General features: G+C 64.1%; 88 protein-coding genes (2 of these 88 running past the window's edge). 45 read left to right on the top strand and 43 right to left on the bottom strand.

The window, feature by feature from the left end:
• From RCH14_RS02805 to RCH14_RS02795, 3 genes are all read left to right on the top strand, one after another.
• Positions 1–1,305: the 3' portion of a transglycosylase domain-containing protein gene (locus tag RCH14_RS02805; RefSeq protein WP_343024631.1), read on the top strand. Its footprint begins 2,031 nt before the window's first position; 1,305 of the gene's 3,336 nt are visible here — the last part of the coding sequence; its start codon lies beyond the left edge, outside the window; it ends in the stop codon at positions 1,303–1,305.
• Positions 1,302–2,714: a TAXI family TRAP transporter solute-binding subunit gene (locus RCH14_RS02800; protein ID WP_343024630.1), complete on the top strand. Its 1,413-nt coding sequence runs from the start codon at positions 1,302–1,304 to the stop codon at positions 2,712–2,714. Before RCH14_RS02805 ends, RCH14_RS02800 begins: the two co-directional genes overlap by 4 nt.
• A 71-nt stretch (positions 2,715–2,785) precedes the next feature.
• The gene (locus tag RCH14_RS02795) at positions 2,786–4,780 is read left to right on the top strand and encodes a CocE/NonD family hydrolase (RefSeq protein WP_343024629.1); all 1,995 of its coding nucleotides are present in this window, start codon (positions 2,786–2,788) and stop codon (positions 4,778–4,780) included.
• 1 nt (position 4,781) lies between these two features.
• On the opposite strand, the gene RCH14_RS02790 is transcribed toward RCH14_RS02795, so the two are convergent.
• Positions 4,782–5,237, bottom strand: coding sequence for a rhodanese-like domain-containing protein (locus tag RCH14_RS02790; RefSeq protein ID WP_343024628.1), 456 nt, complete (start codon positions 5,235–5,237; stop codon positions 4,782–4,784).
• Between the two features lie 317 nt (positions 5,238–5,554).
• Here RCH14_RS02790 and glnA point away from each other — a divergent pair, with 317 nt between their 5' ends.
• The 5 genes from glnA (at position 5,555) to corA (ending at position 11,393) form a co-directional block, all read left to right on the top strand.
• Positions 5,555–6,970, top strand: coding sequence for a type I glutamate--ammonia ligase (glnA, locus tag RCH14_RS02785; protein ID WP_343024627.1), 1,416 nt, complete (start codon positions 5,555–5,557; stop codon positions 6,968–6,970).
• Between the two features lie 170 nt (positions 6,971–7,140).
• A complete protein-coding gene (locus RCH14_RS02780) occupies positions 7,141–7,683 on the top strand; it encodes a DUF4124 domain-containing protein (RefSeq protein WP_343024626.1) in 543 nt (180 codons plus the stop codon).
• Positions 7,680–8,780, top strand: coding sequence for a nitrogen regulation protein NR(II) (gene glnL / locus RCH14_RS02775; RefSeq protein WP_343024625.1), 1,101 nt, complete (start codon positions 7,680–7,682; stop codon positions 8,778–8,780). Before RCH14_RS02780 ends, glnL begins: the two co-directional genes overlap by 4 nt.
• A gap of 65 nt (positions 8,781–8,845) precedes the next feature.
• Entirely contained in the window at positions 8,846–10,354 is a 1,509-nt protein-coding gene (gene ntrC / locus RCH14_RS02770) for a nitrogen regulation protein NR(I) (protein WP_343024624.1), read from the top strand.
• 70 nt (positions 10,355–10,424) lie between these two features.
• A complete protein-coding gene (gene corA / locus RCH14_RS02765) occupies positions 10,425–11,393 on the top strand; it encodes a magnesium/cobalt transporter CorA (protein ID WP_343024623.1) in 969 nt (322 codons plus the stop codon).
• A 170-nt stretch (positions 11,394–11,563) separates the two neighbouring features.
• Here the strand turns inward: corA and RCH14_RS02760 are convergent, their stop codons facing one another.
• Positions 11,564–12,382, bottom strand: a complete 819-nt coding sequence (locus tag RCH14_RS02760) for an EamA family transporter (protein ID WP_343025036.1) — start codon at positions 12,380–12,382, stop codon at positions 11,564–11,566.
• Positions 12,383–12,435: 53 nt separating this feature from the next.
• Positions 12,436–14,052 carry an NAD(P)/FAD-dependent oxidoreductase gene (locus RCH14_RS02755; RefSeq protein WP_343024622.1) on the bottom strand — a complete coding sequence of 539 codons (1,617 nt, stop codon included), beginning with the start codon at positions 14,050–14,052 and terminating at the stop codon, positions 12,436–12,438.
• Between the two features lie 643 nt (positions 14,053–14,695).
• On the opposite strand from RCH14_RS02755, the gene RCH14_RS02750 reads away from it, so the two are divergent.
• Both RCH14_RS02750 and RCH14_RS02745 read left to right on the top strand, forming a co-directional pair.
• A complete protein-coding gene (locus RCH14_RS02750) occupies positions 14,696–17,695 on the top strand; it encodes a TonB-dependent receptor (RefSeq protein WP_343024621.1) in 3,000 nt (999 codons plus the stop codon).
• Between the two features lie 619 nt (positions 17,696–18,314).
• Entirely contained in the window at positions 18,315–21,212 is a 2,898-nt protein-coding gene (locus RCH14_RS02745) for a TonB-dependent receptor (protein ID WP_343024620.1), read from the top strand.
• A 73-nt stretch (positions 21,213–21,285) separates the two neighbouring features.
• Here RCH14_RS02745 and RCH14_RS02740 read toward each other — a convergent pair whose 3' ends face one another.
• Positions 21,286–22,011 (bottom strand): 16S rRNA (uracil(1498)-N(3))-methyltransferase, encoded by a 726-nt coding sequence (locus tag RCH14_RS02740; RefSeq protein ID WP_343024619.1) that lies wholly within the window; start codon positions 22,009–22,011, stop codon positions 21,286–21,288.
• 123 nt (positions 22,012–22,134) lie between these two features.
• On the opposite strand from RCH14_RS02740, the gene tkt reads away from it, so the two are divergent.
• The 4 genes from tkt (at position 22,135) to RCH14_RS02720 (ending at position 31,698) form a co-directional block, all read left to right on the top strand.
• A complete protein-coding gene (tkt, locus tag RCH14_RS02735; RefSeq protein WP_343024618.1) occupies positions 22,135–24,132 on the top strand; it encodes a transketolase in 1,998 nt (665 codons plus the stop codon).
• Positions 24,133–24,222: 90 nt separating this feature from the next.
• Positions 24,223–25,233 carry a type I glyceraldehyde-3-phosphate dehydrogenase gene (gap, locus tag RCH14_RS02730; protein ID WP_258836371.1) on the top strand — a complete coding sequence of 337 codons (1,011 nt, stop codon included), beginning with the start codon at positions 24,223–24,225 and terminating at the stop codon, positions 25,231–25,233.
• A gap of 295 nt (positions 25,234–25,528) precedes the next feature.
• Entirely contained in the window at positions 25,529–28,414 is a 2,886-nt protein-coding gene (locus tag RCH14_RS02725; RefSeq protein ID WP_343024617.1) for a TonB-dependent receptor domain-containing protein, read from the top strand.
• Positions 28,415–28,935: 521 nt separating this feature from the next.
• Positions 28,936–31,698: a TonB-dependent receptor gene (locus tag RCH14_RS02720; RefSeq protein WP_343024616.1), complete on the top strand. Its 2,763-nt coding sequence runs from the start codon at positions 28,936–28,938 to the stop codon at positions 31,696–31,698.
• A 76-nt stretch (positions 31,699–31,774) separates the two neighbouring features.
• Here the strand turns inward: RCH14_RS02720 and map are convergent, their stop codons facing one another.
• From map to glnE, 4 genes are all read right to left on the bottom strand, one after another.
• A complete protein-coding gene (map, locus tag RCH14_RS02715; protein WP_343024615.1) occupies positions 31,775–32,542 on the bottom strand; it encodes a type I methionyl aminopeptidase in 768 nt (255 codons plus the stop codon).
• A gap of 155 nt (positions 32,543–32,697) precedes the next feature.
• Complete coding sequence (locus RCH14_RS02710) at positions 32,698–35,541, bottom strand: TonB-dependent receptor domain-containing protein (RefSeq protein ID WP_343024614.1); 2,844 nt, start codon at positions 35,539–35,541, stop codon at positions 32,698–32,700.
• 410 nt (positions 35,542–35,951) lie between these two features.
• On the bottom strand, positions 35,952–38,825 hold the full coding sequence (locus RCH14_RS02705) for a TonB-dependent receptor domain-containing protein (protein WP_343024613.1): 2,874 nt from the start codon (positions 38,823–38,825) through the stop codon (positions 35,952–35,954).
• Between the two features lie 309 nt (positions 38,826–39,134).
• Entirely contained in the window at positions 39,135–41,888 is a 2,754-nt protein-coding gene (gene glnE / locus RCH14_RS02700; RefSeq protein WP_343024612.1) for a bifunctional [glutamate--ammonia ligase]-adenylyl-L-tyrosine phosphorylase/[glutamate--ammonia-ligase] adenylyltransferase, read from the bottom strand.
• Between the two features lie 207 nt (positions 41,889–42,095).
• Here glnE and RCH14_RS02695 point away from each other — a divergent pair, with 207 nt between their 5' ends.
• From RCH14_RS02695 to aroG, 4 genes are all read left to right on the top strand, one after another.
• Entirely contained in the window at positions 42,096–46,223 is a 4,128-nt protein-coding gene (locus RCH14_RS02695; protein WP_343024611.1) for a YhdP family protein, read from the top strand.
• Position 46,224: 1 nt separating this feature from the next.
• Positions 46,225–47,022, top strand: a complete 798-nt coding sequence (locus tag RCH14_RS02690; protein ID WP_343024610.1) for a carbon-nitrogen hydrolase family protein — start codon at positions 46,225–46,227, stop codon at positions 47,020–47,022.
• A gap of 103 nt (positions 47,023–47,125) precedes the next feature.
• Positions 47,126–48,586, top strand: a complete 1,461-nt coding sequence (gene tldD, locus RCH14_RS02685) for a metalloprotease TldD (protein ID WP_343024609.1) — start codon at positions 47,126–47,128, stop codon at positions 48,584–48,586.
• Positions 48,587–48,900: 314 nt separating this feature from the next.
• A complete protein-coding gene (aroG, locus tag RCH14_RS02680; RefSeq protein ID WP_343024608.1) occupies positions 48,901–49,959 on the top strand; it encodes a 3-deoxy-7-phosphoheptulonate synthase AroG in 1,059 nt (352 codons plus the stop codon).
• A gap of 82 nt (positions 49,960–50,041) precedes the next feature.
• On the opposite strand, the gene RCH14_RS02675 is transcribed toward aroG, so the two are convergent.
• Entirely contained in the window at positions 50,042–52,873 is a 2,832-nt protein-coding gene (locus tag RCH14_RS02675) for a TonB-dependent receptor domain-containing protein (protein WP_343024607.1), read from the bottom strand.
• A gap of 582 nt (positions 52,874–53,455) precedes the next feature.
• On the opposite strand from RCH14_RS02675, the gene RCH14_RS02670 reads away from it, so the two are divergent.
• From RCH14_RS02670 to typA, 13 genes are all read left to right on the top strand, one after another.
• Positions 53,456–54,394 carry an ABC transporter permease gene (locus tag RCH14_RS02670; RefSeq protein ID WP_343024606.1) on the top strand — a complete coding sequence of 313 codons (939 nt, stop codon included), beginning with the start codon at positions 53,456–53,458 and terminating at the stop codon, positions 54,392–54,394.
• The gene (locus RCH14_RS02665; protein ID WP_343025035.1) at positions 54,394–55,410 is read left to right on the top strand and encodes an ABC transporter permease; all 1,017 of its coding nucleotides are present in this window, start codon (positions 54,394–54,396) and stop codon (positions 55,408–55,410) included. Before RCH14_RS02670 ends, RCH14_RS02665 begins: the two co-directional genes overlap by 1 nt.
• Entirely contained in the window at positions 55,407–57,098 is a 1,692-nt protein-coding gene (locus RCH14_RS02660) for an ABC transporter ATP-binding protein (protein WP_343024605.1), read from the top strand. The genes RCH14_RS02665 and RCH14_RS02660 overlap by 4 nt, the downstream gene beginning before the upstream one ends.
• A 108-nt stretch (positions 57,099–57,206) precedes the next feature.
• Positions 57,207–58,151: a VTT domain-containing protein gene (locus RCH14_RS02655; protein ID WP_343024604.1), complete on the top strand. Its 945-nt coding sequence runs from the start codon at positions 57,207–57,209 to the stop codon at positions 58,149–58,151.
• Between the two features lie 185 nt (positions 58,152–58,336).
• Positions 58,337–59,338 (top strand): glucokinase, encoded by a 1,002-nt coding sequence (locus tag RCH14_RS02650; protein ID WP_343024603.1) that lies wholly within the window; start codon positions 58,337–58,339, stop codon positions 59,336–59,338.
• 419 nt (positions 59,339–59,757) lie between these two features.
• Positions 59,758–60,492 carry an SMC-Scp complex subunit ScpB gene (gene scpB / locus RCH14_RS02645; RefSeq protein WP_343024602.1) on the top strand — a complete coding sequence of 245 codons (735 nt, stop codon included), beginning with the start codon at positions 59,758–59,760 and terminating at the stop codon, positions 60,490–60,492.
• Positions 60,479–62,572 (top strand): 23S rRNA pseudouridine(2605) synthase RluB, encoded by a 2,094-nt coding sequence (gene rluB / locus RCH14_RS02640; protein ID WP_343024601.1) that lies wholly within the window; start codon positions 60,479–60,481, stop codon positions 62,570–62,572. The genes scpB and rluB overlap by 14 nt, the downstream gene beginning before the upstream one ends.
• Before the next feature lie 258 nt (positions 62,573–62,830).
• On the top strand, positions 62,831–63,319 hold the full coding sequence (rimP, locus tag RCH14_RS02635; protein ID WP_343024600.1) for a ribosome maturation factor RimP: 489 nt from the start codon (positions 62,831–62,833) through the stop codon (positions 63,317–63,319).
• Positions 63,316–64,881, top strand: a complete 1,566-nt coding sequence (gene nusA / locus RCH14_RS02630) for a transcription termination factor NusA (RefSeq protein WP_183549475.1) — start codon at positions 63,316–63,318, stop codon at positions 64,879–64,881. Before rimP ends, nusA begins: the two co-directional genes overlap by 4 nt.
• Before the next feature lie 44 nt (positions 64,882–64,925).
• Positions 64,926–67,784, top strand: coding sequence for a translation initiation factor IF-2 (infB, locus tag RCH14_RS02625; protein ID WP_343024599.1), 2,859 nt, complete (start codon positions 64,926–64,928; stop codon positions 67,782–67,784).
• A gap of 109 nt (positions 67,785–67,893) precedes the next feature.
• On the top strand, positions 67,894–68,367 hold the full coding sequence (rbfA, locus tag RCH14_RS02620) for a 30S ribosome-binding factor RbfA (protein WP_343024598.1): 474 nt from the start codon (positions 67,894–67,896) through the stop codon (positions 68,365–68,367).
• On the top strand, positions 68,364–69,290 hold the full coding sequence (truB, locus tag RCH14_RS02615) for a tRNA pseudouridine(55) synthase TruB (protein ID WP_343024597.1): 927 nt from the start codon (positions 68,364–68,366) through the stop codon (positions 69,288–69,290). The genes rbfA and truB overlap by 4 nt, the downstream gene beginning before the upstream one ends.
• Before the next feature lie 278 nt (positions 69,291–69,568).
• Positions 69,569–71,401, top strand: a complete 1,833-nt coding sequence (gene typA / locus RCH14_RS02610; RefSeq protein WP_343024596.1) for a translational GTPase TypA — start codon at positions 69,569–69,571, stop codon at positions 71,399–71,401.
• 75 nt (positions 71,402–71,476) lie between these two features.
• Here the strand turns inward: typA and RCH14_RS02605 are convergent, their stop codons facing one another.
• The 13 genes from RCH14_RS02605 to flgB all read right to left on the bottom strand — a co-directional run bounded on the left by RCH14_RS02605 (position 71,477) and on the right by flgB (position 82,553).
• Positions 71,477–72,496 carry a glycosyltransferase family 2 protein gene (locus tag RCH14_RS02605; RefSeq protein WP_343024595.1) on the bottom strand — a complete coding sequence of 340 codons (1,020 nt, stop codon included), beginning with the start codon at positions 72,494–72,496 and terminating at the stop codon, positions 71,477–71,479.
• A gap of 238 nt (positions 72,497–72,734) precedes the next feature.
• Entirely contained in the window at positions 72,735–73,763 is a 1,029-nt protein-coding gene (locus RCH14_RS02600; protein ID WP_343024594.1) for a hypothetical protein, read from the bottom strand.
• The gene (gene flgL / locus RCH14_RS02595; protein ID WP_343024593.1) at positions 73,763–74,674 is read right to left on the bottom strand and encodes a flagellar hook-associated protein FlgL; all 912 of its coding nucleotides are present in this window, start codon (positions 74,672–74,674) and stop codon (positions 73,763–73,765) included. The genes RCH14_RS02600 and flgL overlap by 1 nt, the downstream gene beginning before the upstream one ends.
• Before the next feature lie 10 nt (positions 74,675–74,684).
• The gene (gene flgK, locus RCH14_RS02590) at positions 74,685–76,070 is read right to left on the bottom strand and encodes a flagellar hook-associated protein FlgK (protein ID WP_343024592.1); all 1,386 of its coding nucleotides are present in this window, start codon (positions 76,068–76,070) and stop codon (positions 74,685–74,687) included.
• Positions 76,071–76,173: 103 nt separating this feature from the next.
• Complete coding sequence (locus RCH14_RS02585; protein ID WP_343024591.1) at positions 76,174–76,515, bottom strand: rod-binding protein; 342 nt, start codon at positions 76,513–76,515, stop codon at positions 76,174–76,176.
• Positions 76,515–77,633, bottom strand: coding sequence for a flagellar basal body P-ring protein FlgI (locus RCH14_RS02580; protein ID WP_343024590.1), 1,119 nt, complete (start codon positions 77,631–77,633; stop codon positions 76,515–76,517). The genes RCH14_RS02585 and RCH14_RS02580 overlap by 1 nt, the downstream gene beginning before the upstream one ends.
• Positions 77,634–77,641: 8 nt before the next feature.
• Complete coding sequence (gene flgH, locus RCH14_RS02575; protein WP_343024589.1) at positions 77,642–78,313, bottom strand: flagellar basal body L-ring protein FlgH; 672 nt, start codon at positions 78,311–78,313, stop codon at positions 77,642–77,644.
• Positions 78,313–79,098 (bottom strand): flagellar basal-body rod protein FlgG, encoded by a 786-nt coding sequence (gene flgG / locus RCH14_RS02570; protein WP_183549500.1) that lies wholly within the window; start codon positions 79,096–79,098, stop codon positions 78,313–78,315. The genes flgH and flgG overlap by 1 nt, the downstream gene beginning before the upstream one ends.
• A 28-nt stretch (positions 79,099–79,126) precedes the next feature.
• Positions 79,127–79,852 carry a flagellar basal body rod protein FlgF gene (locus RCH14_RS02565; protein WP_343024588.1) on the bottom strand — a complete coding sequence of 242 codons (726 nt, stop codon included), beginning with the start codon at positions 79,850–79,852 and terminating at the stop codon, positions 79,127–79,129.
• Between the two features lie 10 nt (positions 79,853–79,862).
• Positions 79,863–81,053: a flagellar hook-basal body complex protein gene (locus tag RCH14_RS02560; RefSeq protein ID WP_343024587.1), complete on the bottom strand. Its 1,191-nt coding sequence runs from the start codon at positions 81,051–81,053 to the stop codon at positions 79,863–79,865.
• Between the two features lie 11 nt (positions 81,054–81,064).
• Entirely contained in the window at positions 81,065–81,766 is a 702-nt protein-coding gene (locus RCH14_RS02555) for a flagellar hook capping FlgD N-terminal domain-containing protein (protein ID WP_343024586.1), read from the bottom strand.
• A gap of 2 nt (positions 81,767–81,768) precedes the next feature.
• On the bottom strand, positions 81,769–82,173 hold the full coding sequence (gene flgC / locus RCH14_RS02550; RefSeq protein ID WP_258836342.1) for a flagellar basal body rod protein FlgC: 405 nt from the start codon (positions 82,171–82,173) through the stop codon (positions 81,769–81,771).
• Between the two features lie 20 nt (positions 82,174–82,193).
• Positions 82,194–82,553, bottom strand: coding sequence for a flagellar basal body rod protein FlgB (gene flgB / locus RCH14_RS02545; protein WP_343024585.1), 360 nt, complete (start codon positions 82,551–82,553; stop codon positions 82,194–82,196).
• A 206-nt stretch (positions 82,554–82,759) separates the two neighbouring features.
• Between flgB and flgA the strand changes: the two genes are divergently transcribed.
• Positions 82,760–83,329: a flagellar basal body P-ring formation chaperone FlgA gene (gene flgA, locus RCH14_RS02540; protein WP_343024584.1), complete on the top strand. Its 570-nt coding sequence runs from the start codon at positions 82,760–82,762 to the stop codon at positions 83,327–83,329.
• A 16-nt stretch (positions 83,330–83,345) separates the two neighbouring features.
• Here the strand turns inward: flgA and RCH14_RS02535 are convergent, their stop codons facing one another.
• The 17 genes from RCH14_RS02535 to RCH14_RS02455 are packed head-to-tail and all read right to left on the bottom strand — an operon-like array spanning position 83,346 to position 96,870.
• Positions 83,346–84,110 (bottom strand): glucosaminidase domain-containing protein, encoded by a 765-nt coding sequence (locus tag RCH14_RS02535; RefSeq protein ID WP_343024583.1) that lies wholly within the window; start codon positions 84,108–84,110, stop codon positions 83,346–83,348.
• Positions 84,097–84,525 carry a flagellar export chaperone FlgN gene (flgN, locus tag RCH14_RS02530; protein ID WP_343024582.1) on the bottom strand — a complete coding sequence of 143 codons (429 nt, stop codon included), beginning with the start codon at positions 84,523–84,525 and terminating at the stop codon, positions 84,097–84,099. Before flgN ends, RCH14_RS02535 begins: the two co-directional genes overlap by 14 nt.
• A gap of 2 nt (positions 84,526–84,527) precedes the next feature.
• On the bottom strand, positions 84,528–84,833 hold the full coding sequence (gene flgM, locus RCH14_RS02525; RefSeq protein WP_407070044.1) for a flagellar biosynthesis anti-sigma factor FlgM: 306 nt from the start codon (positions 84,831–84,833) through the stop codon (positions 84,528–84,530).
• Positions 84,830–85,810 carry a flagellar motor protein MotB gene (locus tag RCH14_RS02520; protein WP_343024581.1) on the bottom strand — a complete coding sequence of 327 codons (981 nt, stop codon included), beginning with the start codon at positions 85,808–85,810 and terminating at the stop codon, positions 84,830–84,832. The genes flgM and RCH14_RS02520 overlap by 4 nt, the downstream gene beginning before the upstream one ends.
• Before the next feature lie 3 nt (positions 85,811–85,813).
• Complete coding sequence (motA, locus tag RCH14_RS02515) at positions 85,814–86,725, bottom strand: flagellar motor stator protein MotA (RefSeq protein WP_343024580.1); 912 nt, start codon at positions 86,723–86,725, stop codon at positions 85,814–85,816.
• A 37-nt stretch (positions 86,726–86,762) separates the two neighbouring features.
• Positions 86,763–87,491: a FliA/WhiG family RNA polymerase sigma factor gene (locus tag RCH14_RS02510; RefSeq protein ID WP_343025033.1), complete on the bottom strand. Its 729-nt coding sequence runs from the start codon at positions 87,489–87,491 to the stop codon at positions 86,763–86,765.
• A 34-nt stretch (positions 87,492–87,525) separates the two neighbouring features.
• Positions 87,526–87,975 carry a flagellar basal body-associated FliL family protein gene (locus RCH14_RS02505; protein WP_343024579.1) on the bottom strand — a complete coding sequence of 150 codons (450 nt, stop codon included), beginning with the start codon at positions 87,973–87,975 and terminating at the stop codon, positions 87,526–87,528.
• A gap of 10 nt (positions 87,976–87,985) precedes the next feature.
• Complete coding sequence (locus RCH14_RS02500; RefSeq protein WP_343024578.1) at positions 87,986–89,215, bottom strand: flagellar hook-length control protein FliK; 1,230 nt, start codon at positions 89,213–89,215, stop codon at positions 87,986–87,988.
• Positions 89,212–89,529: a hypothetical protein gene (locus RCH14_RS02495; protein ID WP_343024577.1), complete on the bottom strand. Its 318-nt coding sequence runs from the start codon at positions 89,527–89,529 to the stop codon at positions 89,212–89,214. The genes RCH14_RS02500 and RCH14_RS02495 overlap by 4 nt, the downstream gene beginning before the upstream one ends.
• Positions 89,522–89,911, bottom strand: a complete 390-nt coding sequence (fliS, locus tag RCH14_RS02490) for a flagellar export chaperone FliS (RefSeq protein ID WP_343024576.1) — start codon at positions 89,909–89,911, stop codon at positions 89,522–89,524. Before fliS ends, RCH14_RS02495 begins: the two co-directional genes overlap by 8 nt.
• A gap of 31 nt (positions 89,912–89,942) precedes the next feature.
• Complete coding sequence (gene fliD / locus RCH14_RS02485) at positions 89,943–91,331, bottom strand: flagellar filament capping protein FliD (protein ID WP_343024575.1); 1,389 nt, start codon at positions 91,329–91,331, stop codon at positions 89,943–89,945.
• 28 nt (positions 91,332–91,359) lie between these two features.
• Positions 91,360–91,806: a flagellar export protein FliJ gene (locus tag RCH14_RS02480; protein WP_343024574.1), complete on the bottom strand. Its 447-nt coding sequence runs from the start codon at positions 91,804–91,806 to the stop codon at positions 91,360–91,362.
• Positions 91,803–93,131, bottom strand: a complete 1,329-nt coding sequence (gene fliI, locus RCH14_RS02475) for a flagellar protein export ATPase FliI (protein ID WP_343024573.1) — start codon at positions 93,129–93,131, stop codon at positions 91,803–91,805. The genes RCH14_RS02480 and fliI overlap by 4 nt, the downstream gene beginning before the upstream one ends.
• Positions 93,128–93,814, bottom strand: a complete 687-nt coding sequence (gene fliH, locus RCH14_RS02470) for a flagellar assembly protein FliH (RefSeq protein ID WP_343024572.1) — start codon at positions 93,812–93,814, stop codon at positions 93,128–93,130. The genes fliI and fliH overlap by 4 nt, the downstream gene beginning before the upstream one ends.
• Complete coding sequence (locus RCH14_RS02465) at positions 93,811–94,839, bottom strand: FliG C-terminal domain-containing protein (protein WP_343024571.1); 1,029 nt, start codon at positions 94,837–94,839, stop codon at positions 93,811–93,813. Before RCH14_RS02465 ends, fliH begins: the two co-directional genes overlap by 4 nt.
• Positions 94,823–96,496, bottom strand: a complete 1,674-nt coding sequence (gene fliF, locus RCH14_RS02460) for a flagellar basal-body MS-ring/collar protein FliF (RefSeq protein WP_343024570.1) — start codon at positions 96,494–96,496, stop codon at positions 94,823–94,825. The genes RCH14_RS02465 and fliF overlap by 17 nt, the downstream gene beginning before the upstream one ends.
• Positions 96,497–96,519: 23 nt before the next feature.
• Positions 96,520–96,870: a flagellar hook-basal body complex protein FliE gene (locus tag RCH14_RS02455; protein ID WP_343024569.1), complete on the bottom strand. Its 351-nt coding sequence runs from the start codon at positions 96,868–96,870 to the stop codon at positions 96,520–96,522.
• Between the two features lie 314 nt (positions 96,871–97,184).
• Here RCH14_RS02455 and RCH14_RS02450 point away from each other — a divergent pair, with 314 nt between their 5' ends.
• From RCH14_RS02450 to RCH14_RS02420, 7 genes are read left to right on the top strand one after another with little or no spacing between them, the layout of a single operon-like run.
• Positions 97,185–98,105: a FliM/FliN family flagellar motor switch protein gene (locus tag RCH14_RS02450; RefSeq protein ID WP_343024568.1), complete on the top strand. Its 921-nt coding sequence runs from the start codon at positions 97,185–97,187 to the stop codon at positions 98,103–98,105.
• Complete coding sequence (locus RCH14_RS02445) at positions 98,105–98,461, top strand: FliM/FliN family flagellar motor switch protein (protein ID WP_407070043.1); 357 nt, start codon at positions 98,105–98,107, stop codon at positions 98,459–98,461. The genes RCH14_RS02450 and RCH14_RS02445 overlap by 1 nt, the downstream gene beginning before the upstream one ends.
• Positions 98,458–99,237 (top strand): flagellar type III secretion system pore protein FliP, encoded by a 780-nt coding sequence (gene fliP, locus RCH14_RS02440; RefSeq protein ID WP_407070042.1) that lies wholly within the window; start codon positions 98,458–98,460, stop codon positions 99,235–99,237. Before RCH14_RS02445 ends, fliP begins: the two co-directional genes overlap by 4 nt.
• A 45-nt stretch (positions 99,238–99,282) precedes the next feature.
• Complete coding sequence (gene fliQ, locus RCH14_RS02435; protein WP_343024566.1) at positions 99,283–99,552, top strand: flagellar biosynthesis protein FliQ; 270 nt, start codon at positions 99,283–99,285, stop codon at positions 99,550–99,552.
• A 16-nt stretch (positions 99,553–99,568) separates the two neighbouring features.
• Positions 99,569–100,348 (top strand): flagellar biosynthetic protein FliR, encoded by a 780-nt coding sequence (gene fliR, locus RCH14_RS02430; RefSeq protein WP_183549577.1) that lies wholly within the window; start codon positions 99,569–99,571, stop codon positions 100,346–100,348.
• Positions 100,338–101,474 carry a flagellar type III secretion system protein FlhB gene (locus tag RCH14_RS02425; protein WP_343024565.1) on the top strand — a complete coding sequence of 379 codons (1,137 nt, stop codon included), beginning with the start codon at positions 100,338–100,340 and terminating at the stop codon, positions 101,472–101,474. The genes fliR and RCH14_RS02425 overlap by 11 nt, the downstream gene beginning before the upstream one ends.
• Positions 101,471–103,573, top strand: coding sequence for a flagellar biosynthesis protein FlhA (locus RCH14_RS02420; RefSeq protein ID WP_343024564.1), 2,103 nt, complete (start codon positions 101,471–101,473; stop codon positions 103,571–103,573). The genes RCH14_RS02425 and RCH14_RS02420 overlap by 4 nt, the downstream gene beginning before the upstream one ends.
• Here the strand turns inward: RCH14_RS02420 and RCH14_RS02415 are convergent, their stop codons facing one another.
• The 3 genes from RCH14_RS02415 to RCH14_RS02405 form a co-directional block, all read right to left on the bottom strand.
• Positions 103,574–105,241 carry an MFS transporter gene (locus RCH14_RS02415; RefSeq protein ID WP_343024563.1) on the bottom strand — a complete coding sequence of 556 codons (1,668 nt, stop codon included), beginning with the start codon at positions 105,239–105,241 and terminating at the stop codon, positions 103,574–103,576.
• 99 nt (positions 105,242–105,340) lie between these two features.
• On the bottom strand, positions 105,341–106,189 hold the full coding sequence (locus tag RCH14_RS02410; RefSeq protein ID WP_343024562.1) for a hypothetical protein: 849 nt from the start codon (positions 106,187–106,189) through the stop codon (positions 105,341–105,343).
• Positions 106,190–106,274: 85 nt separating this feature from the next.
• A complete protein-coding gene (locus RCH14_RS02405; RefSeq protein WP_343024561.1) occupies positions 106,275–107,441 on the bottom strand; it encodes a flagellin in 1,167 nt (388 codons plus the stop codon).
• A gap of 291 nt (positions 107,442–107,732) precedes the next feature.
• Between RCH14_RS02405 and RCH14_RS02400 the strand changes: the two genes are divergently transcribed.
• The 6 genes from RCH14_RS02400 (at position 107,733) to RCH14_RS02375 (ending at position 114,687) form a co-directional block, all read left to right on the top strand.
• Positions 107,733–109,859, top strand: coding sequence for a TonB-dependent receptor (locus tag RCH14_RS02400; RefSeq protein WP_407070041.1), 2,127 nt, complete (start codon positions 107,733–107,735; stop codon positions 109,857–109,859).
• 189 nt (positions 109,860–110,048) lie between these two features.
• Positions 110,049–110,276, top strand: a complete 228-nt coding sequence (locus tag RCH14_RS02395) for a hypothetical protein (protein ID WP_343024559.1) — start codon at positions 110,049–110,051, stop codon at positions 110,274–110,276.
• A gap of 175 nt (positions 110,277–110,451) precedes the next feature.
• The gene (gene dusA / locus RCH14_RS02390) at positions 110,452–111,450 is read left to right on the top strand and encodes a tRNA dihydrouridine(20/20a) synthase DusA (RefSeq protein ID WP_343024558.1); all 999 of its coding nucleotides are present in this window, start codon (positions 110,452–110,454) and stop codon (positions 111,448–111,450) included.
• Between the two features lie 356 nt (positions 111,451–111,806).
• Positions 111,807–113,597 (top strand): methyl-accepting chemotaxis protein, encoded by a 1,791-nt coding sequence (locus RCH14_RS02385; protein ID WP_343024557.1) that lies wholly within the window; start codon positions 111,807–111,809, stop codon positions 113,595–113,597.
• Positions 113,598–113,685: 88 nt separating this feature from the next.
• Positions 113,686–114,030: an energy transducer TonB gene (locus RCH14_RS02380; protein ID WP_183549598.1), complete on the top strand. Its 345-nt coding sequence runs from the start codon at positions 113,686–113,688 to the stop codon at positions 114,028–114,030.
• A gap of 231 nt (positions 114,031–114,261) precedes the next feature.
• Positions 114,262–114,687 (top strand): YXWGXW repeat-containing protein, encoded by a 426-nt coding sequence (locus tag RCH14_RS02375; protein ID WP_343024556.1) that lies wholly within the window; start codon positions 114,262–114,264, stop codon positions 114,685–114,687.
• Between the two features lie 34 nt (positions 114,688–114,721).
• Here RCH14_RS02375 and RCH14_RS02370 read toward each other — a convergent pair whose 3' ends face one another.
• Positions 114,722–115,343, bottom strand: partial view of a sensor domain-containing diguanylate cyclase gene (locus RCH14_RS02370; RefSeq protein ID WP_343024555.1) — the end only. Its footprint extends 962 nt past the window's final position; 622 of the gene's 1,584 nt are visible here — the last part of the coding sequence; the start codon falls outside the window, past its right edge — the gene reads right to left on this strand; its stop codon occupies positions 114,722–114,724.

Raw genomic sequence — 115,343 nt, 5'->3', positions numbered from 1 at the left:
AAGCTCGACGACAGCCGCATCATGGACGTGAACCAGGCACTGCGCAGCTCCACCAACCTCGTGTTCGTGCGCATGATGCGCGACGTCGTGCGCTACTACATGTTCCAGTTGCCGGGCTCGTCCGCGCAGCTGCTGGCCGACGCCGACGATCCGCGCCGCGCGAGCTATCTGGCGCGCTTTGCCGACAACGAAGGCAAGGTCTTCATGGCCAAGTTCTGGAACAAGTACAAGGGCAAGACGCCGCAAGAAGTCGAGACGCTGCTGTTCTCCGGCGTGCGCCCGCTGGCCTCCAAGCTTGCTGCGGCCCACCGCACCGTGGCGCCCAATGCCACGCTGGCGCAGTTTGGCGCCTTCATCGATGCATCGGTCCCGGCCAGCAACGAGATCGATCCCGAGCGCATCCCGAAACTGTACGAGACTTACGACCCGCGCAATATGTCGCTGGCCGACCGCGGTTACGTGGCGTCGGTGCATCCGCTCGAACTGTGGCTCGTGAGCTATCTGCGCACCCATCCAAAAGCGAGCTGGTCCGAAGTGACGGCCGCCAGCGTCAAGGAGCGCCAGGAAGTCTACCAATGGCTGTTCAAGACGCACCGCAAGCATGCGCAAGACAACCGCATCGCCGGCCTGCTCGAGGTGGAAGCGTTTCTGAAGATTCACGCGCAGTGGAAGAAAATGGGCTACCCGTTCGACTCGCTCGTGCCGTCGTACGCCACCACGCTGGGTGCCTCGGCCGACCGGCCTGCGTCGCTGGCCGAGATGATGGGCATTATCGTCAACGGCGGTGTGCGCAAACCGATCGAACGCATCGATTCGCTGCACTTTGCCAAGGCCACGCCCTACGAAACGCTCGTGCGCCGCAACAAGGGCAAGGGCAAAGAACGGGTGCTGGCGCCGGAAGTCGCGCGCGCCGTGGCCGACGCCATCCAGGGCGTGGTCTCGGACGGCACCGCCAAACGCGTCAAGACCGCGTTCGTGCAATCGGATGGCAGCATCATCGCCGTGGGCGGCAAGACCGGTACCGGCGACCAGCGCTTCGATGTGTATGCCCGTGGCGGCCGCCTGGTCGAGTCGCGCTACGTGAACCGGTCGGCGACGTTCGTGTTCAACATCGGCGAACGCTTCTACGGCAGCATGACCGCCTATGTGCACGGGCCGCAGTCCGAAAACTACGACTTCACCAGCGCGCTGCCGGTGCAGCTGCTGGTCACGCTGGCGCCGAGCCTGATGCCGATGATCGAACCGCCGGTCGTGCCCGTGCCCGGCCAGGCCGTGGCCGCCACGCCGCGCCAGTGCGTGCGTTGAGGCCACAGCAGGATCTTCCGGGCGCGCCGGCCAAGGGGCTGCGCGCCCGCCTGCAAAACTTCAGTATCGTTTCGCTGCGCGACCTGATCGTGGCAACCGGCCCGACGATCCTGATGATCACGGCGGCCGTATGGCTCGCCTACTGGTGGGTCGACCCGGCGCCGCCGCGCACGCTTCGGCTGGCCACCGGCCAGGAAAATTCCGCCTACGAACAATTTGGCAAGCAATATGCCAGCGTGCTGGCGCGCGACGACATCCGTGTCACGCTGCGCGGCACGCTCGGCTCGCAAGACAATCTGCAGCAGTTGCTGGCCGGGCAGGCCGACATCGCGTTCGTGCAAAGCGGCTCCACCGAGGACAAGACCGGAGGCGGCGGCAGCGCCGACAGCACCGAACGGCGCGGCCTGATTTCGCTGGGCAGCCTGTTTACCGAACCGGTGTGGCTGTTCGTGCGCGAAGAAGCGAAGGTCACGCGCCTGACCGATCTGCGCGGCAAGCGCATCAACCTGGGGCCGGAAGGCACCGGCGTGCCGCGCCTGGTGCGCCAGCTGCTCGACGCCAACAATATCGTGCCGGGTGCATTGACGATCAGCGACCTGGCCAACACGCCGGCCACGGTCGAATTGCTGGCCGGGCGCATCGACGGCCTGGTGTTCAGTTCGGCGCCCGAAGCGCCGCTGATCCAGATGCTGCTGCAAACGCCGGGCATTCGCCTGTTCGACTTTGCGCAGGCCGAAGCCTATACGCGGCGCCTGCCGTTCCTGACGCACGTGGTGCTGCCGCGCGGGATCGTCGACCTGGGCCGCAACATCCCGAACCAGGATTACCACCTGATCGCGCCGACCGCCACGCTCGTCGCGCGCGAGGAAATTCATCCGGCGCTGGTGGGCCTGCTGGTCAAGGCGGCGACCGAGATCCACGGCGGCGCCGGGTGGTTCCAGCAACAGGGGCAGTTCCCGTCGCCGAAGTACACCGAGATCCCGGTTGCGCCCGAGGCGGCGCGCTACTACCGCGATGGCCCGCCGTTCATGCAGCGCTACCTGCGGTTCTGGCTGGCCAACCTGGCCGAGCGACTGTGGGTCGTGGTGGTGGCGCTGACGGCGCTGTTGATTCCGCTATCGAAGATCGTGCCGCCGATTTACGTGTGGCGCGTGCGCTCGCGCGTGTACCGCTGGTATGGCGAATTGCGCGCCATTGAACAGGCACTGGAAGAGAGTGGGGCGGACGCCACCGACGCCGTGCGCAAGGAATTGCTGCGCCGTCTGAACGGGCTGGAAGACCGCGTCAACCATATTTCGGTGCCGCTGGCCTATGCCGACGAGCTGTACCGCCTGCGCAGTCACATCCATCTGGTGCGCGAGCGGGTACGCGGCGTGCATGAAGAGCAGACAGCGCAGCCGGTGGCTTGATCATTTCTCTTTGGAATTGGCCGGGGAATCCCATTACACTGGCGTGTCCAGTCATCTCTTTGAAGGCCGTCATGATCCGCCGCACGCTGCCCGCCCTTGTCATTGGTTTTTGCCTTGCCGGTGGCCTTGCCATCCCGTCTGCCGCTGCCAGCGCCGCGGACAGTAGCGGCGACAGCGCCAAGGACAGTGCCAAGGACAGCAAGCGCCCGACGCGCGAAGCCTATACCAAGTTTGAATACCGGATCCCGATGCGTGACGGCGTGCAGTTGTTCACGGTCGTCTACGTGCCGAAGGACAGCGCGCGCAGCTACCCGTTCCTGATGCAGCGCACCCCGTACAGCGCCGGCGTGCGCGCCGAAGGCGAATTGCGCTATGGCGTGGACTGGCTGCCCGAGTCGCTGGGCCCGTCGCGCGAATTCGAGGAAGCCGGCTACATTTTCGTGAGCCAGGACGTGCGGGGCCGCTATATGTCCGAAGGCGCGTGGCAGGAAATGACGCCGCACGGCAAGGGCAAGCTGGCAAAAGGCGAGGGCCGCGAGAGCGACGACATGCACGACACGGTGGCCTGGCTGCTCAAGAACATCCCGAACAACAACGGCAAGGTGGGCATCTGGGGCATCAGCTACCCGGGCTTCTACGCCGCCGCCAGCGTCATCGATTCACATCCGGCGATCAAGGCCGCCTCGCCCCAGGCGCCGATTGCCGACCTGTACATGGGCGACGATTCGTACCACGGCGGGGCCTTCAAGCTGGCCGCCAACTTCGACTTTTATGCCGCCTTCACGGCCGCGCCGAACCCGACCCCGCTGCCGAAAACCGGCAGCGAATTCGATTACGGCGTGGCCGACGGCTACGATTACTTTCTGAAACACCGCACGCTGGCGAATATCGCCGCGACCATGACCGCCACGCAGCGCGAGCTGTTCATGCCGAACATCGAGCACGATACGTATGACAGCTTCTGGCAAGAGCGCGCCATCGGCCCGCACCTCAAGAACGTCAAGGCGGCCGTGCTGACGGTGGGGGGCTGGTTCGATGCGGAAGATGCCGCCGGCCCGTTCATCGTGCATCGCGCGCTGGAAGCACAGAACAAGGGTGGCAACCACGCCCTGGTGGTTGGTCCTTGGGTGCATGGCGGCTGGGCGCGCGGCGACGGCGCCCGCCTCGGCCACGTCAAGTTCGATGCGAAGACAAGCGAATGGTTCCGGCGCGATGTCCAGTTCCCGTTCTTCGAGCAGCACCTGAAAGGCGTCAAGCCGGGCAAGACGCTGGCGCCGGTGACCGTGTTCGAGACGGGCACGAATGTCTGGCGCCAGTACGATGCCTGGCCACCGAAGCCGGCGAAGGCGCGCACGCTGTACTTCGGCGCCAATGGCGCACTGGGCTGGCAGCAGCCGGCCGGGTCGGCAACTTCGGGCGCCGGGTTCGACGAATACGTGGCCGACCCGGCGCGCCCGGTGCCGTACATCGGCTATCCGGCGCTGGGCGTGCCGCGCGAATACATGGTGTCGGATCAGCGCTTCGCCGCCACGCGGCCCGACGTGCTGGTATACCAGAGCGCCGTGCTGGAAGAAGATGTGACGATCGCCGGGCCGGTGACGCCGAAGCTGTTCGTGTCAACAAGCGGCACCGACGCCGACTGGGTCGTCAAGCTGATCGACGTCTACCCGGCCAGCTTCCCGACGCCGGCGGCCGAGCGGGGCGGCGATGTCGGCCCGCCAGCGGTGAGCCTGGGAGGTTTTCAGCAACTGGTGCGTGGCAATCCGCTGCGTGGCAAGTTCCGCAACAGCTACGAAAAGCCGGAACCGTTCGTGCCGGGCAAGGTCGAGCCAATCAAGTACGAACTGGGCCAGGTGAACCACACCTTCCGGCGCGGCCACCGGATCATGGTGCAGGTGCAGAGTTCATGGTTCCCGCTGATCGACCTGAATCCGCAAACGTTCATGCGCATTCTTGAGGCGAAGCCGGGCGACTTCAAAAAGGCAACCCAGCGCGTGTATCACGCGCCAGGGACGGCGTCCGGGCTGGAGCTGATGGTGCTGCCGAACCAGGGTACGAACAACTAACTCAGGCGCCGACCCACGGCAAGCCGGCCGTGCACCAGCCGCCGATCGTCTTGCGGTGCCCGTCGCTATCGCGATCGCCTTCGAACCCCTCGAGGATGTCGAAGGCGTTTGCATAGCCCAGCTCGGTCGCCACGCGCGCACTGTGGCGCGAGCGCACGCCCGAGCGGCACAGGAACAGCAGCACGTCGTCCTTGGCTGCAAGCTGTTCGAGCTGCGCGCCAAAATCCGGATTGGGCGCGCCGCCCGGATAGGTTGCCCACTGCACCGCCAGATGCTGGGCGTCGCCGATCGCAACACGTCCTACCCAGTCGCGTTCGGCGTTGGTGCGCACATCAACCAGCTTGACGTCGGGGCCGCTCTGGAGCAGGTCGTAGGCTTCCTGAGGCGTGACTGCACCAGCATAGGGCTGGTCAGCGCCACGCTGGCGCGCCGCCGTGAGAATTTGTTCTTTGCTCATGTTGGTGATGTCCATTATCTGTTCGTCGTCATCGATGCACCGTCTTGGAGCGCAGCGTTGTGCGCTTAATTGGTGCAAGCACGTAGAATTGCTCGTTGATGGTGCAAATTGGCAGAAAGGTAAATCTTGCCATATGCCCCCGGTCGGGGCGATTTTATGGGTAAACTAGTCCATTGCCCAAGAACGATTTGCGCATACCCTCATGCACTGAAGTTGGCATCGTCGTTGACACCCAGTTGGCACATTTCGTGCTTCATCATGATGCAAGTTGTCGGTTCGCATAGACTGACATCCCTTTTTCAATTAGGAGATTCCGAATGGCAAAGTCCGCCGCAGATGTAATGCAAATGGTCAAAGACAACGAAGTCAAATTCGTTGATTTACGCTTCGCCGATACCCGCGGCAAGGAACAACACGTCACGGTCCCGGTGTCGCACTTCGACCTGGACAAATTCGAATCCGGTCACGCCTTCGACGGTTCGTCGATCGCCGGCTGGAAAGGTATTGAAGCGTCGGACATGCTCCTGATCCCGGATGCAAACACCGCCAATATCGACCCGTTCATGGAAGAGACCACGCTGTTCATGCAGTGCGACGTCGTCGAACCGTCGGACGGCAAGGGCTACGACCGCGATCCGCGTTCGATCGCCAAGCGCGCTGAAGCCTACCTGAAATCGTCGGGCATCGGCGACACCGCCTATTTCGGCCCGGAACCTGAATTCTTCATCTTCGACGCTGTGCGCTGGAAGCTGGACATGTCGGGTTGCTTCGTCAAGATCGACTCGGAAGAAGCATCGTGGTCGACCGACAAGGAATTTGAAGGCGGCAACAGCGGTCACCGTCCAAGCGTGAAGGGCGGCTATTTCCCAGTGCCACCAGTCGACTCGTTCCAGGACATGCGCTCGGAAATGTGCCTGATCCTCGAATCGATGGGCATCCCGGTCGAAGTGCACCACCACGAAGTCGCCGGTGCCGGCCAGAATGAAATCGGCACCAAGTTCTCGACCCTGATCGAGCGCGCCGACTGGACCCAGAACATGAAATACGTGATCTGGAACGTGGCCCACAGCTACGGCAAGACCGCGACCTTCATGCCAAAGCCGATGGCTGGCGACAATGGCTCGGGCATGCACGTGCACCAGTCGATCTGGAAAGATGGCAAGAACCTGTTCGCAGGCGACGGCTATGCTGGCCTGTCGGATACGGCACTGTTCTACATCGGCGGTATCATCAAGCACGCCCGTGCACTGAACGCGATCACCAATCCAGGCACCAACTCGTACAAGCGCCTGGTGCCGGGCTTCGAAGCCCCGGTCAAGCTGGCGTATTCGGCCCGTAACCGTTCGGCCTCGATCCGCATCCCGCACGTGGCGAACCCGAAAGGCCGCCGCATCGAGACGCGTTTCCCGGATCCACTGGCCAACGTCTATCTGTGCTTCGCAGCACTGATGATGGCCGGTCTGGATGGTATCCAGAACAAGATCCACCCGGGCGAAGCGGCAACGAAAGACCTGTACCATCTGCCGCCTGAAGAAGACAAGCTGATCCCGACGGTGTGCGCATCGCTGGAAGAAGCGCTGGACGCCCTGAACGAAGACCGCGAGTTCCTGACCCGTGGTGGCGTGTTCAGCGACAGCATGATCGATGCCTACATCGAACTGAAGATGCAGGAAGTGCAGCGCATGCGCATGACCCCGCACCCGGCCGAATTCGACATGTACTACTCGTCGTAATCGATCGACACCAGGCTGGTGCGGGCATGCCTCGCACCAGCCTGGCGGTTGGCGCAAACGCGGGGAAAGCCATGCTTTCCCCGCGTTTTTTGTTGCTTGGTGTTTATATTCCTTGGGGTATAGTCGGGCGCATCTACAATAGTGTGCCCTTGTGACCAACCGGGATGGGAATGACAAATAGTGTGTTTCAGGCCAGTCTGGCCATTGTTGCAGCCGCTTTAGCCTCCGTGCTGCTGTGCGCCAGCGCGCACGCGCAGATCTACCGTTGTACCGATGCCAATGGCCGGCCGCTGTATACCGACACCAAGGTCGGCAAGTGCCAGCTGATCGACACCGGCTACAGCGCGCCACCGGCCGCCTCGGCCCCGATTCCGGCACCCCGTTCGGCGGGCGGCGGGGGCGCGTCAGGCGGATCGAATCAGACCCCGACTGCGGCCCCGAGCGCGGCCCAGTCGAACTTCCCGCGCGTGGACAACGTGCTGCAGCGCGCCCGCGACGACGAGCGGCGCGAGATCCTGGGTGATGAGCTGCGGCTCGAAGAACGCAAGCTCACCGACTTGAAGCGCGTCTTTAACAACGGCGAGCCAGAACGCCAGGGCAACGAGCGCAACTACGCCAAATACCAGGAGCGCGTGGCCTCCATGCGCGACGAAATCAATCGTAGCGAACGCAATATCGAAGCGCTGCGGCGCGAGATCGGCAATATCAGATGACCCTGCCTCCGATGGCCCCGCCCGTGTACGACCCGGGCAACCCGGCACGTTTTGCCGGCCTGGACTTGCTGGCCTCGGCCGTGATGATGACCGGACCGGACGGCGAGGTGGTGTATGCCAACGCCGCTGCCGAGAACCTGATGGAGCTGTCGTTCAAGTCGCTGCAGCGCCATCGGCTGCCCGAGCTGTTTACCAACGGCGCCGAGATCGGCGTGTTGATCACGCAGGCACTGGTGCACCAGTACGCCGACCTGCGCCAGGACCTGACGCTGCAGCGCAGCGGGCGCGAACCGCTGCACGTGAACAGCATCGTCAGCGCGCTGGGCGACGGCACGGCGCTGATCGAGCTGCGCGAGAACGTGCAGCAGTTAAAGCTCGACCGCGAAGAGCGCCTGATGGACCAGAGCCAGGCCAACAAGGAACTGATCCGCAACCTGGCGCACGAGATCAAGAACCCGCTGGGCGGCATCCGCGGCGCGGCGCAGTTGCTCGAGCTCGAGCTGCCGCCGCACCATCTGCTCGAGCTGCAGGAATACACGCAGGTGATCATCAAGGAAGCCGATCGCCTGCAGACGCTGGTCGACCGCCTGCTGGCACCGCACCGCAAGCCGCACATCGTCGGCGACGTCAATATCCACGAAGTGTGCGAGCGCGTGCGCAGCCTGATCCTGGCCGAATTTCCGCAAGGGCTCTCGATCCGGCGCGATTACGATGCGTCGATTCCCGAGTTTCGCGGCGATATGGAGCAGCTGATCCAGGTGGTGCTGAACATCGCCCACAACGCCGCGCAGGCCGTGGCGGGCCGCATTGCGCAGGGTGACGCCGAGATCGTTCTGCGCACCCGCGTGGCGCGCCAGGTCACGCTGGCCAAGGTCCGCTACGGCCTGGCATTAGACTTGCATATCATTGACAATGGACCGGGCATCGCGCCCGATATCCGCGACCGCATTTTCTATCCGCTCGTATCCGGGCGTGACGGCGGAAGTGGCCTCGGGCTGACGCTGGCGCAAACTTTTGTGCAGCAACACCTGGGTGTGATCGAGTGCGAAAGCCGGCCTGGACTGACGGATTTCCGGATCCTGCTGCCCCTGCCATAAGCGGGAGAAAGCGGACCGTCCCGATCAGTCCTTTATTGAATCCATGTTGCGGGAAGCACGAAACCATGAAACCAATCTGGATTGTCGACGACGACGCATCGATTCGCTGGGTGCTTGAGAAGGCCCTGGCACGCGAAAGTCTGGAGACCCGCAGTTTCGCCAATGCGCGCGAAGCCATGACCGCTTTTGAAACCGACACGCCGCAAGTGCTGGTGTCGGATATCCGCATGCCGGGCGAATCCGGCATCGACCTGCTGCAGGCGGTCAAGGAACGCCATCCCGGCCTGCCGGTCATCATCATCACCGCCTTCTCGGACCTCGATTCGGCCGTGTCCTCGTTCCAGGGCGGCGCGTTCGACTACCTGGCCAAGCCGTTCGACATCGACAAGGCCGTCTCGCTGATCCGCCGCGCGTTAGAGGAGAGCCTGCGCGAAGCGAGCGTCGAGGCGCCGCCGGCCGAAACTCCCGAGATCCTGGGCCACGCACCGGCGATGCAGGAAGTGTTTCGCGCCATCGGCCGCCTGTCGCAGTCGAACGTCACGGTGCTGATCACGGGCGAGTCCGGCACCGGCAAGGAGCTCGTCGCGCGTGCGCTGCACAAGCACAGCCCGCGCGCGCAGCAGCCATTCATTGCGCTCAACACCGCGGCGATCCCGAAAGACCTGCTCGAATCCGAACTGTTCGGCCACGAGCGCGGCGCATTCACCGGCGCGCAGGCAATGCGGCGCGGCCGCTTCGAGCAGGCCGAAGACGGCACGCTGTTCCTCGACGAAATCGGCGACATGCCATTCGACCTGCAGACGCGCCTGCTGCGCGTGCTGTCCGATGGCCACTTTTACCGCGTGGGCGGCCATCAGCCGGTCAAGGCCAATGTGCGCGTGATTGCCGCCACCCACCAGAATCTCGAGCAGCGCGTGCGCGACGGCTTGTTCCGCGAAGACTTGTACCACCGCCTGAACGTGATTCGCCTGCGCCTGCCATCGCTGCGCGAGCGCAACGAAGACATTCCCGTCCTCACGCGCCACTTCCTGGTGCAAAGCGCGCACCAATTGGGGGTGGAACCCAAGCGCATGAGCGAGCAGGCGATGCGCTTCCTGTCGGGCCTCGAGTTGCCGGGCAATGTGCGCCAGCTGGAAAACCTGTGCAACTGGATCACCGTGATGGCACCGGGCCAGACCGTGGAGGTCAAGGATCTGCCGCGCGACCTGACCCAGGGCTCGGCGCCGCTGACAGGGAGCAGCGTGCCGAACGTCGTGCCGCTGTCGGACGGCATCGTCAGCGCCGGCGCGCAGCCAATGTCCTCTGGCGGTGGCGTCGTGCTGCAGACACCGGCCGCGCAGTCGCCCGACGGCTGGATTGGCCTGCTCGAACTGCAGGCGGCCGGCATGCTCAGCGCAGGGCAGATGGACGTGATGGATCTGCTGGGCCGCCAGTTCGAATCGGCGCTGATCCGCACGGCGCTCAAGCACACGCACGGGCGCAAGAATGACGCAGCAATGCGGCTCGGGATCGGACGCAATACCATCACGCGCAAGATCGTGGAGCTGGGGATCGACGGGGCGCGCGAAGAGTAGGCTGTTAGATGGCAGAACGTTGGTGTAAAGTCCTGCATCGGCGCGCCGCGCCCGTTTCATTTTCTACTCAATGCTGATCAATTGCGTCGCCTACCAGGAAGGCAAGAAGCTGTCCGATATCCCGGTCGAGGATATCAGCGAATACATCAAGCTGGATGACACCTTTGTCTGGGTCGCACTGCGCGATCCGGACGCTGCCGACATCGCGCTGATGCAGGAAGAATTCGGCCTGCACGAACTGGCGGTGGAAGACGCGCTGCGCGGCCACCAGCGCCCCAAGCTCGAAGAATATGGCGACTCGCTGTTCGTCGTCGTGCAGATCGTCGAACTGGCGGGCGAGGAGCTGTGTGTCGGCCAGTTGTCGGTATTTGCCGGGCCCAATTATGTGCTGTCGGTGCGGCGCGATGCCAACCAGGGTTTTCTCGGCGTGCGTGCCCGCGCCGAGCGCGAACCGCACCAGCTGAAAAAAGGCGCCGGCTTCGTGCTGTACGCGCTGGTCGACGCCGTCGTCGATCGTTATTTCCCCGTGGTCGATGCGCTCGAGTCCGAGCTCGAATCGATCGAAGACCACATCTTTTCCATGCAGGGCAAGCAGCGCGACAATGTCGAGCGCCTGTATGACTTGAAGCGCAAGGCGCAGACGCTGCGCCATGCGGTGGTGCCGCTGATGGATGCGCTGGGGCGCCTGTATGGCGGGCGCGTGCCGGCTGTGGTGGACGAGACCCAGGAATACTTCCGCGACGTGCACGACCACCTGCACCGCATCGCCGGCCGCCTGGACGCCGTGCGCGACACGATCAATACCGCGATTCAGGTGACGCTGTCGATGGTGGCAATCGAAGAAAACGAAGTGAGCAAGAAGCTCGCATCGTACGCGGCGATCTTCGCGGTGTTTACCGCATTTGCCGGCGTCTGGGGCATGAACTTCGAATTCATGCCCGAGCTGAAATGGAAGTACGGTTACCCGTTTGCGATCTTCACGATGGTGTGCGTGTGCGGCTACCTGTATCGCAAGTTCAAGCGGGTGGGGTGGTTGTAAAAGTGCTCGTAGGGTGGGCGGCTATGCCGTCCACGCGGTGATCGTGACCGGTGCCGCTGTCGTTCCGGATGATCTGGCGGCCAACCACGCGGTGATCGTGACCGGTGCCGCTGTCGTTCCGGATGATCTGGCGGCCAACCATCGCCGCGTGGGCGGGGAACCCGCCCACCCTACGTTAATGCTTGGGCCCGTGGTTTTCCGGCCGTGGCAGCGGCGCCGCTAGACGCCACGATGACGAGCGCGATCGCCAGCCACTGCAGGCTGGTCAGGCGTTCTCCAAGCCAGATGAAGCCGGCCAGCGCCGCAATGGCCGGTCCGCTGCTGACCAGGATGCCGAACACCCGCTGCGGCAGGCGCCGCAGTGCCATCATCTCGAGCGAATAGGGCAGGGCGGACGACAGCAGCGCCACCGCCACGCCGCCCGCCAGCATGGCCGGCGTAAACAGCGCCATCCCTGCATGCGCCACGCCGAACGGCACCGCGAACACGCTCGCCGCCAGCAAGCCCCAGGCCACGGCCTGGCCGCCGTGCAGGGTCGAGACGCGCTTGCCGAACACGATGTACATCGCCCAGCAGAACGCCGCCGCCAGCGCATACGCGATGCCGGCCGGGTCGAGCTGGGATGCGCCGGCCACCGGCAGCAAGAGCCACAGGCCGAATCCGGCGCACACAACCCACAAAACATCGCGCGCATGGCGCGACGACAGCACCACGACCGCCAGCGGCCCCGTGACTTCGATCGCCACCGCGATCCCGAGCGGAATGCGCTCGAACGCGCGGTAGATGCACAGGTTCATCGCGCCCAGCATCAGGCCGTATACCAGCAGATTGCCCACGTCGGCGCGCGCCGGACGGCCATAGCGCCACGGCCGCACGAGAGCCAGCAGGATGAGCGCCGCCAGGCCCACGCGCAGCGCCGTGACGCCTTCGCTGCCGACGGCTGGAAACAGGCCCTTGGCCCAGGCCGCGCCCGCATTGACCGACACCATCGAGGCCAGGATCGCCAGACCCGGGCCCCATGCCGCGTGCCGGTCGGCGAGGTTCAACGGGCGGCCATTGCCAGGGCCACCGCTTCGGCCACGCGGATGCCATCGACTGCCGCCGACATGATGCCGCCCGCGTAGCCGGCACCTTCGCCGGCCGGGAACAGGCCACGCGTGTTCAGGCTTTGCAGGTCGTCGTTATTGCGCCGGATGCGGATCGGCGACGAGGTACGCGTTTCCACGCCGGTCAGCACGGCGTCTTCCTTGTAGTAGCCCTTGATCTGCTTGTCGAAGGCGACGAAGGCTTCGCGCATCGCGACGACCGCATAGTCGGGCAGCGCCGTGGCCAGGTCGGTCAGGTGCACGGCCGGAAGGAACGACGGCGTGACCGACCCGAGCGCGGTGGACGGCCTGCCTGCCACGAAGTCGCCCATCAGCTGGCCCGGTGCGTCGTAGGTCGAGCCGCCCAGGACGAACGCGCGCGATTCGAGCTCGCGCTGGAAGGCGATGCCGGCCAGCGGGTGGCCCGGGAAATCCGCGGGCGTGATGCCCACCACGATGGCGCTGTTGGCATTGCGTTCGTTGCGCGAATACTGGCTCATGCCGTTGGTGACGACGCGGCCTTCTTCGCTCGATGCGGCCACCACCGTGCCGCCCGGGCACATGCAGAAGCTGTAGACCGAGCGCCCGTTGGACGCGTGGTGCACGATCTTGTAGTCGGCCGCGCCGAGCAGCTTGTTGCCGGCGTTCGGGCCGAAGCGGCAGACGTCGATCAGCGACTGCGGGTGCTCGACCCGGAAGCCCACCGAGAACGGCTTGGCTTCGATGTACACGCCGCGTTCGTAGAGCATCTCGAAGGTATCGCGCGCGCTGTGGCCGATGGCGATCGTCAGGTGACGGGTAGGGAGTTCTTCGCCGCTGGCCAGGCGCACGCCAACCACCTGGCGCACGCCGCCGGTTTCTTCGATCAGCACATCCTGCATGCGCGTATCGAAGCGCATTTCGCCGCCCAGGTTGATGATCTCGGCGCGCATCTGTTCGACCATCTTGACGAGGCGGAAGGTGCCGATATGCGGCTTGCTGACGTACATGATCTCTTCGGGCGCGCCGAACTTGACGAACTCGGTGAGCACCTTGCGGCCGTGGTGGTTGCTGTCCTTGATCTGGCTGTAGAGCTTGCCGTCCGAGAAGGTGCCGGCGCCGCCTTCGCCGAACTGCACGTTCGACTCGGTATCGAGCTTGCGCTTGCGCCAGAAGCCGAAGGTGTCGACAGTACGCTCGCGAGCGACCTTGCCGCGCTCGAGCACGATCGGGTTCAACCCCATCTGCGCCAGGATCAGCGCGACGAACAGCCCGCACGGGCCGGTGCCAACGACCACCGGGCGCGGGGTGCCGGGCGCCGGTTTCGCAGCGTCGACGAATTTGTAGCCGACGTCGGGAGCACGCATGACGTGCGGGTCGCGCAGTTTGGCCAGCACCGCCTCGTCGTCGGCGACGGTCGCGTCAATCGAATAGATCAGGACGATGGCGGTTTTCTTGCGCGCGTCATAGCTGCGCTTGTAGACGGAAAAGTCGAGCAGTTCGGCGTCAAGGATGCCAAGGCGGGCCAGGATGGCGTCGCGCAGGGCGGCGTCCGGGTGGTTCAGGGGGAGTTTGAGTTCGTTAATACGCAGCATGGGAGTGGTTGCTAGTGAGGCAACAAAAGGAGAGCGGCAAAAGCCGTTATTTTACCTTGCCCGGCATCTGCCAGCCGGTAAGCGGGATAAAAAACAAACAGTCTACAGAGTGTAAATACATCGCATTTTTGATCTTTTGAGATTCTCACTGTCAAGCCTGCGAATTGGACTTGATGCGTGCCGATTTACAACGACTTTTGTGGAATTGTCGCAACGTTACAGCACTGGAATTCGTGAGAAATAGCCCTGCTCGTAAGCCTTAAAAGTGCACTGCAGCAGGGAGTTTCACGAGCCGTTTTGGTGAGTGAGCGCACCATGCCTGAGCACTGTCTCGTACCCACAACATTGTGCGAATGAAAATGATGAAATGCATACATATATGCACAAAAAGTTGTTGACGCCACAATGTCATATGCATGAACGTAGATGAGCGTTCATTTCCTTTCTGAGGAAAAAATGGCATGAACGTACTTACGCGGCGACGCAGATGTACAGGGAGGGGCGCTACCGCGATCGGTGCTGGTGCGACCAACAACAGGACTGCCATGAGCGGTCCGGCAAAAGAGAGAAAGCAAATCACATGTTGAAGTAAACTGTATTAGTTCACGCACTGAGCCTGGCTTTTGGTGGCGCAGTGATTGGCATGGCGGCCATGTCGCCGGCAATGGCGCAGTCGAATGCGTCGGGTAGTGTCTTCGGTACCGTTGCCCCTGGCAGCAATGTGCAGATTCTCATCGAAAACACCGATATTGGTATTCGCCGCACCCTGACCCCGGATGCACAGGGCCGGTTCGTCGCCAGCTCGCTGCCGAGTGGCACGTACCGCGTGTCCCAGTTGCGTGACGGCGGCGTTGTCGGCACCGTCAACGTCGAGACCGGCATTGGCCGCAACGGCGAAGCGATCTTCGCCGCGGCCGCGCCGGCCGCCGGCACCCAGGTCGTCCAGATCACCGGCACCCGCGCCACCATCGACACCAGCAGCGCCGGCAGCAGCGCCACGTTCAATGCGCGCGAACTGGCCGCGCTGCCGATCGCCCGCACCGTCGAAGCGATCATCCAGCTTGCGCCGAACACCACCACCGCCGACTCGCGCTTCGCCGGCGGCGCCTCGTTCGGCGGCGGTGCTGCATCCGAGAACTCGTACTACATCAACGGCTTCCCTGTCACCAACCCGCTGACAGGCCTGGGCGCAGCACAGCTGCCATTCGGCGCGATCGCTGAAGCGCAAGTGCTGACCGGCGGCTTCGGCTCCGAATTCGGCCGTTCGATCGGCGGCGTCGTCAACATCGTCACCAAAGGCGGCACCAACACCTGGGAAGCGGGCGGCATCGTGACCTGGGAACCGAAATCGCTGCGCGCCACGCCAAAAGACATCTATTACGGCAAAACCGGCACACCGAACAATGCGGCCACCGACGGCACGCTGCGCCTGGCGCGCGCCGAAAATACGCGCGACCAGAAGGTGTACGGCGCCTATGTCGGCGGCCCGATCATCAAGGACAAGCTGTTCTTCTTCGCATCGGCCGAGAAAACCGAGACCGAAGAAGGCCTGGTCAATGGCTTTCGCATCGCCACCAACAATGCCGCCGTCGGCTGGCGCGAGCGTGACACCAAGATCGAACGCTACATGGCCAAGATCGACTGGAACATCACCGACAATCACCGCCTCGAATTCACGACGCTGGGCGACACGCCGGAAGTGAACAACTCGAACAGCGGCTTCAACTACGCAACCCGCACCCGCACCGGCGGCGTCAGCTCGAGCTCGCGCCTGATCAACGTCGACAACAATGGCGCCAAGATCAACACCCTGCGCTACGTCGGCAACCTGACCGACGACCTGACTGTCACCGCCCTGTACGGCCGCGCCAAGTCGCCGCACGAGAACTACTTCACCGGCTACAACCCTGATCTGTTCCAGATCTCGTCGACGGTCGACGCGCGCGCACCTGGCGTGAACTATACCAACCCGCAGAACATCAGCGGCACCATCCTGGCTCCGGGTTCGGAAGACATCGTCGATTCGGGCCGTCTCGACGTCGAATGGCGCCTCGGCGCCCACACGCTGCGCGGCGGCTTCGACCAGACCAAGGTCGAATCTGTCGCAGCAGGTGACTTGACCGCCGGTGGCGGCACCTGGACCTACATCCGCGCCAGCAACCCGAATGCAGCGATCGAAGGCCCGCTGGGCATTCTGGTCCCGTCGCCAGCCAGCACCGGCAGCGCACTGGGCAACCAGGGCTACTACGTGAGCCGCGACCTGTTCTCGACCGTGACCAACTCGTTTGGCGAACAGAGCGCCTGGTACCTGGAAGACCGTTGGCAGACCACCGACAACGTGCTGCTGACCCTGGGCGTGCGTAGCGAATCGTTCAAGAACCAGAACGACTCGAAGACCACCTTCCTGGAAATGAAGAACCAGATCCAGCCGCGCCTGGCCGCAGTCTGGGATGTGAATGGCGATTCGAGCTTCAAGGTGTACGCAACCCTGGGCCGTTATTCGGTGCCGATCCCGACCCACATCTCGGTGCGTGGCGCCGGCCGCTCGACCTTCACGTCGCAGTACTACACCTACACCGGTACCGATTCCAATGGCGCGCCAACCGGTCTGGTGCAACTGAGCCAGCCACTGTCGGGCAACAACGAATTCGGTCAAGACAAGGTCGTCGAGACACTGGCAGCGCGGAATATGGAGCCGACCTATCAGGATGAATTGACCTTCGGCTTCGAAAAAGCCTGGTCGCCATCGCTGAACTTCGGCGCCAAAGCGATCCATCGCAAGCTGCAATCGACCATCGATGACTTCTGCGACGTGCGTCCGTTCGAGCGTTTCGCCGATGCCAACAACATCGCGATCACCAACCCACTGTGGGGCAACACCTGCCAGACCTTCAACCCAGGTGAAGACAACGAGTTCCTGGTCGACTTCTCGGGCGACGCATCGAAGCTGACGGCAGTGAACCTGAGCGCAGCCGAGCAGGGCTTCGACAAGCCGAAGCGCACCTACTCGTCGATCGAAGCGTTCCTCGAGCACCCGTTCCGCAGCGGCTGGTACGGCAAGCTGAGCTACGTGTGGTCGCGCAACAAGGGCAATACCGAAGGCCAGGTGCGTTCGGACAATGGCCAATCTGACGTTGCCGTGACTTCGGCCTGGGATTATCCAGAGCTGATGGTCGGCGCCTACGGCTACCTGCCGAACCACCGCAAGCACCAGGTCAAGGCCTTCGGCTTTTACCAGCTGAGCGACGAGCTCAGCATCGGTGGTAACGCGCTGATCGCTTCGGGTCGTCCACGCAGCTGCATCGGCAGCGCCGCTGCCCCTGGCGATTCGCCGAACTACTCGAACCAGACGTTCTACTGCGGCGGCCTGACCCGTTCGCAGAACGTGCTGACTCCACGTGGTTCGGTCGGCAGCCTGCCATGGACCCACCGCTGGGACATGAACCTGGCTTACAAGCCTAACTTCATCAAGGGCCTGCAGTTCCGTGTCGATGTGTTCAACGTCTTCAACAGCCAGTCGGTGGCCAGCGTGACCGAGGCGTACAACAGCGCGGCCAACGTCAGCGGTCTGTACCAGACGCCGCTTTCGCTGACGACGCCACGTTATGCACGCGTCTCGCTGATGTACGATCGCAAGTTCTGATTCGACAGTTCTGTCGAGCAGAAGCCAAACCGCCCCTCGGGGCGGTTTTTTATTGGGTTGCCGTAAAACATTGTGTGGTATTTACGCAACTAATTCGACCACGCTCGATAATGGTGCATTGAAATAGAAATAGCGACCGCAAGAATCGGTTCGCACCGCCATTCTCGTGAACGTTTCCGTATTTTGATAATCAAAACACAGCTAATACAAGAGGTTGATTGTCATTCGCTTCCGACGACAGAGCGCAACCGGTGCACCAAGCTGATATTGCACCGCACCACTATCGCGCCTTTCCGACTTTCAAAAAAATAAAGTGTTGTATTTCACACTCTGCATGATTGGTGCTCAGTTGACACTATTCTTGACGCCATGTTTTTATAGCTCCACTTGAATAACGTTTGGTTTAGTCCAAGCACTTATTTAGGCTGATCGTCCCCAGTCAGACGTATGCATGAAAAATACTGCCGTCAAGAATGCGATAAGTGGTCTACCCATTTCGGCTCAATCATTCGATGCACTGCTTTGCCGGCCCAAGCGACCGGCAAGCAGGAGCTTGCAGGATATGAACCCAGCATTCTGGTGCGCAATCACCGATAAGAAAGTACGAGGAGAATCACCCATGATGTTGAAACTGAAGTCGATGCCTTTCGCGATTGCCTGCGCAATTGCCAGCGGCGCCCTGACCTGCGCAGCGCCGGCATTTGCCCAAGCCCAGCCGGGCAGCACTGAACCAGCCGCGCAGCGCGTGGTCGTGACGGGTTCGCTGATCAGCCGCACCAACACCGAAACGCCGACCCCGGTGCAGGTGCTGACCGCAGCCGACATCCAGAAGAGCGGCAAGACTTCGGTTGCCGAACTGCTGACCGACCTGGCCGCCAACGGCGCCGGCACCCTGGGCACCGGCTTTGCCGGCGCGTTCGCCAATGGCGCATCGGGCATTTCGCTGCGCGGCCTGACCGTGGGCGCGACCCTGGTGCTGATCGACGGCCACCGCATGGCCCCGTATCCGCTGTCGGACGATTCGCAGCGCTCGTTCGTCGACGTCTCGTCGATCCCGTTCGATGCCATTGAAAGCATCGAGATCCTGAAAAGCGGCGCTTCGTCGCTGTACGGCTCGGATGCCATCGCCGGCGTCATCAACATCAAGCTCAAGAAAAACCTGAACGGCACCCGCATGTCGGCCGAAGTCGGCGACACGCAGCACGGCGGCGGCAAGACCAAGCGCGCCTCGATCAGCACCGGCATCGGTGACCTCGACAACGACGGCTACAACGCCTTCATTACTGCCGAATACCGCAAGCAGAACGCGATCAAGGTCGTCGACCGCGAACAGTATGGCTACGCGAACCGCGACTGGCGCGCACGTGGTGGTAACGACCTGACCCTGGGCGTGCCGACCAACATCAACAACTTCCTGACCGCGACCAGCAGCCCGTTCCTGTACAACGCGTCGAACCCGAACAACCCGGCTGGCGTCACCAACGTCAATAACCCGGCGAATTACCAGTTCCTCGACCCGACGAACTGCAACTTCACCAAATACCGTGCCGGCGGCTGCTCGGTGCGCGATGAACTGTCGAACATCCAGCCAGAGACCGAAAACGTCAACCTGATGATCGGCATGACGAAAAAGCTGAGCGAAGACTGGGAAGTGCGCTTCAACGGCTCGATGTTCCAGCGCGAAAGCACCAACAACCGCAATGCGGCCCCGGCAGCGTTCAGCCCGACGACCTTCAACGGCACCACGACCCTGGTCAATGGCGTGCTGACATCGCGCGTGGGCGCCATCTCGAACACGACCTTCGCTGCTGGCGCACCGGTCGGCGCGAATATCACCAACCAACTGGGTGGTGCGGCCCGCCTGTACGGCTACATCCCGGATGTCGGCGCCGCCCTGACCACCAACAACAAGTCGACCGCGACCCGCTTCTCGGCCGATCTCGTCGGTAGTGCCTATGGCTGGGACGTGAATGCCGCCATCGGCGCAACCCGCGTCAAGAGCGACCTGAATTACAGTGGCTACGTCAATCGTTCCAATCTGTACAGCTTGCTGAGGAACGGCACGTTCAATGTGCTGGGCAACAATGCGCCGGGCGTCGTGGATGCCGTCTCGCCGCGTTTCAGCAACGAGATCGACTCGACGCTGAACTATGCCGACCTGATCGGCTCGCGTGAATTGCTGTCGAATTTCGGCGCCGGCCCACTGGCCTTCGCCGCTGGCGTGCACTGGCATAAGCGCAAGCAAAATGCGCCTCCGTCGAGCCTGACGCTCAACGGCGCAGTGGCCAACACGGCAGCGTTCACCATTGGTGACGAGACCAACAGCGCGGTGTTTGCCGAGCTGCAGGCTACGCCGATCAAGAACCTGGAAATCGGCCTGTCCGGTCGTTACGATCATTACGACACCTACGGCAATTCGTTCACGCCGTCGGCCAACTTCAAGTGGGCGCCGATCCAGCAATTCGGTGTGCGCGGCACGTTCGCACGCGGCTTCCGCGCGCCGAACCCGGCCGAAGTCGGCAATGCCGGTTCGTTCTTCACGTTCAACGCGATCCGCGACCCGATCCTGTGCGCCAATGGCAGCCAGACCACGGCCGGCAACGTGCCGTCGGCGTGCTCGTTCAGCCCACCTTACGTCCAGACCACCAATCCTGATCTGCAGCCAGAGAAGTCGAAGTCGTTCACGGCCGGTATCATCGTCGAGCCGATGCGTGGCCTGAACATGACCCTGGACTACTACAAGATCAAGATCAAGAACCTGGTCGTCACGCAAGCCGGTAACGATCCAAGCTTCACGCCGACCTGGGTCCGCGGTCCGGCCAATACGATCGACATCGCCACCGGCGTGGGCAACAACACGGTGCCTGGCATCCCGGTCGCCGGTCCGATCCTGTACGGCCTGTCGCCATACATCAACGCCGGCAGCACCGAGACCCACGGCGTCGAAGCGGACATCCGTTACCGCTGGCGTCTGGCCAACGACCTGGGCACCGTCAGCGCGAACCTGAGCGCAGCCCACGTCTTTGGTTATGTGACCGAACTGGGCAGCGATTCGTACCAGCTGGCCGGCACGCAGGGCCCATCGTCGGTTGGCGGCGCAACGGGTAACCCGAAAGACCGTGCGCAGTTCACCCTCGGCTACAACCGTGGTCCGCTGGACGTGACGGCCACCGTGAACTACACGAGCGGCTTCTCGACCTTCGACCCGGCGCTGGGCGCGACCGACTGCGCATCGACTGCAGCCGACGTTGGTGGCCGTACCTACTTCCAGGGTCTGGTTCAGCCGATTGGCTACTGCAACGTGTCGTCGTTCACCGTCACCAACCTGAACGTGGCCTACAAGGTCACGGACAACCTGACGATTCGCGGCGCGATCCTGAACCTGTTCGACAAGGAAGCACCATATGACGTCGCCACCTACGGCAACGCCGGTGCACAAACGTCGTACAACGCTTCGCTGCACCAGCCTGGCGCAATCGGCCGCTTCTTCACCCTGGGCGCGAATTACACGTTCTAAGCCTGTCGCTATATAAAAAACCCCGCCGGCAGCGATGCCGGCGGGGTTTTTTCATGTGTTCTACACGTTTTGCTTAAATGGCGTCCCATGCACCGGCCAGGACGGCGAGCGCCGCCAACCCGGCCGTCTCGGTGCGCAGCACGCGCGGCCCCATCGACAGCGCCAGCGCGCCGGCGGCAACGGCCGCGTCTTCTTCGTGCGGCGTGAGGCCGCCTTCCGGGCCGATCAGGAGCGTGACCGCCTGCGGCGCATGCGAGCGCGCCCAGCCGGCCAGCGATTCGGTTGCGCGCGGACTGAGCAGGATGCGGGTCGTGCCCGCGCCCGCTGCCAGCCACGGTTGCACCTCCATCATCGGCAGCAACTGCGCCAGCCGGTTGCGCCCGCACTGCTCGGAGGCGGCCACGATGACGCCATGCCAGTGCGCCTGGCGTTTTTCGAGCCGCTCGCCAGAGAGGCGCACGACGCTGCGCGCCGCCGCCAGCGGCTGGATCGCGGTCACGCCCAGTTCGACGGCCTTTTCGATGATCCAGTCCATTTTCGAGCCTTCTGGCAAGCCCTGGGCTAGCGTCACGGCATAGGGTGCTTCGGCCTCGCTCGCCTCGTGGGCGTCGATAACGGCGGTGGCACGCCGCTTGCCGGTCTCGACCAGCGTGGCGCGGTAGTGACCGCCTTCGCCATTGAACAGTGTCAGCGCGGCTCCCGGCTGCAGGCGCACCACATGCAGGTGGTGCGCGACTGCTTCCGGCAGCTCGATCGTGTTGCCGCTGACAAGTGGTTGAGGACAATAAAAACGCGGCATGGCACTCCTGAAATCGCGGTGGACAGGGCTGCATTTTAAATCCTCGCTACGGCGGTCTGGTAAAATAACGGGCTACGGCCAGCCGCAGGCCACCAGCTTTCCAATCCCTGATCCCCGATCTCCATGAAATCTACGCAAACCACCACCCTGATGGCCAACGCGATCCGCGCGCTGGCGATGGACGCTGTTCAGCAAGCCAACTCGGGCCACCCGGGCATGCCAATGGGCATGGCCGAGATCGCCGTTGCGCTGTGGGACAAGCACTACCGTCATAATCCGGCCAATCCAGGCTGGATGAACCGCGACCGCTTCCTGCTGTCGAACGGCCATGGCTCGATGCTGCATTACGCACTGCTGCATCTGGCAGGGTACGACCTGACGATGGACGATCTGCGCGCATTCCGCCAGATGCACTCCAAGACGCCAGGTCACCCTGAAGTGGGCATCACCCCGGGCGTGGAAACCACCACCGGCCCGCTGGGCCAGGGTATCGCCAACTCGGTCGGCATGGCGCTGGCCGAATGGCTGCTGGGCTACGAATTCAACCGTCCAGGCTACGACGTGGTGGATCACTACACCTACGCGTTCCTGGGCGACGGCTGCCTGATGGAAGGCATCTCGCACGAAGTGGCGTCGCTGGCCGGCACCCTCAAGCTCAACAAGCTGATCTGGCTGTACGACGACAATGGCATCTCGATCGATGGCCGCGTCGAAGGCTGGTTCACCGACGACACGCAAAAGCGCTTTGAAGCCTATGGCTGGAACGTGATCCCGAAGGTCGACGGCCACAGCGTCAAAGACATCGATGCCGCCATCGAGCAAGCCAAGACGTCGGACCGTCCAACGCTGATCTGCTGCAAGACGATCATCGGCAAGGGCGCGCCCAATCTGGAAGGCGGCGACAAGGTCCACGGCGCGCCACTGGGCGACAAAGAGATCGCTGCCGTGCGCCAGCACCTGGTCTGGGATCCGATCCCGTTCGATATTCCTGCCGAACTGTACGAAGCATGGGACGCGAAAGAGCGCGGCGCCCAGGCTGAAGGCGAATGGAACACGATGTTCGCGGCTTACCGCGGCGCGCACCCCGAGCTGGCGAGCGAATTCGAGCGCCGCATGCAGGGCGAGCTGTCGGGCAAATTCACTGAGGCACTGGACGCTGCGATTGCCAGCTGCATCGACAAGCAGGAAACCATCGCCACCCGCAAGGCCTCGCAAAATGCGATCCAGGCGCTGGCTGCGAGCCTGCCAGAATTTTTGGGCGGCTCGGCCGACCTGACTGGTTCGAACCTGACCAACTGGAAAGAATCGGTCGCCGTGCGTTCGGGCATCGCCGGCAACCACATCAACTACGGCGTGCGTGAATTCGGCATGGCCGCGATCCAGAACGGCGTGGCGCTGCATGGCGGCTTCATCCCGTTCGGCGCAACGTTCCTGACCTTCTCGGATTACAGCCGCAATGCGCTGCGCATGGCCTCGCTGATGAAGATCCGTTCGATCTCGGTCTTCACGCACGACTCGATCGGCCTGGGCGAAGACGGTCCTACGCACCAGTCGGTCGAGCACGTCTCGTCGCTGCGCCTGATCCCGGGCCTGGACAACTGGCGTCCATGCGACACGGTCGAATCGGCCGTGGCATGGGGCGCGGCAGTCCAGCGCAAGGATGGCCCAACGACGCTGATCTTCTCGCGTCAGAACCTGCCGTTCATGGCCCGCGACACCCAGCAGGTTGCCGACGTCGCCAAGGGCGGCTACGTGCTGCGCGACACGCCGGATGCCAAGGTCATCTTCATCGCTACCGGTTCGGAAGTCGAACTGGCCGTGAAGGCCTTCGACGCACTGGCTGCTGAAGGCATCGCCGCACGCGTCGTCTCGATGCCGTCGACCGACGTGTTCGACCGCCAGGACGCCGCCTACAAGGCCAGCGTGCTGACCCGCGGCACACCGCGCGTGGCCATCGAAGCGGGCATCACCGCTTTCTGGTACAAGTACGTGGGCCTCGAAGGCGCCGTGGTCGGCATCGACACCTTCGGTGAATCGGCGCCAGCGCCAGTGCTGTTCAAGCACTTCGGCTTCACCGTCGAGAACGTCGTGGCCAAGGCCAAACAAGTTATCGCAGCGTAAGCATTCGCCAGAAAACGGACTGTCCCGAAGGGATGGTCCGTTTTACTATGTTCGTTACGAAAAAAGTTTTTTTCTAATCAGGAGCCAAGCATGACGATCAAAGTTGCAATCAATGGTTATGGCCGTATCGGCCGCAATATCCTGCGCGCCTTCTACGAAGGCGGCAAGAAACAGGACATCCAGATCGTGGCGATTAACGACCTCGGCAATGCCGAGTCGAACGCCCACCTGACCCGCTACGACACGGCTCACGGCAAGTTCCCTGGCACCGTCACGGTCGAAGGCGACAATATGATCGTCAATGGCGATCCGATCCGTGTATTCGCGCAGCGCAACCCTGCCGAAATCCCATGGGGCGAGCTGGGCGTGGACGTGGTGCTCGAGTGCACCGGTTTCTTCACCACCAAAGAAAAAGCCTCGGCCCACATCAAGGGCGGCGCCAAGAAAGTCATCATCTCGGCCCCGGGCGGCAAGGACGTCGATGCGACGATCGTGTTCGGCGTGAACCAGGACGTGCTCAAGAGCTCGGATACCGTGATCTCGAACGCGTCGTGCACCACCAACTGCCTGGCCCCGCTGGTCAAGCCGCTGCATGACGCCATCGGCCTGGAAACCGGCCTGATGACCACCGTGCACTCGTACACCAACGACCAGGTGCTGACCGACGTGATGCACGAAGACCTGCGCCGCGCCCGTTCGGCCACGCAGTCGATGATCCCGACCAAGACCGGCGCTGCCGCTGCCGTCGGCCTGGTGCTGCCGGAACTGAACGGCAAGCTGGACGGCTTCGCGATCCGCGTGCCGACCATCAATGTGTCGATCGTCGACCTGACCTTCATCGCCAAGCGCGACACCACCGTCGATGAAATCAACGAGATCATGAAGACGGCCGCCGACGGCGCCCTGAACGGCATCCTGACGTACCAGACCGAGCCTTTGGTGTCGGTCGACTTCAACCACAACCCGGCCTCGTCGAACTTCGACGCGACCCTGACCAAAGTGTCGGGCCGCCTGGTCAAAGTGACGTCGTGGTACGACAACGAGTGGGGCTTCTCGAACCGCATGCTCGACACCACGGTTGCGCTGATGAACGCGAAGTAATCTGCCATTACTGACGAACGACCCGGACGCTGCCAGCGTCCGGGTTTTTTTTTGCCAAAACTGATTCGAATATCTCAGGTCAAATGCATAAAGATTGGTCCATTATTCGCCGTGGATAAGTCGCCGGCATTATAGACAGTCAGTTGTCATCTGTTTGCAACAAAGAAAAAAATACATACCCTATCGCATAAAAAATCGTTTTATTTTGATTAACTCTCTGCGAGACTTTATTGTCGTATGTACCGCGTGCATACGAAGGTACTCAGATAATAATAATCGCAGCGAGAGGAAATCAATGAAGCAGCCGTTCCTGAAATACAGCGTCATCGCCGTTGCCTCGGCCATTGCCGCATCCCCGTACGCGTTGGCGCAGAACGCCGGCAGCGAGGGCGCCCAAAAAGTGTATGTCACGGGTTCGAACCTGAAGCGCACTGAGAAGGAGGGCACCCAGCCTATCCAGATCATCACCGCCAAGGATATTCGCGAAACCGGTGCCTCCACGGTCACTGAGCTCATTCGCCTGGTGCCATCGATGGGGTCCGATGTGAACCTCGACACCAACGACGGCGGGTTTTCCCGTGGCGTGTCGACCGCTTCCCTGCGCGGACTATCGTCGAGCTCCACGCTGATTCTGCTCAACGGCCGCCGCATGACGCCGGTCGCGTACGCCGATCCGAACGATGGCAACTCGACGCTGTACGACCTCAATGCGATTCCGCTGGCCGCGCTCGAGCGTGTCGAGATCCTGCGCGATGGCGCCTCGGCCGTGTACGGGTCGGATGCGATTGGCGGCGTGATCAACTTCATCACCCGCTCCAACTACAAGGGTGCCGAAATTTCGGCGCGCGTCAGCGCCAACGATGACAACGAATTCAAGCGCAAGGGCGTCAACGTCGTTGCCGGCACGGGCGACCTCGACACCGATGGCTATAACGTGTTCTTCACGGCCGACCTGTCCGACCGCGACCGCGTGCTGCGCGAAAACGTCAAGGACATCGAGTTCGAACAGTACCGTCGCCTGTCGAACCGCTACGCCACACCCTACGGCAGCGCCGTGTCAGGGGCCCCTGCGTTCTATCGCGAGACCGCGCCCAACTCCGGCCAGTTCACCGCGACCCGCGCCAATGCCGCCGACCGCCTGCGCCTGAGCACGAACTGCGATCCGGCGCGCCAGTTGACCGGCTCGACAGCCATGGGCCTGGCTGCAACCAGCGTGTTCGTCGACCGCACGTTCTGTAACTACGATACCAACCAGAATCTGGAAGGCACGGGCGAGGGCAAGGATGCGAGTCTGCTGACCCGCGGCACGATCAAGCTGGGCCCGAACGTGCGCGCCTTCGTCGAGGGCGCCTACGCCCGCACCGAGCGCCTCTACACGTCCAATCCGATTACGATCGGCACCGCGCCGGTGACCAACTTCACTGCGACCGGCGTGGCGCCGACCTACCAGACGATCCTGCCGGCCGGTCACCCCGACAATCCGTTCCCGAATGCACGCGCCTCGGTGGCTTACCGCTTCGAGAATGCCCCGAGCGGCACCGAGACGATCAATGAACAGGGACGCCTGCTCACGGGCCTGCAAGGCTCGCATTTCAACTGGGACTGGGAAGTCGGCCTGCTCTACAACGAAGCGCGCCGCAAGGACAGCTACGAGGGCCGCCTGTACCTGCCGGTGCTGCGCCAACTGAACGCCGGCGCTACGCTGGCGCAGCTCTCGGCCAACCCGGACCTGTTCCGCCGGACCCAGAGCGACGACAAATCGTCGATCACGCATTTCGACGTGAAGGCCAATACCCAGTTCGGTCAGCTGGGCGGCGGCGCGATCGGCGTCGCGGTGGGCGCCGAAGCGCGCCGTGAAAAGTTGCAGATGGATCCTGGCGAGTTGCTGGCAACCGGCCAGATCTACGGCCTGGCCAACACCATCATCGATGGCGAGCGTGACGTCAAGTCGGCCTTCGTCGAAGTACGCACCCCGTTCTTCAAGAATTTCGAGATGGACTTTGCCGGTCGCTGGGACAAGTACCCGGGCATCAAGACCAACTTCGTGCCGAAGGTGGGCGCCAAATGGACAGTGACCAACAGCCTTGCCTTGCGCGGCAGCTACTCCGAAGGCTTCCGGGCACCGGCGTTGTCGCAGGTGACACCAGGGGGCGCGCAGTTCTTCCTCAACAACCTGTATGACCCGCGCCGCTGCGAAAGCGATGAAGTGACGCCGAAGCCGAACGCGACCGAAGTCGATTGCCGCAAGTCGGCCTCGGGCACCGGTGGCGCCAACCCGAACCTCAAGCCGGAAGAATCGAAGAGCTATACCTTCGGCATCCTGTTCTCGCCGACCCCGAGCTTCGATATCGGCCTGGACTTCTTCAAGATCCGCAAGGAAGGCGAGGTGGCGCTTGGTACGGCGTTCGATGCGCTGCGCGACGAAGACACCAATCCCGGCCTGATCGTGCGCGATCAGAATCCTGCCAATTTCATCACCGATGCCGCCGGCAGGCCGATTCCCGGCACCGGCCCGCTGCTGACGGTGCGCCAGCCGTGGCTGAACAAGGGGTCGGTGGAAGTGCAGGGCATCGATATCGACATCGCCTTCCGCAAGAACCTGGGCGACTGGGGCAATTTCAGTGCCAAGCTGACCTCGGCCTACCTGCACTCGTACACGCTGCAGCAAGAACCGGGCGACGCCGAACGCAATCTGGTTGGCTACAATGCCGGCCTGATCGACTGGAACCTGAGTAGTAGCATCGACTTGCCGCGCTGGAAAACGAGTCTGTCCGCCTCGCTGACCCGCGGTGCGCATGCCTTCAGTGCCAACGCCAACTACACCGGCCCGGTTTCGCTGCTGCGCAAGTACGACAACCAGACCACCTACGACGCGGCATTCTGCCACTACCAGCCAGCGACGAGTCCAGGTGCGCCTAGTGCCAGCATCACGGTCCCGGGTTACCTTGGCGCTTTCCCGGACTGCAAGGTCAAGGAATGGGTGCGGTTCGGCGTAGGCTACACCTACACCGGCATCCAGAACCTGTCGCTCACGTTCAACGTCCAGAACCTGTTCGACAAGGCGGCGCCGTTCGACCCGCGCTACGGCGCCACGGCGGGTGCGCCACTGGCCGGCTACAACGAAGGCTTGCACAATCCGTACGGCCGCTACTTCACCGCGACGGCCCGTTACAGCTTCTAGGCGGCCACGAACATTCACACCCGCCCCTGTCCGGCGGGTCTGAAAAAGGGCTGGAACCGCATGCGGTTCCGGCCCTTGTCCGTTGTGCTCCATAGCTGCGGGTCATCCCATGGGCACCAGGGTGAGGCAGGCATGCACCCCGGCGGGGAGACTTGTCTGTGGAATCCACGCCGAGGCGAGGTCGTGTTGCCGGGAGATCGCCTGGCTTGCCGGATAGATTGTGACCAAAGGCTATGTGTGGTTGTTACTTGACAACGAATTTGTGACTATTTGAATACGATCCGAGTGGAAGTTCCGCGACCGCAGAAACGATGATCCATTCACGTTGCATGTCTTTGCAAGAATTTACGCGCAGTAAATACATAGCAATGTGACATCCACGTGAACTGGCGATGTCAGCAAGACGGATTTCTTCTTGGTGAGCGGCAATGGCGTTGCCATAATGAATCGGCGCTATGCAGAGAGCATCAACAGACATGCTCCAATCTGGCGCGATTATGAATGTAACTAAGGATGATCCAATGAAGTTCAACGAAAAGATGAGCGTGCGTGCAGTGCGCCTTGCCCTTGGCCTGGTATCCACTCTGGCCGTTGCCCACGGCGTGGCACAGGAAGCGCCGATCCAGCGCGTCGAAGTCACCGGCTCGGCGATCAAGCGCATCAACGTCGAGGGCGCGCTGCCGATCCAGACGCTGACCCAGGAAGCGATTGCCAAGACCGGCGCCAACAGCGTTGCGGAATTGCTCCAGACCCTGCCTGCGATGCAGGGCTTCACCATTGGCGCCATCGCCGCCGGCACCAACTCGGGCGGCCGCGTGTCGGCCTCGATCCATGACATCGGCGAATCGTACACGCTGGTGCTGCTCAACGGCCGTCGCCTGGCACCACAAGGTTCGGGCAGCACGGTCAATCTGCAAGCCATCCCGATGAGCGCTGTCGAGCGCGTCGAGATCCTGACCGATGGCGCCTCGGCACTGTACGGTTCGGACGCCATCGCCGGCGTGATCAACTTCGTCCTGAAAAAGAACCAGCAGGGCGGCGACATCGAAGCGAACTACAGCCAGCCGACCGCCGGCCAGGCGGGCGGTTCGCGCTATATCGCCGCGACGTACGGCATGGGTGACCTGGACACCGACGGCTGGAACGTGCTGGCCAGCTACCGCCGTGACGAACAGGACCAGATCCGTTCGACTGACCGTGACTTCGCCGACACCGCGTTCCGCAAGTTCTCGCGCAACGGCGCCAACTACGTCTACGACAACACCAGCACCGCATCGGTGCCGGCCAATGTCACCGTGGCGTTCCGCAACCCGGCCGGCGTCGCTGCGCTGCCATCGGTCGGCTTCTCGCCATACCTGCTGGCTAACGGCAATTGCCCGACGCTGACCGTGGCAAGCATCAACAACAACGGCACCACCGCACGCAACTGCACGTTCGACTACGTCCAGACCGTGGAAATCGTTCCGGAAAACAAGCGTGACAGCCTGTTCCTGAAAGGGACCAAGAAGCTGGGCGACAACTGGGAAGCGTTCACCGACATCGCTTACTCGCGCTTCGACCTGACCGCGCGCATTGCGCCAAATACCGCGCCGTTCACGATCGTCGCGGGTTCGCCGCAATTCAACCAGTATGTGGCGCCTTACCTGAGCGCGACGCAGCTCGGCCGCGTCAACACCGTTTCGGGCAACTACCGCGCGTTTGACTGGGGCACCCGCGACAGCCAGACCATCACCGAGTCGAAGCACGCGGTGGCAGGCATCGAAGGCGAGTTCGCCGGCTGGAATATCAACACTGCGCTGACCTGGTCGCAAAATTCGATCGACGAGCGCTACGTCGGCGGCTACATGAAGAACGCCGAGTTCCGCAACATGCTGACCAACCGCCTGTTCGATCCGTTCGCACCGATCGGCGCGCAAAGCGAAGCGACCCAGAAACTGATCGACGCTTCGGTCTTCAACGGTTCGATCCGTGAAGCCTCGACCACGCTGAAAGCGGCCGACGTGCGCGGTTCGCGCGAGCTGTTCGCCCTGGGCGGCGGCGCAGCCCAGCTGGCCATCGGCGCAGACTACCGCGAATATCACTACCAGCAGGATCCATCGGCCGATGCGGTCAATGGCGTGATCTATAACTTCAACGCGCCTGCCCGGTACGACATGAAGCGCGACAACGTCGGCGCCTTCGCCGAAGTGCTGGCCCCGTTGACCAAGCAGATCGAGGTCACGGCGGCGCTGCGCTACGACAGCATCTCGGCAATCGACGATGGTGTCCGCGGCCGCAAGGTCGGCAGCGACCAGTCGAAGACCACGTACAAGGTCTCGGCGCGTTACCAGCCGATGCCGGAACTGCTGTTCCGCGGTTCGTACGGCACCGGCTTCAAGGCGCCCGACATGCTCGACCTGGCCTCGCCAACGGTCAATGCCGGCTTCACCGCGAGCTCGTATGGCTGCCCGATCCAGGATGCGACCCTGTGCCGTCCTGGCTCCACGCAGTACAACGTGCTCTCGACCGGTAACGAAAACCTGCGTCCTGAAACCTCGAAGCAGTTCACGGTTGGCATGCGCTTCGAGCCGTCGCCGCGCTTCTCGGCTGGCCTTGACCTGTGGGATGTGAAGATCAAGGATGCCGTCAGTGCCGTCAGCGAGCAGCAAGCCTGGGCCGACACGGCCAAGTTCCGCAACCTGTACAGCACCTACACCGAGCCTGCAACCGGCAACACCTACTGGGCATTCCTGCGCTCGTCGGTCAACATCGGCCAGGCCCACAACCGTGGTATCGACTGGGACCTGACCGGGCGCCAGCGCTTTGGTTTCGGTACCTGGACGACGACCCTGAACGGCACCTACATGCTCAAGTCAGACTACACCCGTCCAGGCACGAGCAACGAGTTCACCAACAGCATGAACTACTTCGGCATCAATAACGCCGTCACGTTCCGTCACATCGTCCGTTTGTCGAGCTCGTTAGAGACCGGCAAGCTGTCGAACTCGCTGATCGCCAACTACCGTAACGGCTACGTCGATGCGGCAGCCACCGTGCGCAACCTGGACACCGGGCTCAACGTCACCGGCTACCGCCTGGATGTGCCATCGTTCCTGACGTTCGACTGGCAAGGCCGCTACGCCTTCACCGATGCCTTCACGTTGCGCGCCGGCATGAAGAACATCGCCGACCGCAAACCGCCGCTGTCGCTGCGCGCCTCGTCGGGCCACCAGGTCGGGTTCGATCCGCGCTACGCCGATCCGCTCGGTCGTCAGCTGTACGTGACGGGCAACTACAAGTTCTAAGCTGAACGCAAGAAGGGCCGGATCCCTGACAGGATCCGGCCCTTTTTTTGTCTTCGCGTTTCTTGCTGCGCTCTGGTCAGCGCTTGTCCGGCCACGGCGTCAGAATCTCGGCGCCGTTTTTTGTCACCACCAGCATGTGTTCCCACTGCGCCGACAGCGACCCGTCGCGCGTCATCACGGTCCAGCCGTCCTCTAACTGGATCACGTCATCTGCGCCCATATTGATCATCGGCTCGACCGTGAAGGTCATGCCTTCTTTCAGCAGCAGGCCCGTGTTCTTGCGGCCGTAGTGCAGTACCTGTGGCTCTTCATGGTAGACGCGGCCGATGCCGTGGCCGCAATAGTCGCGCACGACCGAGAAGCCGGCGCCTTCGGCCAGCTTCTGGATTGCGTGGCCGACGTCGCCCAGGCGCGCGCCCGGGCCGACGGCGCGGATGCCGGCCATCATCGCGTCATAGGTCACTTCCACCAGCTTTTTCGCTTCGGGCGACGGCGTGCCGGCAAAGTACATGCGGCTCGTGTCGCCATGCCAGCCATCCTTGATCACGGTCACGTCGATGTTGACGATGTCGCCGTCCTTGAGGATGTCCTTCTCGCTCGGGATGCCATGGCAGACCACGCCGTTGATCGACGTGCAGAGGGTTTTCGGGAAGCCGTGGTAGCCGATATTGGCCGGCGTGGCTTTTTGTACCTTGCGGATGTGGTCGTGGCAGCGGCGGTCGAGTTCTTCGGTGGAGACGCCGGGCACGACGAATTCCTTGATCATGTCCAGCACTTCAGCGGCCATGCGGCCGGCCACACGCATCTTGGCGATGTCTTTGTCGTTCTTGAGTTTGATGGTCATACGGGGAGGGAGTCACGCGGCAGCGCCGCAGGCAAACCGCCATGATACCGCGTCGGCGCCAGTCGGGCAGGGCAGGGATGTAAAAATGCCCGCCAGGCATTGCCGGGCGGGCATGAGGTCAGGACTTCAGGACAGGGTCTTGCGACCCCGGTCCATTAGAACGACTGGTTGTAGCGGACGTAGAAGAAACGGTCCAGTGCCAGATCGACGTCAACAGCCGATGCCGAAGCTTGCGTGTTGTACGCGATGCGTGGCGACTTGTCGAACACGTTGTTGATACCGAACAGGATACGGCCATCCCACGACGTCTTGAAGCCGACGTTCACGTCATGGATGACGTACGAACCGAGCTTGTTGGCGCCGGTGCCTGCGTCAGCAGTCTCGAAGGTAGGCATGCTGCACTCGATCTGTTCCTGCACATCCCAGCAAGCATCCTTGACCGGGCTGAAGTAACGCATGCCCCAGGTCGCGCTCCAGTTGCCCATGGCCCAGTCGAGGTTGGTGTTCGACTTGACGCGGTTGTAGAACAGTTCGCCAGCGTATTGCTTCCACTCGGTGCCAGGACCGTCGTTGGTGCGGAACGAGTCGACATACGACGTTTCGTTACGCAGTGTGAACTGGCCGTAGGCGGTACGTGGCAGACGATACGAGACCGACATGTCCAGGCCTTCGGTTTCCATCGCACCCAGGTTGGCGTTTCCGCGCGACAGGGCGCTGATCTGGCCGGTGACCGGGTCGCGACGAATCACGCTGCAGTAGTCCTGGTTGCCAGCGATGTAGCACTCGTTGGCGACATAGTCAGCACCGATTGCCGTGATGCGGTTGGCGATCTTGATGTTGTACCAGTCGAGACCAACGGTCAGGCCGGTCACGAACGATGGGCTGTAGACCACGCCAACAGTCTTCGTGGTTGCCGTTTCAGGCTTGAGGAAGCTGTTGCCAGCGCCCGAGTTGAACGCGACCAGCGACTGCGTGCCGGTGGTGCTGGTGACCGGGGTGCCGGCCTGCAGCAGCTGACGGTAGGTTGCGTTGGTGCCTTGCGCCACGCAACGTGCTTGCACGGTCGGGTTGCTTGCAGCTTCACCGAAGCGGGTGTCGCATGGATCCAGGAAGGTGTCGAACGACTGCGAACCGCCGCCGAAGGTGTCACCGATGGTTGGAGCACGGAAGCCTTCAGCCCAGGTACCGCGAACCAGCACGTCCTTGACCGGCTTGTACATGAAGCTGGCCTTGCTGTTGTTGGTCACGCCGAAGTTGCTGTAGTCCGAGTGGCGGGTGGCCAGGTTGAAGTTCAGCAGTTCTGCGAACGGCTGGTCCTTCAGGACCGGGATCTGCAGCTCTGCGTACGCTTCACGCACGGTGTAGCGGCCGTAGGTTGCCTGACCCGACAGGTTGGTCGAGTAGCCCGACTGCGAGAACTGGTCAGGAACGTCCGAACCCTTGACTTCGCGGTGCTCGATACCCACTGCGACGCCCAGCGCGCCGGCTGGCAGTTGATACAGTTCGCCGGCGATATCGGCGGTGGCGCTGTTGATGGTCGAACCGTAGGTCTTGGTGCCGTTGGTGTTGATGTAAGCCAGCACGTCCGGGTTCGACGCCGATGGGCCACCCAGGATGTCAAACGGGGTGCACGAACCGAGCGCGATCGGGTTGGCAGCGGTACCGCACTGCACGACGCCGCTGGCGTTCATGAACGATGGGCCCAGAGCCTTCTTCAGGTTCAGCAGGTTGATGTTGCCGGTGTCGTTCGAGGTGCCCGAAACCTTGTTGTGGTTGTAGCCGGCGCTCCAGTTCCACGCCAGATCCTTGATGGTGAATTCACCTTCCAGGGTTGCGTCGATGTGCAGCGTGCGGTTTTCGTTGTCGGTCACGCGCGGCAGTTCGATCGTGCGGCGCTGGAAGAACAGGTCCTGGCCACGGCCGGCGCCGACGACGCTGCTGCCGAGCGGGTTGTAGTAGCTGTCCTTGTCGACGTAGACCGGGAAGGCGGCTTGCGAGGTCGACTGCAGCGGATAGCCGGCAATGGTGCGCAGCGACTGACGCTGCGAGTACATCGCGGTGGTCTTCAGGCGCATGTCTTTCGGCAGCGCGATTTCACCCTTGACGAACAGCGTGTCGAGCTTGTTCGGCGACAGCAGGTCCATGTCTTGCGTCGAGTTGTACTTGTCGTCGTTGTTGCCGACGTACGGGTGGTAGCTATTCGGGTTGCGCGAATCCTGACCCTTGCCCTGGCCGTCGAACGAGCCGGTGTGGTTCAGGTAGCGGTTGAAGCCGCCCGCAGCTGCGCTGGTCAGGGCGCCGCCGGTTAGTGGGTTAACCGGGGTGATGCGACCCCATGGACCTGCGCCCAGGCCGTCGAACGGGTGATTCGGACCGTAGGAGGTCGAGGTCAGTGCACGGGTTTGCGTACCCACGATGCCTTGCTCGGTGTGCGACAGGCCGAACATCAGCGACGCTTTGTCGTCACCGGCGCCGTAGCTCAGCGAGAAGTCCTTGTTCTTGCCGTCGTTCTTTTCATTCTGACCGGTGTAGATCGACAGCTGGCCGCCCTGCATGTTCTTTTTCAGGATGATGTTGATCACGCCTGCGATTGCGTCCGAACCATAGATCGACGATGCGCCGTCCTTCAGGATTTCCATGCGCTCGATCATTGCCGACGGAATGGTCGACAAGTCGGTGAAGCCATCGACCGACTGGGTCCAGCGCTTGCCGTCGACCAGCACCAGCAGGCGGTTCGAGCCCAGGTTACGCAGGCTGACGAACTGGCCGCCGGCTTCGGTGTTCGAAGTCAGCGAACCCGAACGCGAGAAGTCAGGGGCGCCAGCCGAAGACAGGTTGTTCAGGATGTCGCCGACGGTTACCAGACCCGACTTCTGGATCTGTTCCTGGCTCATGATCTGCAGTGGCTGGGCGGTTTCCAGGTCAACCTGGCGAATACGCGAACCGGTCACTTCAACGCGCTGTGGCGCAGCAACTTCCTGAGCGATCGCGGCAGTCATGCCAAGGGTCATACCGCCGAGGCAGATAGCGCGGACCGAACGGGACAAGAGTGTTTCCATCATGTTGCAGAACTCCTAGGGGTGTAAGCGCGGCGGGACCTGGGTAAGGGCCTGCCACCGAAAAAATGTCGCGGTGCGACTCGCTGAAAAACGCCAACTAATTGGTCAAACGGCTTTTCAAGTCAGCAATAAAACCATTCGGGGGACTTCACTGTCAATGCATACGCACCAGAAGGGTGAGAATGTGACCGTTTTGTTGCAGAAATGTGTATTTACTAAATTTCGATATCACATGTAATTGACTAGGCGGTTACTTGCTGATCTAAGTTTGGCGGGACGGCAAAAAGCCCGCCGGGCTTGCGCCTGGCGGGCTTTTTACGCAATTAAATTGCGGTTTACCGACGAATCACTTAAAACGACTGATTGTAGCGAACGTAGACAAATCGATCGATCGGCAATTCCGGGCTGACCGACGACGACGACGAGTTGCCGCCGGTGGCCGAGCCTGCGCTGTAGTTGATGACCGGTTTCTTGTCGAAGATGTTGTTCGCGCCGAGCAGCAGCTTGGCGTTCCATGGCAGCGCGTAACCGATCGACAGGTCGCCGTACCACATCTCCTTGGCGCGGGTGTAGCCGGTGCCCCAGCTGGTCTTGGCGGTCGGATCCGAGCATTCGCCCGGCAGCGTCAGCGAGAAGCAACGGTTTTTCTGGCTGCTGTAGAAGCGGGCCGTGAAGGTCGCGCTCCAGTTGCCCATGTTCCAGTCGAGCGACGTGTTCGACTTGACGCGGAACGTGTCGTATTCGCCGGCCTCCTCGATCCATTCCGAATCCGGGGTCGACTGGCGCTTGTACGTGTCGGTGTAGGTCGTTTCGCTGCGGATGCCGAACTGGCCCCAGGCCGTGCGCGGCAGGCGGTAGTTGATTGCAAGGTCGACGCCTTCGGTCTCGACCTTGCCGCGGTTGGTGTTGCCGATCTGCAGATCGACGACCTGGCCGCTGGCGTCACGCGTGATCAGCGAGCAGAAGTTTTCCACGTTGAACAGGAAGCACTCTTCGATCGTGTCGGTGGCCGACACGCCCGTGATCAGGTTGTCGATCTTGATGTTGAACCAGTCGACCGAGACCGACAGGCCCGGCACGCTCGACGGACTGAGGACCAGGCCCAGCGTGCGGGTCTTGGCGGTTTCGGGCAGCAGGAAACTGTTGCCGGCGCCGGTCGTGAACGGGAACGGGGTCTGGCCGCCGGTGGCAGGCACGTTCGCGCCCGTCTGGTTTTTCTGGCGGAAGCCTGCAGGCACGCCGCGCGCTGCGCAGCGCTGGGCCACGGCCGGGTTGACGGCCGCTTCGCCGACGACGCTGTCGCAGGCGTCGAGGTAGCTGGCGAAGGTCTGCGAGCCGCCGCCGAACGTGTCGCCCAGGGTTGGCGCGCGGAAGCCTTCGGCGTAGGTACCGCGCGTGAGCAGGTCACGTACCGGTTTCCACATGAAGCTGGCCTTGCTGTTGGTGGTCGAGCCGAAGTTCGAATAGTCCGAATAACGCGACGCCAGATTTACGCTGAGCAGTTGGGCGAACGGCACGTCCTTGAGCAGCGGGATGTTCGCTTCCAGGTAGGCTTCGCGCACGGTGTAGCGGCCATAGGTCGGATTGCCGGCCAGGCTCGACGAGAAGCCCGAGCGCTCGAACTGGCCCGGCACGTCGTTGCCGCGCACTTCGCGGTGCTCGATACCGCCGGCAACGCCGACGGCGCCAGCTGGCAGCGTGAACAGTTCGCCGCTGAGGTCGGCGGTGGCGCTGTTGACGACCGAGCTGTAGGTGGCTTGGGCGGTCGACATCACGTAATCGAGCGCTTCCGGGGTCGAGGCCGATGGGCCGCCCAGGATGTTCCATGGGGTGCATTCGCCCAGGCCGACCGGCGCGGCGGCGGTGCCGCACTGGACGATGCCTGCAGCATTGCGGAACGACGGACCGAGGGCGCGCTTGAGGTTGATGAGGTTCAGGTCGCCATAGCCGGATACCTGGCCGTCGACCTTGCTGTGGTTGTAGCCCACGCTCCAGTTCCACGGCAGCGTGCGGATCGAGAACTCGCCTTCCAGCGAAGCGTCGATATGCAGGCTGCGGTTGCTGTTGTCGGTCACGCGCGGCACTTCGATCGTGCGGCGGTAGAAGAACAGGTCCTGGCCATTGCCGGCGCCGGCCACCGCGTTGCCGTATGGGTTGTAGTAGCTGTCCTTGTCGACATACACCGGGAAGCGGGCCTGCGAGGTCGAGCTCAGCGGATAGCCGGCGACCGTGCGCGACGACTTGCGGTCGGCGTACATTGCGGTGGTCTTGAAGCGCATATTGGCTGGCAGTTCGACTTCACCCTTGACGAAGAGCGACGTCAGCTTGCTTGGCGTCAAAAAGTGCATCTGGCTGGTCGGGTTGAACAGGTCGGCCGGCGCATTGGTGAAGGGATGGTAGTTGGCCGGATTGCGCGAGTCCTGGCCGGTGCCGTCGCCCAACGGGCCGCCGGTGTGGTTCAGTACACGGTCAAAGCCGCTCGCGGCGCCGGTCGGGCTGACCTGGCGGATACGGCCCCATGGGCCGCTGCCCAGCGCCGAATTCGGCCGCGTCGGGCCATTCGTCGTGGCGGTGATGTCGCGCGTGCGCGCCCAGACGCCGCCCTGGTCGGTATGGGTCAGGCCGAACAGCAGCGACGCCTTGTCGTCGCCGGCGCCGTAGGTGACCGAGTAGTCCTTGGTCTTGCCGTCGTTTTCTTCGTTCTGGCCGTGGTAGACGCTGACCTGGCCGCCCTGCATGGTTTTCTTCAGGATGATGTTGACCACACCCGAGATCGCATCCGAACCGTAGATCGACGAAGCGCCATCCTTCAGGATTTCGACGCGCTCGATCAGCGCCGACGGGATCGTCGACATGTCGGTGTAGCCGTTGACCGACTGGGTCCAGCGCTTGCCATCGACCAGCACCAGCAGGCGCTGCGCGCCCAGGTTGCGCATGTCGAGGAACTGGCCGCCCTGTTCGCGGCCCGCGCCCAGCGACGAACCGCGTGAGAAGGCGGGCACGCCGGCCGACGACATGCTGTTGATGATGTCGCCGACCGTGACCAGGCCACTTTTCTGAATCTGTTCCTGGCTCATCACCTGGACGGGCTGCGCCGTTTCCAGGTCGACCTGGCGAATGCGGGAACCGGTCACTTCGACGCGCTGCAGAGCTTCTTGCGCAATGGCGGTCATCGACGTCAGCGCCAGCGTCACGGCGAGTGCGATCTTGGTACGTTGTTGCATGTGCTCTCCATCCTGCGCTCCATGGGTGTGGGGCAGTTTTTATGATTGATAGGCGAAAACAGTGCATGGCCAGCAAACGGCGATACCTTTTTGCTGATATGCATGCACACGAAGTATCAGAACATTCCACATTAAGGGGTGTCAATGCGCGAGGAGGACATTTCTGTGGCAAAAACAACAGTTGGTAGAAAGAAACTAAATGACTGAAAAGTCAGCAGTATGTACGTGCTTTTGGGGTGCAATAAATGGTGCTTCTGGCTGGAAGTAGTGCTGAATAAACGCAGGCGCACCGGGGTGGTGCGCCTGGCATCAATCGGTAAAACAGGCGTGCCACAGGCGCAATACGCTGTCGGGATGGGCGCCCACCTGGGCCGGCTCGACCCGCGTCTTGTCGTGGCCCTGCAGCCGCACGCTGTGCTGCAGCTTGCGCATGGCGCGATACGCTGCAGCGACCTCGCTGGCCAGGGCCGCGTCGATCAGGCCCAGTTCGCCGCACAGGTGCAGCAGGGCGATGTTGCCGGCGTTGGCGGTCAGCTGCGGGTAGGTGTGCGCGTGGCGCAGCACCAGGTATTGCACGATGAACTCGATGTCGATCATGCCGCCCGCGTCGTGCTTGAGATCGAACTGGGTGCTGCGGTTCAGGTTCGCGTCATGCATGCGCGCGCGCATCTGCACGACCTCGTTCTTCAGCACCGCCGCCTGGCCAGAGCGGTCCTTGCGCAGCACCTGTTCGCGGATCGCCTCGAAGCGCGCGCCGATGGCGGCGTCGCCGGCGCAGAAGCGCGCCCGCGTCAGTGCCTGGTGTTCCCAGATCCAGGCCGCCTCGCTCTGGTAGCGCTCGAAGGCGGCGAGGGACGAGACCAGCATCCCGCTGGCGCCATCCGGGCGCAGGGCGATGTCGATGTCGAACAGAATACCGGCCGGCGTCGGCGCCGTCATCCAGGTGATGAAGCGCTGGGCCAGCCTCGCGTACAGCGGCGGCGCGTCGCCATCGTCGTCCTCGTATAAAAAGATCACATCCAGGTCGGACACGTAGCCGAGCTCCTTGCCTCCCAGCTTGCCGTAGGCGATGACGGCAAAGCGCGGTACCTCGCGGTGGTGGCCATTGACCGCGCGCCAGGCGTGCGTCACCACGGCGCCGACGATCGTGTCGGCCAGTGCCGACAAATGATCGGCCAGGTGCTCGACCGACAGTTCGCCGGCCAGGTCAAGCGCCAGCAGGCGGAACAGCTGCGCGTGGTGCGTCTCGCGCAGGATGTCGAGCTGGCGCTCGGTGTCGCCGGCCGCGTCCGTCAACTGCGTGTCGAGCGTGGCCGCCAGTTGCGGCAGCGCTTCGGCGCCGGCATTGCGGTCGTCCAGCAACTCGTCGAGCAGGATCGGGTGCTGGGTCAGGAACGTCGCGGCCCAGCCGCTGGCATTGATCATCCGGATCACGCGCCCTAGCGTATGCGGGTATTCGGTCAGCAGCGCCAGGTAGGCCGAGCGGCGCGCGATCGCCTCGAACAGGTCGAGCAGGCGCCCCAGCGTGGCGCCGTGGTTGCCCATGCCGGCGTCCTTCACGACGGTGGCGATCAGGGGCAGGGCGGCCTCGACCAGCGCCAGCAGGCGCACGCGGCTGAAGTCGGGCAGGCTGGCCAGGCGCGCGCCCTGCAGCGTGTTGGTCAGGCGGGCGGCGGCACTTCGCGTGTCGTTGAAGCCCAGGCCGGCCAGGCGTTGGGCAAGCGCATCGAGGTTGTCCAGGTCGTCGACGAGGGCCGGCGCGTCGGGGTCCTGGTCGGGCGTTTCCTTGTCGGCGAAGATGGCGTCGAACTGCTGCGCGACGTACGTGCGCTGTTGTTCCAGCCGCGCGAGCAGGGTGGCTTCATCCGGGCAGCCCATCATGCGCGCCACCGTCAGGCGGTCGTCGTCGCTCACCGGCAGCGTGTGAGTCTGGGCGTCTTCGAGATATTGCAGCCGGTGTTCGAGGTTGCGCAGGAAGGTGTAGGCCGCAAGCAGGCGTTCGACCGTGTCGACCGTCAGGAGCTCGCGCTCGGCCAGCAGGAGCAGCGTCTTGCGCGTGGAGCGCTCGCGCAGCGCCGGATCGCGCCCGCCGCGAATCAGCTGGAACACCTGGGCCAGGAACTCGATCTCGCGGATGCCGCCACGGCCCAGCTTGACGTTGTGGCTGCGCTCGGGATGCAGGCGCTCCTGGCGCTTGACCTCGGCGCGGATCTGGGCGTGCATCGTGCGAATCGCGTCGATCACGCCGAAGTCGAGGTAGCGCCGGAACACGAACGGCTGCACGATGGCGTCCAGCGCCGCGATGTCGTCCGGCTCGCCCGTGACGGCGCGCGCTTTCACCCACGCATAGCGTTCCCATTCGCGGCCCTGGACGATCAGATATTCTTCGACCATGCCGAAGCTGGCCGCCAGCGGGCCCGACTTGCCATTGGGGCGCAGCGCCATGTCGACCCGGAACACGAAGCCATCCTCGATCACTTCGGACAATGCCGCGCTCAGGCGGCGCCCCAGACGGATGAAGAATTCGTGGTTTGACAACTGGCGCTGGCCGGGCGCGGCGGCTGTCTCGCCGTCTTCCGGGTACACGAAGATCAGGTCGATATCCGACGACACATTGAGCTCGCCGCCACCCTGCTTGCCCATGGCCAGCACGATCAGGTGCTGCGGGCGGCCCGAATCCTCGCCGACCGGCATCCCGTGCGCCGCGACCAGCTCGGCCATCAGGCTGGCCACATGGGTCTGGATGGCGAAGTCGGCAAAGGCCGTCATCGCGGTGACGACTTCATCGAGGTCGGCCTGGCCGCCGAGATCGCGCGCGACGATGGTCGAGATCAACAGGTTGCGCACCCGGCGCATGGCGCGCTCGAGCGGCAATCCTTTCGCCAGTTCGGTCTCGAGAAGGGCGCGAAAATCGGCGTCCGCCAGCGATAATGCGGACAAGCTGGCGAGCTGTGCGGCGCGCTCGGGCGCCGCGCCCAGCCAGCGCGCGACGAAACGCGACGCGCTGGCAGGAACAACAACAGTGGCTGGGGCAGTCTGTGGTGCAGGGGAAACTTCGGTCATCGTTGATCCTGGGAAACGCGATGGACGGCCGCTTCAATAGGCCGTTAGTCGGGGCCGGCAGGCAGTCGATGCGTTAAAATGGCCGGCTAACAGGCCGTCGATGCTGCCCGGGTCAGCACCGATGGTAAGGTAGACGCCGCAACGCATGCAAGCGACCTGTTTTTTTAGCTATACATTTTTCGGCGAGCCTTTGTTATTAGCACCTTGATGCACAACCCGGATCCGCAGGCGACGTCCACGTCCCGGCCGCTGGCCGTACGCTGGCGCCGGCTGCGCGCGTGCTACCGCTTCGCGAACCTGGCCTCGCACCATGTGCTGGGCTTTGCCGTCAAGCTGCTGCTGATCGTGTATTTCGCGCTGGCCGTGCTGTTCCTGGTGCTGCGCTACGCCATCCTCCCCAATATCGACCTGTACAAGAACGACATCGAGCGCGTGGCCGGCCATGCGCTCGGCGGCCGCGTCACGATCTCGCAGCTGGCCGCGTCCTGGCACGGCATGCGCCCGGCGTTGTTGCTGCGCGACGTGCGCCTGCACGATCGCCGGGGCCGGCAAGTGCTGGCCTTGCCGCAAGTCGACGCCACGGTCGGCTGGTGGAGCATCGCCGCGCTCGAACCCCGTTTTGCGTCCCTTGACATCATCGGCCCGCGCCTGTCCGTGCGGCGTGGCCGCGACGGCGTGCTCGTCGTGGCCGGCGTGCGGCTCGACCAGCAGCAGGGCGATGGCGCCGGCGCCGACTGGCTGCTGCGCCAGCGCGAAATCGTGATCCGCGATGGCCGCGTCGACTGGGTCGACGACTTGCGCGGCACGCCGCCGCTGGCGCTGCAGGGCGTCACGCTGGCGCTGCTCAACCGCTGGGGTGCGCACCATGTGGCGCTGACGGCGACGCCGCCGGCGCGTCTGGGCGGCCCGATCGATATCCGCGCGCGCTTCCGGCACCGCTTCGGCCAGCAGCCGTCCGATGTCACGCGCTGGAAGGGCGAGCTGTACGCCGACCTGCGCGACGTCGACCTGGGCGCCTGGAAGCGCTTCGTCGATTATCCGATCCAGCTCGAACGGGGCCGTGGCTCGCTGCGCACCTGGATCAGCGTGGACCAGGCCCGCCTGGCCGGTTTTACTGCCGACCTGGCGCTGGCCGGCGTGAATGCGCGCCTGGGACCGGACATCGCGCCGCTGCAACTGGCGCGCGTGTCGGGGCGCCTGAGCGCGCGCGAAACCCTGTTGCCCGGCAAGGTCGACGGCAAGCCGACCTTTGGCGCGAACGGCCACGCAATGCGGCTCGACAATTTCACGGTGGTGGCGCGCGATGGCCGCGCCTTGCCGCCGGCCACGCTCGAACAGACCTGGCGCCCCGCCGCCGATGGCAAGCCCGAGCAGGGCACGCTGCGCGCGCAGGGCCTCGATATCGGCGCACTGGCTGCGCTGGCCCAGTACCTGCCGATTTCTCCCGTGCAGCGTGGCTTGCTGGCCGATTACGCGCCGCGCGGGGTGTTGCAGGATGTCAGCGCCGAATGGGATGGGCGCTATCCCGGTGTGACCGGCTGGCGGATCCGCGGTGACGTCGCCGGGCTGGCGCTGAAAGCCCAGGCCGCGCGCCCGGGACGGGCCGCCACACCCGGTTTCGAGAACCTGAGCGGGCGCATCGACGCCAACGAGCGCGCCGGCAGCGTCAAGCTCGACTCGCAGCAATTTGCCTTGACGATGCCGGCCTGGTTCGCCGAGCCGCGCATGCCGTTCGACCGCCTGGCCCTGGCTGCACGCTGGCAGTTTGACGCGGGCCGGCAATTGCAGGTCGATATCGACGATCTGGACTTTGCGCAGGGCGCGTTCAAGGGCTCGGTCTCGGGCCGCCACACTATGCCGCTCACGCCGGGGCATGGGCCAGGCACCGCCGACTTCAGCGGCAGCCTCGATGGTTTCCCGATCGACAAAATCGGTACCTTCCTGCCGCTGGCCACGCCGCACGGCCTGCACGACTGGCTGGTCGGCGCGCTGCAGGGCGGCCAGCTGCACGACACCACGCTGCGCCTGCGCGGCGACCTCGCGCAGTTTCCGTTCAAGGCCGCCGACACCGGCGAATTCCGTGTCGCCGGACGCCTGGCAGGCGCGCGGCTCGAATACGCGCCCGGCCACCGCCATCCGGACGGCACGCCGCTGTGGCCACTGGCCGAAGCCATTGACGGGCGCATCGTGTTCGACCGCGCGCGCATGGAAATCAATGGCAAGAGCCTGCGCACGCTGGGCGTGGCGCTGTCGAACGTCAAGGCCGTGATCCCCGACCTGGGCGCACACGACAAGATGATGCTGGAAATCGACGGCGCCGGCGCCGGGCCGCTGCAGGAATTCCTGCGCTACGTGGCCGCCACGCCGGTGCTGGGCTGGATCGGCCACTTCACCGAAGACACGCAGGGCAGCGGCAACGCAAGGCTCGATCTGAAGCTGCGCCTGCCGCTGTCGCACCTGAACGACGCCAAGGTGCAGGGCAACCTGCAATTGCAGGGCAACGAGGTGGTGCTGTTCCCCGAACTGCCGGCGCTGCAGAATGCCCAGGGACGGATCGCGTTCCACGACCATGGCTTTGGACTGGAAGGCGTCGGTGCTGATTTTCTGGGTGCGCCGCTGGCCGTGGGCGGCGGCACGGCGCCTGACGGCAGCACGCGCGTGACGCTGGCCGGCACGTTGTCGGCCGAGGGCATGCGCCGCACCGCACCGGTGCCGGCGTTGGGCCGCCTGGCCGGGCGCCTGTCGGGCAGCACGCCATATCGTGGCGAGATCGTCGTCAAGGCCGGGCGCCGCACGATCACCATCGATTCGGCACTGGCGGGCCTGGGCATCGAACTGCCGGCCCCGCTGAACAAGGTGCAGGACGCCAGCCTGCCGCTACATTTCGTGCTCGAGGGCGAGCCAACCGTCGAGGGCCTGGCGCGCGACGTCATCCGCGTCGGCGTGGGGCCGGGCCTGGCTGCGCGCTATGAACGCGAAAAGCAGGGCAAGGGCGCCTGGCGCGTGACCCATGGCGGTATTGGCGTGAACGTGCCGGCGCCGCGCCCCGAGGGTGGCCTGATGGCGCACCTGGACATGAAGGCGCTGAATGTCGACCATTGGCTGGCGGCCGGCCGCGCCATTGCCGGCATGGATGCAAACGCGCCTGCTCCGGCGGCAGATGCGGCCCCGGCCGGCGGCGCCGATGTCACCCAGTACGTGCTGCCGACGGTGGTGGCCGGGCGGGTGGGCGAACTGACGGTCGGCGAGCGGCGCGTGGCCGACGTGGTCATTGGCGCCACGCACGTGGGCGACACGTGGCGCGCCAACCTGCATTCGCGCCAGGCCAGCGGCTACCTGACCTGGGCCGAGACACCCAGCGGCCTGGGCAAGGTCACGGCCCGCCTGGCCTCGCTCGTGATCCCCGAATCGGCCGAGGCCGAGGTCAAGGACCTGCTCGAGTCGAACAAGGGCGCCACGGCCAGCATCCCGTCGCTCGACATCGTGGCCGAGCGTTTCGAGCTGTTCAACACCAATCTGGGACGCCTGGAACTGAACGCCAGCAATGTGCGCGCACTGGCCGGGCGCGAGTGGCGCATCGACCGGCTTGCGCTGAGTAATCCCGATGGCAAGCTGAACGCGTCGGGCCGCTGGCTGACCAAGGATGGCAAGAGCAATACCAGCCTGAACTTCGCGCTCGACATGGACAATGCCGGGCGCCTGCTGGACCGCGTGGGCTTCCCGGACACGGTCGGGCGCGGCAACGGCTATCTGCGCGGCGACATCTCATGGGCCGGCCTGCCGTACGCAATGGACATCCCGAGCCTGTCGGGGCAGATCGAGATGAACGTCGAATCGGGCCAGTTCCTCAAGCAGGACCCGGGCGCGGCCAAGCTGCTGGGCGTGCTGAGCCTGCAGGCCTTGCCGCGCCTGCTCAAGCTCGACTTCCATGACGTGTTTTCCGATGGCCTGGCGTTCGACGGCATCACGGCCAACGCGATGATCACGCGCGGCGTCGTGCGCACCGATAACCTCAAGATGCATGGCGTGGCAGCCACCGTTTTAATGAACGGCACGGCCGACATCGCCAACGAGTCGACCAATCTGCGCGTGGTCGTGATCCCGGAATTCAATCTGGGCACCGGACCGCTCGTGTACGGCCTGGCCGTCAATCCGGTGCTGGGCCTGGGCGGCTATCTGGCCCAGTTGTTCCTGCGCGCGCCGGTGATGAAGGCGCTGACTTACCAGATGCAGGTGACAGGACCGTGGAAATCGCCGACCATTACCAAAATCCCCAACGGACCTGACAGCGCATCCGCCGCCCCCACTGCCACCCCCACTGCCAGCAAGGAATGACATGACGACCGTAGCCGCGATCCAGATGGTTTCCACTCCACACCTTGACGACAACCTGGTCACCGTGCGCCGCCTCGTGGCCGAGGCCGCCGGCAAGGGCGCCACGCTCGTGGCCCTGCCCGAGTACTGGCCGATCATGGGCATGACCGATGTCGACAAGGTGGCGCTGGCCGAAGCGCCGGGCGCCGGTCCGATCCAGGACTGCATGGCTGAACTGGCGCGCGAACACGGCATCTGGCTGGTTGGCGGCACGCTGCCGCTCGTCTCGCCCAGCGCGGGCAAGGTGCTCAATACCACGCTCGTGTACGACCCGCAGGGTGTGTCGATGAGCCGCTACGACAAGATCCACCTGTTTGGCTTTAACAAGGGCGCCGAATCGTACGATGAGGCGCGCACCATCGTGCCGGGCGATGCGGTCGGCGTGTTCGATGCGCCGTTCGGGCGCGTCGGGCTGTCGGTGTGCTACGACCTTCGCTTTCCCGAGCTGTACCGCGCGATGGGCGAGTGCGCACTGATCATCGTGCCGGCGGCGTTTACCTTCACCACCGGCCGGGCGCACTGGGAAGTGCTGCTGCGCGCGCGTGCCATCGAGAACCAGTGCTATGTGCTGGCCGCGGCCCAGGGCGGCATGCACGTCAATGGCCGCCGCACCTGGGGCCACAGCATGCTGGTCGACCCTTGGGGCGAGGTCAAGGCGGTGCTGCCCGAAGGCGAGGGCGTGATCACGGGCGAACTCGATCCGGCGTTCCTGCGCGGGGTACGCGACAGCCTGCCGGCGCTGCGGCACCGCAAGCTGTAACACAGTCTGTCATGCGGGGCGGGCGCGCCCGCCTGGCGCGACGATGCGAACCAACCGTATATGGCACAATGCCCGTTCCAACCGACGCCTGAAGCGAACCACCATGACGCCATTCGAACCGAATCTTTCCGCCATCGCCGTTGCGCGTGACGTTCTCCTGACGCCATTCGGCCTGGACGAAGACAAGCTGCTGCGCGCGCTGGGAACGATGTTCACGCACAAGGTCGACTATGCCGACCTGTACTTCCAGTTCACCAAGAGTGAAGGCTGGAGTCTCGAAGAAGGCATCGTCAAGAGCGGCAGTTTCTCGATCGACCAGGGCGTCGGCGTGCGCGCCGTCTCGGGTGAAAAGACGGCATTCGCGTATTCGGACGAGATTTCCGAAGGGGCGCTGCTGGACGCCGCTGCTGCCACGCGCACCATCGGGCGCCAGGGCGCCGGGCGCATCAAGATCGCGCGCAGCACCCAGCACAGCGGCGGGCGTTCGCTGTACCTGCCCAACGATCCATTGGTCTCGCTCGATGCGACGGCCAAGGTGACGTTGCTCGAGCGCGTCGAAAAAATGGCACGTGCGAAAGATCCGCGCGTGGTCCAGGTGATGGCGGGCCTGGCCGGCGAATACGATGTCGTGCTGGTGCTGCGCAGCGATGGCGTGCTGGCGGCCGATATCCGGCCGCTGGTGCGCGTGTCGGTCACCGTCATCGCCGAGCAGAACGGGCGGCGCGAAGTCGGCTCGTCCGGCGGCGGCGGGCGCTTCGACTATGGCTATTTCACCGACGAGGTGCTCGAGCGCTATGCGACCGATGCCGTCAAGGCGGCCTGCGTGAACCTGGAAGCGCGGCCGGCGCCGGCCGGCCCGATGACGATCGTGCTGGGCCCGGGCTGGCCTGGCGTACTGCTGCACGAAGCGGTCGGCCACGGTCTGGAGGGTGACTTCAACCGCAAGGGCTCGTCGTCGTATGCCGGCATGATCGGCCAGCGCGTGGCGGCCAAGGGCGTCACCATCGTCGACGATGGCACGCTGCAGGACCGGCGCGGCTCGCTCAATGTCGACGACGAAGGCAATCCGACCCAGTGCACGACACTGATCGAGGACGGCATCCTGAAAGGCTATATCCAGGACACCATGAACGCGCGCCTGATGAAGATGCCGGTCACCGGCAATGCGCGCCGCGAATCGTTCGCGCACCTGCCGATGCCGCGCATGACCAACACCTATATGCTCGCCGGCGACAAGGACCCGCAAGAAATCCTGGCCTCGGTCAAGAACGGCCTGTATGCGGTGAACTTCGGCGGCGGCCAGGTCGATATCACGAACGGCAAGTTCGTGTTTTCGGCCAGCGAGGCCTACATGATCGAAGACGGCAAGGTTACCTACCCGGTCAAGGGCGCGACGCTGATCGGCAATGGTCCTGAAGTCATGAACCGCATCTCGATGATCGGCAACGACATGCGCCTGGATTCGGGCGTGGGCGTGTGCGGCAAGGAAGGCCAGAGCGTGCCGGTGGGCGTGGGCCAGCCGACATTGCGCATCGATGGCGTCACGGTCGGCGGCACGGCTTGAAGCTGCGTGGATGCTGCGCGGCTGTGGTATCCGGTAACAAGCTGTCTGTACAAGCCGTCATCGACGGATAAAGGGCTTGCCAAGTTTTGCGGGTTGTTGCTATAGTCAATTGACCAAACACGGACGACCTCATGCGCCACGCTTTCTTTACCTGCTTTTTTTACTTTAGCCATTCCAGCCTCAGGCGGTGGAACAGCAGCGGGTACGCGCAGTAAAAGTCCCGGCAGCATCCAGACAAACCGCCAGCAATGGCGGTTTTTTTATTTTCAGACGAACTAAAACCGAACTCAACCGAGCACGAAAGAGAGTCCAGCATGCCCCGCACCGACGACCTACGCATCCGTGAAATGAAGGAACTGACGCCGCCCTCGCACCTGATCCGCGAGTACCCCGTCACCCCGGCGGCCGAGCAGACTGCGGCCGGCGCACGCGTCGATCTGCACCGCATCCTGCATGGCCAGGACGACCGCCTGATGGTGGTGATCGGGCCCTGCTCGATCCACGACCCGAAGGCCGCGCTCGAGTACGCCCGCCGGCTGGCAGAACAGCGCCAGCGCTTGGCCGGTGAACTCGAGATCGTGATGCGGGTCTACTTTGAAAAGCCCCGCACGACGGTCGGCTGGAAAGGCCTGATCAACGACCCGTACATGGACAACAGCTTCCGCATCAATGACGGCCTGCGCATGGCGCGCGAGCTGCTGCGCGACATCAACGCGATGGGCCTGCCGGCCGGCACCGAATTCCTCGACGTGATCAGTCCGCAGTACATCGCCGACCTGATCAGCTGGGGCGCGATTGGCGCGCGCACGACCGAGTCGCAGGTGCACCGCGAGCTGGCGTCCGGCCTGTCGTGTCCGGTCGGTTTCAAGAACGGCACCGACGGCAATATCAAGATCGCGACCGAGGCGATCAAGGCCGCCTCGCAGCCGCACCACTTCCTGTCGGTGACCAAGGGCGGCCACTCGGCCATCGTGTCGACCTCGGGCAACGAGGATTGCCACATCATCCTGCGTGGCGGCAAGACGCCGAACTACGACGCCGCCAGCGTCGACGATGCCTGCCGCCAGATCGCCGCGCTGGGCCTGGCCAGCCGCCTGATGATCGACGCGTCGCATGCCAATAGTTCGAAAAAACCCGAGAACCAGGTGCCGGTGTGCGCCGACATCGCCGCGCAGATCGCAGCCGGCGACGATCGCATCGTGGGCGTGATGATCGAATCGAACCTGGTGGGCGGGCGCCAGGATCTGGTGCCGGGCAAGGAATTGACGTATGGCCAGTCGGTGACCGATGGCTGCATTGACTGGGACAGCAGCCTGCAGGTGCTCGATGGGCTGGCGGCGGCGGTGCGCCAGCGCCGCTTGCGGCAAGAGTAAAGCATGCGGCGCACGCTGCGCCGCAGCCATAACGACAAAGGGGCGCACCGAGGTGCGCCCCTTTCGTTCTAACTTACTGCGATCAGAACTTGGCGGTCAGGTTCAGGAAGATATGACGGCCCATCGCGTCATACACCTGCGGGTAGGTGTTGCCGTTGCCGAAGACGGCAGCGACCACGCCCGACAACGGTGGGTCCTTGTCCAGCGCATTGTTCACGCCTGCGCGCAGGGTGAAGTTGCGGTTGATCTGCCAGCTGCTGACCAGATCCAGGTAGTTGCGTGCGCCGAGGCTTGCATCCGCTGGTTCCGATTCGGTGTCCAGGTCAACACCGCGCACATAGCGCCAGGTTGCGCCCAGTTCCACGCCATTCCAAGGGGTGCCCCAGACAGCGCGCAGCTTGTGACGCCATTTTGGCAGCGGCACGCCGCAGGTAGGACCATGCAGGCCGGCGCATTCACGCGTATCGCCGCCTGGCAAGTCCTGTTGCTGGAACTCCTTCAGGTAGGTACCCATCAGCGACAGGTTCAGGCTGCCCCAGGCGCCCATCTTGGCGTTCCAGTTCGCACCCAGGTCAATACCCTTGGTCGATGCCATGCCCAGGTTCTGGTTGGTGGCGACGATCTGCGCGGTTTCCAGTGCCCACAGGGTGCCCAGACGGTCACGCGTGATCAGCGAGCAGAATGTCGGGTCGCCCGTTGCCAGACACGAGTCGAGGCTGGTCGTTGCCGGCAAGCCGCCGATGATGCCCTTGACCTTCATGTCGAAGGCGTCGATGGTGATCGACGTGTTGCGCGTCGGTGTCAGCACCAGGCCCAGCGTGTACGAGTCGGACTCTTCCGGTGCCAGTTTCGTATTGCCGCCGGTGATCTGGTTGTACTGCTGGGCCGGCGAATCGACGATGTTGCCGTACTGGGCAGCAGTCACGCCAGTGCGTGCGCACTGGGCCAGGGTAGCGGTTGGGGTCTCGCCGGCGCATGGGTCGGACGACATGTCGTACAGGCCCAGGCCGGCCGGCGTGTACAGTTCGACCACGTTGGCGGCGCGTGCGGCGCGCTGATAGCTGAAGCGGAACTTCGCTTCCTTGATCGGCGCCCATTCGATGCCCGCACCATATGAGCTGGTCTTCTGGCCGGTCGAGTAGTCCGACTTGCGATAGCTGGCCGTGGCGTTGAGCTGGTCGGCGAACGGTTGCTTCTGCAGGATCGGGATGCGGGTTTCGGCATAGTAGTCACGCACGCTGAACTGGCCGCTCACGTTCTTGGTCGGGCCGCCCTGGCCAGCCAGGTCGCCCGATTCGAAGGCGGCATCGTTGTCCAGCGACAGTTTTTCGGTGCGGTGTTCCCAGCCGAGCGCCAGGCCGATGCCCTCGGTGCTGGTCGGGAGCTTCAGACCGTATTCGCCCAGGTCGGTCGACAGATTGACGCCCTGCACGGTTTGCGACGTGCTGCCGCGCTGGAAGCCCGGGGTTTGCAGGTAGGTCAGTGCTTCCTGGGTGATGCCGCCGAGGCTCCAGATATTGTAGGGCACGCAGTTCGGATCGATGCCGTTCAGGGTGCTGCGGCAGACCGGTGCACCGTTGGCGCCACGGACGACGTCCAGTGCGCGCGCGCTGCGGGCAACCGAGAAGTCATTGAAGTAGGTTTCGGCGTAGCGGACCTTGCCAACCTGCGCGAAGACGTCGTATTTCCAGTTGCCGACATCGCCCTTGACGCCGACCACGCCGCGATAGGACGTGTGGTTCAGGTCGTCGCGGCGGCCACCGCCTTCGACGTTGCGGCGGAAGATCACCAGATCGGCCGTGTCGCCCGGCGCGTTCAGGCCCAGCGTCTGGCGCCAGGCATTCGACAGCAGCGGGTTCTCGAACGTGATCGCATTGGCACCCGAAGCGTCGAGGCCGAACAGGCCGGACGGCGCGATCTGGGCGACGGTGCTGTCATCGTGGAAGCTGGCCTCGCCGTAGACGCGGGTCTTGTCGTTGATGTCGTAGTGCGTGAACGAGCTGAACGTGTAGCGCTCCGACGGACGGCGGAAATAATTCAGCGGGCCGAAGTTGTAGGCATCCCTCGCGCCAACATATGGACGCACGCCGCCGTTCGCATCGGCCACGGTGAAGCTGCGCGTGCCGACCAGGAAACGGCCCGGGAAGCTGGTGCCTGAGCCGCCGCAGTTGAACGTGTCGCCCGTGGTGGAGCCGCCCAGCGAGCACGCCGTGAAATCACGCTCCGATTGCAGCAGCGCGTCTTCTTTCTTGTAGCCCAGGAACACCACGGCATTGCCGCGGCCGTCGGCGAAGTTGCCGCCCATCGTCAGGCTGATGTCCTTGACCTTGGCGTCGGCGCTCTTGTCGCCCGGCAGCTGGAAGTTGCGGCGCGTAGCGGCATCGGCCGCAGGCCCGCCATTTTGCTGGTGGTTGTAAAACTGGTAGTTGCTGTCGATCTGGACGCCCTGGAAGTTGTCGTCCATGATGAAGTTGACCACGCCGGCCACGGCGTCGGAGCCGTAGATGGCACCGGCGCCGCCGGTCAGCACTTCGACGCGCTTGACCAGGCCCACCGGGATCTGGTTCAAGTCGGCGGCCGGATTGCGCGGGCTGCCTGCCGGCAGGCGGCGACCATTGACCAGCACCAGGGTGCGGTCGGCGCCGAAATTGCGCAGGTTGACGGTGGCGGTGCCGGTTGAGCCGTTCGAGACCGAGCCGCCCTGGTCAGCGAAGACCTGGGGCAGGTTGTTCAGCAGGCTCTCGACCGAACGCACACCTTCGAGCTTGATGTCCTTGGCGTTGACGACGGTAACCGGGCTGATGCTTTCCAGGTTGGCCGTGGCGATGCGTGAACCGGTCACTTCCACGCGCTGAGGTTCGCCTGTAGCGGGCGCCGTGTCCTGGGCGTGGGCCGCCGAGAACGCGACGATCATGCCGCCTGCACAGATCAGCCGAACCGATCGAGATAACACTGTTTCAACCATCATGTCGATTTTCCCAGGTAAGACCTGCAGGGCGGATGTCGCCTGCAGTGATGTCATTGGATTGCCACCGCGAATAGCGGCGTCGAATTTTTACTACCTGGCAATAAAAACATTTCCAGTAACGCAGTGTCAACGTATAAAGTCTTTACGAATCAAAAATACAACTGTGCGCCCACGAGTCTGTACAAGTATGCATTTTGGTGCTAGTCATGATTCCGAAATGAAAAATAATATGTGGAATATCCTTAGGCAAATATAGTTTGCGCGGTATTTAATGCGGTGATTGGTAAGGAAATTGGCAGATATCGCTTTTTAAATGTATGCATGCGAATCATCCATGACATGTTATCGCTACCTTTTTTATGTCACAAATGTACGTACGTAAGATAACCCATGTCTATCACCCCATGACATCCTGCATCTGTCGGCCCGCTCCGATATGCGCTATCGTGTCGGGTTAGCAACGTCTGCATCGGCGTCGCGGATTTCGCGGGACATGGCACGTTTGCCTGGTTCCGGTTCAGGAGTTTCATGGTTGCTTATATCGTCCGGCGCCTGTGGCAAATGTTGCCGACCATGGCGGGCGTCGTGCTGCTGGTGTTCGTGCTGTTCAACTGGGTCGGCGGCGATCCGGCCTATCTGTTGGCCGGCAAGATGGCCGATGCCAACGCCATCGAGAACATCCGGCGCCAGCTGGGCACTGACCAGCCATATCCGGTACAGTTGTGGATCTTCGTGCAGCAGATCCTCACCTTCGACTTCGGCAATGCCTGGAGCACGGGCGAACCGGTGGCGCAGATCATCACCAGCCGCCTGGGGCCGTCGCTGACCGTCCTGATCCCGCTGACGGTGCTGGAAGTGTTCTTCGGTATCGCGCTGGCGCTGGGCATCGCCTTCGTGCGCGGCTCGCTCACCGACCGCGCGGTGATGCTTGCCTGCACGGTGGGCATGTCGATCTCGATCCTGGTCTATATCTCGGTGTTCCAGTACGTGTTTGCCTACCAGCTGGGCCTGTTTCCGGTGCAGGGCTGGGGCAGCAGCCTGGGCGAGAATCTGCTGCACTACGCGCTGCTGCCGATCATCATCGGCCTGGCCGTCTCGATTGCGCCGACGCTACGCCTGTACCGCAGCTTCGTGCTCGATGAAGTGGGGCAGGACTATGTGCGCACCGCGCGCGCCAAGGGCTTGAGCGAGCGCCGCATCGTCTGGGTGCATGTGCTGCGCAATGCGGCCATTCCCATCATCACGCACGTGATGGCGAACCTGCCGGCGCTGTTGATCGGGGCGTTCCTGCTCGAGCGTTTCTTCGGCATCCCCGGTATCGGGCGCGAAGTCATTCTTGCCGTCGAACGCAGCGACTTTCCGGTGATCAAGGCGATCACGGTCTACGTGGCGGCCGCGACGATGGTGTTCAACCTGCTGGCCGACCTGCTGTACCGCGCCGTCGATCCGCGCGTGCAATTCCGATGATGACGATCCCGACGTCCGCCGATTCGGCCGGCTTGTGGACGCTGGCCTGGCGCCGCCTGCGGGCGGACCGCGTGGCGATGGCGGCCCTTGCCGTCGTGGCCGGCTTTTTGCTGCTCGTGCTGCTCTCGGGCACGGGCCTGGTGGCGGCCGATTGGGAAGACGAAGTGGCCGTCAATTATGCGCCCCCTGGCTTTGTCGGCGCCGATGCGACGGCGCGTGCACTGGCCCAAGCGCAACTGCCGCGCGCCACGCCGCCGAATGCGTTTGACCCGCTCGCGGCCGAACTGGCGGTGCTGCAGGCACAAATGGCAGTGACGCATCCGCCGGTCGCCAAGCGCACGACGCTGCCTTTTGGTGCCGATAAATGGGGCCACGACATCGTCAAGAAAACGATCAAGGGCGGCGAAACGTCGATCGTCGTCGGCCTGGTCGCTGCGCTGCTGGCGGTCACGCTGGGCACGCTGTTTGGCGCGGTCGCCGGGTTTTTCGGGGGCTGGATCGACGACCTGTTTAATTGGTTCTACAGCATCTTCACATCGATTCCGTCGATCCTGATGATCCTGACCGTGGCCGCCGTGCTGCAGCAAAAGGGCGTGACGACCATCGTGCTGATCCTGGGCCTGACCGGCTGGACCGGGCCGTTTCGCCTGATGCGCGCCGAGTACATCAAGCACAGCGCGCGCGAATACGTGATGGCGGCCAATGCCATCGGCGCGTCGAACTGGCAGCGCATGTTCGTGCATATTCTGCCGAATGTGTCGCACGTGGCGCTGGTGCAGATGTCGATCCTGGTGGTGGGCTTCATCAAGGCCGAAGTGATCCTGTCGTTCCTGGGCTTTGGCGTGCCGGTGGGCACCGTCTCGTGGGGCAGCATGCTCAACGAGGCGCAGAATGAACTCATCCTCGGCAAGTGGTGGCAACTGGCGGCCGCCGCCGGCGCCATGGCCGTGCTCGTCACCAGTTTTTCGCTGTTCGCCGACGCCTTGCGCGACGCGCTCGACCCCAAGATCAAATGACCCAGGATACGAACCCTTTGCTCCGGGTGCGCGACCTGCGCATCGCTTTCCGGGTCGACAGGCAGCGCACCAGCGAGGCCCTGAAGGGCGTCTCGTTCGACGTGCCAGATAACGGCACGGTGGCGCTGGTGGGCGAATCGGGCAGCGGCAAATCGGTCAGTTCGCTGGCCGTGATGGGGCTGCTGCCGCCCGAGACCACGATCGTCGATCCGGGCTCGCGGATCGCGTTCGCGGGCCGCGAGCTGCTCGGCCTGCCGCTGGCCGCGCGGCGCGCCTTGTGCGGCAAGGACATCGCGATGATTTTCCAGGAGCCGATGTCGTCGCTCAACCCGGTGTTTTCGGTCGGGTTCCAGATCGGCGAAGTGCTGCGCCAGCACATGGGCATGGACAAGCGTCGGGCGCGCGCCCGCACGCTCGACCTGCTGGCCGAAGTGGGTATTCCCGATCCCCAGCACAGGATCGACGCCTATCCGGGCCACCTGTCGGGCGGCCAGCAGCAGCGCGTGATGATCGCGATGGCCATTGCCTGCGAACCCAAACTGTTGATCGCCGACGAGCCGACCACGGCGCTGGACGTGACGATCCAGAAGCAGATCATGGACCTGATCGCGCGCCTGCAGCGCGAGCGGCGCATGGCTGTGCTGTTCATCACGCACGACCTGGGTCTGGTGGGCGAGATCGCCGATCGCGTGATCGTGATGCGCCACGGCGAGGTGCGCGAGGAGGGCACTGCCGCGCAAGTATTCGGCGCGCCGCAGGATGCCTATACCCGGGCACTGCTGCATTGCCGGCCGTCGCTCGACGCCCGCCCGCTGCGCCTGCCGGTGATCGACGATTATCTGGCGGGGCGCGTGCTGTCAGGCGCGCAATTACCGCAGCGCGTACGCGGTACGCACCCCGACGATGCGCCGCTGCTGGTGGTCAAGAACCTGGCCAAGAGTTTCTGGACGCGCGAGGGCCTGTTCGGCAAGCGCGAATTCAAGGCGGTCAAGGATGTGTCATTTACGCTGGCGCGCGGCAAGACGCTGGGCGTGGTCGGTGAGTCGGGCTCGGGCAAGACGACAGTGGGCCTGACGCTGTTGCGGCTGCACCGCGCGACGGGCGGCTCGGCGCTGTTCGAAGGACGCGATCTGGTGACCATGTCCGACCGTGAATTCCAGCCCTACAAGCGGCGCATCCAGATCATTTTCCAGAACCCGTATGCCTCGCTCAATCCGCGCTTTACGGTCGGCCAGATCCTGCTGGAACCAATGCGCATCCATGGCATCGGTGCACACGAGGCCGAGCGCGCCGCGCTGGCGCGCACCTTGCTGGGGCGCGTCGGCTTGCCGGACGCGGCGTACGGGCGCTATCCGCATGAATTTTCGGGCGGGCAGCGTCAGCGTATTGCCATTGCGCGCTGCCTGACGATGCAGCCCGACATCCTCGTCTGCGACGAATCCGTTTCGGCGCTGGATGTGTCGGTCCAGGCCCAAGTGCTCAACCTGCTGCAGGATCTGCAGGACGAATTTGGCCTGAGCTATATCTTCATTTCGCATGATTTATCGGTCGTGAAATACATCGCCGACCAGGTGATGGTGATGCAGAACGGCGGCGTGGTGGAGGTGGCCGATGCCGACGTGCTGTACCGCAATCCGCAGCACCCGTACACGAAGTCGCTGCTGGCGGCGATCCCGCGCGGGGTGTAATTACGGGTAGTTGTCGATGCTGCGAAAGACCGTTGCGAATATGCTAAACAGGCTGCCGAAACAGGACACATTCCTGTGCCGCGCGTGCAATTCACGTACACTGTGACGATGCCCCAGTTAGTCGAACTCATTCAAGTCTATGGCGTGCTGATCGTGTTCGGTATCGTTCTCGTCGAGCAGTTTGGCCTGCCTATTCCCGCCTACCCGATCCTGATCGTGGCCGGTGCGCTGTCGGTCGATGCCGACGTCAGCTGGCAGTTCGTATGGCTCGCCGCCATCGGCGCCTGCTTCATTTGCGATGTGTTCTGGTTCCGCGCCGGGCGCTTCTATGGCAAGCGCATCCTGCGGCTACTGTGCAAGATTTCGCTCTCACCCGATTCGTGCGTCAACCAGACCGAAGACCGCTTCAGCAAGTTTGGCGTCAAGTCGCTGCTGGTGTCCAAGTTCATCCCGGGTTTCAATATCATCGCGGCGCCATTGTCGGGCGCGATGGGCGTGGCCGCCAAGCCGTTCGTGCTGTATGCCATCACGGGCGCGGCGCTGTGGAGCGGCACCGGCATCCTGCTCGGCGCCTGGTTCCACGACAGCGTCGACGACGTGCTCGATATCCTGTCGACGATGGGCAGCACGGCGCTGGTCGTCGTCGCCAGCGTCCTGGCCCTGTTCATCGCCTTCAAGTATGCCGAGCGGCGCCGGCACCGTTCACGCAACGGCGCCGAGCGCATCGAGATGGCCGAATTGCTGGCGCTGATCGACAGCGGCGAACAACCGGTGCTCATCGATGCGCGCAGCCTGACCGCGCAGGACCTCGAAGCGCCCATTCCCGGCGCGCTCATTTTCCGCGCCTGCGAGCCCGGGCAACTGATGGCTTCGCTCGACCGCGGGCGCCAAATTGTGGTCTACTGCAGTTGTCCCGACGATGTGACGGCCGCCCAGGTCGCCCACCAGTTCGCGGCCAACGGCTTTCGCCGGGTGCGGGCCCTCAAGGGTGGGCTCGATGCCTGGAATGGTCGCGGTGATGCTGCATCATCGCTCGATCCGGCGCCCTGCTGATTGGGCAGGCGCGCACTGCGGCGTCCAGCGTAGTGTTATTACGGCCAAATAGCCTACTTTTTACGTGGGTGCTCCCCGAAAAATCCCATTGTCTGTAGCTAAACTACAGATAGTTCTTGTCTTGCATGCAAAATATTTAGTAAGCTTGCGGCTTCGCCTCCACTGTGCCCGCAATGACCGCTTCCATGTCCATGACCGAGATTCCCCGCCTGCATGCTGGCGGCCCCCGTCTGCTGGCCGATATCGGCGGCACCAATTGTCGTTTTGCGCTGGAGCGCGGTCCCGGCCAGCTCGACGGCATCGAGGTCTTGCCATGCGCGGCCTATGCGACGCTGGGCGACGCCATGCGTACCTATCTGGCCAGCCCGACCGTCCAGGCGCTGACGTCCAGCCCCATCCGGCATGCGGCGCTGGCGATCGCCAATCCGGTCACGGGCGACTATGTGCGCATGACCAACCACCACTGGGAATTTTCGACCGAGGCATTGCGGATCGAATGCGGCTTCGAGATCCTGATGGTGGTCAATGACTTTTCGGCGCTGGCCCGTTCGCTGCCACATCTGGGCGAGCACAAGCGTCAGGTCGGTGGCGGCGTGCCGCAGCCGGACACCGCACTGGGCCTGATTGGCGCCGGCACCGGCCTGGGCGTCTCGGGCCTGATTCCGTGCGCCAGCTCCTGGACGGCATTGCGCAGCGAAGGCGGGCACGTCAGCTTCGCGCCGGTCAACGATGACGAAATCGCGATCCTGCAATTTGCCTGGCGCGAGTACGACCACGTCTCGTTCGAGCGTTTCCTGTCCGGCGCCGGCGTCGAGCTGATCTACCGCGCTCTGGCCGATCGCGCCGGCAGTCCCGACGAGCGCCTCAGCGCGGCCGAGATTTCGCGTCGCGCACTGTCCGGCGAGTGCCTTCTGTGCGACGCCGTTCTCGAAGCGTTCTGCGGCATGCTCGGTACCGTGGCCGGTAATCTGGCCGTCACGCTTGGCGCGCAGGGCGGCATCTATATCGGTGGCGGCATCGTCCCGCGTCTTGGTACACGCTTTGACCGCTCGTCATTCCGCCGCCGCTTCGAGCAAAAAGGCCGCTTCGTCCACTACCTGACGGCTGTGCCGACCTACGTCATCACCGCCGAGTACCCCGCTTTTGTTGGTGTGTCAGCGATTTTGTCGGAAGAACTGTCAGACTGACGTCACTCGCTGCCTGCTGCATGGATGGACGCTTGTCCACTGCGCTGTTTTATCGGGTACAATGACCGCCAGTTGCAAGAAATGTCGTCGTCTGCCCGCGTGCCGCACAGGCCGCTCCCCGGCGCCTCCCTAATATGGCGAGTGCGTCGATACGCCGCGTTTCACAACGAGCATCAACACTCAGAGGCAGGTTGCCCGCGACGGGTTCCTTGCCCATCGTGCAATAGACTGTCCGGCGCATCAGCCCCGGACCCACGGATTCCAGTATCAGGCAGCAGATCGCAAGCAGCAGCGTCGCCGCGCACGTACCGGCATCGCGCACTGCGTGATTGCCCGACCATGGCCGTGCTTGCCCTGGTTCTGTTGCGCGAATTCTGTTTCTGCTACCGCTATTGTTTGTGGATTGACGACATCGCACTATGAATACTGACGAGGCCAAGCGCGTCCTCGAAACCGCCTTGCTGTGCGCCCGCGAGCCGATGTCGATCCACGGCATGAAAAAGCTGTTCGCCGACGTCGATGGGGGCGGTCGCAGCCATGGCGCAGGCGTTGGCGCCGATACGATCAAGATTTTGTTGGAAGAGCTCCGCCGCGACTGGGACGGCCGCGGCATCGAGATCGTCAGTCTGGCATCGGGCTGGCGTTTCCAGAGCCGTCCCGAGATGAAGCCGTATCTCGACCGGCTTGCACCCGAGAAGCCGCCGAAGTATTCGCGGGCGACGCTGGAAACGCTGGCCATCATTGCCTACCGCCAGCCGGTCACGCGGGGCGACATCGAGGAAATTCGCGGCGTCGCGGTCAATTCGCAGACGATCAAGATGCTCGAAGACCGCGGCTGGATCGATGTCCTCGGCCACCGCGAGGTCGTAGGGCGCCCGGCGCTGCTGGGCACGACGCGCCAGTTCCTGGATGACCTGGGCCTGGCGTCGCTGTCGCAGCTGCCGCCACTGCAGGCGCTGGCCGAGGGGCCGGATGCACGCAGTCTGGAAGCACTGGAAGCAGCACTGAACGACAATTTTGAGAAGGCGGACGCCGGCGCGCCCGTCCCACAACCGGACACTTCACCGATTGAAGTGTCGATACCAGACCTGACAGACGACGGAATTGCCGAGGCGGGTCAGCACAATAAAGATACGAATAATGAACCCAACTGAACCAACCGAAAACAAGCCTGTCGACGCAGCCGATGCCGCCGCCAAGCCGAAGCGCCGCACCAAGGCCATGATTGCTGCCGAGTCGGCTGCTGCCGAGTCCACTGGTGCCGTGTCCGCCGCGCCCGCTGCGGAAACGCCGGCCAAGGCGAAGCGCACCCGCAAGGTCGCTGTCGCCGCGGAAGCGGGCGCCGACGCGCCGGCTGCGGTTGTCGCGGAGCCGGCTGCCGACGCGCCAGCCGCGAAAGTGCGTAAACCACGCGCCATGAAGGCCGCCAAAGAAGTCCAGGCCGCCAAGGAAGAGCTGGCCGCAGCGCCGGCCGCCGATGGCGTCGACGCTGCACCGGCACCTGCACCAAAGCCGCGCGGTCCGCGTCAGATGCGCGAAAAGCGCGCCGAACGCGAAGCACTCGAGCAGCTGGCGGCGCCCGCCGTGGTCGCTGAAGACGCGGCGCCAGCGGGCGACACGCCTGCTGCTGATGCTGTCGACGCCGCTGGCACCAGCGCCGACGGCGCGCCGCAAGGCCGCGGCCGTGGCCAGCAAAAGCCGGGCATGCGCAACCAGCAGAGTAACCGTCCGGTGCAGGGCGCCGGTCGTCAGGGCCAGCCGGTCAAGCAGATCGGCCGCAACGGCAAGCCGGGTAAGCCTGGCGGCAAGCCGCAGCCACTGGACGAGGCCGACAACGTGTTCTCGTTCGTCACCTCGGACGACTTCGACGCCAACGACGGCGCCCGCCGCAATGCCCCGGTCAAGGCCGTGCGCCGCGACCTGACCGCCGACGACGACGCGCCGAAGCTGCACAAGGTGCTGGCCGAAGCGGGCCTGGGTTCGCGCCGTGACATGGAAGACCTGATCGTTGCCGGCCGCGTCTCGGTCAATGGCGAGCCGGCCCACATCGGCCAGCGCATCCTGCCGACCGATGCCGTGCGCATCAACGGCAAGCTGATCCAGCGCCGCGTGAGCAGCAAGCCGCCGCGCGTGCTGGTGTACCACAAGCCGGCCGGCGAAATCGTCAGCCATGACGATCCGGAAGGCCGTCCATCGGTGTTCGATCGCCTGCCGTCGATGAAAGCGGGCAAGTGGCTGGCCGTTGGCCGCCTTGACTTCAACACCGAGGGCTTGCTGTTGTTTACGACCTCGGGTGACCTGGCCAACCGCCTGATGCACCCGCGCTACAATATCGACCGTGAATACGCGGTGCGCACTCTGGGCGAGCTCGAAGAAGGCATGCGCCAGAAGCTGCTGGCCGGCGTCGACCTCGACGACGGCAAGGCGGCATTCTCCAAAATCCAGAACGGCGGCGGCGAAGGCATCAACCGCTGGTACCGCGTCGTCATCGGCGAAGGCCGTAACCGCGAAGTGCGCCGCATGTTCGAGGCGGTCGGCCTGACCGTTTCGCGCCTGATCCGTACCCGCTATGGTGCGATGACCCTGCCAAGTGGCCTCAAGCGTGGTCGCTGGGAAGAGTTCGAAGAAAACGATGTCCGTTCGCTGATGACCGCTTTCGGTGTCGAGAAAAAAGCGGCCCCGGAGAAAAACGCCAAGTCGGGCGGCAAGCCGGGCAAGGGTCCGCGTCCGAACGGTGCGCGCGACAGCGAGCGTGGCAGTGAACGTGGCAATGAGCGTGGTAACGAGCGTGGCAACAGCCGCGGCCCTGAGCGCGGCAACGTGCGCAGCGCCGGCGGCGACGATGAGCGTAACAACGACCGCAGCGATGGCAACCGCATCGACCGCGCCGATGCCAACCGCAATGTCGATCCGTTCGGTCCGCAAGCAACGCGCGTGGGCAGCACCCGCGGCCAAGGCATCCTGAATGGCCCGGTGCCTGGCAACAAGCCAGTCGGTGGTCGTCCGGGTGGCCAGGGTGGTGGCAAGGGTCGCGGCGCCGGTTTCGGCGGTGCGCAGGGTGGCAAGACGGGTGGCGCTGGCGCCAGCAGCCGCCCACGCCAGCCCGATCCATTGCAGACCACGTTCGGTTTTGCCAACACCGGTGGCGGCGCACGCCGTAGCGGTGGTGGTGGCGGCCAGGGTCCGCGCGGCGGCGCCGAGCATGCGGCGCCCCGTCGCGGTCGTCGCGGCTAAGCGCCATCGGGTGCAGGCTGCCGATGGCAGTCTGCCAACTGTTGTATAGCTGCCCATTTTGGCGTGCGGATCGCGAGCTGATTGCGAGGCAAGCCGAAAAGCAGTATAATTTGCAGCCTAATCGAAGACCTTCCCGACGTGTTGTTTAGCGTGCATCCGGTGTAAGCGTCATATTTTGGTTGGATTGTAAGTACAAAAAGATGGGCAGATGCCCATTTTTTTTTTGGTAAATCGTTTTAGAAGCCCTGGAGAAGTGCCGTGCAGCAGTTTGATTTAATCGCCACGACAGTCAGTGGACTCGGTTATGAACTCGTCGATGTGGAACGAGGCGACCGCGGGATCCTGCGTGTGTATATCGATTTTCCGGCTGCTGATGCGGACGAAAAGGGCCCGATCACGGTCGAGGATTGCGCCAAGGTGAGTCACCAGCTGTCGCACGTCTTCACCGTGGAAAACGTCGATTACGAACGACTCGAAATTTCGTCGCCGGGCCTCGATCGCCCGGTACGATCCCTCGCCGATTTTGCGCGCTTTGCCGGCCTTGAGTGCACGGTCAAGCTGCGCGTCGCGGTGCCGGGCAGTGATAACCGCAAGACGTTCACCGGTATCCTGCGCGGCGTCGAGAACGACAAGGTTGGCTTGGAATTTGACAGTAAAGATGGTCCGGCGTTGATGGAATTTACGCTGGCCGAATTGGATAAGGCACGTTTAGTGCCGCAGGTGGATTTTAGGAGTCGCAAAGCATGAGTCGCGAAATTTTGTTACTGGTGGATGCGCTGGCGCGCGAAAAGAACGTCGACAAAGAAGTCGTTTTCGGAGCGCTCGAGTTCGCGCTGGCACAGGCCACGAAGAAGCGTTATGAAGGCGAAGTCGACATTCGCGTGTCGATCGACCGCGACACCGGCGAATTCGAGACTTTCCGCCGCTGGCACGTCGTTCCCGACGAAGCCGGCCTGCAGCTGCCTGATCAAGAGATCCTGCACTTCGAAGCCAAAGAGCAGATCTCGGACATCGAAGTCGATGAATACATCGAAGAGCCGATCGAGTCGGTCGACTTTGGTCGTCGCTTTGCCCAGGACACCAAGCAGGTCGTGCTGCAGCGCGTGCGCGATGCCGAACGCGAGCAGATCCTGCAAGATTTCCTGGAACGTGGCGATTCGCTCGTCACCGGCACCATCAAGCGCATGGAGCGCGGCGACGCGATCGTCGAATCGGGCAAGATCGAAGCGCGCCTCCCGCGCGACCAGATGATCCCGAAAGAGAACCTGCGTATCGGCGACCGTGTGCGCGCTTTCATCCTGCGTGTGGACCGCAATATGCGTGGCCCGCAGGTGATCCTGTCGCGCACCGCGCCTGATTTCATCATGAAGCTGTTTGAACTCGAAGTACCCGAGATCGAGCAGGGCCTGCTGCAGATCAAGTCCGCTGCCCGCGATGCCGGCGTGCGCGCCAAGATCGCTGTGTTCACGGCCGACAAGCGCATCGACCCGATCGGCACCTGCGTCGGGATGCGCGGTTCGCGCGTCCAGGCCGTGACCGGTGAACTGGGTGGTGAGCGCGTCGACATCGTCCTGTGGTCTGATGATCCGGCGCAGTTCGTGATCGGCGCCCTGGCGCCGGCAAATGTCTCGTCGATCGTGGTCGACGAAGAAAAGCACGCGATGGATGTCGTCGTGGACGAAGAAAACCTGGCCATCGCAATCGGCCGTTCGGGCCAGAACGTGCGCCTGGCGTCCGAGCTGACCGGCTGGAAGATCAACATCATGACGGCCGAGGAATCGGCCAACAAGGTGGAGCAAGAATCGGCGGCCATCCGCGCGCTGTTCATGCAAAAACTGGACGTCGACCAGGAAGTGGCCGACATCCTGGTGGAAGAAGGCTTCTCGAGCCTGGAAGAAATCGCGTATGTGCCAATTTCCGAGATGCTGGAAATTGAATCGTTCGACGAAGACACTGTCAACGAACTCCGTACCCGTGCACGTGATGCGCTGGTGACCGAGGCGATTGCTTCTGAAGAAGGCCTCGAAGGCATGGAAGAAGCTCTGGTCAATCTGGAAGGCATGGACCGTACCGTTGCCGGCAAGCTTGGCCTGGCTGGTATCAAGACGGTCGACGCATTCGCGGCACTGGCCTATGACGAGTTTGGCGCCATCCTGGCGCTGCCGTCGGAACGTGCCCGCGACCTGATCAAGAGTGAATTTAATGATGTGACCGACGACGAGATGAAGCTGGTCGATGGCAAGTACGACGACCGGGCGAAAGCACTGCAGGCGAAAGCCTGGAGCCTGGCTGAAACGGCCAAAGCTTGAGCAAATCTTTATCATCTGTCGCGACACATAGAAAAGAGGACTGAATGGCGAGTAACAACGTAGCCCAATTTGCCACCGAGCTGAAGATGCCTGCAGACCTGCTGCTGACGCAGCTGCGCTCGGCCGGCGTCGAAAAAAGTTCGACGTCAGATCCGTTGTCGAAAGATGATAAGGACAAGCTGCTGAACCATCTGCGTCGTACCCACGGCGCGAGCGACACCGGTGAAAAGAAAAAGATCACGGTAACGCGCAAGGAAACCAGCGAAATCAAGCAAGCTGATTCGTCGGGCAAATCGCGCACCATCCAGGTTGAAGTCCGCAAGAAGCGCACCTTCGTGCAGCGCGACGACCCGGTCACGACCAAAGCGCCTGAAGAGCCAGTCGTCGACGTTGCTGAACAAGCACGTCGCGAAGAGGAAGCAGCGCGCCAGAACGAAGCGATTGCCCGCCAAGAGGCTGATCTGCGCGAGAAGCAAGAGCGCCTGATCAAACTCGAAGCCGAAGAAAAGGCGCAAGCCCATGCGGCGCAAGAGCAGGCCAAGCGTGATGCGGCCGAGCAGGCCAAGCGTGACGCCGCCGAGAAATCGGCTGCTGCTGCCGTGGCCGCAGGTGCTGCCAAGGAAGCTGCTGCCGGCGCGAAAGAAGCCGCCGTCGGTGCTGCCGACGAGTCGGCCAAGCGCGCCGCTGAAGAAGTCAAGGCCCGCAATGAAGCGGCAAGCAAGGAAGCGGCCGAACGCGTTGCCGCTACCGAGCGTGCACGCAAGGCCGTGGCGGATGAAGTCGCCCAGATCAAGCTGATGATGAGTCAGCCGCGTCGCGTCATCAAGGCACCGGAGCCAGCACCAAAGCCGGTCGTCGCACCAGCGGCGCCTGCCGGTACGCTGCACAAGCCTGCCGACAAGAAGCCGGGCGAAGCCAAGAAAGACGACGCCAAGAAGCCAGGCGACAAGAAATCGATCAAGTCGGCCAATGTGTCGTCCACCTGGTCGGACGATGCCAAGAAGCGTGGCGGCCCGAGCGTGAAAACGCGCGGCGGCGCAGGCAGCAGCACCGGTGGCCGTGATGGCTGGCGTTCTGGTGGCGGCCGTGGTGGTCGTCGTGGTCATGATGACCGCGAAACCAACTTCCAGGCACCAACCGAAGCGATCGTGCGCGATGTGCACGTGCCAGAGACCATCACCGTGGCCGAACTGGCACACAAGATGGCCATCAAGGCGTCCGAAGTCATCAAGCAACTGATGAAGCTGGGCCAGATGTGCACGATGAACCAGGTGCTCGATCAAGAGACCGCGATGATCCTGGTGGAAGAGATGGGCCACAAGGCCTTCGCTGCCGCCGAGGATGATCCTGAAGCGCTGCTGGCCGATAACGGCGAGCACGCCGAGTTCGAATCGACCTCGCGCGCCCCGGTCGTTACCGTCATGGGTCACGTCGACCATGGCAAGACGTCGCTGCTGGATTACATCCGTCGCGCCAAAGTCGCCTCGGGCGAAGCCGGTGGTATTACCCAGCACATCGGTGCATACCACGTGGATACCCCGCGCGGCATGATCACCTTCCTTGACACCCCGGGTCACGAGGCGTTCACCGCCATGCGTGCCCGTGGTGCCAAGGCCACCGACATCGTCATCCTGGTGGTGGCGGCGGACGATGGCGTGATGCCGCAAACCAAAGAGGCAATTGCTCACGCAAAAGCCGCTGGTGTGCCGCTGGTCGTGGCGATCAACAAGATCGACAAGCCGGGTGCCAACACCGACCGCGTCACGCAAGAGCTGGTCGCTGAAGGCGTCGTGCCTGAAGAATACGGTGGCGAATCGCCATTCGTGCCAGTGTCGGCAAAAATCGGCACCGGTATCGACGATCTGCTCGAGCAGGTGCTGCTGCAGGCCGAAGTGCTGGAACTGAAAGCACCGACCGAAGCGCCGGCCCGTGGCCTGGTGGTCGAAGCCCGTCTGGACAAGGGTCGTGGTCCGGTGGCAACGATTCTGGTGCAGTCGGGTACCTTGAAGCGCGGCGACGTCGTGCTGGCTGGTTCGTCGTTCGGTCGTGTTCGTGCCATGCTGGACGAAAACGGCAAGACGATCACCGCTGCTGGGCCATCGATTCCGGTCGAGATCCAGGGCCTGACCGAAGTGCCGACCGCCGGCGAAGAAGTCATGGTCATGGCCGACGAGCGCAAGGCGCGTGAAATTGCCCTGTTCCGTCAAGGTAAGTTCCGTGACGTCAAGCTGGCCAAGCAGCAAGCCGCAAAGCTCGAGAACATGTTCGAGCAAATGGCCGAAGGCGAAGTCAAGAACCTGCCGCTCATCGTCAAGACCGATGTGCAGGGTTCGCAAGAGGCACTGGTCGGTTCGCTGCAGAAGCTGTCGACCTCGGAAGTGCGGGTCCAGATCGTGCACGCAGCGGTCGGCGGCATCACCGAGTCGGACGTCAACCTGGCAACCGCGTCGAAGGCAGTCATCATTGGCTTTAACGCCCGTGCCGACGCCCAGGCGCGCAAGCTGGCCGAGTCGAACGGCGTGGACATTCGTTACTACAGCATCATTTACGATGCAATCGACGAAGTCCGTACCGCACTGTCGGGCATGCTGGCGCCAGAAAAGCGCGAGACCATCACCGGTCAGGTCGAGATTCGTCAGGTCATCCTGGTCTCGAAAGTCGGCGCGATTGCCGGTTGCCTGGTCACCGATGGTGTCGTCAAGCGTTCGTCGTCGGTCCGTCTGCTGCGCAACAACATTGTGCTGTGGACTGGCGAGATCGATTCGCTCAAGCGCTTCAAGGACGACGCAAAAGAAGTGCGCGCCGGTCTCGAGTGCGGCCTGTCGCTCAAGGGCCAGAACGAAATCCAGGTCGGCGACGTCCTGGAAGTGTTCGAAGTCACCGAAGTGGCACGTACGCTGTAAGCGACACGTTGGCGTAACATGGGGGCCAGGACGCTTCGCGGCAACGTCGCGAAGGGCCTGGCCCTTTTATTTGGCTCTCTGATTTTCCAGAAAAAGATGCAGCAACATCATGGCTAAACACAGCAAAAGCATTCCCAAGCGCGGCCTGCGCGTGGCCGACCAGATCCAGAAGGATCTGTCGGAACTCATCGCCTTCGAACTGAAGGACCCTCGCGTCGGCATGGTCACGATCAGCGAAGTGCAACTGACCCCCGACTATGCCCACGCCAAGGTGTATTTCACCCTGCTCAAGGATGGCGTGGAAGAAGTGCGTCAGACGCAGGAAGGCCTGAACAAGGCGTCCGGCTACCTGCGCAATATGCTGGGCAAGCGCCTGCACATCCACACGCTGCCGGCGCTGCACTTCGTGCATGACACGTCGACCGTGCGCGGCCTGCAGATGTCGGCCCTGATCGACCAGGCCAATGCGACCCGTTCGAAGGATGACCCGGAATCGAATCCTGTGCCCGAGCTGAACGTCGACCTGGATCAGGAGCAGGACAGCGATGCTGGCGCCGACGCCGACAAGGCGAACAAAGCGTGAACGGTCGTCCCGCCAAAAAGCCGCGTGACCTCGTCAATGGCGTGCTGTTGCTCGACAAGCCGGTCGGCTTCTCGTCGAACGATGCGCTGATCAAGGCCAAGCGCGTGCTCAACGCGAAGAAGGCCGGTCACACCGGCACGCTCGACCCGTTCGCCACCGGCCTCTTGCCGCTGTGCTTTGGCGAAGCGACCAAGTTTTCGCAGGATTTGCTGGAGTCCGACAAGACCTATCTGGCCACGGTCCACCTGGGCATCACGACGACCACGGGCGACACTGAAGGCGAAACCGTCGATACCAAGCCGGTGGACGTGACGCTTGACCAGATCGAAGCCGCGCTGGCCCGCTACCGCGGTCCGATCCTGCAAACGCCGCCGATGTATTCGGCGCTCAAGCGCGACGGCAAGGCGCTGTACGAATACGCGCGCGAAGGCATCGTGCTCGAGCGCGAAGCGCGGCCGGTGACGATCCATGCACTCACGCTCGTCGCCTACGACGCGCCATTTCTGAAGATCGCCGTCACCTGCAGCAAGGGCACGTATGTGCGCGTGCTGGGCGAAGACATCGGCGCTGCGCTCGGTTGCGGCGCGCACCTGAACGCGCTGCGCCGCACCGAAGTCGGGCCGTTGACGATCGACGGCATGATCACGCTCGACGATCTGCTGGCGCACCCCGACCCGTTGTCGCTGCTGCAGCCGGTCGACGCCTTGCTGTCGAGTTTCCCGGCGCTCGAACTCACGCCCGAGCTTGCGCGCCGCTTCCTGCAAGGCCAGCGCCTGGCGCTCGGCAAGGAAGAGATCATCGTGCCCGAGCAGCAGGGCAGGGTGCGCATCTATCACGATGGCAGCCTCTTGGGCACCGGCATTCTCGGTGAGTACGCGATTCTGGCGCCCGAGCGCCTGATCTCGACGGCGCCCCAGGGGTGATGTCACGGGGCAGTCATATTGGGGCGCTACCCTTGCAGGCAGCGCCCCGTCTGCCCCTTGACCGGGCAAGCTCTTGAAATACCTGGCTATTTCCAGCCACCCCGGTTAGAGCGGGACTTTACCTGCTATACTAGTCGGTTTCCGAAATCAGCAAGTGCGCGGCAACTTCGCGGCACCATCGCGGCAACATCGTCGCAGTACCGCAGCAGCATCGCGGCACAGCGCAGCAGATACTCGGCAGATCGTACACTTCCGTACAACGCAACTTCTCAGAGACCATGTCAAACACCAAACGCGCGATTCGTAATATCGCAATCATCGCCCACGTTGACCACGGCAAAACCACCCTGGTGGACATGCTGTTGCGTCAATCCGGTACGTTCCGTGAAAATCAGCAGGTGGAAACCCGCGTGATGGACTCGAACGACCTCGAAAAAGAACGCGGCATCACCATTCTGTCGAAGAACTGCGCTGTCGAGTACGAAGGTACCCACATCAACATCGTCGACACCCCAGGCCACGCCGACTTCGGCGGTGAAGTCGAGCGCGTGCTGTCGATGGTTGACTCCGTGCTGCTGCTGGTCGATGCACAAGAAGGCCCGATGCCACAGACCCGCTTCGTGACCCGCAAGGCACTGGCCCTGGGTCTGAAGCCGATCGTCGTCGTCAACAAGGTCGACCGTCCAGGCGCGCGAGCCGAATGGGCCATCAACCAGACGTTCGAACTGTTCGACAAGCTCGGCGCTACCGACGAGCAGCTGGACTTCCCGATCGTCTACGCATCGGGCCTGAACGGTTATGCCGGTCTGACCGAAGATGTCCGCGAAGGCGACATGAAGCCGCTGTTCGAAGCGATCCTGCAGCACGTGCCAGTCCGTGACGACAATCCGGACGGTCCGCTGCAGATGCAAGTGACCTCGCTCGACTACTCGTCGTACGTCGGCAAGATCGGCATTGGCCGTATCTCGCGCGGCCGCATCAAGGCTGGCCAGGACGTCATCGTCATGAACGGTCCTGGTTCGACCCCGATCAAGGGCCGCATCAACCAGGTCCTGAACTTCAAGGGCCTCGAGCGCGTGCTGGTCGATGAAGCCGTCGCCGGCGACATCGTCCTGATCAACGGTATCGAAGAAATCGGCATCGGTTCGACCGTCTGCGCACCGGACACCCCGGACGCACTCGAAATGCTGACCGTCGACGAGCCAACGCTGACCATGAACTTCATGGTCAACAACTCGCCACTGGCCGGCCGCGAAGGCAAGTTCGTCACCAGCCGTCAGCTGCGCGAGCGCCTCGACCGCGAACTGAAAGCCAACGTTGCACTGCGCGTTGCGCCAACCGACGACGACACGATCTTCGAAGTCTCGGGCCGCGGCGAACTGCACCTGACGATTCTGCTGGAAAACATGCGTCGTGAAGGCTTCGAGCTGGCCGTGTCGCGTCCACGCGTCGTGTTCAAGATGGTCGATGGCGTGCGCCATGAGCCGTTCGAGAGCCTGTCGGTCGACGTCGAAGAAGCCAACCAGGGTGGCGTGATGGAAGAACTGGGCCGCCGTCGTGGCGACCTGCAGAACATGGAATCGGATGGCAAGGGTCGCGTGCGTCTCGAGTACCTGATCCCGGCGCGTGGCCTGATCGGCTTCCAGGGCGAATTCATGACCCTGACCCGCGGCACCGGCCTGATGAGCCACGTGTTCCACGAGTACGCACCTGTCGACAACAGCAAGGGCGAAATGGCCGGCCGTCGCAACGGCGTGCTGATTTCGCAGGATGACGGCGCTGCCGTTGCCTACGCCATCTGGAAACTGCAGGACCGCGGCCGCATGTTCGTGTCGCACAACGATCCGGTGTACGAAGGCATGGTCATCGGCATCCACTCGCGCGACAACGACCTGGTCGTGAACCCGATCAAGGGCAAGCAGCTGACCAACGTGCGCTCGTCGGGTACCGACGAAGCGGTGCGCCTGGTGCCACCAATTCAGATGTCGCTGGAATACGCGGTCGAATTCATCGAGGACGACGAACTGGTCGAGATCACCCCGAAGAGCATTCGTCTGCGCAAGCGCTATCTGAAAGAGCACGAGCGCAAGAAGGCCAACCGCGAAGGTTAATTCCTTCGAGTGTTAAAAAACCCGCTGCCTGCAGCGGGTTTTTTTATGTCGGGTTCATTGTATCGGGCAGCCTCGTCAGCGATTCAGGCTGTCGCGCAGCGCATCCACCCATGGCTCGTGCGCGAAGGTATGGTAGCGGCCTGCCAGCAGGGCGCCGGCCACCCTGGCGCAGCGCACTATCGGGCTGCCCGGCAACCGACCGCGCCAGCGGACGAAGTCCACTGACTCCTGCGCCATGGCGATATGCGATGGGGCAAGGCCAGCGCGGCCGGCCATGTGCGCATGGAGCGTGGCGCGCGCCGACAGCAGGCTGTCGGTGGTCGCTTTGAGTGGACTTGGGCTGCCGATGGCCCACCACAGATGGCGCAGCTTGGTGAGCCGCCCCAGCCGCTTGACGCCGACCAGATTGGCACCATGCTGCCGGTACTGGATAGTGGGCGTGTCGAGCATGACGATGCGGCCTGATGCGGCCGCCATCAGCGCGAGCCAGCCGTCGTGGTAGAACATCGTTTTCGGGGGCAGGGGTTGGACGAGCCCAATCAGGCGGCGCCGGAATGCGGCTGCCGCGCCCGTGACCACGTTGCGGCGACAATACACGCGAAACGCGTTGCCGCCGCGTATGTCGCGCCGCTCCGCCCTCGAAATCTGAAGCTCTTCGAACAGCGTCGCGCCAAGATCATGGCCGTTTGCATCGGTCAGGACCGCATCGGTGTGGGCCAGCTGTACGCTGTCGTCGGCCTCGAACACGGCCGCCAGCAGCGCGACCTTGTCGGGCATCCAGACATCGTCCTGGTCGGCCGAGAACACGATATCGGCCTCCACCAGGCGCATGGCCTGCTCGAAGTTCGCGCTCACACCCAGCGGAGGATCGTTGCGTATCAAGGTGACCCGCACTGGCACCTCGCGCGCCCAGGCTTCCAGGTAGGCCCAGGTGCCATCGGTTGAGCAGTCGTCGGACACGACGATATGGACGACCGGGCGCGTTTGCGCAAGGATGCTGCGCAGTTGCTGCGGCAGGTAGGCCAGACCGTTGCAGGTGATGAGCGCCACGCCGCTCGTCAGTGGTGCGCTCAAGCTGGTGTTTGATGAGTTCATAGGCGCCGATCATGTCGATGAAAATCGATCATAGCGTGCCTTTGAGCTTGCACGATTGACATCGGCAAATCGAAGAAAAAATTATTACGCAGACAATATTGTGGAAGGTTCAGTCAACGTTGTCTGTTGGTGACACTGATCGCAACCACGGCAATTGTTCTATGGAACTAATTCGGGCGCGTTCCAGCGGCCGGCACCCTGGTGCAACGCCGGCCTTTGCCTGCGTCAAACCGGCGCATCAGCGCAAGCCGAGCAGCGCCTGTACCCGTTCCCGGCTCACGCCGACCAGGGCCGACGTGATGGCCAGCAGCGACTGGTAATCGTGGCTGGTGGCCGTGCCCGAGAAATCGGCAGCCAGCAGCGCCAGTTCGGCTTGCGGCAGTTCCGGTTGCGCCGTGCGCGCCGTGGCCAGGCTCAAGGCGAGCGTGGCGGCGTCCTGCGAGCGGCGCACGCGCGCCAGCGCTTGTACGACCTCGCGCAGGCCCTGGCGCAGGGCGTCAGGATTACCCAGTTGCCATTCCTGCGGTGCCAGCGTTGCCGGCAGCGCGACCGTGTCGACGCGGCCACGGCCCGTGACGGCGATGGCGTCCTTGACGCCGTCGAATGCGGCCTCGGGCGTGGTAAAGACGAGCGCACGCTCCGTGTCCAGTCCGGCGCGAAGCCCGACCGGCGCCAGCGCGCGGTCCAGGCGCCGGGCAATCTCTTCCCCGGTCATGCCGGGCTCGAATGTGGCCGCGAGTTGCGGGCCGCCGACGCTGCCGACCGAAAAGCCCAGCGTTTGGCGGCCGGCGGCCTGCAGACTGGCAATGTCCAGACCATCAATGAGAAAGCGCTGCTGCGCGACGCGGTCGCCGTCGAAGCCCAGCTCGGCATCCAGCCCGGCGCCGCCTTCGCTGCGGCGTGCGTCGAGCGTCTCGCCCAGCTGGCGCGCGCGCGCTTCGAGCTGGCGCGAGGCGGCGCCGCGCCCGGCCAGGCGCGTGCTCAGGTCAGCCTTGAGCGCTTCGAGCTGGGTGGCGATGCGCGCCAGGTAGTCGAGTGCCTGCTGCGCTTGCGCGACGTCGATCTGCAGGTCGGGGCCGTGTACGGCGCTGCGGCGCGGCGCGCGCGCGGCGGCCGCAGTCGCGCTGCCCGTCGCGGGTGCGGTCGCGGACGGCTGCGCGGCAAGCGCCCGGGTCGCCCCGGTGCCGGCGCGCACGACGCCGCCCGGCGTATTGCTACCCGGTACGGCCGGCGGGGTGATGGTGCGGGTCAGGGCGTCCATGGCCATCAGAGCGCATCAAAGAGCGACAGGTTACCAATCTTGGCATACGCCTTGTAGGTCGCCTGCAGGGCCGATGAGTAGCCGCTGAGTTCTGTCGCGGCGACGCCGACGTCGAGCTGGCCGATGTCGGTGATGGCCATCTTGTTCGACAGGCTGATGTTGGCGTGGTTGTCGTCGAGCGTGCGGATGACGTTCTGGCGTCCGCCCAACGTGGCAACCTTGCTCGAGATCAGCTCCTGGGTCTTGTCGAAGCCGTCCAGGTTGGCCGCCAGTACCGCGCGCACGGCGGGATCGTTGGCGTTCGCGCCCGGTGCCGACAGCACGCGGATGCTTTCGTCGAGCTGGTTCAGCAGCGATTCCAGGCCGGCCAGGTCTTCGTTGGCAGGCTGTGTCAAACCATTGCCGACCGTGACGTTCTGGCTGCTGCTGTTGCCCGCAAAGGTGTAGCGCGCGCCCGCGGCGGCGTCCTTATCGAAGGCCAGTGGCGCGGTCCGGGTCAGTGTGCCCGAGAACAGGTGGTTGCCTTCGTGGTCGACTGTGTTGGCGGTAAAGAACAGGCTGTCACGCAGCGCCTGCAGCGGCGCGAGCATCGCTTTCAGGTCGGCCGGCGCATTGCTGCCGTCTGAGGCCCAGACCATCAGGTCGCGGCCCTCGGTCATCTCGCCCACCATATTGCTCAGGTAACCTTCCGACTTGGACAGGCGCAGCTGGAGCGCGCCGATATTGTCGCGGTATTGCTGGACCGACGATTCCTCGCGCTCCAGGCGCGACAGGCGCACGCTGTCGACCGGGTCGTCGGACGGCAGCAGGATGCGCTTGTTGCTGGCGATCTGCTGCATGATCTGGCTGACCCGCTCCTGGTTGACCTGGAGCGAGGCGTTCATCGTCGATTGGTACTGGGAAGTGGCGATACGCATGATTATTCCTTTAGCCCATCATCGCGAGCGTGGCGTCGAACATCGCGTTGGCAATCGAGATCACCCGCATGTTCGCTTCGTACATCCGCTGCAGTTCCACCAGCTTGACCGCCTCTTCGTCTTCGTTCACGCCGCTGGTCGATTGCCAGTCGTCGATCGATTGCGTGCGCACGGTATCGGTGGTCTTGAGGGATGCTTTGTTGAGTTTGCTGTCGATCGCGAGTTTGCCCAGCAACTGGGTATCGGCGTCGCTCAGCAGGACGGTTCCGATGCCGGGCAACGTGACCGGCTGGCTCTTTAACGCGGCGAGTTTTTGCAGATTGCCGGTGTCGCCCGGCAAGCCGTCGCCCGAGAAGGCCAGGTCTTCGGCCTTGAAGCCGGGGACGATTTTGAGCGCATTCGCACCGCTGCCCGGGGTGTAGACGAACAGCGGTGTGCCGGCCACGGCGGGCCCGCTGGCCGGCGTGCTGAAACCGAGCGCCAGTTGTGCATTGACGCGCTCGGCAATGGTACGGCCCAGCGTGTCGATATCGTCCTGCAGCGGCTTGAGGGTCGTGATTTCGTACTGGCTCAGGCCACCGATCTGGCCGCCCATTTTCGTGGCGTCGAGCGTGAAGGTGGCATTGGCAAACGTGATCGAAAACGCCTGCGGCGCATCGGCCGTCGCGGCTGCCTGGAGCGTGCCATGCATGCTGCCGATCACCAGTGCCTGACCGCTCTTGAGCGAGACATCGCGGCTGCCATCCGCGTTGCTCGACACTTCCAGCGCCATCTTCGACGCCAGCGCGTCGATGGCGTTGTCGCGCGCATCGATGAGGCTTGACGCCGAGACACCGCCAGCCTGGGTTTCCATGATCTGCCGATTCAGGCTCGCGATCGTGCTGATGTCGCTGTTGGCCGAGTCGACCAGCGCACTGCGCTGCTGGCGCACCGAAGTGAGCTGCGCATTGAAGACATTGTTCATGCCGTTGATGCGCTCGCCCATCAGACTGGCGGACGTGAGCACCTGCTGGCGCAGCGGGGTCGAGCCGGGGTCGCCGGCAACGGCATTGATCGCCTTGAAGAAATCGTCGATGCCCGCCGACAGGCTGGCCGAGGCGTCGCCCATGACGCTTTCGAGCTGGGTCAGGTAGGGCTGCGACTGCGCGTAGGCGCCTTGCTCCGACGCCGCGCGCCACATGGCCTGGCTCTTGTAGTTGTCCGAAAAGCGCATGAGCGAACTCACCTGGACGCCATTGCCGGCCGAGCGCCCGCTGGCATCCGGGCCCACCGACGTAAACAGCGCCGATTGCCGGGTGTAGCCCTTGGTTTGCAGATTCGCGATGTTCTGGCTGCTGGCCGACAGCGCGATCTGGGCGGCGAGTGCGCCGGACAGGGCATTGTTGATGATCGTCATGGGTGAGGCTCTTTTCGGGACAGGGTTAACCTGATAAGGCGACCAATTTTTGCCGCTTGTTAAGCTTTACCGCACATTGGCGCTGCCAGTGCGGTGCCGGTAGTCAGGTCTTGCCGCCATTGGCGCCCGGCACCAGTTGGCGCAGGATCGCGTCGGCGATGCCGAACGCGCGCTGGCCGGCCATATTGCCTGCCAGCAGATCGTCGGCCATGTCCTGCATGTCCTGGTTGACGCGATTGTTGAACACGCTGTCCTCGCTCGCCATTTCGCGGGTCGAGGCGCGCATCGTGCGCAGCATGTGGCCGATGAAGAAGCGCTCGAATTCCACCGCGGCGCGGGTGGCCTTGGCGACGTAGGCCGGATCGGCCAATGGTTCGGCAGCAGGGGCGACCACATTCTCGGTGTTGCCGGGCAACGCTGTGTTGCGAAGTTCGTCGATGCGCATCAGATCACCACCAGTTCGCCTTCGATCGCGCCGGCCTGGTCGAGGGCCTGCAGGATCGCCATGATGTCGTCGGGCGAGGCGCCCAGGCTATTCACGGTGTCGATGATCGTTTGCAGGCGCGCGCCTGGCGGCCAGCGGAACATCTGCCCCGAGCCCTGGTCGACCGAGAGCTTCGATTCGGGCGTCACGGCAGTTTGGCCATTGCTGAGCGGGCCGGGCTGGCTGACGCGCGAACTCTCCGAAATGATCACCTTCAGCGAACCGTGCGTGACGGCGGCGGCCTTGACCCGCAGGCCATCGGCGATGACGACGGTGCCGGTGCGCGAATTGAACACGACGCGCGGCACCTCGACACCCGATTCGACGGTCAGCGCCGTCAGGCGCGCCATGAACGCCACGCGTTCGGTCGGATTGCTCGGCGCGATGACGTCGACGCTGGTGCCATCCTGCGTGGTGGCCAGCGGGCCGTAGCGCTTGTTGATCGCATTGACGACATTGGTCGCCGTCTCGAAATGCGGCTGGCGCAGGCGTAGCGTGATTTGCGGCCGGGTGGCGAAGTCGGTAGCGATTTCGCGCTCGATCTGGGCGCCGTTGGGCACGCGGCCGGCGGTCGGGGTATTCACGGTGACCGACGAGCCACTGCGGCCCGTGGCGTTCAGGCCCCCCACCACGACATTGCCTTGCGCCAGTGCGTAGACTTCGTTGTCGGCCGCGCGCAGTTGTGTCAGCAGCAGCGTGCCGCCGCGCAGGCTTTTCGAGTCGCCCAGCGACGAGACGGTGATGTCGATCGTCTGGCCGCGCCGGTAGCCGGGCGGGAAGGTGGCCGAGACCATCACCGCGGCGACGTTCTTGTTCTTGGCGTCTTCGCCTTCGGGCAGGCGTACGCCGAACTGCTTGAGCATGTTGACGACCGACTGGCTCGAGTATTTCACCTGGGTCGAGTCGCCGCTGCCGTTCAGGCCCACCACGAGGCCATAGCCGACCAGCGGGTTCTCGCGCACGCCTTCGACGCTCACGAGGTTGCGCAAGGCCTGGGCGGCGTGTGCGGGGTGAAAGGACAGCAGGGCGCTCGCGCAGAACGCGGCAAACAGCAATGGCGCAAAGCGGCGCGAAATCATGGAGATCCTCAGAACGGCATCAGGGGGCTGTTGAAAAAGCGCGTCAGCCAGCCCGGCGTGTTGGCCTCGGCCAGCGCGCCGCGGGCGGAATAGGCAATACGGGCATTGGCCACGCGCAGCGACGAGACGCGGTTGTCGGTATCGATGTCGGCGGCGCGGACAAAGCCTTTGAGGCGCACGAATTCTTCGCCCTGGTTCAGCATCAGGTTCTTTTCGCCGGCCACGCGCAGCAGGCCATTGGGCAGCACTTCCTGCACGATCACGGTCAAGGCGCCGGACAGCGCGTTCTGCTGGGTGCTGGTGGCGTCGCCCTCGAAATCGCGGTCGGCCGAAATGTCGATCCCGGTTTTGCCGTAGACCTTGCCGAGGGCGGCCAGCGGCGAGATGCCAATCGACGAGCCTTTCGAGATGCTGGTGCCGGCGCGCTTGCTGGCCTGCGTGGTCTCTTGCAGGATCACGGTGACGGCGTCGCCCACGCGGTAGGCGCGGCTGTCGGACGTGAGCGAGACCGTGTCGGCCGTGAACACGCCGCCCGACAGGCCGGCGCGCACCGGGCGCTGCAGCGGCAGGGCGTCGTCGTCGGCCAGGGAGACCGGCATCGGCGACGAACAGCCAGCCAGGACCAGCCCGCACAGTGCGGCGGCAAGCGCGCGGGCAAGCGGGGTGGCAACGGTATGCATCAGCGTGCCGCCGCGGCCAGGGTCTGCAGCATATTGTCGGCTGCCGACAACACCTTCGTGTTCATTTCGTAGGTACGCTGGGCCGCGATCATGTCGACCATCTCTTCGACGACCTGCACGTTCGAGCCTTCCAGCGAGCCTTGCTTGAGCTTGCCGAATGCGGCATCGCCCGGACGGCCTTCGTTGGCTGCGCCGCTGGCGGCGGTTTCCTGGAACAGGTTGTCGCCCAGTGCCAGCAAGCCTGTCGGATTGATGAAGGCGGTCAGGTTCAGCTGGCCGATTTCCTGCGGCGCCGGCTGGCCCGCGATCGTCACCGAGACGACGCCGTTCTCGCCAATGGTCACGCCGGCGGCGTTCTGCGGAATCGTGATCTGCGGCACGATCGGCAAGCCCTGGGCATTGGTCAGCGTGCCGTTGGCGTCGACCTGCAACTGGCCGGCGCGGGTATAGGCCGGTTCGCCGTTCGGGCGGCGCACCTGCAGGAAACCGGCGCCCGAGATGGCGACGTCGAGCGGCTGGCTGGTTTGCTGCAGGCTGCCGTTGGTGAAGGCCTTCTGGGTGCCGACCACGCGCACGCCGTTACCGAGTTGCACGCCATTGCTGACGGTGTTGTCGGCATTCTGGGCGCCCGGCTGCGCATCGACCTGGTAGAACAGGTCTTCGAACACGACGCGATCACGCTTGAAGCCGACGGTGTTGACGTTGGCCAGGTTGTTGGCGATGGCCTGCAGCTTGGCATCCTGTGCCTGTACGCCGGTCTTGCTGATCCACATTGCTGGATTCATGGTTGCTCCCTGTGAGGTTGTGCCGGCGCTAGGCGCCGAGCAGTCGGTTGCCCGATTCGTTCATGCTGTCGCTGGCCTTGAACATCTTCATCTGCATCTCGAAGCTGCGGTTCAGGGCCATCACTGCGACCATTTCTTCGACCGCCGAGACATTGCTGCCTTCGAGCACGCGACTGCGCACGTTGATGTTCTGGTCGGCCGCGAGCGGCTCGCCGCCACGGGACACGATCAGGCCCGCTGTGTTCTTGGTCAGTTCGGCCCCTTCGGCGCTGACCAGGCGCAGCCGGTCGACGACCTGGGTGACGGTGCCGCCTTCCGGCATGACCGAAATCGTGCCGTCGTTGGCGATATCGACCGCCGAGTGGGGCGGCAGCACGATCGCGCCGCCTTCGCCCAGCAGGGGGCGTCCGGCGACCGACAGCGCGCCATTGGCGTCGATGTCGATGGCACCGCTGCGGGTATAGGCTTCGCCGCCATCCCATTCGACCGCCAGGTAGCCGTTGCCGGCGACGGCCACGTCGAGCGGGCGGCCAGTCTCGCGCACGGTGCCGGTGCGGGTGGAAATCGTGTCGGCTTCCGAACGTGACTGGTGGACGCTGTCGTAGCCGTAGCCACCCAGCGACTGCACCGACGCCAGCTCGATATTGGCGCGAAAGCCCGGTGTGTCGGCATTGGCCAGGTTGTTGGCCCGCACCTGCTGCGCGCGCAGCGTGCGTTCGGCGCCGCTGACGGCGGTAAAGATGAGCTTATCCATGGCGTGTTGCTTACAGGGCCTGCATCAGCGATTGCATCATCTGGTTCTCGGCGGTGATCACCTTCGAGTTCGCCTGATAATTGCGCTGCGACGTCATCAGGCCGACCAGTTCCGACGTGATGTCGACGTTCGAGCCTTCCAGCACGCCCTTGGACAGCTTGCCGCCCAGGCCCACGCCCGGCGTCGTATACAGCGGCGCGCCCGAATTGGCATTCGCGATCCAGGCGGTGTCGCTGAGCGAGACCAGGCTGCCTTCGTCAGCGAAGGTGGCAATGGCGATCGTACCCACGACCTGCTGCTGCTCGTTGCTGTACTTGGCCACGATCGAACCGTTTTCAGCCAGCTCGACGCCCACGAACGTGCCCGAGGCATAGCCATTGGCGCGGTTGGTGGTGTTGGTTGCTTCGCCGGCGAACTTGGACGTGCCGGTGTAGTCGAAGTTGAACGACATGTCCGCTGCGCCCGCGGCTGCGCCGGCGATGGTCAGGGTCGTGCCGGTCGTCGTCCCCGGCAGGATCTGGCCATTGGTGCCGAAGTTCATGGCAAAGCCGGCGCCGGTCGGCGCAGCGCCATCGAGGCTGTAGTGCACGGTCACGGTGTCGGCATCGGTCTTGACGAAGTATTGCGACACGGTGTGCTGGGTGCCGAGCGAATCGTAGACCACCGATTGCTTGACCATATTGTAGGTCGTGCCGTCGGTCGCATTGAAGGCGGCTGTCGGGGTCTTCCAGTCGCCCGACATATTGCCGGCGTAACTGACCTTGGTGGTGGCCACGGCCGGGATCTGCCCGGTCGGGATGGCGATGTCGCCCATCGTCCCGAGAACGCCGCCCACGGTCGGGCCGTAACCCTGGACTTTCTTGCCGGTCGAATCGACCAGCAAGCCTTCGGCGTCCGTCGAGAAGATGCCCACGCGCGAGTACGACACGACGCCCTGGGCATCGCGGCTGGTGAAGAAGCCGCGCCCCTGGATCGCCGCGTCCATGCCGCGCCCCGTGCTCGACAGGCTGCCGTTCTGGCTGATGTTCTGGGTCAGCGACTGTACTTGCACGCCGTTGGCCTGGTCGCCGGCATAGACCGAGCCGAAGTTGGCGCGGCTGCTCTTGAAGCCGTAGGTGCCGGCGTTGGCAATATTGTTCGACAGCGTCGTGAGCTGTTCGTTGATGGCCTGAATGCCCGACAGGGCGATATTGAAGCTCATGGCATATCCTTCTAATTGAATGTGACGGGCGCATCGGCGCCGGTGGTCTTGCCGTTGAAACCCGTGATCCAGCCCGGCTCGACGTCGCCGATGCCGGCCACCTGCATGACGATGCCGCCAGTGGAAGACAGGCGCACGCTGTTCAGGCGCCCGTCGATTTCCACGGCCGGTTTGGTGCCGTCGGCCGCTTCGGCGGCGATGCTGTATTTGCCCGCTGGCAGGCCAAGCTTGGCCGGGTCGATCGTGAAAGATTGTGCCCCCGCGGCATGCGGTGGCAACTCGATCCGGGTCTGCGTGCCGGTGGCGCCGGTGAGCACCAGGTGGGTCAGGCTGCTGGCCCCGCCCAGCTGGACGCTGCCCTGCAGCGCCGTCTCGCCCAGTTGCACGCGGCTCGTCTCGACCGAGACCTGGTTGCCGACCTGGCCGCCCATCGCCAGCACCTGCAGGCTTTGCAGCATGGTGGCGCTGGCGGCGGTGGTCTGGGTCATGTTTTCCAGCGCTTCGGTCTGCGACAGCTGCGAGAGCTGGTTGACGAACGTGGCCGGATCGGATGGCGCCAGCGGATCCTGGTTGCGGATCTGCGCAACCAGCAGCTTGGTGAACATGTCCTTGTTGGCGCTGACCGGGCTGGCGGCCGGGGCGACGGCATTGCTGCCCGTGCTGCCGCCGGTGTTGCCATTCAGGCCGAATGCATTCGAGGTGGTGGTGACCATGATCAGCTCTCTCCCATGCGGATCAGCGACTGCTGCATCGACTTGATGCGGCCCATGACCTCGACATTGGTTTCGAAGGCGCGCGAGGCGGCCATCATGTCGGCCATTTCCGCCACTTCATTGACGTTGGCATAAAACACCATGCCGTCGGCATCGGCCAGCGGATTGTCCGGTTCATGCATGCGGCGCAGCGGCGCACTCGACTCGACCACGTCGAGCACCTGCACGCTGGCGGTGCCGGCGTCGCCCACCATCGCGGCAAACACGGGCTTGCGCGCGCGGTAAGCATCGGCCTCGGTGCCCGCGACCGCATTCGCGTTGGCCAGGTTGCTGGCGATCGTGTTCATGCGCACGGTCTGGGCCGCCATGGCCGAGCCTGCGATCTGTGAAATATCCTTGAATCCCATGGGATGCTCCTGATTGGTCTTTATTGACCCGTGATGACTTTGTTCAGACCGCGCAGCTTCATGTTGATGAAGGTAAGGCTGGTCTGGAAGTCGGACGCGTTCTGTGAAAACGCCGCCTGCTCGACACCGATTTCGACGGTGTTGCCGTCGGCACTGGCCTGGTACGGGACGCGGTACAGCGGGCCATCGGCCGACAGGGTCGGCATACCATCGTCGGTATCGAGCTGGTCTTGCAATGCACTGGCGAAATCGATGTCGCGAGCGGTGTAGCCCGGCGTGCTTTCGTTGGCGATGTTGGCGGCCAGGACGCGGGTGCGTTGGGCGCGCAACTGGAGTGCGTCGGCATGCACGCCCAACGCTTCCTTGAAATTAATCGACATGGCGATTCTCCGGTGAAGTGCAGTGGGATTGGTTAGAATGGTTATTTCCGCCAGACCAATATTGTCCACCCATGGATTTCCGTAAGGCAATACTGATTATTGTAACCTGTGTGTTGTGCACCACAGCATGGTCAGCGCAAACAATTTCTGCACAGATACAACAGATTGCACGTGATGAGCTCGAAAAAGTCGCTGCCGCCAGCGGTTTGAGCGAACCCGAATTCGATCTAGCCGTGGTCAGCAGCCGGCCAGCGCCGGCGTGCAGCGTGGCGCCCGCCATCGAGGCCGCCGACACGCGCCAGCCGGCGCGCATGCGTTTTGTCGCCCGTTGCCCGGATGGCAGTGGCTGGCGCCATGAATTCATCGTGCGCGCGCGGGTGTCGGCCATGGTGGCGGTGGCCAGCGCGCCGTTGTCTGCCAATACGGTGCTTGGCGAGACCGATGTCGCGCTCGAGCGGCGCGACATTACCAATATCGCCGATCCGGTCGGGGTGCTCGCCAATGTCGTGGGACAGTCGAGCCGGCGCAGCCTGCGCGCAGGCGACGTGCTGCGCGCGGGCAGCCTGGCCGCGCCGGTCGTGGTCAAGCGCGGGGATGGCGTGATGATGGTCGCGCGCCAGGATGGCATCGAAGTGAGCATGGCCGGCGAGGCGCTCGACGCCGGCGCGCGCGGCGCTGTGGTCCGGGTCAGGAACAGCGCCAGCGGCCAGGTCGTGCGCATGCGCGTGGTCGGCGCCGGCGCGGTCCAGCCGCTCGACGTGCCGCTGGGCGAGTGACGCGTCAACCCCGGCATTATTCAACCGTTCCCTGCAGCTTGCCGGCGATGCGCGCCAGCTTCGACGCGTAATTGGGGTCGGTGGCATAACCGCCGCGCGCCAGTCCCTGCGCGAATGCCTGGGCGTCGTTGCCCGTGTTGAGCGCGGCGCGGTAGCGCGGGTTGTCCAGCAACACGCGGGCGTAGTCCTGGAACGCGCTGGCCGCATCCGGATAGGCGCGAAAGCGTTCGCGGGTGGTCAGCGCCGCGCCGTTCACGTATTCGGTGGTGGTCGAGTCGCCCGTCGCGCCATTCCAGCGCGGGCCGGCCTTGATGCCGAACAGGTTGTGGCTGCTTGCGCCGCCGTCGACGCGCAGCGGCCGCTGGCCCCAGCCCGATTCGAGGGCAGCGTGGGCCTGCACCAGTTCCGGTGCCACGCCGAGCTGCGCCGCCGCCTGGCGTGCCCAGGGCGCGATGCTGTCCAAAAATGCCTGCTGCTGGGGCGGCTTGGCGGCGGCGTTCGGCACGGCGACGCCGTCGGCTCCGTCGGCGCCCTCGGCGCCGTCCATGATCAGGCCGGTGGCGCGCGCACGCAGCAGCGCACCTTCGGCGCTCAGCGTGCTCGCAGCGCCCCCATCCGCGTCGCCATGCTGGATGTAAGCAGCCACTTCACTGGCGACATCGCTGAAGACGTTGCCGAAGGCCGCGCCGCCGGTCGATGCAGCGGTGGGGCGCGTCGCATTCGTGGCGACCGTTGGTGCGGTTGGCGCCATTGCGCGCGTCGTCATGTCAACGTGGCGCATACAGCTGCTCCTCGCCGTGCAGCACGCGCTGCATGATGCCGTGCTGTTCGGCCAGCAGCTGGCCGTTGCGCAGCGTCGCTTCCTTGCAGGCGCGCACTGTCTGCTCCAATGCCTGCCAGGCCGCGTCGAAGGCGGCGCGCGGGGCCGGCGCCAGCGTCGTGCTGTACTGCGTCATCGTTCCCTGCGGCCCGAGCAATGCGCGCACCAGCGTCACGCGCTGCTGGCGGCGCGCTTCCATCGCCTCGAGCAGCGGCGTCAGTTCGTCTGCCAGCGCGCTCAGTTCGGCGCTGCGGTGGCGTACGGCGGCGTCGAACTGGCGTTCGAGCAGCATCAGGATCGTGGCCGCTTCCTTGACGTCCTGCGTGACGCCGTCGGCAAGCAGCGTGTTGGCATGGGTGCGGGTGAGAGTGGCCATGTTTAGCGTCCCGAATGGAATTTTTGAATCAGGCCGGCCAGGCGCCCGGCATCGAACGGCAGCTCGCCCCGTGCGAGCGCTTCGCGCAGCTCGGCCACGCGCACGGCGTCGAAATCCGGCATGGCGCTGAGCGCATCGGCGGCAGGCTGCAGCACCGCCGACTGCAAGGCGGCTGCCGGCGCCCCGGGCACCTCGGCCTGGACCGGTATCGACACCGCACCGGCGCCGGGCGTCACGGTGGTGATGGCGGACGACGATGCGCCGGAGATCTTCATGCGGTTACCTCGTGATTTGGTGTGAATGGTCATGGCGATGTCGGCAACTGGCCGCGCAGTGTCTCGAGTGCCGCCGTGTCGGGCAGGCTGACGGTCGCGCCTGAACCTGCATTCCCGACCAGTGTCTTGGCCGCTGGCGCGCCGTCGCCCGGCGCGCCGAACATGCCTGCCACCGAGCGCGACTGCGCGCTCGTCAGGATCAGGAGTTCGATGCGGCGGTTCTTGCCGTCGAGCGGCTGCTTGGGGTGCAGTGGGCCGCGGTCGGCCATGCCCACCACTTGCAGCACGGTGTCGGTGCGCATGCCGCCGGTGAGCAGCTGGGCCCGCGCCGAGAGCGCGCGGTCGGTCGACAGCGCCCAGTTCGAATACGCACCCCGATCGATGCCGGCGTAGCGGCTGGCGTCGGTATGGCCGACGATCAGCATCTGGTTGCGCATCTGCGCGAACAACGGCCCCATCTTTTGCAGCAGGCGCGCGAAGCGGCCGGTGGGCAGGGCGCTGCCGCGCATGAACATGCCTTGCTTGTCGGTGTCGTGCAGCATCACGCGCAAGCCGTAGGGCGTGACCACGGTGGCCAGGTTCGGGGCCAGCCCCGCTTCCACCGACAGTTCGGTCAGGGCCTTCGACAGCGCGGTCAGGTCGGCCGGGGTTTCATAACCCACTTTCGGCGCGCCCGGGTTGCCCGGCGTGCCGGCGCCACCGTTGCCGGTGCCATCACCGGTGCGCGGCACCGGGAAGCGCTCGATCAGGCTGCCGCTGGGCTCGCTTGCGATGGCTGGCTTCTGGCCCTGGCCCTCGAGCATGCCGCTTTCGGTCGCTTCGCTGATGATGGCCTTCAGATTCTGCTGCTCGCGCGAGGCAATCAGCCACAGCACGAGGAACAGGGCCATCAGCGCCAGGCAGAAGTCGGCGAACGCGACTTTCCAGGCGCCGCCATGCTCGTCATGCTGATGCTTGCCGCCGCCGCGCTTGACGATGGTCGATTCGTGCTTGTCGTTCGTTTTTGACACGTGTTACCCCGTCATGCGGTCGTTGGCGCGACGGCGCTTGTTCTGCGATTCATCTTCGCCGCCCATCGCATTGATCCACTGTTCGAGCTGGGCAAAGCTGGGCTTGGTATTCAGCTGGATCAGGCGGCGCCCGGCGTCGATTGCCAGCAGGGCCGGCTTGCCGGCCACGTGGGTGCACAGCACGACCTTGACGGTTTCCATCGTCGACGCATCCGAGTTGACCGTCTGTTTCATCAGGTTGGCCAGCGGCTCGAGCACGCCGTAGCAGGCGAAGATGCCGATGAAGGTGCCGACCATGGCCGCGCCGATCTTTTCGGCGATCTCGCCCGAATCGGCGCCGCCCGAGACCGAGTACATGGCCATCACGATGCCCAGCACGGCCGCCAGGATGCCGAACCCCGGCATCGCTTCGGCGATCTTCTGCAGCGACTTGGCCGGCTGCGTCAGCTCTTCGTGGATGGCTTCGAGCTCCTGCTCGAGCACGCCTTCGAGTTCGTGCGCATTGATCTTGCCCATTGCCATCAGGCGGAAGTTGTCGACGATGAAGGCCAGCAGCTTGGTCTCGTCGAGAATTGCTGGATAGCGCTGGAACAGCGGGCTTTCGGCGGGCGCCTCGACGTGCGCGTCCAGTGCCTTCAGGCCGCCAGCGGCAGTCTGCAGCAGTTCGTACATCAGCAGCAGCAGCTGGCGCTGGAATTCCGAGTCGTGCTTCTTGCGCGCCGCCACCTTCTTGAGCTGGTGTCCCAGTTCGGCCAGGACGTGCTTCGGGTTGCCGAGTACCAGTGCGCCAAGGGCAGCGCCGCCGATGATCAACAGCTCGATCGGGTGGAAGATCGAGGTGAAGGTGCCGCCCATCAGGGTAAAGCCCCCGAAGACGGCGCCGAGCACGATGGCGATACCGAGTAATTGCTGCATGACGTGGTGCCTTTCTGGCGGTTTTTCTGTGGTCGGTTCAATCGCGCCGGAGCGCGGTTTTCATTTTCGCCAGCGCGCTCTTGTTGAGCTGGCAGACGCGCGCATCGGACAGGTCGAGCACGGCGGCGATTTCCTTGTAGCTCAGTTCGAACTCGTAGATCATCTGGATCACGCGCTGTTCCTTTTCGTTCAGCTTGGCCAGCGCCTGTTCCAGGCTGCGCCGCACCAGATAGCTTTCCTCGGGGCCCGGCGTGTGGTGTTCGGCGCCGACCGCGTCCTGCAGGATCTCGTCGAAGCTGAGCATTTCTTCGGCGCTCTCGGCCAGCAGATACTGCTGGTAGTCGTCCGCGCTCAGGCCCAGCGCGGCGGCGGCTTCCTGTTCGTTCGGCTCGCGGCCCAGGCTGCGCGTGAGCGCGCGCAGGGCGTCGCGCTGGCGGTGGCTGTCCTGGCGCACCGCGCGCGGGCGCCAGTCCTGGCGCCGCAGTTCGTCCAGGATCGCGCCGCGCACGCGCAGCGCGGCGTAGCTCGAAAAGCCGGTGTCGGGCGCCCCATAGCGGCGCAGCGCTTCCAGCAGGCCCATCAGGCCGATCTGTTCCATGTCCTCGCGCCCCATCGCGCCCGAGACCTGGCTGCCGAGCTGGCGCGCGATGCGCTTGACCAGCGGCGCATACGCCACCAGGTGACGCGACTCGTCCTGCGGCGACAAGCCGGCACTGGCCACCACATCGCCATATTCGCTGGCGGCGGCATCGGCGTAATCGGTCATGTAGGCCACGGCGTCTCCGGGATCGGGCTGCGTATCACTCGATGATCAGCTTGCCGACCATGACTTCGGAAAACGGCTTGAGGTGGTTTTCCTTGGCATAGTTGGCATTGAAAACCTTGTTCAGCTCGGCCGCGTACTGGTCCACCGTCATGCCGGAGGCTTCGGCCATCGTGCGGGCCGACAGGGCCGACACCGCGATGCTGCGCAGCAGTGGCAACTGTTCCTTGGTGGCCTTTTCGTCCGCCGCCGTGGTGGCCAGCACCAGGTCGACCGACAGGTAGTGGGTAGACTGCTCGGCCGGGGCGCGGCGCAGCATGACGATGACCTTGTCCAGCGTGACGTACTTGGTCAGCTTGGTTTCGGGCGCCGGCTTGGCGGCCACGGCGGGGCTTGCGGTCGTGCTCATGTACCACATGGCGCCACCCGCAGCAGCGGCCACGACGACGACGACGGCGGCAATTGCAATGATCAGTTTTGCTTTCATGGGGGGCGTGTCAGTTCATCGAAAAAAGGGTGGAGCCGGCGGCGGCCTCGTCATGCAGCGCGCGTCCGGGGGTACGGGCCTGCTCCTGTTCCTGGCGCGAACGGCCCTGGCCATCGGCCTGGCCCTGGCCCGGCGCCTGACCACCGGCCTGGGCACTGGCCTGCATGCGCGGCACGTCGCTGACGTTGACTGACACGCTGCCGTACTGGCGCCCCGCGAGGTCGCTGCGCAGGCTGTCGCTGACGGTGTTCAGCTGGCGCAGCACTTCGCTGTTCGAGGCGGCGATGTGGATTTCCAGGTTGCCGCCACTGTGGCGGATCGCGATCTCGATGCGGCCGAGCATCGGCGGCTCAAGGCGGATCGTGGCCTGCGCGATGTTGCGGCCAAGCTGCAGCTGGAGCCGTTCGCCCAGCGCCTCGTGCAGATTCTGGCGCCATGCGGTCGGCGGGCCGGCCAGCACGATGCTGTCGGCGCTGCGCGTGCTGGCCGGGGGCGTCGCGGCCAGCGCGCCCGGGCCTGGCGTGACCGGGGCCAGGTCGGCGCTGGCCTCGGCTGCGGCCTCACCCGACGCCGGCGCGGCGTTCGCTTGCGCCAGTACTGACTGTGCGGCGCCCGCGTCGGGCCGGGCGGCAGCCAGTACGCTGGCCGGTTGGACGGCTGAAGGCGGGAGCGGTGCTGCTGCAACCGGCAACACATTGACGGCTCCCGCGGCCGGTGCGGCGCCTGCGCCTTTCACCTGGCCGATGGCGTCCGGCGCGCCGGCTACAGGGCTGCCTGCGGCATCGGCGGAAGACGCGCTGGCAGCATCACCGGCAACGCCGGGCTTGGCACCCTGCATCGCCAGCATCATGGCGGGCAGTGCTGCCGGCGCCACCAGCGGGGCCATCGCTGCCAGCAGGACGTCGGGTACCAGGTCTTCTACCGGCGCTGCATCGGCTTCGGCTTCGGCGACGGCGGCGCCCGGCGCAGCCACGACATCCTCGGGCGGCGCGGCGGCAGCGGTGTCGGGCAAGGCGCCGTCCAGCGCGATCCAGTGACCGAAGGGCAGGGTGGCGGCCGGCGCCTGGCCCGGCGTCGGGGTGCCGGCTGCACCAACGGGCAGCGCAAGCGCAGCGGCGCCCGGCGCATCGGGCGCAGCTGCGCCGGGCGCGGCGCTTGCCACTGCCGGGGCGGGATTGCCGGCCACGCTGCCGGTGGCGTGCATCGCATTATTCATGGCGCTGTTCATCGCAAGGTTCATTGCACAATCTCACCTGGTTCGGTCTCATTCGTGAGGGCATAGGCCATCCAGCCTTCCTTGTTGTCACGCATCTCGTCCATCCGCGCCTGCAGGCCGGCAGCGGCAGCGGCCCCTGCCTGCGCGGCGCGCTCGTGCGATGTGCGCAGGCGCCCCAGCGCCGCGCGCTCGGGCGCGCTCCACGGACCCTTGACGGCCAGCGCCTGCAACTGGCGCGCCAGATCGCGCACGGCCCGGTCGAGCGCATCCCAATCGGCGCCACTGGCGGCCACGTCGAGCTGCGCGCCCAGGCGCCCGATGACGAGTGATCTATCCATTGCGTTCCTGGACGCCTTTCCAGCCCTGGCGAATGGTCGACAGGATGCGGATGACTTCATCGACCATCGCCGGGTCGAGCTTGATGCCGGCGGTATGCAGGCGGCTTTCGCAGAAATCGTAGATGCGCGCCAGGTTGGCGACCGTGTCGCCGCCGCCGTCGAAGTCGAGCGAACTGGCCAGGCCGTTGATGATCTCGACGCACTTGTTGATGCTGGCCGCTTTCTGCTCGTAGCGGCGGGCGACGATGTGTGCGCGCGCGCGCGCCAGCTCGTCGAGCAGGCCGTCGGTGAGCAGCAGCACCAGCTCGACCGGCGAGGCGCGCGTGGTCTGCGCGTCGAGGTTGACGGCGTGGTAGCCGTCGTAGGCGTTTTGATATGACATGGCGATGTTGGTTTGTCTGTGTGCGAATGGATCAGTCGTCGTTGCCGAACAGGGCATCGAACAGGGATACGTTTTGATTCATAACGCTTTGAATGCTCTGCAATTGGGTGAATTGCGCCAGATAACGCTGGTAGGCAACGTCGTACTGCTTGTCGATCAGCGCTTCACGCGTCCCTAGTGTTGATTGCAACTCCTCGGTCGCTGCTTTGCGCTTGCCGATCTGGCCTGACGATACGTCATTCCAGCTTTTCAGATAGGTGTTGAGCTCATTGGCAATGCCGCTGGCGCCAGCCGCCGATGTAGAGCCGATGAGCTTGTCGAGGCCGTTGGGCGTGAGTGCCAGCTGGGCCGTCAGCCGGTCGGCGCGCAATTCGAGCGTGCCGTCCTTGCTTGCGATGATGCCGAACGAGGCCAGGCTGGCGCCACCTGCAGGGCGTAGCAGGCTGACCAGACGGTCGTGCAGCGCACGTACACCGCTATCGGCGGCGAAGGCACCGGCCGCGGTGCCACTGGTAGGGTTGCCGGGGTAGATCAGCTTTGAAAGACCCGTTTTCAGGGTATTGTAGGCCGTGATGAAGGCCTGAACATTGGCCGTCGTTGCTGCGTTGTTGGTGCCGGCAGTGATCGTGACCGGTGCGGTGCCCGTGGCCTGAGCCTTGTTGAACGTGATGGTCAGGCCATCGACATTCTGGAACGTGTTGCTGGCCTGTTTGATCGGGGTGCCGCTCTCCGCGCCGATGTGAACAATCGCATCTTGCGCCATGCTAAGCGTGCGCACGTTGCCGGGCTCATTGGCCTTGGCCAGGCTCGTCGCTGCGTCCATGCCGGCAGTGTTGATCGAGATTTCCGTATCCTCACCGGTGCTCTTGCTGCTCAGCACCAGCTCCGATGTTGTGCCGGTCGTGATGACCGAGGCCGTGATCTTGCCCAGGTTCATCGGCGCGGCATTGATCGCGGCCGCGAGTTCGCGCGGGCTCACGAACCCGTCGACATCGCTGTCTGCCGCGGCCAGATTGACCTTGAAGGCTTCGCTGGCGCCCATGCTGATACTTAGCTCGCCAGTGGCCGCAGTGTCGTTGGTCAGTCCGGCGAATGCGACCTGGCTAGGCGTGGCAATCTGCTTGACGAAAAACGCATAGGTGCCGGCCGGCGCATCGGCACTTGCAGTGCCGGAACCGATCGCGCTATCGCTGAACGTGACAGACTGTGCGTACAGCGTCTTGCCGGTGCCTGTGAGTGCGGCCAGACTGGTCTGGAACGACGAGATCGTTGCGCCGAGTTCGCTCAAGCCACGTTCGGCGGCCGCTGCCTGCTTCGTCTGGGCCGCGAGCATGTCGCGGCGCGAGGCCACGTACTTGTCGGCCAGTGCGCTTGCCGTGGTGATCGGGTCGTAGGTCGGTGCAGTAATCACTGATGCCATGGTGTTCTCCTTGGGTGCTCGTTGCAGCTCATGCCGCCCGTCCCGCCATCCATGATTGGGTGGCGATATCGTCTTCGCGCTTGCGGGTAGCGCGTTCGTTCTCGGCCGCTTGCGCGTCCTGCGTACGGGCCAGCACCTTGCCCAGCAGTTCGCGTCCGACCCAGGCATCCCTGAGCCGGTCCTGCGAGACCGCCATGTTCGCCTGATGCAGCGACAGGTCGATCCGGTGGCTGTCGGCCAGCGCCATCACGCCCTGCTTGTAGGCGCCGCAATTGAGCGCCATGGCAGGATTGATCTGCAGCGTCGCGCCCGATGCGCCGCTGCCGTGGGTCAGCGCGCTCAAGCGTTGCAGATTGTTCTGGTAGCGCACCCGGGTCGCCTCCTGGCTGGCCAGATCGGCTTCCAGGCGTTCGACCTGGGTCGAACGCAACTGGACAAGGGTACCGAGGCTGCGGATGGTCGTCGAACGTGTCATGCCATGATCGCTTTCAGGGCGTCGATGCAGTTGTCGATGGGCGCGCCTTCGCGCGTGCCCTGGCACAAAAACGCCTCGATATGCGGTTGCAGCTGCACCGCGCGGTCGGTTTCCGGGTCGGCGCCCGGCACATAGGCGCCCAGCGGAATCAGGTCGCGCACGCGGGCGTGGCGCGCCAGGGCCGCCTTGAGCTTGCGCGCGGCCAGCGTGTGCTCGGGTGTGACCACCTGCGCCATACAGCGCGAGATCGATTGCGCAACGTCGATCGCCGGGTAGTGGCCGCGCTCGGCCAGCTCGCGCGTGAGTACGATATGGCCATCCAGGATGGCGCGCGCCGAGTCGACCACCGGATCCTGCTGGTCGTCGCCTTCGGCCAGCACCGTGTAGATGGCGCTCATGCTGCCTTGCGGGTTTTCGCCATTACCGGCCGATTCGACCAGTTGCGGCATGTTTGAAAACACCGATGGCGGATAGCCGCGCGTGGCGGGCGGCTCGCCCAGCGACAGCGCCACTTCGCGCAGCGCCATCGCGTAGCGGGTCAGCGAATCGCACAGCAGCAGCACGTTCTGGCCGCGGTCGCGGAAATGCGCCGCCACCGCATGACACAGCTCGGTCGCCATCACCCGCATCAAGGGACTTTCGTCGGCCGGCGCGACCACCAGGACAGCGCGCTTCAAGCCGTCGGGGCCGAGCGAGCGCTCGACGAATTCGCGCACCTCGCGATTGCGCTCGCCGATCAGGCCGACCACGATCACATCGGCCACCGTCTGGCGCGTGATGAGGCCCAGCAGCACCGATTTGCCCACGCCGGAACCGGCCATCAGGCCGACGCGCTGGCCCTTGCCGATGGTGAGCATCGCGTTGATGGCGCGCACGCCGACGTCGAGCGGTTCGTCCACCGGCGTTTTCTTGAGCGGGTTCACGCGCGGCGGGGCAGTAGCGAGCGGCTGGTCGCCGCCCAGGCGCCCCAGGCCGTCGATCGGCTCGCCCAGGCCGTTGACCATGCGGCCCATCCAGCTCGGGCCGATCATCAGGTCGGCCTTGTCGGTCGCAGGCAGCACACGCGCGCCGGTGGCCAGGCCGGTCGCTTTCTTGAACGGCATCAGGTACGACACCTTGTCGCGAAAGCCGACCACCTGTGCATCGAGCCACTCGCCGTCCACCGTCTCGATACGGCAGCGCTGGCCCGTGTGCAGGCGGCAACCGCTCGCTTCCAGCAGCAGTCCCTGGGCGCCGACCAGGCGCCCGGTGGGCGTGGCCACCGGCACCGCGCCGAGCTCGACGGCGCGCAGCGAGTCGGCCAACGAATGTGCCAGCCCCGTCATGCCCGTTCTCCTTCGCCGAGCAACTGGTCCTGGACCTGTTCCATGACGGCCGCCAGGCGCCCCTGGCAACCGGCATCGACTTCATGGTCGCCCGAACGCACGCGGCATTCGCCGGCGTCGAGCGCCGGGTCGGGCAGGATCGTCCACTTCTTGGCGCGCTTCGGATCGAGCTCCAGCACGCGGCGCAGTTCTTCCGGATTCATGAACACTTCGACCTGGTCGCGCGACGGCGGCATCACGGCCAGCGCTTCCTCGACCAGCGAGAGCAGTTGCACCGGTTGCAGCGCCAGCTCGGCGCGGATCACCTGGCGCGCGATCTTGCCCACCAGGTCGACCACTTCGGTGCGCTGCGCGGCGCGCAGGTCGGTCTTGAGTTTCTTGAGGCTCTTGAGCATTGCGTCGACTGGCTTGGCCAATTGTTCGAAGCTCTCGAGCGCCATCGTGCGGCCTTCGTCGAGGCCCCGTTCGAGGCCCTCGATCTTGCCTGCTGCGATGCCGTCGGCGCGGCCCTGGTCCAGGCCCACCTCGAACCCGTCACGCTGGCCCTGGCGATAGCCGTCGGCCAGTGCGCTTTGCCACTCGTCGGCGGCATTGCCACCGGCCGCGCCGGCGGACGCGCCGGCAGGGCGCGCCGCGCTGAACTGGTGCAGCGGCGGAAAGTGGTAAGTGCGAAACGGTTTCATTCGGCAGTCGCTTCGGCAAACAGCTGGATGTCGATCTCGCCGGCGTCGGCCAGCTCCTTGACCGTGGTCATGATTTCGCGGCGGGTCTGCTCGATGCGCGACATTGGCACCGGGCCCGAGCGGCGCATCAGGTCTTCGAAGCTTTGCGCCTGACGGCGCGGCATCGCGGCCAGGATGGCGTCGCGCAGCGGCGCTTCGGCGCCCTTCAGGGCAATCGCCCACTGTTCCAGCGGGACGTCGTCGAGCAGGCGCGAGATGACCTGTTCGGTCTGGCGCGACAGGATAAAGAAGTCGTACATCGACATCTCGATCTGCGAGACGACCTCGGGATCGTGGGCGCGCAGCAGTTCGACCATGCCGGCGCGGTTGTCCTGCAGGCGGTTGAGGATGTCGGCAACCTGGCGCACGCCTTCGACGCTGGCGCTTTGCGTGTCGAGTGCGGCCAGGCAGCGGCCCACCAGCTCTTCGAGCTCGTGCAGCACGTCGCGGTCGATCTCGTCCAGGCGCGCCATGTTCAAGAGCACCAGTTCGCGGCCTTCCAGCGGCAGCGCTTCGAGGATCTGCGAGGCCAGCGCCGGCGGCAGGAAGGCCAGGAACACGGCCTGCATCTGCACGTGCTCGCTCGAGACGAATTCGGCCAGCCACTTTGGCGAGGCGTACTGCAGGCGCGCCATTTTCGGGCGGATCGCATCGCCATAGATCGAATTGAGCACGCTGTTGGCGATGTCGCTGCCCAGCGCCAGGTCCAGCGAACGCTTAAGGTAGCTGCGCGAGGCGCCATGCAGGCCGCTTTGCTGGCGGTAGTCGTCGAAGAAACTCTGCAGCGCCGATTTGACGGTGTCGACCTTGATGCCGCTCATGCGCGACATGACCTGGGTCAGTTCCATCAATTCGTCGCGCTCGAGACAGCGCAGCACGGCCGCAGCCTGCTCTTCGCCGATCGACAGCAGCACGATGGCCGCCTGTTCGACCGGGCTCAGACCGGCTTCGAGTTCGCTGTCTTCGATGTTATTCAGTTCGGCCATGTTTTTTCTGTACCCATTGTTTGACGACTTCGGCGACGCGCTCCGGCTCTTTGGCCGCCAGCACTCTCAGGTGATCGACCATGACGTCGACCGGCGAGCCGGACGGCGGCAAATCATAATTTTCGAGGAGGGGAATGACCGCGCCCGGGCTGCCCTGTACCGGTGCTGCGAGCGCCGTGATGCCGGCCGGCAGCGCGGTGAGCGGCGCCGCAGCGGCGCCCGCCAGTGCTGGGGTGGCCGGGGTGGCCGGCGACGGCGCCAGGCGCGTGATGGCCGCGCGCAGCAGCGGCCGGGCCAGCAGGACGTAGGCCAGCAGCGCGCCGACGGCCCACATGGCCCAGGTCGCCATGTCGACGATGTTGTCGCGTTCCTGCCACCACGCCTGTTCCACCGGGGCCGCCGGGAACTTCATGGCCGACACGGCCAGCACATCGCCCCGTGTGGCGTCGATGCCCAGACCGCCAGCGAGGATTTTCTCGATATTCGTCAGTTCGGCCGGCGTCCAGGCCTTGCCGTCAGCGGCGCTGCTCGCGTTGAGCACGACGGCCACCGACAGTTTTTTGAGGCGGCCGCGTTCGCGCTTGATCTGCGTGATCGCGCGGTCATATGCGTACTGGCGCGTGGTGGCATTCTTGCGGGCGCTGCCATCGTCGGCTTTTTCGGCCGGTGGGGCGCCTGCGGTATCCGCAGCGGCAGGCGCCGGCGGCCGGTTCGAGAGCGTGCCCGGCACGCCCATCGCCATGCGGCTTTTCTCCATCTCTTCGCGCATGGCTTCGCTGGTGACCTTCGGCGCTTCGCCGTATTTTTCCTGGGTTTCCTCGACGCGGTCGTTGTCCACGGCAGCCGTGACGCTGACCTTGTAGTTGGCCACGCCCAGGATCGGCGCCAGCAGATCGTTGACGTTGGCGCGCACCTCGTCGGCGTGGCGCTTGGCCGCCGTGTCGCCCTGCGCTGCGCCATCGAAGCCGTCGGCCAGGTCGATGCGCGAGGACAGGTAATTGCCGGCCTGGTCGACCAGCGAGACGCGCTGGGGCGACAGGCCCGCCACGCTGCCCGAGACCATGTTGACGATGGCGGCGATCTGCTCGTTGCCCAGGCTGCGGCCCGGCTTGACGGCGACCACGACCGACGCCGAATTGCCGTCGGCATTGCCCGTCACGAACGAGCTGGTCTTCGCGATGGCCAGGTGCACGCGCGCGCTGGCGATCGAATCCATCGTCAGGATGCTTTGCGCCAGCTCGCCTTCCAGACCGCGCCGGAAACGCACGTCCTGCACGAACTGCGACACGCCGAGCGGGTCGTTGCGGTCCATCAGTTCCAGGCCGGCCGGCAATTGCGCGGTCACGCCCTTGGCCGCGAGCAGCATGCGCACCTTGCCCAGCTGGGACGACGGGACCAGCACCTGGCCGCTGTCCGGATGGACGCGGTAGGGAATCTGTTCGGCTTCCAGGACCGTCATCATGTCGGCGGCGACGACTTTTTCGCGCGCGCCAAAGACTGGCTTGTAGCTCGATTGATCTTGCCACATGAACATCATGACGGCAGCGGTGACCGCCACGGCCAGGCCCAGCATCAGCGGAAGGTTGTTGCGCAGCAGCGGTGGCAGCGCGGGCAGCGCGAACTTGCCGCTGAAGGAGGACTTGAGGGAGGAGAGCACGTGAGCGTCGCTTGTCGAAAAAATCAGATCGGGAGCTTGAGCAGTTCGTCGACTGCGCCCATCACCTTGTTGCGTACTTGCATCAGCATCGAGAACGAGAGGCTGGCTTCCTGGCTGGCCAGCATGGCGCCGACCAGGTCGTCGCTCTTGCCGGTTTCAACCGCCGTCACACGGGCGCTTGCGGCCTGGTCCTGCGCATCGACGCCGGCAATGGCGCTCTGCATGGCCTGGGTGAATGAAAATGCACCGGCGCCGCCTGTCGGCGCGCCGAGCTCGGCAAATGAAGCGGCAGCCGGGGCAATCGCCAGGCGACTCGCGTCGTTGCTCAGTTGCGCCAGATCGGCCTGAATCAGGCCAGCGAGTTCAATTGCCATCGTGTTTCCTTCAAAATTTAGTGTTGTTCATCAGCGACAAAAAATACCGAATTTTCCGAATTTTCCGTTATTAATTTGTTAAATCCGGGCTTGGCAAGCTGGTATTTAGAACAACTCGCCTCATGCAGTAAAAAGCCTTTTCCCTTAGACGTTTACTATGAAAACAGCATGATGCTGCGATGCAACGACTAGATATTACCGTAGGGCAAATGATAAATCAAAGTGAAATGTCAAAGTTGCGGCGTTTGAAGTCGCTGTATAATTATTGCTGCACAGAATCAAAACAATGTGACATTAACTTTCAGCAAAGACAGATGGCAATTAATCAACTTGACCGACGGCGGGAACATCAGGTGCTCGACCCGTGCCTGCTCGGACGTCCGGTGCATCTGCTGCCGGCGTTCGCCGCCGGGCTGGCCGAAGCGATTGGTGCCGAAATGGCATCGCCTGGCGGTCGCCGGCACTGGGGCACATACCGTCTGGAACACCTCGCGTTCGAACGGGCGCCGGAGCAGCCCGGACTGCGCTGGCTCGGGGTCAGCGGCGCGTATGGCGTGGCGGCTGTCGCCTTTGAACGGACTCTGCTTCTGGGACTGCTGGAAGGGCGCTATGCACGTCGTCAACCGACGATTTCTGCTGCGGCGCAGCAAAGCCCCGCGCTGGAGCGGGTCACCGCGACCGAAGAGCGTCTTGCTGTCACATTGGCCCAGCAACTGGCCAGCCAGCTCGATGTCCGGGTGGCCGATGGTCTGGCCCGGCTGGATGGCGCGCCGACGCTGGTGAAAGCCGGGGCCGGGGCTGCGATCGTGCCGGCTAACGCGCCGGGCAAAACCGGCTGGGTGCTGCGCGCCGTGCTGCGCGCCCAGTACGGCCGGCGCGATACCGATGAGCCGACCCAGGCCGCGCCGGAAGGGCAGATCTGGATCGGCCTCGATCACGCCCTGATGGCCTGTGTATTGCAGGGCATCAAGGCCGACCGTGGCGCCGTGCGCGCGGCGGGCGGGGCGCGCATGCCGGCTGAACCGCTGGCCGCGCGCCTTGAAGTCAAGCTCGAGGGCTGTTTGGTGAGCAAGGAGATCACGCTGGCCACGCTGTTCGGGCTGCAGGTCGGCGATGTGATTCCGGTGTCGGTCGGTCGCGCCGATGTCGTGCTGGACAACTCCCGCCTGTTCACCGCGGCGGTGGCCGAGCACAAGGGCAAGCTGTGTTTAACCTCATTTGAAGATGCCGAATAATGAACATGAATCTCAACGACCAACTGAGTGGTGACGTCATCATCGACGACCTGGACAGCGAGGATGCGTTGCAGGCCGCCGCCGGGCGGAGCAGCGCGCGCCAGCTGCCGCAGATGATGCGGCGCATTCCCGTCACGCTGACCCTCGAAGTCGGTTCGGTGCGCATCTCGCTGCAAGAGCTGATGGACATCGGGCCATCGTCGGTGCTGCCGCTCGATTCGCTGGCCGGCGAGCCGCTGGTCATCAAGGTCAACGGCACCCCGATCGGCCGCGCCGAAGTGGTCGTCGCAGGCGAGCAGTACGGTCTCAAAGTGATCGACCTCGAAGGCCTGAACCTGGACATCCTCGCGTCATGATGTGGCTTACCGGGGGCGTCAGGGCCCTTGCCCCTGCGCTTCTGTCAGCGCTGTTGGCGGGGCTGTTGATTGCGGTCCCGGCCGCCGCCCAGAACCAGGACCTGCTGGCCGGCGTGCTGCCCGGCGCCACGTCGACCAGCGCCGGCATGAGCGTCAAGTCGCAGATCCTGGTGCTCATGACGCTGCTCGGGCTGCTGCCCGTGATGGTCATGATGATGACCTGCTTCACGCGCTTCGTGATCGTGCTGTCGCTGCTGCGCCAGGCTCTCGGCCTGCAGCAGGGCCTGCCCACCCGGATCATCACCGGCATTGCCCTGATCCTGACCATCCTCGTCATGCGTCCCGTGGGCGAGCAGGTCTGGACCCAGGCCTTCCTGCCGTACGACCAGGACAAGATCGGCCTCGAGACCGCGCTGCGCATCGCCGAACAGCCCATCTCGCGCTTCATGCTGGCCCAGACCAGCAAGGCTTCGCTGGCGCAGGTCGCGCGCCTGGCCGGCGAGTCGACGGCCCAGCCACCGCAGCAGCATAGCTTCCCCGTCAAGCTGGCCGCGTTCGTGCTGTCCGAACTGAAGACCGCGTTCCAGATCGGCGCGATGCTGTTCATCCCGTTCCTGATCATCGACCTGGTGGTGTCGTCGGTGCTGATGGCGATGGGCATGATGATGCTCTCGCCGCTCGTCATTTCCCTGCCGTTCAAGCTGCTGCTGTTCGTGCTGGTCGATGGCTGGACGCTCACGGTGAGCACACTGGTTGGCAGCATCCATGCGTATTAGCACCCGACCTGGCACCGGCGCCAGCTGCGTCGCAGGAGACTGGCAATGACGCCCGATATCGCCGTCGACCTCGTGGTCGAGGCACTGCAGATCGTGATGCTGATGGTGATGGTGCTGGTGATCCCGGGCCTCTTGGTCGGCCTGCTGGTCGCGCTCGTGCAGGCGGCAACCCAGATCAACGAACAGACGCTGAGTTTTTTGCCGCGCCTGCTGGTGACGCTGCTGGCCGTGATCCTGGCCGGCCACTGGTTGACGTCGACGCTGATGGATTATTGTGTCTCGGTGTTCCAGCGCGCGGCAACGCTCGTCGGGTAGGGCAGGGCGCGCGCCGATGGAACTGTACGGCTTCCTGATGCCGCTGATCGGCGCCCTGTGGTGGCCGTTCTGCCGCATCATGGCGATGATGATCACCGCGCCCGTGCTGGGCGATGGCACGATTCCCATCCCGGTGCGCGCGCTGCTGGCGGTGGTGCTGTCGTTCCTGATGCTGCCCCTGACGAGCAAGGGCGCGATGCCCGATGCGTTTTCGCTGGCCGGCGTGCTGGCGATGTTCGAGCAGGCCGTGATCGGCGCCGTCATCGGCCTGGCGCTGCAGTTCGCGATGGCGGCCATCAGCATGCTGGGCTTTCTGGCCTCGAGCCAGATCGGCTTTTCGATGGCGACGATGAACGACCCGGTCAACGGCCAGGCCTCGGACGTGATTTCCAGCCTGATGGCGCTGGTGGCGATGCTGGTGTTCTTTGCCATCGACGCGCACCTGGTACTGGTGGCGGTGCTGGGCCAGAGTTTTCTGGCCTGGCCGGTGGGCGGCGGCCTGCAGCCGATGCTGCTCGAAGCGGTCGCGCTGAACCTGAGCTGGGTGTTCGCCGCGGCGATCCTGCTGGCGCTGCCGCTCGTGTTTTCCACCGTGGTGGTGCAGATCGGCTTCGGTTTTCTCAACCGCGTCGCGCCCAGCCTGAACCTGTTTTCACTGGGCTTTTCGCTGGTGACGATTTTTGGCTTGCTGATGCTGATCCAGCTGGTGCGCTTCATCCCCGAGCACTACATCGCGATGACCAACCAGGTGCTGGAAATGCTGACCGAACAAATGAGGCTGGCCCATGGCCGATAGCAGCAGCGGCGACAAGACCGAAAAACCCTCGGCGCAAAAGCTCAAGAAAGCCCGCGACGAGGGTCAGGTGGCGCGTTCGCGCGATCTGGCCACGGCTGTCGGCATCCTGATCAGCCTGAAGGTCTTCATGCTGATGCTGCCCGGCTATCTGGAAGACATGCGCCACCTGTTTCGCCTCGTGTTCGTGCCGCTGGGCGAAGCAGGCGACCTGGAAAACGCGATGTCGACGGTGTTTTCGGCCGCGCTGCTGCTGTTCGTGCACATGGTGCTGCCATTGCTGGCCGTGCCGCTGGCCATCATCATTGCCGGCGCGATCCCCGGCGGCATCGTCGCCAGCGGCAAGAACCTGGCGCCGAAGTTCAGCCGACTCAATCCGCTGACCAACCTGGGCAACCTGTTCAAACAGAAGCACTGGGTGGGCTTTTTGACGTCGGCGGCCAAGGCGATCGTGCTCGGTATCGTGCTGTGGCATGTCTCGAGCGGCAGCATCAAGGGCTATATCGAGCTGCAACGCATGCCTCTGGACGACGCCATCGGCGCCGGCGGCACGCTGGTGTTCGACGCACTGATGGCGCTGGTGGCGGTGTTCATCGTTTTTGCGCTGATCGACGTGCCGGTGCAGAGTTTTCTCTTCATGCGCAACCAGCGCATGAGCAAGCAGGACATCAAGGAAGAGCACAAGAGCAGCGAAGGCCGCCCCGAAATCAAGCAGCGTATCCGCCAGCTGCAAAACCAGCTGGCCCAGCGCAGCGTGCGCAAGTCGGTGCCGACGGCCGATGTCGTGATCGTCAATCCCGAGCATTACGCGGTCGCGCTCAAATACGACGTCGACCGCGCCGAGGCGCCGTTCGTGGTGGCCAAAGGCGTCGACGAGATGGCGCTGTTCATCCGCCGCGTGGCCGTCGAACACGGGCTCGAGGTGGTGGAGCTGCCGCCGCTGGCGCGCGCGATTTACCACACCAGCCAGGTGCAGCAGCAGATTCCCGCGCCGCTGTACCAGGCGGTGTCGCAAGTGCTGAATTATGTTTTACAACTGAATGCGTTCCGTGCAGGCCGGCGCCAGGCGCCGCCCCGGTTCCCCAACGAGGTGGTCGTACCACCGCACCTGAGTGAGGCTCCAGCATGACCGTAACGAATACCTTCAACGCCTTCGTGGGAGAGCTGCGGCGCCACAAGTTCGCCGCGCCCGTGTTCCTGATTGCGCTGCTGGGCATGATCATCCTGCCGCTGCCGCCGATCCTGCTCGACGTACTGTTTACCTTCAACATCGTGCTGGCGCTGATCGTGATCCTGGTGGCCGTGACGGCCAAGCGCCCGCTCGACTTCTCGGTGTTCCCGACCGTGATCCTGGGCACCACCTTGATGCGCCTGGCGCTGAACGTGGCCTCGACCCGCGTGGTCCTGCTGCACGGCCACGAAGGCACGCACGCCGCCGGCCAGGTCATCGAATCGTTCGGCAACGTCGTCATCGGCGGTAACTTCGTCGTCGGCCTGGTGGTGTTCGTGATCCTGATGATCATCAACTTCATCGTTGTGACCAAGGGCGCCGAGCGCATCTCGGAAGTCTCGGCGCGCTTCACGCTCGACGCGCTGCCGGGCAAGCAGATGGCGATCGACGCCGACCTCAATGCCGGCCTGGTCAACCAGGAGCAGGCAACCAAACGGCGCAAGGACGTCGCGGCCGAAGCCGACTTCTACGGCGCGATGGATGGCGCCTCAAAATTCGTGCGCGGCGACGCCATCGCCTCGATCCTGATCCTGATCATCAACCTGATCGGCGGTATCGCGATCGGCGCGCTGATGCACGACCTGCCGCTGGCCGACGCGTTCCGCGTGTACGCGCTGCTCACGATCGGCGATGGCCTGGTGGGCCAGATCCCGGCGCTGCTGCTGTCGGCCGCCGCCGCCATCCTGGTCACGCGCATCGGCGAGTCGGGCGACCTCGAAGATCAGGTCAGCCAGCAGCTGCTGGCCCGGCCGGGTGTGCTGTATTCGGCCGCTGGCGTCATGATGATCCTCGCGATCGTTCCGGGCATGCCGTGGTGGTTCTTCACGGTGGCTGCCGGCGTGCTGGCCTGGGTCGGCTGGACGATGGCCAAACGCATCAGTGCGCCGGACGTGGCGGGCGTGGCGAAGATCGAGGCTGCGCTGCGCGACGATCGCGCGCCCGAACTCGATTGGCAGGCGCTGCCGGTGGTGCAGGCGGTGACGGTGGCGGTGGGCTACAAGCTGGTGGGGATGATCGACCGTGCCCAGGCCGAGCCGCTGGCCAAGCGCATCAAGGGCGTGCGTCAGAGTCTGTCGGAGCAGATGGGAATGCTGCTGCCAGCAATCGCCGTGCGCGACGACCTGGCGCTGCGCCCGACGCAATACGCGATCAGCCTCTCGGGCACCGTCGTGGCCGAGGCCGAGGTCATGCCCGACCATCTGCTGGCGATCCCGTCGCCGAACGTGTACGGCGAACTCGATGGCATCCCCGGCATCGAGCCGGCCTACGGGATGGCGATCACGTGGATCCTGCCCGAGCAGAAGGCGCATGCGCTGGGCCTGGGCTACCAGGTGGTCGAGGTGCCGAGCGCGATCGCGACGCACGTGTCGAAGGTGGTGCGCGAATACCTGCACGAACTGTTTCGCCACGAAGACGTGCCGGCGATCCTGGAACGCCTGACAGCGCTGTCGCCCAAGCTGGCCGCAGCGCTCGACAAGGCGCTCACGCACACCCAGCTGCTGCGCGTGTTTCGCGTGCTGCTGACCGAAGGCGTGTCATTGAAGGACATCGTGGTGATCGCCACCACGCTGCTCGACAGCTCGGAGACGACCAAGGACCCGATCCTGCTGGCGGCCGAAGTGCGCTGCGCGCTGCGGCGCCAGATCGTCTCGACGCTGTTCGGCAAGAAGAAGGACATGCCGGCCTTTAATCTGTCGGCCGAACTGGAAAATATGCTGCTCGGGTCTCTGAACCAGGCACGCCAGAATGGTGGCGGCAAGGTCGCGCTGGACAACTACCCGATCGACCCGCAACTGCTGTCGCAACTGCAGATCAACATGCCGGTGGCGCGCGAACAGATGAAGGGCCAGCACACGCCGCCGCTGCTGCTGGTGCTGCCGCAGGTGCGGCCATTGCTGGCCCGTTATGCGCGGCTGTTTGCGCCGGGCCTGCACGTGCTGTCGTACAACGAGATCCCCGAAAACCGCGACGTGTCGATCGTCGGAACGGTGGGCTGATCAGGCCTTCGCCACCAGGCGCCGCGTGATGATCGGGCCATCCGGCCCCAGGTGAAACGCCAGCTTGCGCTCGCGCAGCGCGGCGTCGCCTGCCGTGGCGCGGTCGAACCGGCGCAGGTGCTCGGTCCATGACGGATCGACGATCTGCTCGGTGAACAAGCCCGGATCGCTGACGTCGCGCAGCAAGGTCCAGCTCAGCGCGCCCTGGCGCAGGCGCGCGCGCCGGCTCAGTTCCATCAGCGCCATGAAGGCGTCGGTTCGGTCCGGGTCGATCCGGTATTCCACGGTCAGCACGAGGCGCCCGCCATCCTGCAGCGGCGAGAGCGATGGCGCCAGCGCCTTGAGCGCCGACGACGGCGTCATGTCTTCGAGCAGCTCGCGGTCCTGGATCAGGCGCAGCACGAGCGCCATCACGATCACGCTGCTGCCGGCCGCATACAACAGGCTGTGCTGCACGCTGTCGAACGTCGCCACCTGACCCCAGACTGCGGCGCCCGTTGCGCTCGCGCCCATCAGGGCCATCTGGTAGATCGACATCCCGCGCGCCCGCACCCAGTCGGGCAGGGCCATCTGCATCGATACGCTCAGCGAATTGGCCGACACGATGAACGCCATCCCCGACAGCCACATCGCGCCAGAGGTGAGCACCACGTTCGTGCTGAGCGCCGCCACCGCGATCATCGCCGCCGACAGCACGGTGCTGCACATGACGAGCGTGTCGCGGCTGAACGCCTGGCGCATGCGCGGCAGGAAGAACACGGCGCTGATCGCGCCGCCGCCCATGCAGGCCAGCAGCAGCGTGAACACCCCGGCGCCGCCGCCGCCCTGCGCGCGCGCGACCAGCGGCAGCAGCGCCATCAGCGCGGTGGAATGGAAGAACGACGCGGCCACCCGCGCCATCACCGCCTTGACGCGGTTGGAGTGGCGCGCAAACTGCAGGCCGACGCGCATCGCGCCGCCGATCCGCTCACGCCCCAGCGGACTTGGCACGTGCGTGCGGCGCCAGCGCATGATCACGAAGCCCGAGATCACCGACAACACCGCATTGAGCACGAACACGTACGCGCTGCCCAGGCTGGCGATGATGGCGCCGGCCGCCAGCGGCCCGGCGATGCGCGACGCGTTCATCGCCACGCCATTCAGGGCCAGCGCCGCCGGCAGCTGCGCGCGCGGCACGAGTTCGGGCACGATCGCCGAGAACACCGGCCAGCGCATGGCCAGGCCGATGCCATTGGCGAAGGTGAGCGCCAGCAGCACGGGCGGCGTGATGGCGTCGGCCAGGATCACCACGCACAGGATCGTGGCCACGATGGCGACCCAGAACTGCGTGATGATGAAGTAGCGTCGCCGGTCGAGGATATCGGCCAGTGCGCCACTGGGCAGGCCGAGCAAAAACACGGGCAGCATCGATGCGGTCTGCACCAGCGCGACCCAGATCGGCGCGCTCGTCAGCGACGTCATCATCCAGGCGGCGGCCACGTCGTTCATCCACATGCAGGTGTTGGCGATCAGCCAGGTTAGCCACAGCATGCGAAACACGGGCGCGCGCATCGGCCCGAACGCCGACGGTGGCGGCGCGGCGTCGTTGGCCGAGGGCGCCGGGGCTGGGGTTCGGGAAATGGTCATGCCGGTGAGCTCACCGGAAGCGGCGCGGAGGGCCGCGTGCATCTGCAGCGTGTCATTGGAAGGGCGAATGCGTGAAGACAAGCGCCATTGTAGTCGGCGCAGCAGCAGGGGCGGCGCGCAGCTCAGCCGGGTAGGTCGGCCTCAGCCCCGCGCGCGTTGCGCCGGCAGCAGCAGCGCCAGTTCGGCCACGGCGCGAAACACGGCCGGCGTCAGCGCTTGCGCTGCCTGTTCGGCGTTGGCGATCATCGCGTGGCTGCGCCCGGCGGGCAGGGCATCGCGAAAGGCCCAGCGCAGCACTGTGAGGCCTGCCCGCGCCAGGCTCGCTTCGAGTTCGGGCTGCAGCCAGCGCAGGCGCGTGAGCGCGCCGGCGTCTGGCGCGCAGACTTCGATCACCAGGCCCTGCGGCGTCGGTTCGACCTGGATCACGACCGCGCTGCCGTCGGCAAGTTCGAGTTCCAGGCGCAGCGCGGCGCGCGTACGGCGCCGGCGTCCGGGCGGCTTGTCGGCCTCGTCGGCCACCACGGCCAGGTGCTGCGGTTTCTCGCCAGCGCCGTGGACCGTGAAGCGCCAGGCATCTTGATGTGTCGCGAGCAGCTGGGGCTGGTGCACGACCTGGCCCTGTTGCCCGGCAGCGAGCATGGCCGGCGACAAATGCCCGCCGACGTCGGCCAGCGCGCGGCTGGTCAACTGGCTGCCATGGTTACGCACCTGGCTGCGCCAGGCGTGCGCCAGGCCGGCGCCGTCCTGTTGCTGATAGGCGAGCGTGCGCGCCATGAGCAGTTGGTCTGGCCGCATGGCGGGGCCGTCCGCGCCGGACTCGGCCCCCGGCTGGCCCGTGGCCGGTGTTTCCGGCGACAGTGGCGCGGAAAACGGCAGCGGCAGCGCATCGGCGCCGCCAGCCAGCACGGCGGCCGGGGCCACCACGGCGCCGACCTGCAATGGCGCGAGGATTGGCGGCGGCAGTGCGGCAACGGGAAACATATGGGCCATCGGCATGCCTATCAAGAATAAAAAAAGGCCAACCGCGTGGCTGGCCTTTGATGTCTGCCCGGGGTCAAACCCGGGCGTGCGGCCATTATTGCAGCAGCGACATGACCATCGACGACAGGCTGTTCGACTGCTTGAGCATCGCGGTACCGGCTTGCAGCAGCATCTGGTTCGACGTCATGCTGGCGCTTTCGGTAGCGAAGTCGACGTCCATGATGCGGCCGGCAGCAGCCTGGGTGTTGCTGCTGACGTTGGCCAGGTTGGTGTTGGCGTGTTCCAGACGGTTGGCGGTTGCACCCAGCGACGAACGGACTGCGCCCAGCGAGTCGATCGCGGCTTGCAGTTCGTCCACGGTGGTGTTGGCCGAGCCGGCAGCGGTCAGCTCCGTACCGGTTGCCGAGCTTGCGCCGCCGAACGAATTGTAGCGGGCGCTGACGGTGCCCAATGCGGTTTGCATTGCGGTCATTTCAGCGCCCAGATTCAGTTCCATCGTTTCGCTGCTCGACGCACCGATCTGGAAGCTCAGCTTGTCGGAGAACTTGCCTGCCACGCCGGTGGTGTTCGATGCACTAGCAGCGGCGTGGTACGCGTCGGCAGCGGTCGAAGCGGCGGTGGCGTTTGTCAGCGCTTCCTTGGCCAGATCGAGTGCCTTCGTGGTCGTGATCAGGGTACCTGCGGTGGCGGCGGTTGGGGTTGCCGTCCAGGCGGTCAATGCATCATCGTAATCCTTCTGCTTGCCGTAGGTAGCATCGCCGACATCGGCGGTCGCTGCGGACAGCGTGCCGAATTTCGTGGTTTTGTCCGTCAGCGCATTGAAGACATCAGCGGCGCTGGCTTTGCTGTTGAGCAGCTTGGCGCCACCGAACGACGTGTTGCCCACGATGTTGGTCAGTTCGCTGGCCAGTGCGTCGTATTCCGACTGCATGGCGGTCTTGTCGGCTGCGTTCGACGATGCATCGGCTGCCTGGGTGGCCAGATCCTTCATGCGCACCAGGATGTTGCTTGCTTCACCCAGCGCGCCTTCGGCGGTTTGCATCATCGAGGTGGCGTTCTGGGTATTGCGCATGGCGACGGCCATGCCGCTGCTCTGCGCCTTCAGGCGGGTTGCGATCTGCAGGCCGGCAGCGTCGTCCATGGCCGAGTTGATGCGGTAGCCGGTCGACAGGCGGGTCATCGAGGTCGACAACGAACCCTGGTTACGGGAAATCGCGTTCTGTGCGGACAGGGCGGCGTTGTTGGTGTGAAGGCTCAGCATGTTGAACTCCTGAAATAGGTAGGGGGAGAATTCGGTAATTTCGAGCGCTTCGTTCGCTCTCATGAGTACAGGGCGACAAATTTCCGTACGGCATTAAATTCTTTTTGAAATTTCTTTTGCCGGGTGGATGCGGCAGTGTCTAAATGAGAATGATGGTGATAACGATTCTCATTACTGATAAAATGCGGTTTTCAGTCTGTCCTTCCCACCATGAATCCCCTCCGCAACTCGTCGTCATCCGCCACAGCCCCCCACGCCCACTCGCTGCTTGCGCGCCTTGTCAGGAGCGCGTTGGGCGGTGCCGTTGCATCGGCACCGATCCTGTGGCTGCCGCTGGCAGCCAGCGCCCAGGAGATGGCGCCAGCCCCGGTCGAACAGGTCGTCATCACCGGCGCGAAGATGCAGGCCGATCCCGCCTACGCGGGCGGCCAGATCGGCCGCAGTGGCGGTCTGGGCGTGCTGGGGGAGGCGGACATCATGAAAACGCCGTTTTCCACCACCAATTACACGTCGCAGATGCTCGAAGACCAGCAGGTGCGCACGCTGGCCGATGTCGTCGTCAACGAAGCCTCGGTGCGCGTGATGACCTCGACCGGCGGTTTCAGTGAAGATTTCCAGATCCGCGGCTTTAACGTCACCAGTGGCGACGTCGGCCTGAATGGCCTGTACGGCCTGTCGTCGTCGAACCGGATGCCGGCCGCCATCATGGAGCGCGTCGAAGTGCTCAAGGGCCCGGGCACGCTGATGTACGGCATCAGCCCGAACGGCAGCGTCGGCGGCAATATCAATATCGTGACCAAGCGCGCCGGCGACCAGCCACTGACGCGCGTGACTGCCACGTATGAAAGCCAGGCGCTGTTTGGCACCCATGTCGACGTCGGCCGCCGCTTTGGCGAGAATGGCGCCTGGGGCGTGCGCGTCAATGGCGTGGTCCGTGGCGGCGACACCAATATCGACGAGGGCAAGCAGGACTTCGGCCTGGCCGCAATCGCGCTCGACTACCGCTCGCCGACGCTGCGCTGGACCCTGGACAGCTATGGCCAGCAAGAAAAGACCGACAACTTCCGCGCGCAAAACAGCTTCCGTCCCGACATTGCGTCGATCCCGGCGCCACCATCGGGCCACCGCGCCGTGTACCGTGGCGCCGGCCTCGAGTTCCGCGATGCGACGATCGCCTCGCGCCTCGAATACGATGTGTCGAAAGCGTTGATGGTCTACGCGACGGCGGGCTACCACTACGGCGCCAGCGAGCAGGACTTCCCGACGGCGCGCGCTTTGAGCGCGGTCGATGCCGCCGGCAACTTCCGCCTCACCAACGCCTGGTACGACGCCTACGGACGCAGCAAGACCGGCGAAGTCGGCGCCCGCCTGAGCCTGGAAACGGCCGGCATCAAGCATTTCATCACCGCCTCGGTCTCGCGCCTCGACAGCGAAGCTGGCAGTTTCTACCTGTCGGCCCCGGCCAGTTCGTCGCAGCTATCGAACATCTACAACCCGGTGGCGATCACGCCGATGACGGGCAACCGCCTGGCGCCGACCAAGACCTCGGAGACCGAGCTGTCGAGCGTCTCGCTGACCGATACGCTGTCGTTCCTGGACGGCCGCGTGCTGTTCACCGGCGGCTTGCGCAAGCAGAAGGTATCGCTGGATAACCTGGCGCCAAGTGGCGCGGTGACGGGTTCGTACAGCGAAAGCGCCGTGTCGCCGCTGGCGGGCCTGGTCGTCATGCCGATGGAAAACGTGTCGCTGTACGCCAACTTCACGTCGGGCCTGAGCCGCGGCAGCACCGCCCCACCAACGGCCGCGAACGCCGGCGAAGTGTTCGCCCCGTTCAAGTCGAAGCAATACGAACTGGGCACGAAGGTCGATACCGGCCGCGTGCTGCTCGGCGCCGCCGTGTTCCAGATCGACCGTCCGAACGCGATCACCGATCCCTTCACGACGGTGTACAGCCTGGACGGCACGCAGCGCAATCGCGGCCTGGAACTGTCGGCGGTCGGCGAAGCCGCACCGGGCGTGCGCCTGATGACGAGCGCCACGTTCTACAACGCCAAGCAGCAACGCACTGCCGGCGGCATCAACGAAGGCAAGAAAGCCACGGGCGTGCCGAAGAACGCGTTCAACGCCGGCATCGACTGGGATTTGCCATGGATTAGCGGCCTGAGCGTTAATGCCCGCGCGGTCCACACGGCCGAGCTGGCGCAGAATGTCACCAATACGGTGTACATCTCGTCATGGACACGCTTTGACCTCGGCGCGCGCTACCGTACCGAGCTGATGGGTAAGCCGGTCGTGCTGCGCGCCAGCGTCGAGAATGCCGGCAACAAGCGCTACTGGCTGTCGAGCAGCACGCTGGCCACGGTCGGCACGGCAGCGGCCCCGCGCACGGTGCTGTTGTCGGCGCAGGTCGACTTCTAACTCGTACGACGTTGTCATCCGGGACCTGCCTGCATGGCGAATGCAGGCAGGTCCCGTTTTTTTGACAGCGCCGGCGTGAGGCACAAGATTCAGAACAACAATGTGCTTAGCGTGTTGTTTTGAGGTAACTGAATCGCGTGGTTTCTGTTGCTCTAGCGTATAGTTCGGCACATATTCTGCGAACATGTGATGAAACTTATAACCTTTGAAATCAGTGACCGATCCCTTGCCATCACCACGGTAAAAAAAGCCGGAGAGCAGTGGGAGTGCGTACTATCGGCGTCTGGCCATGCGGATGAGGGGGCCATGTCGGCGATCGTCCAGCGACAGATCATGTTCGACGGCGCACATTGCGCCGATATGGTGCTGGAGAAGGCGATCGATTTCAGTGGCGCTTTCCTGCAGTTGATGATGTAGCGTGGTTGGCACGCGTCTGCTGAGTGGCCGGATGCGATAGAATGCACGGTTCGATTGTCGCCGTATTTCGCTCGGCAAACGAACTTCTTCCTTCTTCCTGATCGAGGCCATCCCCCCAATTCTTCGCAACGAGTGTCGCGCAGGGTGGGGTAGGCGCACACAAGCATGAATCGCAATGACAGCAACTAACTATGGCGGGCGGCGCCTGAGTGTCGCCCCGATGATGGACTGGACCGACCGCCACTGCCGCGTCTTCCACCGGCAGATCACCCGCCACACCTGGCTCTACACCGAGATGGTCAATACCGGCGCCCTGGTCTATGGCGACGCCGAGCGTCATCTGCGCTTTGACGACGTCGAGCATCCCGTCGCCCTGCAACTGGGCGGCAGCGACCCGGGCGATCTGGCCAAGAGCGCCAGGCTTGGCGAGCAATGGGGCTACGACGAGATCAATCTGAACTGCGGCTGCCCGTCCGAGCGCGTCCAGAAGGGCGCGTTTGGCGCCTGCCTGATGAACGAGCCGCAATTGGTCGCCGACTGCGTCAAGGCGATGCGCGACGCTGTCTCGATCGACGTCACCGTCAAGCACCGCATCGGTATCGATCACAATGAAGAATACGGTTTCGTGCGCGACTTCATCGGCACGGTCGCCGATGCCGGCTGCAAAACGTTCATCGTGCACGCGCGCAACGCGATCCTGAAAGGCCTGTCGCCGAAGGAAAACCGCGAGATCCCGCCGCTGCGCTACGCCGTGGCGTATGAACTCAAGCGCGAGTTTCCCGACCTCGAGATCATCATCAACGGCGGCATCAAGAGCGACGACGAGATCGCGCTGCACCTGCAGCATGTCGATGGCGTCATGCTTGGGCGCGAGGCCTATCACAACCCTTGGACGATGGCCGACTGGGATGCCCGTTTCTATGATGCGCCCCGCGCGCCGCGCACGCGGATCGACGTGCTGGAGGCGATGATCCCGTACATCGACGCCCAGCTGCGCCAATACGGCCCGCTGGGCTTGAAATTGAACAGCATCACGCGCCACATGCTTGGCCTGATGCAGGGTTTGCCGGGCGCGCGCGCCTTCCGCCAGACGCTGTCGGACTCGAAGCAGCTGGCGCAGGGCGATGCTCGCCTGCTGCTGGCCGCCGCAGCACGAATGCCAAGTACCGCCTGAGCATCGTTGCGTTGAAAAAAAGCGTGCCTCGGCACGCTTTTTTTTCGTCTGTCGGCAAAGTGACACATTTCTTCATTGAAACTATCGCAATTACCAATTAAGCTTGCCTAAGGGCAACCTCAGTTCCATAATGTTCACCTGTTCCATTTCTTGACCTATAGTAGCGCTGTTGTTTGCGTGAAACAATTCATTTAAGAAAGAGATTTTCTGTCTGGTTAAGGAAATCTTGATTTATCCTTTGGGAAATAGCTGAAAACTATAAGAAACATAGATTTCACTTGCGTATCGTACGGCGTATCGCGGGACGCGATCTCAACCGGGCGAGTTTCGATCAATAAGTTACAGGGAAAACACGAATGAATTTGAACAACATGAAGGTCGGCACCCGTCTGGCCCTCGGTTTCGCACTGGTTCTGGTACTGCTGGTCGCAGTCGCGGTGGTCGGTATCATGCGCATGGCGCAGATCCAGGATCGCCTCGATCACGTCGTGAGCGTCAGTAATGTATCGACCGGGCTCGTGGTCGAAATGCGCAATAACGTCAGCGATCGCCTCGCTTCGCTGCGCGTGCTGACCCTGATGACCGACCCGGCCGACATGGAACCGGAAATCGTCAAGTTCAAGGAACAAACCGCCAAGTACGATGCCGCCCAGGCCAAGCTGGCAACGTTGTTTGCAAAGCATGCGAACACCCAGGAAACGACGCTGCTGAACCAGATCAAGGAACACGAAGCGACCGCGATGCCAGCGATTGCCCGCGCTACCGAACTGTATCTGGCTGCAAACGCGATGGACGCCACCCGCGTGATGATTCGCGAAGTGCGTCCGGTGCAGCGCAAGTGGACCGACGCCCTGAACGCATTGTCGGCTCTGGAAGACAAACAGAATGCACAAAGCAAGGCCGATGCCGAAGCGGCGTTCGCCAATGCCCGTAACTTCATGCTGATCCTGCTGGTGCTGGCCGTCATCATCGGTATCGCGGCCGCCGTGGTCATTACCCGCAGCCTGCTCAAGCAGCTCGGCGGCGAGCCGGCCTATACGGCGAAAATCGCCGGCAGCATCGCCCATGGCGACCTGTCGATCGTCATCGACACGAAGGCATCGGACCGCGGCAGCCTGCTGGTTGAGATGAAGGAAATGCGCAACAGTCTGGTTGGTATCGTCGAGCAAGTGCGTCGCGGTACGGAAACGATTGGCACCGCCTCGCGTGAAATCGCCGCCGGCAATATCGACCTGTCGTCGCGGACCGAACTACAGGCAAGCTCGCTGGAAAAGACCGCCTCGGCGATGGAAGAGTTGACCTCGACCGTGAAACAAAATGCCGACAGTGCCCGCGAAGCCAATGCGCTGGCGGCAACCGCGTCGGACGTGGCCCGCAAGGGTGGCGATGTGGTGTCACAGGTGGTCGGCACGATGGGCGAGATCAATACGTCGGCCAACAAGATCTCGGACATCATCGGCGTCATCGACGGCATCGCCTTCCAGACCAACATTCTGGCGCTGAACGCGGCAGTTGAAGCGGCCCGTGCCGGTGAACAGGGTCGTGGCTTTGCGGTCGTCGCATCCGAAGTGCGCAACCTGGCGCAGCGTTCGGCAGCGGCAGCAAAAGAAATCAAGACGCTGATCGGCGACTCGGTCGAGAAGGTCGAGCGCGGCAGCAAGCTGGTTGGCCAGGCCGGCGTGACGATGGACGAAGTGGTCTCGAGCGTCAAGCGCGTGACCGACATCATGAGCGAGATCGCCAACGCCAGCGCCGAGCAGAGCGCCGGCATCGCCCAGGTCAATATGTCGATCATCGAGATGGACAGCATGACGCAACAAAACGCTGCGCTGGTCGAACAAGCGGCCGCAGCCGCACAGAGCCTGCAGGACCAGGCCGGCGAGCTGGCCCGCGTGGTCAGCATCTTCAAGCTGGAAGAGGGCGAAGAGCACCATGTCCCGACATCGGCCCCGGCAGCGGCACCGTTCGTGACCAGCACCGCGATGGTGACGCGTCCGGTCGTCAAGCGCCCGGCGCCACCGGCACTGAAAAAGCCGGTGGTCACCCCGGCTGCACCTAAAAAATCGGACGCCGCCGTTGCAGCATCGAAGCCGAAGAAAGCCGCCGTCAGCGCCACCGCCAGCGCCGACGAGTGGGAAGAGTTCTGATTTCAAGTCGTCGACCAGCGCCGGCCAGCCGTGCGGCGCATACCAAGACCATTGCCGTTCAATTCAAAAACCTCACGTGGGAAAAATCATGAAAAACCTGTCCGCTAAACTGTTCGTTGCACTGACCCTGACCGCCGCTGCCGGCGCGAGCTTTGCCGCTGAAACCTCGGCCCAGTTCGATCCAAAGAAATGCAGCATCGAGTACCCGAAGGCGTCGCTGATGAATGAAGAGCAGGGCACGACGACCGCGTCGTTCCTGGTCACTGCGGACGGCACCGTGACGGAATCGAAGATCGACAAGTCGAGCGGCTTCAAGAACCTGGACCGCGCGCTGGTCAAGGGCCTGACCTCGTGCAAGTTCAAGCCGGGCACCAAAGATGGCGCACCAGCACAGACCTGGACCAAGATCGACTACGCGTTCAAGCTGGACTGATCCACGCTTCCTTTTGTGCAGCCGGCACCACGTGCCGGCTGCGTTGTTTCAGCATCCCCGCAGTCCATTTCTCCGCGCTTTCCCCGGTCCCGCCCCCGCCCCGAACAATCATGGTTGTTACAAGATTGTTGCCATATGTTACTACTGTAATGACTTGGTTCAATCCCGTTTTTTGCTGCATGCGCTCGCTATAGTGGGGTCATACAAACAGCAACAGAAACGGAGCACACCATGAAAACCTTCCTCTCGACCGCCACCGCTGCTGCTGCCGCGCTCCTGATCGGCACGTCGGCTTTCGCACCAGTGCAAGCGCAGCCGCATCATCAGCGCGCCGACGTCATCATCATCAAGAAAGCGCCGCCAGCCCTGCGCCGCGAAGCCGTACCGAACGCACGCCGTGGTTTCGACTGGGTGCCGGGTTACTGGAACTGGAACGGTCGCCGCCACGAGTGGATGGCCGGCCACTGGGAAAAAGTGCGTCCTGGCTATGCCTATCAGCGTGCACAGTGGCGTCAGGACCGCAATGGCTGGCACCTCGAGCGCGGCGGCTGGCGTCAGGAAGTGCGCGGCCGTGACAACGGACCACGTGGCGACCGCGATCGCGACGGCGTCCCGAACCGCCACGACGACCGTCCGAACAATCCAAACCGCTATTGATGCAGATGGACCGGGCGGCGGCGATCTACGGCAGTCATGACGCCGCCGTGTCGTTGCCGCCGCAGACCTGGTTACGGCCTGACATCTTGGCTTGATAGAGCAGGGCGTCGGCCCGCTCGAGCAATTTGCTGGCGGTAATGACCGTGCCGTTGCCGGTCAAACCGGCCCCCTGCGACGTGTACACGCCGGCACTGATCGTCACGACGCCGGCGTCATTGCCGGCGTGGGTGACCTGCAGCGCCATCACGGCGCAGCGGATGCGTTCGGCGATCATCCTGGCCCCGGCCGGATCGGTATCCGGCAACAGCGCCACGAATTCTTCCCCGCCGTAGCGCGCCGCCAGATCGGCCGGGCGCGCCAGGTTGTCGCGCAGCGCCGCCGCCACCTGGCGCAGGCAGGCGTCGCCCGCCACGTGACCATAGGTATCGTTGAACCGCTTGAAGTGGTCGACGTCGAGCATGACGATCGACAGTGGCAGGCCGCTACGCGCCGCGCGCGCTTTTTCGTTGGTCAGCACTGTTTCAAAACGGCGCCGGTTGGCGATGCCGGTCAGGCCGTCATGGTCGGCCAGTAACGTCAGCGCCCGGTTATGCTCTTGCAGCTGTTCGCGCGCCCCCACCAGTTCGTTTTGCAGGTGGTCGCGAATCATGATCTGG

This window comes from Massilia sp. MP_M2, assembly GCF_039123635.1.
Taxonomy (GTDB): Bacteria; Pseudomonadota; Gammaproteobacteria; order Burkholderiales; family Burkholderiaceae_D; genus Telluria.
Note: the sequence above shows the minus strand (reverse complement) of the source record. Positions and strands in the feature narration are given on the sequence as shown.

What these genes read in the sequence shown, in the direction of transcription:
- RCH14_RS02425 (WP_343024565.1), top strand. Translation starts at nt 100,338, where the DNA reads ATGGCCGATAGCAGCAGCGGCGACAAGACCGAAAAACCCTCGGCGCAA.
- infB (WP_343024599.1), top strand. Translation starts at nt 64,926, where the DNA reads ATGGCGAGTAACAACGTAGCCCAATTTGCCACCGAGCTGAAGATGCCT.
- flgN (WP_343024582.1), bottom strand. Translation starts at nt 84,525, where the DNA reads ATGGCCACTCTCACCCGCACCCATGCCAACACGCTGCTTGCCGACGGC.
- glnL (WP_343024625.1), top strand. Translation starts at nt 7,680, where the DNA reads ATGACCCTGCCTCCGATGGCCCCGCCCGTGTACGACCCGGGCAACCCG.
- flgL (WP_343024593.1), bottom strand. Translation starts at nt 74,674, where the DNA reads ATGCGTATCGCCACTTCCCAGTACCAATCGACGATGAACGCCTCGCTC.
- RCH14_RS02510 (WP_343025033.1), bottom strand. Translation starts at nt 87,491, where the DNA reads ATGACCGATTACGCCGATGCCGCCGCCAGCGAATATGGCGATGTGGTG.
- RCH14_RS02495 (WP_343024577.1), bottom strand. Translation starts at nt 89,529, where the DNA reads ATGGATAGATCACTCGTCATCGGGCGCCTGGGCGCGCAGCTCGACGTG.
- RCH14_RS02695 (WP_343024611.1), top strand. Translation starts at nt 42,096, where the DNA reads ATGCACAACCCGGATCCGCAGGCGACGTCCACGTCCCGGCCGCTGGCC.
- fliR (WP_183549577.1), top strand. Translation starts at nt 99,569, where the DNA reads ATGGAACTGTACGGCTTCCTGATGCCGCTGATCGGCGCCCTGTGGTGG.
- RCH14_RS02445 (WP_407070043.1), top strand. Translation starts at nt 98,105, where the DNA reads ATGAACATGAATCTCAACGACCAACTGAGTGGTGACGTCATCATCGAC.
- ntrC (WP_343024624.1), top strand. Translation starts at nt 8,846, where the DNA reads ATGAAACCAATCTGGATTGTCGACGACGACGCATCGATTCGCTGGGTG.
- scpB (WP_343024602.1), top strand. Translation starts at nt 59,758, where the DNA reads ATGAATACTGACGAGGCCAAGCGCGTCCTCGAAACCGCCTTGCTGTGC.
- RCH14_RS02375 (WP_343024556.1), top strand. Translation starts at nt 114,262, where the DNA reads ATGAAAACCTTCCTCTCGACCGCCACCGCTGCTGCTGCCGCGCTCCTG.
- nusA (WP_183549475.1), top strand. Translation starts at nt 63,316, where the DNA reads ATGAGTCGCGAAATTTTGTTACTGGTGGATGCGCTGGCGCGCGAAAAG.
- motA (WP_343024580.1), bottom strand. Translation starts at nt 86,725, where the DNA reads ATGCAGCAATTACTCGGTATCGCCATCGTGCTCGGCGCCGTCTTCGGG.
- RCH14_RS02760 (WP_343025036.1), bottom strand. Translation starts at nt 12,382, where the DNA reads ATGGTGTCGGTCAATGCGGGCGCGGCCTGGGCCAAGGGCCTGTTTCCA.
- RCH14_RS02600 (WP_343024594.1), bottom strand. Translation starts at nt 73,763, where the DNA reads ATGGCCATGGACGCCCTGACCCGCACCATCACCCCGCCGGCCGTACCG.
- tldD (WP_343024609.1), top strand. Translation starts at nt 47,126, where the DNA reads ATGACGCCATTCGAACCGAATCTTTCCGCCATCGCCGTTGCGCGTGAC.
- fliP (WP_407070042.1), top strand. Translation starts at nt 98,458, where the DNA reads ATGATGTGGCTTACCGGGGGCGTCAGGGCCCTTGCCCCTGCGCTTCTG.
- RCH14_RS02605 (WP_343024595.1), bottom strand. Translation starts at nt 72,496, where the DNA reads ATGAACTCATCAAACACCAGCTTGAGCGCACCACTGACGAGCGGCGTG.
- RCH14_RS02655 (WP_343024604.1), top strand. Translation starts at nt 57,207, where the DNA reads ATGCCCCAGTTAGTCGAACTCATTCAAGTCTATGGCGTGCTGATCGTG.
- RCH14_RS02705 (WP_343024613.1), bottom strand. Translation starts at nt 38,825, where the DNA reads ATGCAACAACGTACCAAGATCGCACTCGCCGTGACGCTGGCGCTGACG.
- RCH14_RS02580 (WP_343024590.1), bottom strand. Translation starts at nt 77,633, where the DNA reads ATGATTTCGCGCCGCTTTGCGCCATTGCTGTTTGCCGCGTTCTGCGCG.
- RCH14_RS02395 (WP_343024559.1), top strand. Translation starts at nt 110,049, where the DNA reads ATGAAACTTATAACCTTTGAAATCAGTGACCGATCCCTTGCCATCACC.
- RCH14_RS02480 (WP_343024574.1), bottom strand. Translation starts at nt 91,806, where the DNA reads ATGACACGTTCGACGACCATCCGCAGCCTCGGTACCCTTGTCCAGTTG.
- typA (WP_343024596.1), top strand. Translation starts at nt 69,569, where the DNA reads ATGTCAAACACCAAACGCGCGATTCGTAATATCGCAATCATCGCCCAC.
- RCH14_RS02690 (WP_343024610.1), top strand. Translation starts at nt 46,225, where the DNA reads ATGACGACCGTAGCCGCGATCCAGATGGTTTCCACTCCACACCTTGAC.
- gap (WP_258836371.1), top strand. Translation starts at nt 24,223, where the DNA reads ATGACGATCAAAGTTGCAATCAATGGTTATGGCCGTATCGGCCGCAAT.
- RCH14_RS02405 (WP_343024561.1), bottom strand. Translation starts at nt 107,441, where the DNA reads ATGCTGAGCCTTCACACCAACAACGCCGCCCTGTCCGCACAGAACGCG.
- tkt (WP_343024618.1), top strand. Translation starts at nt 22,135, where the DNA reads ATGAAATCTACGCAAACCACCACCCTGATGGCCAACGCGATCCGCGCG.
- RCH14_RS02465 (WP_343024571.1), bottom strand. Translation starts at nt 94,839, where the DNA reads ATGGCCGAACTGAATAACATCGAAGACAGCGAACTCGAAGCCGGTCTG.
- flgM (WP_407070044.1), bottom strand. Translation starts at nt 84,833, where the DNA reads ATGACCATTCACACCAAATCACGAGGTAACCGCATGAAGATCTCCGGC.
- map (WP_343024615.1), bottom strand. Translation starts at nt 32,542, where the DNA reads ATGACCATCAAACTCAAGAACGACAAAGACATCGCCAAGATGCGTGTG.
- RCH14_RS02585 (WP_343024591.1), bottom strand. Translation starts at nt 76,515, where the DNA reads ATGCGCATCGACGAACTTCGCAACACAGCGTTGCCCGGCAACACCGAG.
- aroG (WP_343024608.1), top strand. Translation starts at nt 48,901, where the DNA reads ATGCCCCGCACCGACGACCTACGCATCCGTGAAATGAAGGAACTGACG.
- RCH14_RS02385 (WP_343024557.1), top strand. Translation starts at nt 111,807, where the DNA reads ATGAATTTGAACAACATGAAGGTCGGCACCCGTCTGGCCCTCGGTTTC.
- RCH14_RS02450 (WP_343024568.1), top strand. Translation starts at nt 97,185, where the DNA reads ATGGCAATTAATCAACTTGACCGACGGCGGGAACATCAGGTGCTCGAC.
- RCH14_RS02660 (WP_343024605.1), top strand. Translation starts at nt 55,407, where the DNA reads ATGACCCAGGATACGAACCCTTTGCTCCGGGTGCGCGACCTGCGCATC.
- dusA (WP_343024558.1), top strand. Translation starts at nt 110,452, where the DNA reads ATGACAGCAACTAACTATGGCGGGCGGCGCCTGAGTGTCGCCCCGATG.
- glnA (WP_343024627.1), top strand. Translation starts at nt 5,555, where the DNA reads ATGGCAAAGTCCGCCGCAGATGTAATGCAAATGGTCAAAGACAACGAA.
- RCH14_RS02560 (WP_343024587.1), bottom strand. Translation starts at nt 81,053, where the DNA reads ATGAGCTTCAATATCGCCCTGTCGGGCATTCAGGCCATCAACGAACAG.
- RCH14_RS02750 (WP_343024621.1), top strand. Translation starts at nt 14,696, where the DNA reads ATGGCGGCCATGTCGCCGGCAATGGCGCAGTCGAATGCGTCGGGTAGT.
- RCH14_RS02795 (WP_343024629.1), top strand. Translation starts at nt 2,786, where the DNA reads ATGATCCGCCGCACGCTGCCCGCCCTTGTCATTGGTTTTTGCCTTGCC.
- fliD (WP_343024575.1), bottom strand. Translation starts at nt 91,331, where the DNA reads ATGGCATCAGTGATTACTGCACCGACCTACGACCCGATCACCACGGCA.
- RCH14_RS02380 (WP_183549598.1), top strand. Translation starts at nt 113,686, where the DNA reads ATGAAAAACCTGTCCGCTAAACTGTTCGTTGCACTGACCCTGACCGCC.
- RCH14_RS02665 (WP_343025035.1), top strand. Translation starts at nt 54,394, where the DNA reads ATGACGATCCCGACGTCCGCCGATTCGGCCGGCTTGTGGACGCTGGCC.
- flgG (WP_183549500.1), bottom strand. Translation starts at nt 79,098, where the DNA reads ATGAATCCAGCAATGTGGATCAGCAAGACCGGCGTACAGGCACAGGAT.
- RCH14_RS02420 (WP_343024564.1), top strand. Translation starts at nt 101,471, where the DNA reads ATGACCGTAACGAATACCTTCAACGCCTTCGTGGGAGAGCTGCGGCGC.
- RCH14_RS02710 (WP_343024614.1), bottom strand. Translation starts at nt 35,541, where the DNA reads ATGACTGCCGCGATCGCTCAGGAAGTTGCTGCGCCACAGCGCGTTGAA.
- RCH14_RS02780 (WP_343024626.1), top strand. Translation starts at nt 7,141, where the DNA reads ATGACAAATAGTGTGTTTCAGGCCAGTCTGGCCATTGTTGCAGCCGCT.
- RCH14_RS02745 (WP_343024620.1), top strand. Translation starts at nt 18,315, where the DNA reads ATGATGTTGAAACTGAAGTCGATGCCTTTCGCGATTGCCTGCGCAATT.
- RCH14_RS02740 (WP_343024619.1), bottom strand. Translation starts at nt 22,011, where the DNA reads ATGCCGCGTTTTTATTGTCCTCAACCACTTGTCAGCGGCAACACGATC.
- RCH14_RS02675 (WP_343024607.1), bottom strand. Translation starts at nt 52,873, where the DNA reads ATGATCGTCGCGTTCTCGGCGGCCCACGCCCAGGACACGGCGCCCGCT.
- fliQ (WP_343024566.1), top strand. Translation starts at nt 99,283, where the DNA reads ATGACGCCCGATATCGCCGTCGACCTCGTGGTCGAGGCACTGCAGATC.
- corA (WP_343024623.1), top strand. Translation starts at nt 10,425, where the DNA reads ATGCTGATCAATTGCGTCGCCTACCAGGAAGGCAAGAAGCTGTCCGAT.
- glnE (WP_343024612.1), bottom strand. Translation starts at nt 41,888, where the DNA reads ATGACCGAAGTTTCCCCTGCACCACAGACTGCCCCAGCCACTGTTGTT.
- RCH14_RS02535 (WP_343024583.1), bottom strand. Translation starts at nt 84,110, where the DNA reads ATGCGCCACGTTGACATGACGACGCGCGCAATGGCGCCAACCGCACCA.
- flgK (WP_343024592.1), bottom strand. Translation starts at nt 76,070, where the DNA reads ATGACGATCATCAACAATGCCCTGTCCGGCGCACTCGCCGCCCAGATC.
- flgH (WP_343024589.1), bottom strand. Translation starts at nt 78,313, where the DNA reads ATGCATACCGTTGCCACCCCGCTTGCCCGCGCGCTTGCCGCCGCACTG.
- fliS (WP_343024576.1), bottom strand. Translation starts at nt 89,911, where the DNA reads ATGTCATATCAAAACGCCTACGACGGCTACCACGCCGTCAACCTCGAC.
- fliH (WP_343024572.1), bottom strand. Translation starts at nt 93,814, where the DNA reads ATGAAACCGTTTCGCACTTACCACTTTCCGCCGCTGCACCAGTTCAGC.
- RCH14_RS02755 (WP_343024622.1), bottom strand. Translation starts at nt 14,052, where the DNA reads ATGCTGCGTATTAACGAACTCAAACTCCCCCTGAACCACCCGGACGCC.
- rluB (WP_343024601.1), top strand. Translation starts at nt 60,479, where the DNA reads ATGAACCCAACTGAACCAACCGAAAACAAGCCTGTCGACGCAGCCGAT.
- flgC (WP_258836342.1), bottom strand. Translation starts at nt 82,173, where the DNA reads ATGGGATTCAAGGATATTTCACAGATCGCAGGCTCGGCCATGGCGGCC.
- flgB (WP_343024585.1), bottom strand. Translation starts at nt 82,553, where the DNA reads ATGTCGATTAATTTCAAGGAAGCGTTGGGCGTGCATGCCGACGCACTC.
- rbfA (WP_343024598.1), top strand. Translation starts at nt 67,894, where the DNA reads ATGGCTAAACACAGCAAAAGCATTCCCAAGCGCGGCCTGCGCGTGGCC.
- fliI (WP_343024573.1), bottom strand. Translation starts at nt 93,131, where the DNA reads ATGACGGGGCTGGCACATTCGTTGGCCGACTCGCTGCGCGCCGTCGAG.
- RCH14_RS02415 (WP_343024563.1), bottom strand. Translation starts at nt 105,241, where the DNA reads ATGCACGCGGCCCTCCGCGCCGCTTCCGGTGAGCTCACCGGCATGACC.
- RCH14_RS02670 (WP_343024606.1), top strand. Translation starts at nt 53,456, where the DNA reads ATGGTTGCTTATATCGTCCGGCGCCTGTGGCAAATGTTGCCGACCATG.
- RCH14_RS02455 (WP_343024569.1), bottom strand. Translation starts at nt 96,870, where the DNA reads ATGGCAATTGAACTCGCTGGCCTGATTCAGGCCGATCTGGCGCAACTG.
- RCH14_RS02410 (WP_343024562.1), bottom strand. Translation starts at nt 106,189, where the DNA reads ATGGCCCATATGTTTCCCGTTGCCGCACTGCCGCCGCCAATCCTCGCG.
- RCH14_RS02505 (WP_343024579.1), bottom strand. Translation starts at nt 87,975, where the DNA reads ATGAAAGCAAAACTGATCATTGCAATTGCCGCCGTCGTCGTCGTCGTG.
- RCH14_RS02565 (WP_343024588.1), bottom strand. Translation starts at nt 79,852, where the DNA reads ATGGATAAGCTCATCTTTACCGCCGTCAGCGGCGCCGAACGCACGCTG.
- RCH14_RS02725 (WP_343024617.1), top strand. Translation starts at nt 25,529, where the DNA reads ATGAAGCAGCCGTTCCTGAAATACAGCGTCATCGCCGTTGCCTCGGCC.
- RCH14_RS02555 (WP_343024586.1), bottom strand. Translation starts at nt 81,766, where the DNA reads ATGGTCACCACCACCTCGAATGCATTCGGCCTGAATGGCAACACCGGC.
- RCH14_RS02720 (WP_343024616.1), top strand. Translation starts at nt 28,936, where the DNA reads ATGAAGTTCAACGAAAAGATGAGCGTGCGTGCAGTGCGCCTTGCCCTT.
- RCH14_RS02650 (WP_343024603.1), top strand. Translation starts at nt 58,337, where the DNA reads ATGTCCATGACCGAGATTCCCCGCCTGCATGCTGGCGGCCCCCGTCTG.
- RCH14_RS02790 (WP_343024628.1), bottom strand. Translation starts at nt 5,237, where the DNA reads ATGAGCAAAGAACAAATTCTCACGGCGGCGCGCCAGCGTGGCGCTGAC.
- RCH14_RS02500 (WP_343024578.1), bottom strand. Translation starts at nt 89,215, where the DNA reads ATGAACCTTGCGATGAACAGCGCCATGAATAATGCGATGCACGCCACC.